This window comes from Pseudomonas sp. TSO6 (assembly GCF_056098905.1).
The window spans coordinates 1-115343 of sequence record NZ_JBLZWV010000007.1; the positions used below are offsets into that span (position 1 = coordinate 1).

The 115343-nt window shown below is 61.8% G+C and carries 95 protein-coding genes, 2 tRNA genes and 4 pseudogenes (1 of these 101 running past the window's edge); 55 read left to right on the top strand and 46 right to left on the bottom strand.

From position 1 onward, the window contains the following. Nucleotides 1–83: 83 nt before the first annotated feature. A complete protein-coding gene (locus tag ACN6NG_RS01185; protein ID WP_236197943.1) occupies nt 84–1451 on the bottom strand; it encodes an ATP-binding protein in 1368 nt (455 codons plus the stop codon). Between the two features lies 1 nt (nt 1452). Continuing rightward, nucleotides 1453–2175, bottom strand: coding sequence for a response regulator (locus ACN6NG_RS01190; protein WP_197898342.1), 723 nt, complete (start codon nt 2173–2175; stop codon nt 1453–1455). 140 nt (nt 2176–2315) lie between these two features. Between ACN6NG_RS01190 and ACN6NG_RS01195 the strand changes: the two genes are divergently transcribed. Continuing rightward, nucleotides 2316–4613 (top strand): TonB-dependent siderophore receptor, encoded by a 2298-nt coding sequence (locus tag ACN6NG_RS01195; RefSeq protein WP_353455928.1) that lies wholly within the window; start codon nt 2316–2318, stop codon nt 4611–4613. Nucleotides 4614–4628: 15 nt separating this feature from the next. Here the strand turns inward: ACN6NG_RS01195 and ACN6NG_RS01200 are convergent. Continuing rightward, nucleotides 4629–4721: pseudogene (locus ACN6NG_RS01200) on the bottom strand (DUF3079 domain-containing protein); the annotation flags it as partial. Nucleotides 4722–4750: 29 nt separating this feature from the next. Between ACN6NG_RS01200 and ACN6NG_RS01205 the strand changes: the two are divergent. The 8 genes from ACN6NG_RS01205 to ACN6NG_RS01240 all read left to right on the top strand — a co-directional run bounded on the left by ACN6NG_RS01205 (nt 4751) and on the right by ACN6NG_RS01240 (nt 19056). Further along, nucleotides 4751–5164, top strand: a complete 414-nt coding sequence (locus ACN6NG_RS01205) for a type II toxin-antitoxin system HigB family toxin (RefSeq protein WP_474312791.1) — start codon at nt 4751–4753, stop codon at nt 5162–5164. A gap of 41 nt (nt 5165–5205) precedes the next feature. Next, complete coding sequence (locus ACN6NG_RS01210) at nt 5206–5679, top strand: helix-turn-helix domain-containing protein (RefSeq protein ID WP_474312793.1); 474 nt, start codon at nt 5206–5208, stop codon at nt 5677–5679. A 663-nt stretch (nt 5680–6342) separates the two neighbouring features. After that, nucleotides 6343–8028, top strand: a complete 1686-nt coding sequence (locus tag ACN6NG_RS01215) for a ShlB/FhaC/HecB family hemolysin secretion/activation protein (RefSeq protein WP_474312852.1) — start codon at nt 6343–6345, stop codon at nt 8026–8028. A 24-nt stretch (nt 8029–8052) separates the two neighbouring features. Next, the gene (locus ACN6NG_RS01220) at nt 8053–16980 is read left to right on the top strand and encodes a two-partner secretion domain-containing protein (protein ID WP_474312795.1); all 8928 of its coding nucleotides are present in this window, start codon (nt 8053–8055) and stop codon (nt 16978–16980) included. After that, a complete protein-coding gene (locus tag ACN6NG_RS01225; protein WP_063426993.1) occupies nt 16980–17447 on the top strand; it encodes a hypothetical protein in 468 nt (155 codons plus the stop codon). Before ACN6NG_RS01220 ends, ACN6NG_RS01225 begins: the two co-directional genes overlap by 1 nt. A 2-nt stretch (nt 17448–17449) precedes the next feature. Next, the gene (locus ACN6NG_RS01230; protein ID WP_086976950.1) at nt 17450–17698 is read left to right on the top strand and encodes a hypothetical protein; all 249 of its coding nucleotides are present in this window, start codon (nt 17450–17452) and stop codon (nt 17696–17698) included. Nucleotides 17699–17725: 27 nt separating this feature from the next. Continuing rightward, entirely contained in the window at nt 17726–18625 is a 900-nt protein-coding gene (locus ACN6NG_RS01235) for a polymorphic toxin-type HINT domain-containing protein (RefSeq protein ID WP_277352250.1), read from the top strand. Then, nucleotides 18625–19056 carry a hypothetical protein gene (locus ACN6NG_RS01240; protein ID WP_474312798.1) on the top strand — a complete coding sequence of 144 codons (432 nt, stop codon included), beginning with the start codon at nt 18625–18627 and terminating at the stop codon, nt 19054–19056. Before ACN6NG_RS01235 ends, ACN6NG_RS01240 begins: the two co-directional genes overlap by 1 nt. 42 nt (nt 19057–19098) lie before the next feature. Here the strand turns inward: ACN6NG_RS01240 and ACN6NG_RS01245 are convergent, their stop codons facing one another. Both ACN6NG_RS01245 and ACN6NG_RS01250 read right to left on the bottom strand, forming a co-directional pair. Beyond that, nucleotides 19099–20217 carry a TonB-dependent siderophore receptor gene (locus ACN6NG_RS01245; protein WP_474312800.1) on the bottom strand — a complete coding sequence of 373 codons (1119 nt, stop codon included), beginning with the start codon at nt 20215–20217 and terminating at the stop codon, nt 19099–19101. A 52-nt stretch (nt 20218–20269) separates the two neighbouring features. Then, nucleotides 20270–20785 carry a sigma-70 family RNA polymerase sigma factor gene (locus tag ACN6NG_RS01250; RefSeq protein WP_132842872.1) on the bottom strand — a complete coding sequence of 172 codons (516 nt, stop codon included), beginning with the start codon at nt 20783–20785 and terminating at the stop codon, nt 20270–20272. Nucleotides 20786–21092: 307 nt separating this feature from the next. On the opposite strand from ACN6NG_RS01250, the gene ACN6NG_RS01255 reads away from it, so the two are divergent. Both ACN6NG_RS01255 and ACN6NG_RS01260 read left to right on the top strand, forming a co-directional pair. After that, complete coding sequence (locus ACN6NG_RS01255; protein ID WP_081237919.1) at nt 21093–21323, top strand: DUF4160 domain-containing protein; 231 nt, start codon at nt 21093–21095, stop codon at nt 21321–21323. Then, on the top strand, nt 21311–21763 hold the full coding sequence (locus tag ACN6NG_RS01260) for a DUF2442 domain-containing protein (protein ID WP_197898349.1): 453 nt from the start codon (nt 21311–21313) through the stop codon (nt 21761–21763). Before ACN6NG_RS01255 ends, ACN6NG_RS01260 begins: the two co-directional genes overlap by 13 nt. 340 nt (nt 21764–22103) lie before the next feature. Here the strand turns inward: ACN6NG_RS01260 and ACN6NG_RS01265 are convergent. Both ACN6NG_RS01265 and ACN6NG_RS01270 read right to left on the bottom strand, forming a co-directional pair. After that, nucleotides 22104–22179 (bottom strand) — tRNA-Thr (locus ACN6NG_RS01265). 98 nt (nt 22180–22277) lie between these two features. Then, nucleotides 22278–22526 carry a hypothetical protein gene (locus ACN6NG_RS01270; RefSeq protein ID WP_353455934.1) on the bottom strand — a complete coding sequence of 83 codons (249 nt, stop codon included), beginning with the start codon at nt 22524–22526 and terminating at the stop codon, nt 22278–22280. A 519-nt stretch (nt 22527–23045) separates the two neighbouring features. Between ACN6NG_RS01270 and ACN6NG_RS01275 the strand changes: the two genes are divergently transcribed. After that, nucleotides 23046–23315 carry a DUF3077 domain-containing protein gene (locus ACN6NG_RS01275; protein WP_197898351.1) on the top strand — a complete coding sequence of 90 codons (270 nt, stop codon included), beginning with the start codon at nt 23046–23048 and terminating at the stop codon, nt 23313–23315. A gap of 237 nt (nt 23316–23552) precedes the next feature. Here ACN6NG_RS01275 and ACN6NG_RS01280 read toward each other — a convergent pair whose 3' ends face one another. The 5 genes from ACN6NG_RS01280 to ACN6NG_RS01300 form a co-directional block, all read right to left on the bottom strand. Continuing rightward, nucleotides 23553–24758 carry a methyltransferase gene (locus ACN6NG_RS01280; protein WP_474312803.1) on the bottom strand — a complete coding sequence of 402 codons (1206 nt, stop codon included), beginning with the start codon at nt 24756–24758 and terminating at the stop codon, nt 23553–23555. A gap of 127 nt (nt 24759–24885) precedes the next feature. Beyond that, nucleotides 24886–25575, bottom strand: coding sequence for an ABC transporter permease (locus ACN6NG_RS01285; RefSeq protein WP_016497592.1), 690 nt, complete (start codon nt 25573–25575; stop codon nt 24886–24888). Continuing rightward, the gene (locus ACN6NG_RS01290) at nt 25575–26267 is read right to left on the bottom strand and encodes an ABC transporter permease (RefSeq protein ID WP_016497593.1); all 693 of its coding nucleotides are present in this window, start codon (nt 26265–26267) and stop codon (nt 25575–25577) included. Before ACN6NG_RS01290 ends, ACN6NG_RS01285 begins: the two co-directional genes overlap by 1 nt. A gap of 53 nt (nt 26268–26320) precedes the next feature. Continuing rightward, nucleotides 26321–27073 (bottom strand): ABC transporter substrate-binding protein, encoded by a 753-nt coding sequence (locus ACN6NG_RS01295; RefSeq protein ID WP_016497594.1) that lies wholly within the window; start codon nt 27071–27073, stop codon nt 26321–26323. Nucleotides 27074–27084: 11 nt separating this feature from the next. Continuing rightward, complete coding sequence (locus tag ACN6NG_RS01300; protein WP_016484496.1) at nt 27085–27858, bottom strand: ABC transporter ATP-binding protein; 774 nt, start codon at nt 27856–27858, stop codon at nt 27085–27087. A gap of 641 nt (nt 27859–28499) precedes the next feature. Between ACN6NG_RS01300 and gabP the strand changes: the two genes are divergently transcribed. Continuing rightward, on the top strand, nt 28500–29885 hold the full coding sequence (gene gabP / locus ACN6NG_RS01305) for a GABA permease (protein WP_474312805.1): 1386 nt from the start codon (nt 28500–28502) through the stop codon (nt 29883–29885). A 179-nt stretch (nt 29886–30064) separates the two neighbouring features. On the opposite strand, the gene ACN6NG_RS01310 is transcribed toward gabP, so the two are convergent. Further along, complete coding sequence (locus ACN6NG_RS01310; RefSeq protein ID WP_474312807.1) at nt 30065–30508, bottom strand: hypothetical protein; 444 nt, start codon at nt 30506–30508, stop codon at nt 30065–30067. A 131-nt stretch (nt 30509–30639) separates the two neighbouring features. Here ACN6NG_RS01310 and ACN6NG_RS01315 point away from each other — a divergent pair, with 131 nt between their 5' ends. Then, nucleotides 30640–31176 (top strand): hypothetical protein, encoded by a 537-nt coding sequence (locus ACN6NG_RS01315; RefSeq protein WP_474312808.1) that lies wholly within the window; start codon nt 30640–30642, stop codon nt 31174–31176. 5 nt (nt 31177–31181) lie between these two features. Here ACN6NG_RS01315 and ppk2 read toward each other — a convergent pair whose 3' ends face one another. The 5 genes from ppk2 to ACN6NG_RS01340 form a co-directional block, all read right to left on the bottom strand. Next, entirely contained in the window at nt 31182–32162 is a 981-nt protein-coding gene (gene ppk2 / locus ACN6NG_RS01320; RefSeq protein ID WP_474312810.1) for a polyphosphate kinase 2, read from the bottom strand. A gap of 170 nt (nt 32163–32332) precedes the next feature. Further along, nucleotides 32333–32408, bottom strand: a tRNA-Phe gene (locus ACN6NG_RS01325). A 90-nt stretch (nt 32409–32498) separates the two neighbouring features. Beyond that, entirely contained in the window at nt 32499–32771 is a 273-nt protein-coding gene (locus tag ACN6NG_RS01330) for an oxidative damage protection protein (RefSeq protein ID WP_016497598.1), read from the bottom strand. Then, on the bottom strand, nt 32768–33835 hold the full coding sequence (gene mutY / locus ACN6NG_RS01335; protein ID WP_063423980.1) for an A/G-specific adenine glycosylase: 1068 nt from the start codon (nt 33833–33835) through the stop codon (nt 32768–32770). The genes ACN6NG_RS01330 and mutY overlap by 4 nt, the downstream gene beginning before the upstream one ends. Beyond that, a complete protein-coding gene (locus ACN6NG_RS01340) occupies nt 33832–36090 on the bottom strand; it encodes an AsmA family protein (protein WP_063423979.1) in 2259 nt (752 codons plus the stop codon). The genes mutY and ACN6NG_RS01340 overlap by 4 nt, the downstream gene beginning before the upstream one ends. Before the next feature lie 386 nt (nt 36091–36476). Between ACN6NG_RS01340 and ACN6NG_RS01345 the strand changes: the two genes are divergently transcribed. The 6 genes from ACN6NG_RS01345 to hisF all read left to right on the top strand — a co-directional run bounded on the left by ACN6NG_RS01345 (nt 36477) and on the right by hisF (nt 41348). Continuing rightward, nucleotides 36477–38138: an OFA family MFS transporter gene (locus ACN6NG_RS01345; protein ID WP_063423978.1), complete on the top strand. Its 1662-nt coding sequence runs from the start codon at nt 36477–36479 to the stop codon at nt 38136–38138. A gap of 170 nt (nt 38139–38308) precedes the next feature. Beyond that, nucleotides 38309–38902, top strand: coding sequence for an imidazoleglycerol-phosphate dehydratase HisB (hisB, locus tag ACN6NG_RS01350; RefSeq protein WP_009682881.1), 594 nt, complete (start codon nt 38309–38311; stop codon nt 38900–38902). Next, nucleotides 38903–39541 (top strand): imidazole glycerol phosphate synthase subunit HisH, encoded by a 639-nt coding sequence (gene hisH / locus ACN6NG_RS01355; protein ID WP_049276201.1) that lies wholly within the window; start codon nt 38903–38905, stop codon nt 39539–39541. It begins immediately after the preceding gene. Further along, nucleotides 39542–39802, top strand: coding sequence for a DUF2164 domain-containing protein (locus ACN6NG_RS01360; RefSeq protein ID WP_043203968.1), 261 nt, complete (start codon nt 39542–39544; stop codon nt 39800–39802). A gap of 27 nt (nt 39803–39829) precedes the next feature. Beyond that, on the top strand, nt 39830–40567 hold the full coding sequence (gene hisA, locus ACN6NG_RS01365; protein WP_016484508.1) for a 1-(5-phosphoribosyl)-5-[(5-phosphoribosylamino)methylideneamino]imidazole-4-carboxamide isomerase: 738 nt from the start codon (nt 39830–39832) through the stop codon (nt 40565–40567). 10 nt (nt 40568–40577) lie between these two features. After that, nucleotides 40578–41348 carry an imidazole glycerol phosphate synthase subunit HisF gene (hisF, locus tag ACN6NG_RS01370; protein WP_008091498.1) on the top strand — a complete coding sequence of 257 codons (771 nt, stop codon included), beginning with the start codon at nt 40578–40580 and terminating at the stop codon, nt 41346–41348. A gap of 120 nt (nt 41349–41468) precedes the next feature. Here the strand turns inward: hisF and choV are convergent, their stop codons facing one another. From choV to ACN6NG_RS01385, 3 genes are all read right to left on the bottom strand, one after another. After that, complete coding sequence (gene choV, locus ACN6NG_RS01375) at nt 41469–42647, bottom strand: choline ABC transporter ATP-binding protein (protein ID WP_019471303.1); 1179 nt, start codon at nt 42645–42647, stop codon at nt 41469–41471. Next, on the bottom strand, nt 42644–43492 hold the full coding sequence (gene choW, locus ACN6NG_RS01380) for a choline ABC transporter permease subunit (RefSeq protein WP_169725175.1): 849 nt from the start codon (nt 43490–43492) through the stop codon (nt 42644–42646). Before choW ends, choV begins: the two co-directional genes overlap by 4 nt. Nucleotides 43493–43573: 81 nt before the next feature. Continuing rightward, entirely contained in the window at nt 43574–44521 is a 948-nt protein-coding gene (locus tag ACN6NG_RS01385; RefSeq protein ID WP_063423977.1) for a choline ABC transporter substrate-binding protein, read from the bottom strand. A 453-nt stretch (nt 44522–44974) separates the two neighbouring features. Between ACN6NG_RS01385 and ACN6NG_RS01390 the strand changes: the two genes are divergently transcribed. Next, nucleotides 44975–46351: an L-serine ammonia-lyase gene (locus ACN6NG_RS01390; protein WP_197898358.1), complete on the top strand. Its 1377-nt coding sequence runs from the start codon at nt 44975–44977 to the stop codon at nt 46349–46351. Between the two features lie 448 nt (nt 46352–46799). After that, nucleotides 46800–47906: a choline metabolism transcriptional regulator GbdR gene (gene gbdR / locus ACN6NG_RS01395; RefSeq protein WP_016497607.1), complete on the top strand. Its 1107-nt coding sequence runs from the start codon at nt 46800–46802 to the stop codon at nt 47904–47906. 121 nt (nt 47907–48027) lie between these two features. On the opposite strand, the gene ACN6NG_RS01400 is transcribed toward gbdR, so the two are convergent. Continuing rightward, the gene (locus tag ACN6NG_RS01400) at nt 48028–48285 is read right to left on the bottom strand and encodes a hypothetical protein (RefSeq protein WP_063423975.1); all 258 of its coding nucleotides are present in this window, start codon (nt 48283–48285) and stop codon (nt 48028–48030) included. A gap of 371 nt (nt 48286–48656) precedes the next feature. On the opposite strand from ACN6NG_RS01400, the gene ACN6NG_RS01405 reads away from it, so the two are divergent. Next, nucleotides 48657–50249: a zinc-dependent metalloprotease family protein gene (locus ACN6NG_RS01405; RefSeq protein WP_240979195.1), complete on the top strand. Its 1593-nt coding sequence runs from the start codon at nt 48657–48659 to the stop codon at nt 50247–50249. A gap of 81 nt (nt 50250–50330) precedes the next feature. On the opposite strand, the gene ACN6NG_RS01410 is transcribed toward ACN6NG_RS01405, so the two are convergent. From ACN6NG_RS01410 to choX, 4 genes are all read right to left on the bottom strand, one after another. After that, nucleotides 50331–50804, bottom strand: coding sequence for a thioesterase family protein (locus ACN6NG_RS01410; RefSeq protein WP_063423974.1), 474 nt, complete (start codon nt 50802–50804; stop codon nt 50331–50333). Between the two features lie 10 nt (nt 50805–50814). Continuing rightward, entirely contained in the window at nt 50815–51780 is a 966-nt protein-coding gene (locus ACN6NG_RS01415; protein WP_063423973.1) for an L-carnitine dehydrogenase, read from the bottom strand. A gap of 17 nt (nt 51781–51797) precedes the next feature. Next, nucleotides 51798–52682 (bottom strand): 3-dehydrocarnitine:acetyl-CoA trimethylamine transferase CdhC, encoded by an 885-nt coding sequence (gene cdhC / locus ACN6NG_RS01420; RefSeq protein ID WP_353455938.1) that lies wholly within the window; start codon nt 52680–52682, stop codon nt 51798–51800. A gap of 123 nt (nt 52683–52805) precedes the next feature. After that, nucleotides 52806–53750, bottom strand: a complete 945-nt coding sequence (gene choX, locus ACN6NG_RS01425; RefSeq protein ID WP_016497615.1) for a choline ABC transporter substrate-binding protein — start codon at nt 53748–53750, stop codon at nt 52806–52808. Between the two features lie 146 nt (nt 53751–53896). Here choX and ACN6NG_RS01430 point away from each other — a divergent pair, with 146 nt between their 5' ends. Next, complete coding sequence (locus tag ACN6NG_RS01430) at nt 53897–54841, top strand: GlxA family transcriptional regulator (RefSeq protein ID WP_016497616.1); 945 nt, start codon at nt 53897–53899, stop codon at nt 54839–54841. Between the two features lie 127 nt (nt 54842–54968). Here the strand turns inward: ACN6NG_RS01430 and ACN6NG_RS01435 are convergent, their stop codons facing one another. After that, nucleotides 54969–55370: a lysozyme inhibitor LprI family protein gene (locus ACN6NG_RS01435; RefSeq protein WP_063423971.1), complete on the bottom strand. Its 402-nt coding sequence runs from the start codon at nt 55368–55370 to the stop codon at nt 54969–54971. A gap of 284 nt (nt 55371–55654) precedes the next feature. Here ACN6NG_RS01435 and ACN6NG_RS01440 point away from each other — a divergent pair, with 284 nt between their 5' ends. The 6 genes from ACN6NG_RS01440 to etfB all read left to right on the top strand — a co-directional run bounded on the left by ACN6NG_RS01440 (nt 55655) and on the right by etfB (nt 63359). Next, the gene (locus ACN6NG_RS01440; RefSeq protein ID WP_063423970.1) at nt 55655–56632 is read left to right on the top strand and encodes a dipeptidase; all 978 of its coding nucleotides are present in this window, start codon (nt 55655–55657) and stop codon (nt 56630–56632) included. A 77-nt stretch (nt 56633–56709) separates the two neighbouring features. After that, nucleotides 56710–57240 carry a DUF5943 domain-containing protein gene (locus tag ACN6NG_RS01445; RefSeq protein ID WP_016497619.1) on the top strand — a complete coding sequence of 177 codons (531 nt, stop codon included), beginning with the start codon at nt 56710–56712 and terminating at the stop codon, nt 57238–57240. Between the two features lie 15 nt (nt 57241–57255). Continuing rightward, nucleotides 57256–59316 carry a dimethylglycine demethylation protein DgcA gene (gene dgcA / locus ACN6NG_RS01450; RefSeq protein ID WP_016497620.1) on the top strand — a complete coding sequence of 687 codons (2061 nt, stop codon included), beginning with the start codon at nt 57256–57258 and terminating at the stop codon, nt 59314–59316. 77 nt (nt 59317–59393) lie between these two features. Then, nucleotides 59394–61346 (top strand): dimethylglycine demethylation protein DgcB, encoded by a 1953-nt coding sequence (gene dgcB / locus ACN6NG_RS01455; RefSeq protein WP_474312816.1) that lies wholly within the window; start codon nt 59394–59396, stop codon nt 61344–61346. Beyond that, the gene (gene etfA, locus ACN6NG_RS01460) at nt 61346–62578 is read left to right on the top strand and encodes an electron transfer flavoprotein subunit alpha (RefSeq protein WP_474312818.1); all 1233 of its coding nucleotides are present in this window, start codon (nt 61346–61348) and stop codon (nt 62576–62578) included. The genes dgcB and etfA overlap by 1 nt, the downstream gene beginning before the upstream one ends. A gap of 10 nt (nt 62579–62588) precedes the next feature. Further along, nucleotides 62589–63359: an electron transfer flavoprotein subunit beta gene (gene etfB, locus ACN6NG_RS01465; protein ID WP_063423968.1), complete on the top strand. Its 771-nt coding sequence runs from the start codon at nt 62589–62591 to the stop codon at nt 63357–63359. 111 nt (nt 63360–63470) lie between these two features. Here the strand turns inward: etfB and ACN6NG_RS01470 are convergent, their stop codons facing one another. Then, complete coding sequence (locus ACN6NG_RS01470; RefSeq protein ID WP_474312820.1) at nt 63471–63680, bottom strand: S1 domain-containing protein; 210 nt, start codon at nt 63678–63680, stop codon at nt 63471–63473. Between the two features lie 611 nt (nt 63681–64291). On the opposite strand from ACN6NG_RS01470, the gene ACN6NG_RS01475 reads away from it, so the two are divergent. Continuing rightward, entirely contained in the window at nt 64292–65038 is a 747-nt protein-coding gene (locus ACN6NG_RS01475) for an RHS repeat-associated core domain-containing protein (protein WP_474312821.1), read from the top strand. A 48-nt stretch (nt 65039–65086) separates the two neighbouring features. On the opposite strand, the gene gbcA is transcribed toward ACN6NG_RS01475, so the two are convergent. Beyond that, the gene (gene gbcA / locus ACN6NG_RS01480; RefSeq protein WP_063423966.1) at nt 65087–66379 is read right to left on the bottom strand and encodes a glycine-betaine demethylase subunit GbcA; all 1293 of its coding nucleotides are present in this window, start codon (nt 66377–66379) and stop codon (nt 65087–65089) included. Between the two features lie 308 nt (nt 66380–66687). Between gbcA and gbcB the strand changes: the two genes are divergently transcribed. After that, entirely contained in the window at nt 66688–67788 is a 1101-nt protein-coding gene (gbcB, locus tag ACN6NG_RS01485; RefSeq protein WP_049274014.1) for a glycine-betaine demethylase subunit GbcB, read from the top strand. A gap of 132 nt (nt 67789–67920) precedes the next feature. Here gbcB and ACN6NG_RS01490 read toward each other — a convergent pair whose 3' ends face one another. Both ACN6NG_RS01490 and ACN6NG_RS01495 read right to left on the bottom strand, forming a co-directional pair. Beyond that, complete coding sequence (locus tag ACN6NG_RS01490; protein ID WP_408002852.1) at nt 67921–68793, bottom strand: methyl-accepting chemotaxis protein; 873 nt, start codon at nt 68791–68793, stop codon at nt 67921–67923. After that, nucleotides 68776–69546 (bottom strand): annotated as a pseudogene (locus ACN6NG_RS01495) (MCP four helix bundle domain-containing protein); the annotation flags it as partial. The pseudogene ACN6NG_RS01495 and the gene ACN6NG_RS01490, both read right to left, overlap by 18 nt. Before the next feature lie 276 nt (nt 69547–69822). Between ACN6NG_RS01495 and ACN6NG_RS01500 the strand changes: the two are divergent. The 3 genes from ACN6NG_RS01500 to mcpH all read left to right on the top strand — a co-directional run bounded on the left by ACN6NG_RS01500 (nt 69823) and on the right by mcpH (nt 72478). Beyond that, nucleotides 69823–70053 (top strand): hypothetical protein, encoded by a 231-nt coding sequence (locus ACN6NG_RS01500; RefSeq protein ID WP_016497626.1) that lies wholly within the window; start codon nt 69823–69825, stop codon nt 70051–70053. Then, nucleotides 70050–70352, top strand: a complete 303-nt coding sequence (locus ACN6NG_RS01505; protein ID WP_016484532.1) for a cell division protein ZapA — start codon at nt 70050–70052, stop codon at nt 70350–70352. Before ACN6NG_RS01500 ends, ACN6NG_RS01505 begins: the two co-directional genes overlap by 4 nt. 188 nt (nt 70353–70540) lie before the next feature. Next, nucleotides 70541–72478, top strand: coding sequence for a methyl-accepting chemotaxis protein McpH (mcpH, locus tag ACN6NG_RS01510; RefSeq protein WP_474312823.1), 1938 nt, complete (start codon nt 70541–70543; stop codon nt 72476–72478). A 105-nt stretch (nt 72479–72583) separates the two neighbouring features. Here mcpH and ACN6NG_RS01515 read toward each other — a convergent pair whose 3' ends face one another. Then, the gene (locus tag ACN6NG_RS01515; RefSeq protein ID WP_016497628.1) at nt 72584–73624 is read right to left on the bottom strand and encodes a threonine aldolase family protein; all 1041 of its coding nucleotides are present in this window, start codon (nt 73622–73624) and stop codon (nt 72584–72586) included. A 339-nt stretch (nt 73625–73963) separates the two neighbouring features. On the opposite strand from ACN6NG_RS01515, the gene ACN6NG_RS01520 reads away from it, so the two are divergent. The 7 genes from ACN6NG_RS01520 (at nt 73964) to fdhA (ending at nt 83192) form a co-directional block, all read left to right on the top strand. Further along, entirely contained in the window at nt 73964–75217 is a 1254-nt protein-coding gene (locus ACN6NG_RS01520) for a serine hydroxymethyltransferase (protein ID WP_197899244.1), read from the top strand. A 15-nt stretch (nt 75218–75232) separates the two neighbouring features. After that, nucleotides 75233–76483 carry a sarcosine oxidase subunit beta family protein gene (locus tag ACN6NG_RS01525; protein ID WP_016484536.1) on the top strand — a complete coding sequence of 417 codons (1251 nt, stop codon included), beginning with the start codon at nt 75233–75235 and terminating at the stop codon, nt 76481–76483. Nucleotides 76484–76497: 14 nt separating this feature from the next. After that, nucleotides 76498–76833: a sarcosine oxidase subunit delta gene (locus ACN6NG_RS01530; RefSeq protein WP_016484537.1), complete on the top strand. Its 336-nt coding sequence runs from the start codon at nt 76498–76500 to the stop codon at nt 76831–76833. After that, on the top strand, nt 76830–79844 hold the full coding sequence (locus ACN6NG_RS01535) for a sarcosine oxidase subunit alpha (protein ID WP_474312825.1): 3015 nt from the start codon (nt 76830–76832) through the stop codon (nt 79842–79844). The genes ACN6NG_RS01530 and ACN6NG_RS01535 overlap by 4 nt, the downstream gene beginning before the upstream one ends. Nucleotides 79845–80022: 178 nt before the next feature. Then, nucleotides 80023–80655, top strand: coding sequence for a sarcosine oxidase subunit gamma (locus ACN6NG_RS01540; protein ID WP_012270121.1), 633 nt, complete (start codon nt 80023–80025; stop codon nt 80653–80655). 12 nt (nt 80656–80667) lie between these two features. Then, nucleotides 80668–81525 (top strand): formyltetrahydrofolate deformylase, encoded by an 858-nt coding sequence (gene purU / locus ACN6NG_RS01545; protein WP_474312827.1) that lies wholly within the window; start codon nt 80668–80670, stop codon nt 81523–81525. Between the two features lie 467 nt (nt 81526–81992). Next, nucleotides 81993–83192 (top strand): formaldehyde dehydrogenase, glutathione-independent, encoded by a 1200-nt coding sequence (fdhA, locus tag ACN6NG_RS01550; protein ID WP_016497631.1) that lies wholly within the window; start codon nt 81993–81995, stop codon nt 83190–83192. A 170-nt stretch (nt 83193–83362) separates the two neighbouring features. Here fdhA and ACN6NG_RS01555 read toward each other — a convergent pair whose 3' ends face one another. The 4 genes and pseudogenes from ACN6NG_RS01555 to ACN6NG_RS01570 all read right to left on the bottom strand — a co-directional run bounded on the left by ACN6NG_RS01555 (nt 83363) and on the right by ACN6NG_RS01570 (nt 87535). Continuing rightward, complete coding sequence (locus ACN6NG_RS01555) at nt 83363–84256, bottom strand: RHS repeat-associated core domain-containing protein (RefSeq protein WP_474312829.1); 894 nt, start codon at nt 84254–84256, stop codon at nt 83363–83365. A gap of 220 nt (nt 84257–84476) precedes the next feature. Then, nucleotides 84477–86022 (bottom strand): annotated as a pseudogene (gene tnpC, locus ACN6NG_RS01560) (IS66 family transposase). Nucleotides 86023–86040: 18 nt separating this feature from the next. Beyond that, nucleotides 86041–86399 (bottom strand): annotated as a pseudogene (gene tnpB, locus ACN6NG_RS01565) (IS66 family insertion sequence element accessory protein TnpB). Between the two features lie 245 nt (nt 86400–86644). Continuing rightward, complete coding sequence (locus ACN6NG_RS01570) at nt 86645–87535, bottom strand: RHS repeat-associated core domain-containing protein (RefSeq protein ID WP_081238035.1); 891 nt, start codon at nt 87533–87535, stop codon at nt 86645–86647. Nucleotides 87536–87728: 193 nt separating this feature from the next. On the opposite strand from ACN6NG_RS01570, the gene ACN6NG_RS01575 reads away from it, so the two are divergent. After that, on the top strand, nt 87729–88304 hold the full coding sequence (locus ACN6NG_RS01575) for a DUF2780 domain-containing protein (RefSeq protein ID WP_063425370.1): 576 nt from the start codon (nt 87729–87731) through the stop codon (nt 88302–88304). Between the two features lie 21 nt (nt 88305–88325). Here the strand turns inward: ACN6NG_RS01575 and ACN6NG_RS01580 are convergent, their stop codons facing one another. The 5 genes from ACN6NG_RS01580 to ACN6NG_RS01600 all read right to left on the bottom strand — a co-directional run bounded on the left by ACN6NG_RS01580 (nt 88326) and on the right by ACN6NG_RS01600 (nt 92336). Next, nucleotides 88326–88556: a hypothetical protein gene (locus ACN6NG_RS01580; RefSeq protein ID WP_474312831.1), complete on the bottom strand. Its 231-nt coding sequence runs from the start codon at nt 88554–88556 to the stop codon at nt 88326–88328. 25 nt (nt 88557–88581) lie between these two features. After that, a complete protein-coding gene (locus tag ACN6NG_RS01585; protein ID WP_474312832.1) occupies nt 88582–89001 on the bottom strand; it encodes an RHS repeat-associated core domain-containing protein in 420 nt (139 codons plus the stop codon). A 23-nt stretch (nt 89002–89024) separates the two neighbouring features. After that, the gene (locus ACN6NG_RS01590) at nt 89025–89819 is read right to left on the bottom strand and encodes an RHS repeat-associated core domain-containing protein (RefSeq protein ID WP_155737848.1); all 795 of its coding nucleotides are present in this window, start codon (nt 89817–89819) and stop codon (nt 89025–89027) included. Between the two features lie 48 nt (nt 89820–89867). Beyond that, complete coding sequence (locus ACN6NG_RS01595) at nt 89868–91217, bottom strand: APC family permease (protein WP_063425376.1); 1350 nt, start codon at nt 91215–91217, stop codon at nt 89868–89870. Nucleotides 91218–91448: 231 nt separating this feature from the next. Further along, nucleotides 91449–92336, bottom strand: a complete 888-nt coding sequence (locus tag ACN6NG_RS01600) for an acyltransferase (RefSeq protein ID WP_474312834.1) — start codon at nt 92334–92336, stop codon at nt 91449–91451. Nucleotides 92337–92518: 182 nt separating this feature from the next. On the opposite strand from ACN6NG_RS01600, the gene rloA2 reads away from it, so the two are divergent. From rloA2 to creD, 4 genes are all read left to right on the top strand, one after another. After that, nucleotides 92519–93019, top strand: coding sequence for a retropepsin-like aspartic peptidase RloA2 (gene rloA2 / locus ACN6NG_RS01605; protein WP_016497636.1), 501 nt, complete (start codon nt 92519–92521; stop codon nt 93017–93019). Between the two features lie 237 nt (nt 93020–93256). Further along, entirely contained in the window at nt 93257–93937 is a 681-nt protein-coding gene (gene creB / locus ACN6NG_RS01610; protein ID WP_063425380.1) for a two-component system response regulator CreB, read from the top strand. Beyond that, nucleotides 93937–95373: a two-component system sensor histidine kinase CreC gene (creC, locus tag ACN6NG_RS01615; RefSeq protein WP_474312835.1), complete on the top strand. Its 1437-nt coding sequence runs from the start codon at nt 93937–93939 to the stop codon at nt 95371–95373. The genes creB and creC overlap by 1 nt, the downstream gene beginning before the upstream one ends. Nucleotides 95374–95573: 200 nt before the next feature. Next, nucleotides 95574–96902 carry a cell envelope integrity protein CreD gene (creD, locus tag ACN6NG_RS01620; protein WP_474312836.1) on the top strand — a complete coding sequence of 443 codons (1329 nt, stop codon included), beginning with the start codon at nt 95574–95576 and terminating at the stop codon, nt 96900–96902. 148 nt (nt 96903–97050) lie between these two features. Here creD and ACN6NG_RS01625 read toward each other — a convergent pair whose 3' ends face one another. From ACN6NG_RS01625 to aceE, 5 genes are all read right to left on the bottom strand, one after another. After that, nucleotides 97051–97674 (bottom strand): glutathione S-transferase, encoded by a 624-nt coding sequence (locus tag ACN6NG_RS01625; protein ID WP_474312837.1) that lies wholly within the window; start codon nt 97672–97674, stop codon nt 97051–97053. 3 nt (nt 97675–97677) lie between these two features. After that, nucleotides 97678–98346, bottom strand: a complete 669-nt coding sequence (msrA, locus tag ACN6NG_RS01630; RefSeq protein ID WP_016497642.1) for a peptide-methionine (S)-S-oxide reductase MsrA — start codon at nt 98344–98346, stop codon at nt 97678–97680. A 168-nt stretch (nt 98347–98514) separates the two neighbouring features. Beyond that, complete coding sequence (locus ACN6NG_RS01635; RefSeq protein ID WP_063425388.1) at nt 98515–101202, bottom strand: putative bifunctional diguanylate cyclase/phosphodiesterase; 2688 nt, start codon at nt 101200–101202, stop codon at nt 98515–98517. A 361-nt stretch (nt 101203–101563) separates the two neighbouring features. Next, nucleotides 101564–103201: a dihydrolipoyllysine-residue acetyltransferase gene (gene aceF, locus ACN6NG_RS01640; RefSeq protein ID WP_016497644.1), complete on the bottom strand. Its 1638-nt coding sequence runs from the start codon at nt 103199–103201 to the stop codon at nt 101564–101566. A 13-nt stretch (nt 103202–103214) separates the two neighbouring features. Then, a complete protein-coding gene (gene aceE, locus ACN6NG_RS01645; RefSeq protein ID WP_016497645.1) occupies nt 103215–105860 on the bottom strand; it encodes a pyruvate dehydrogenase (acetyl-transferring), homodimeric type in 2646 nt (881 codons plus the stop codon). 383 nt (nt 105861–106243) lie between these two features. Between aceE and glnE the strand changes: the two genes are divergently transcribed. The 8 genes from glnE to ACN6NG_RS01685 all read left to right on the top strand — a co-directional run. Beyond that, complete coding sequence (gene glnE / locus ACN6NG_RS01650) at nt 106244–109177, top strand: bifunctional [glutamate--ammonia ligase]-adenylyl-L-tyrosine phosphorylase/[glutamate--ammonia-ligase] adenylyltransferase (protein ID WP_474312838.1); 2934 nt, start codon at nt 106244–106246, stop codon at nt 109175–109177. 223 nt (nt 109178–109400) lie between these two features. After that, nucleotides 109401–110450, top strand: coding sequence for a lipopolysaccharide heptosyltransferase II (gene waaF / locus ACN6NG_RS01655; protein WP_474312839.1), 1050 nt, complete (start codon nt 109401–109403; stop codon nt 110448–110450). Beyond that, nucleotides 110451–111509 carry a lipopolysaccharide heptosyltransferase I gene (gene waaC / locus ACN6NG_RS01660; RefSeq protein ID WP_063425393.1) on the top strand — a complete coding sequence of 353 codons (1059 nt, stop codon included), beginning with the start codon at nt 110451–110453 and terminating at the stop codon, nt 111507–111509. It abuts the gene before it with no gap. Further along, nucleotides 111509–112633 (top strand): glycosyltransferase family 4 protein, encoded by a 1125-nt coding sequence (locus ACN6NG_RS01665; RefSeq protein ID WP_063425395.1) that lies wholly within the window; start codon nt 111509–111511, stop codon nt 112631–112633. Before waaC ends, ACN6NG_RS01665 begins: the two co-directional genes overlap by 1 nt. After that, on the top strand, nt 112630–113436 hold the full coding sequence (gene rfaP / locus ACN6NG_RS01670; protein ID WP_474312840.1) for a lipopolysaccharide core heptose(I) kinase RfaP: 807 nt from the start codon (nt 112630–112632) through the stop codon (nt 113434–113436). The genes ACN6NG_RS01665 and rfaP overlap by 4 nt, the downstream gene beginning before the upstream one ends. Next, nucleotides 113436–114170: a lipopolysaccharide kinase InaA family protein gene (locus ACN6NG_RS01675; RefSeq protein WP_016497651.1), complete on the top strand. Its 735-nt coding sequence runs from the start codon at nt 113436–113438 to the stop codon at nt 114168–114170. The genes rfaP and ACN6NG_RS01675 overlap by 1 nt, the downstream gene beginning before the upstream one ends. Further along, complete coding sequence (locus ACN6NG_RS01680) at nt 114167–114919, top strand: lipopolysaccharide kinase InaA family protein (RefSeq protein WP_049272914.1); 753 nt, start codon at nt 114167–114169, stop codon at nt 114917–114919. Before ACN6NG_RS01675 ends, ACN6NG_RS01680 begins: the two co-directional genes overlap by 4 nt. Further along, nucleotides 114919–115343: the 5' portion of a lipopolysaccharide kinase InaA family protein gene (locus tag ACN6NG_RS01685; protein WP_353456155.1), read on the top strand. The gene runs 1018 nt beyond the window's last position; the window shows 425 of its 1443 coding nt (coding positions 1–425); the start codon lies at nt 114919–114921; its stop codon lies beyond the right edge, outside the window. Before ACN6NG_RS01680 ends, ACN6NG_RS01685 begins: the two co-directional genes overlap by 1 nt.

Below are 115343 nucleotides of genomic sequence, written 5' to 3' on the forward strand. Positions count from 1 at the left end.
CAGGTATTGGTGTCACGGCACAAACCGCCGGGGCTGCTGCGCAGCCCATCGCGACACAAGGCCGCTCCCACAGAAAAATAGCGTTAGCCAGGCAGCAGTATGCTGACCCGCAACCCACCGCCCTCGCGGTTCGCCACCATCAGCTCACCGCCATGGCTGTTGGCAATCCGCTGGGCAATGCTCAACCCCAGCCCGTAGCCGCCGGATGCCTGGTTACGCGAGCCTTCACCGCGCACGAACGGGTCGGTGATGGTTGTCAGCAGGCCCGGCGCAATCCCCGGGCCGCGGTCGTCGATGTGGATGAACACCCCATCGACAGCCCGTTCCAGTGTGACCGAGATGTCCTTCGCGTAGCGCAACGCATTGACCAACAAGTTTTGCAGGCAGCGTTGCAGCAACAGGGCATCCACCTGCGAACACCCCACCTTGCCATGCACCGGCAGCGCTTCTTCGGCGCTGGCCAACTCGGCGCACTGGCGTGCCACCAGCCGGTCCAGGTCCACCTGCTGCAAATTCAGCTGCTCGCCCGCGCGCAGGTAATCGAGTACCTGGCCAATCATGTCGTCCATCTGGGTAATGTTCTGCCGCAGGCGCTGGCGATGTTCGTCGTCCGGTAGCCGCTCCAGGCGCAGGCGCATGCGGGTCAGCGGGGTGCGCAGGTCGTGGGACACGGCGGCCAGGAAGTAAGCCTTGTCATTGACCATGGCAATCAGCCGCTGCTGCATGGCGTTGAACGCCTGGGCCGCCTGGCGCACTTCTTCCGGGCCATCCAGTGCCAGGGGAGGCTGCTCGAGGTTGCCGCCCAGGCCGCGCGCTGCGTCGGCCAGGCGCCGCAACGGGCGCAGGCACAGGCGCACGGCAATCAGGCACACCAGCAATACCGCGACAATCCGCAGCGCATACACCCGCAACAGGTAGTCGCTGATCAGCACCCAGGCCGATTCGCCACTCCAGCCCTGCAGTTCCTGGCCCTCGATGGTCAGCCAGTGGCCGTCGGCCAACGGCACCGCGAACTGCACATGCGCCTGGGCCGTGCGCAGGCCGAACAGGCTGCGCCAGACAATCGGCTGGCCCAGCTCATCGGTCAGCCGCACCTTCAGCAGGCGCACGTCCTGGGCATGCCCCAGTTCGTACCTGAGGGCCTGCTGCAGCAACAGCTCGACGCGCCTGCGCCCTCGGCGCTCGTCATGTTCAGGTGTGGGTAGCGTTTCGGCGCAGCGCAACTGATAGTGGGCGGGCACCTTCAGCGCGCCGGCGTGGCAACTGGCCTGGGCGATCAGGGGCGCACTGCGCGCGGCGATCAGGCGAATGGGCGCCTCGAATACCTGGGCGAAACGCACATCGAACCAGATGCTGCTCGACATCAACTGGATCACCAGCGTGCCGCTGATCATGATCAGCAGCAGCTGGCCAAACAAGGTGCGCGGCCACAGCCGGCGAAGCCAGCGCATGTCAGGCATCGGCCGCGAGGCTGGCGATACTCAGCAGGTAGCCTTCATTGCGGATGGTGAGGATTTGCGCGGCACCTGCTGGCGCACGCCGCAGTTGCTGGCGCAGGCGGCTGACGCACATGTCCACCGAACGGTCGTCGGGCAGGTGGTCGCGGCCAAACGCGCTGCGGGTCAGCTGGTCGCGGGAAACCACCCGGTTGTTGGCCTCCAGCAGTTCGCGCAGCACGCGGTAGTCGGAGCGCGGCAGGGTCAGGGTTTCGCCATCGGGGCGGGTGAGCAGACGCTTGACGTGTTCAAGGCGAAAGCCTGCAAACAGCTGGGCGTCCGCCACGGCGGGCTCTTCGGCGGGAGTGTCCAGGCGTTGCGGGCGACGCAGCACGGCCTTGATCCGGGCGATCAGCTCGCGTGGCTCGAAAGGCTTGGCCAGGTAGTCGTCGGCACCCACTTCCAGGCCGATGATGCGGTCCAGCGTGCTGCCCTTGGCCGACAGCATGATCACCGCCAGGCCTGGCGTCGCCTGCAACTGGCGGCACAGGCTAAGGCCATCTTCGCCGGGCAGCATCAGGTCGAGCACCACCAGGTCCACCTTCGTCCGCGCCAGCTGTTCGCGCATTTGTTCACCGTCGGCTGCGGCTAGCACGTTATAGCCGGCATCTGTCAGGTAATCACAAAGAAGTTCGCGGATCTCGTCGTCATCGTCGACAACCAGCAAGGTCGTGCTCATGCGGAAAAACACCTGTTCGGTGAGGGCCGGTGGCGCTCGTTACGTTCAATTACATGCCCGTACATGTCGGGTCTGGAGCCGGGAGGGCCGATCCCTAGAATCCTAACAAAAAATCATCTGCAAATACGAAGCCTTCCCAAATGAATCCCAAGTGCATCCCGAAAGTGTTCACCCCCATCAGCCAAAGTGGCAATCGCCTCAAGCCGCTGGCGTTCTTCGTTGCCGTCGCCATCAGTGGCGGGGCCATGGCTGCCGCCGGCAAACCCCTGGAGCTGGACGCCACACAGATCGAAGACAGCGCCCTGCTGCCGGCCGACGATGCTGGCCAGCTAGGCTACACGGTCGAGAGCACCCGTAGCTCCACCGGCCTGGCGCTGACGCCACGCCAGACGCCGCAATCGGTCACCACCATTACCCGCCAGCAGATGGATGACCGCGACATCCACACCATCGAGCAGGCGCTGGAAACCACGCCAGGCGTAACGGCCAACAAGTCCGAGGTGGGTGGGCGTACCGACTACCGTGCCCGGGGCTACTCGATCAGCAATTGGAAGGTCGACGGCCTGCAGACCCAGGGCGGTTCGGACTTCAGCGGCAGTGGCAACGCACTGAATATGGACCTGTACGAACGCATCGACATCGTGCGCGGTGCCAACGGCCTGCTGGGCGGCACCGGCGACCCCTCGGCCACCGTCAACCTGATCCGCAAGGCACCGACCAAGACATTCGGCGGCAGCGCTTACGCCACGTACGGCAGCTGGGACAAGCGTCGCCTGGGTGCGGACCTGAATCTGCCCCTGTCCGCGGATGGCCGCCTGCGCTCGCGCTTCGTGATGACCCAGCAGGACGCCAACTCGTTCCGCGACAACCAGTCCGAGCGCTCCCGCGCCGCGTTGGCCAATTTCGAGTTCGACCTGGACGACGCCACCACCCTGGGCGCCGGTTACCAGTATGAGTACAACAAGGTTGTCGGCGGCGGCTGGGGCGCGAACATCCCCATCTGGTACCGCGATGGCAGCAAGACCGACTTGCCGCGCAGCACCAACGTGGTGCCCAGCTGGAGCTTTGGCGAGTACACCACCCGTACCGCGTTCGGCTCGCTGGAGCACCGCTTCGACAACGACTGGACCCTGGACCTGAAAGCCGCCCAGGCGACTACCGAAGCCTTGAACCACCGGGGCCTTGCCAAGGTGAACTCGGCTGGGCGCGGCAGCTTCGGCGGCTATTGGGACCAGGACGGCAGCGGCGCGGTGCTGAACGGTTTGCACAGCTCCAGCGACACCACACAGCAGTCGGCGCAGATCGACCTGTCCGGCCCGTTCCAGCTGTTCGGCCGCACCCACCAAGCCATGGTCGGCTATAACGACAGCCGCACCGTAGGCTGGTCGCCCCAGTACACCTGCACCATGGTCGGCGATGGCATGGCCAGCGCGCCTGCACTGGGTTGCCAGTTCCGCGCCAATAACGGCTTCCCGGTCACGGACTGGCACAATGGCGTGGATGACGACTACGACCTCATCGCCTCACGCACCGGCCTTCACAGCAAGACCACCACCCGCCTGCAGGGGATGTACGCCGCCACCCGCCTGAGCATCACCGACCCGCTGTCGGTGATCGTTGGCGTGCGCACCAGCAACTATTCCTCGGTTACCCGCAGCGTGGCCGGCGAGCGCAGCAGCCAGGAAGAAAACGGCATTGTCACCCCCTACCTGGGCGCGGTGTATGACCTCAACGACAATTACTCGTTGTATGCCAGCTACACCGATATCTTCACCCCGCAAACCTCTGAAACCAGCAGTGGCAGCAAGGTCGAGCCGATTCGTGGGCAAAGCTACGAAACAGGTATCAAGGGTGAGTGGTTCGATGGCCGCCTGAACGCCTCGGCGGCGTACTTCCGCACCAAGCAGGAAAACAAGGCCGTGCTGGACGGCGACCTGACCACCCCGACTGGCGGCAACGCATACAAGGCCGGTTCCGGCCAGGAAACCGACGGTATCGACCTGGAAGTTGCCGGCGCCCTGACCCCCAACTGGAACGTTTACGCCGGCTACACCTACCTGCACTTCCGCCGCGTCGACAGTGACGGGCGCAGCGACCCGTCGCACCTGTTCAAGGCCTCCACCACCTACCGCCTGAGCGGCCCGCTCGACCGCCTGACCCTGGGCGCCGGCGTGACCGCGCAAACCAACATCCGCGCCATTTCCAGCCCGGCCGGCCAGCCCACCAACGGTGTAAGCAATGGTGCCACTGATGTGAACTGGTCCGGTTATGCCATCTGGAATGCCATGGCCAAGTACCAACTGACCGATGAGACCAGCGTCAGCCTCAACGCCAACAACCTGTTCGACAAGCACTACTACACCCAGTACGGGTTCTATGCCGGGGCCATCTACGGCGACCCGCGTAACCTGTCGGTGACGGTAAGCACCGCGTTCTGACCAACCGTTTCCCACAGGTCTGCGCGCGGTCCATGCATCAACCGGCTTCTCCAACTGGGCCTCGAAGCTATTCCAATCCTCGCCAAACAGCTCCACCGATTGCGAGGTCATCGTGCATCGCGCATCCAGATATCTGGTTGACAGATATCTGGATCAGAGATATTTTCCACCTTATGTTGGTGCGCCGGGACAACACGATGCGGGTCATAACGAAAGCGGCGGTTACCAAGGCGATTGAAGCTCACGGCCAGTGGAAAGCGCCGCTTAGCCTGTGGCTGACAACCTTCGACAGGGCGACGCTGCGCTTTGAATCTTTTGAACAGCTGAGGCAGACGTGGGCCACTGTGTCTGGCTGGAACGTAGATCGCATCCCCCACTCAAAACTCAGGCCCACCAGCCGCAAAGGGCCGCTTGATATCTACGTGTTCGATATCAAGAAAAACGAATGCCGCCTGATCGCGTGGCTCAATGCGCGAACGGGCACTCTCTACATCAAGGCCATTTTGTCGCACGCCGAGTACGACAAATGGTGCCGAAGCGATATCAGGTAGCAACCTGGGCAGCGCGATATTTCAATTCGACAGGTGACAACATGAAGCGGGATAAAATCGAAGCCAATGGACTAGATGCCTTCATCGCTAATATTTCACCCATGCTCGATGGCCTGAACACTCAGATGGCAACCATGGCCCAGCTTCTGGCCGCCTGCCATGACCCCATCAAGGACGGTGCCGAGCTTGAGGCACGCATGACATTGATCGACGAGCTCTACTCCCATGCGGACACTGAAGGCCACGCTGCGGCACGCTTTGCGGAGATGGTAGCGGACCGCGTCTACGAGTATGAGAGTGAGTCTGTATTGGTGCCGTTCGCGAGCCAGGCCGAAGCGTTGGCCTTTCTGCTGTCGGACAGGGGCGTGAAGCAGAAGGACCTGTCGGCGATAGCGACCCAGAGCGCGGTATCAGAGATTCTGAACAACAAGCGGAAGATGACGGTTGCCCAGATAAAGGGCTTTGCTGAGTTTTTCAGCGTACCGGTCGAGTTCTTCATGCATGGGGTGGTTTGACAGCGAAGAAAGGGTGGGGGCAGCTCAGTGACAGATGAAACAAAAATGCCCACCTTCGTTGATTCCAAGAACGGACTGCCGCTTGATCCTGGCACACACGACACGGCGAGCAACTGCACAGTAATTTTTTGCATCATTGATAGCGCACGCGTCAACTTGGCTGTCGGAGTGACGGATTGTGGAGAAGCTACTTAGTGCGTTCTGACCTAGCGTGCTTGGGGCTGCTGCGCAGCCCATCGCCGGCAAGCCAGGCTCCCACAGGTACCGCGTCGGCTTCAGACTTATGCAGTACCTGTGGGAGCGACCGTCTTGCACAAAACCTGAAGGCTGGCGCGATCACTGTGGGAGCTGGCTTGCCGGCGATTGGCCGCAAAGCGGCCCGCTTTTCTTCTCTGACTCGCCCCTTGGCCCTGCTCAATCGGCTTCTCCCGCCGCTCCTCCAGGCTGCCTGAGCCTCCCCAAACAGCCTTCCTTTACCGCTCATCGCCAAAACAGAGCATCAGGGAATTCTGTACGTCATGTGCGGTCTGTCTCACGGCTGTTACACGTGATGTCACATGGCTTCTGCTTCAAGTGGCAGTGATAGCCGCTTTCACCCACCCGTGCAGGCGCAATCTCGCCTCCGGCGCTTTTAATGGAATGTTTATGTTTGCCTCTACAAGGATGTGGCTGGGTCTGTGTGCGTTGGTGCTGGGCGCAGGGCTGTTTTCGCCCGTTCATGCTGCGACGCCTGGTGAGCAGGACCTCATACGTGACCGGCAGAACCGTTTGCTCGAAGAGCAGCGCCGCCGCCTTGAAGAACTCAAGGACCTGCCAGGCGACCGGGCCACTCCAGTGGCACCCGCCACGCCAGCCGATACGCGCTGTTTCAACATCAGACGCATTGAGCTCAAAGGTGCAGACTCGCTATCGGCTACAGAGCGCGACGCGCTGATCAAGCCTTTTCAGGGCAAGTGCCTGGGTGTGGCCCAGCTTAACCAGCTGCTCAAGGCGGTCACCGACCATTACATCGAGAAAGGGCTGGTGACCACCCGCAGCTACTTGCCGCAACAGGATCTGTCCACCGGCGACCTTCAGGTGCTGGTCATCGAAGGCAAGCTGGAGAAACTGCGCAGCGATGCCGCCAGCGGCCTGTCCGATCGTGAACTGGCCATGGCTTTCCCCGGCAGGCAAGGCCAAGTGATCAATCTGCGAGAAATCGAGCAGATGGTCGATCAACTCAACCGCTTGCCGTCCAACCAGGCGCGCATGGAACTGACCCCGGGCCAGGCCATTGGCGGCAGTGATGTGGTCGTCAAAAACACCCCCCAGAAACCTTGGCGTGCCAACCTCTCGCGTAACAACGACGGCCAGCGCAGTACGGGCGAGCAGCAGTGGAACGTTGGCCTGGACTGGGACAGCCCGCTGGGGCTTGCTGACCAGTTGAGCCTGCGTGGGGGCCATGATGCGGTCAGTGACCACCAGCAGGGCTCGCACAACGCCTTGCTGTCGTACAGCTTGCCATGGGGTTGGTGGACGTTCAGCTACCTGTACAGCGAAACCGAATACCGCTCCCAGCTCGAAGCCGAGGGCGCCAGGTACAAGCAGAACGGTGACAGCCAGACCCACCAGGTGCGTGCCGAGCGTGTGATCCACCGCGACGCTGTGAGCAAGACCTCGCTCAATGCCGGCCTGGCCCATGTGCGCACACAGAACTTTTTCGAGGACAGCAAGCTGGCCTTGAGCAGCAATCGCCTCACTGAAGCGCAGTTCGGTATCAACCATGGCCGGCGTGTGGGCTCCGCATTCGTCAACATCGACCTGGGTATGCAACAAGGCATCGGGCTACTCGACGCCCAAGGCAACCATCACCCCGGCCCGGGCGAACCTGACGCACGCTATCGCAAGTACACCGGCACCATCAGCTACCTGTATCCCTTTCAACTCTGGGGGGAGAACCTGGCCTTCACCAGCCTGGCCACCGGGCAGCGCAGCGAAGATGTGCTGTTCAGCCCGCAGCGCCTGAGCCTGGGCGGTTCATCTTCTGTACGGGGTTACAAGGACCAGTTCTTGTCCGGCGACAGTGGCGGCTACTGGCGCAACGAAATACGCCTGACGCGTGCCGTGACCCTCGACTGGCTGCGCCCGGTGTTCAGCGAATACGGCGCCGCTGCCGGTTATGACCAGGGTGTGATCAGCAACGACCGCTACAACGATGCAAACCACGGCCGGTTGTCCAGCAACTCGTTCGAGCTGTTTACCCGTGGCCAGCACGTTGCCGCGTCGGTCACTTTTGCCCATTCCCTGGAACGTCCCGAGGTGATCGAGCGAGAAGCGCCGGTTTACTTCCGTATGGATTTCTTCCTTTAACTGCGCTGTTCCGAGGTCGCTTACATGGACGTCAACCAATTAGCCCTGCTGGCACGTCAGCCTTCTGCTGCACTGGCCGAGCGCGCGAGTTTCCTGGGTATGCCCAAGCGCTTGCTGGCCCTGCTGCTGGCCAATGTCATGTTCTGGCAACCGATCTGGGCGCAGGCGCAGGGCATTGCGGTAAGCGGCACCACCAACACCGCCGTGGGCCAGGCTGGCAACGGTGTGCCGGTGATCAACATCGCAGCGCCCAACGCGGCGGGCCTTTCGCACAACCAGTACCAGCAGTACAACGTCGACAGCAAGGGTGTGATTCTCAACAACTCGACCCAAGCCATACAAGCGACCCAACTGGGCGGCAATATCCTCGGCAACAGCCAACTGGGCGGGCGTGGCGCCAGCACCATCCTCAACGAAGTCACAGGTGCCAACCCCAGCCAGCTCAACGGCTACACCGAAGTGGCCGGGCAGGCGGCGCGGGTCATCGTGGCCAACCCCTACGGCGTCACCTGTAACGGCTGCGGTTTCATCAATACCCCGCGTGTCACCCTCAGTACCGGCAAGCCGGTGCTGGACGCCAATGGTAAGCTCGATCACTTTGCAGTCGACGGCGGCAACATCACCGTCGAAGGCCAAGGGCTGGATGCCAGCGCGGTCGACCAGTTCGACCTGATTACCCGCTCGGCGAAGATCAATGCCGATATCTATGCAAAGCAGCTGAACGTCATTACCGGCGCCAACGATGTCAACGCCGACACACTGGCCACCAGCGCCCGTGCCGGCAATGCCGCCGACAAACCGCAGCTGGCCATCGACTCGTCGGCGCTGGGTGGGATGTACGCCAATGCGATCAAGCTGGTGGGTACCGAGCAAGGCGTCGGCGTAAAGACGGCTGGCAATATGGCGGCTAGCGGCGGTGATATACAGATCGATGCCAACGGCCACCTGAACATGGCCCAGGCTTCGGCGCAGGGCGGGTTGCAGGTAAACGCGCAAAGCGTCGAAATGACCGGCAAGGTCTACGCGGGCAGCGCAACGGTGCGCACCCCCGGCGCGCTGACCAACCAGCAAAGCCTGGCCGTGCGCGAGCGTATCGAGATCAACGCAGGCCAGGTCGGCAACGCAGGCACTATCGCGGCGGGCATAGAAGCCGATAACAGCCGTAACGTCACGGGCGACGTCGCCATCAGTGCGCCGGTTGTGGCCAATACGGGCTACATTGAAGCCAGCCGTGGGTTGAACATCGACGCGGCCAAGGCCCTCGACAACCAGGGCGTGGTGCAAGGCGGCGCGGTCAATCTGGCCAGTGCCCGAGTCAGCAACCAAGGGGCGGCGGCACGCCTGGTCGGCGAACAGTCGTTGTTCATCACTACCCCGGCTATTGTCAACCTGGCCGGCGTAATCCGCTTTGGCGCGGGGCAAGCGGTCAACCTGCAACTGGCCAGCCTGGACAACCGCGAGGGCCTGATCCAGGCCGCGGGTGGCAGCCTTGCCATTGCAGCTGGCGCGCTGGACAACAGCGCTGGGCAGATCGACGCCAGCAGCCTCGCCATTACCGCAGACACGATCAGCAACCGCTCGGGGCTTTTGTCTGCCCGTGCCGGTGATGCAAAAGTAACGGCGCGCCGTGCGCTGGACAACACCAGCGGTACCGTGCAGGCGCAAAAGCAACTGTCGGTCGACGGCGGTGACATCAGCAACCAGGGCGGGCGGCTGCTGGCCGTTGCGGGTGATCTTGAACTTGACACCACTGGCCTCGATAACCGCAGCGGCAGCGTGCTGGGGGCGAACGTCAAGCTGGCAGCAGAGGGTGCGCGGGTCGATAACCGGGGTGGGAAGATCGTCGGCGACCGCGTGGACGTGAACGCCGGCGTTCTGGACAACCGCGACCAAGGCTTGCTGGCTGCCGGTGCGCAAGGGCTGGCGCTGAACTTCGGCCCTTCAGCGACCCAGGCTCAATTACTCAACAGTACCGGGCAGGTTCAAAGCGACGGCGCCCTGCTGCTGCGTGGCGCCTGGCTGGAGAACAGCGCCGGTACCTTGCTCGGCCAGCGCGTACGGGTAGATGCCCAGCGCCTGGACAACGATAGCAAGGGGGCGGTGGTCAGCAATGACGGTGCTGTCACGCTGAACATCACCGATGTACTGAGCAACCTGACCGGTGTCATCGACGCTGGCAGCCACCTGCTAACCCTCGGCGGTATCGCCGCTGTCGACAACCAGGGCGGCAGCATGCGTGGCAGCCAGCTCGACCTGCAGGCCAGCACCTTGCGCAATGGCCAGCAGGGCCAGCTTGTCGCTAGCAGTGGCGGCCTGACCTTCACCGGCAACCAGCTGGATAACAGCGGGGGTACGCTGTTGAGCAGCGGCGGCCTTACGCGGCTGAACCTGGGCAGTGGCACCGTCAGCAACGTCGGCGGCACCATCCAGGGCGACACAGTGCACATCAGCGCCGGGGCGCTGGACAACAGCAGCGATGCCAGCAAGGCGGGCTCGTTGTCGAGCCTGGTCGACAGCCTGACGCTGAACATCGGCGCGCTCACCAGCAACGCCGGCAAACTGTTCGCCAAAACTGCGTTGCTGTTCACCGGCGACACGCTGTCCAACACCAATGGCAGCGAGTTGAGCGGCGACAGTGTCACGCTCACGGCAGGCAACCTGATCAACCGTGGCGGCCTGATCGAGTCCAACACCACGTTGAACCTGCACGGCGGTTCGCTGGACAACACTTCGGGCCGGCTGCGCGCCCTCGGCAATAACGCCGGTACCAACAGCACCAGCACATTCGGCCTGGCTGGCAGCCTCATCAACCAAGGCGGCCGTATCGAAATCGGCAGCACCGACTTCGCCCTCAAAGCCGATGCGCTGAACAACCGCACAGGCAGCATCGAACATGCCGGCACCGGCCTGCTGAGCCTGGATTTCAACCGGGTGAGCGGCGCCGGCGGCAGCATCAGTGCGCTGGGCAATGGCGACTGGCATTTCGGCACGGTCGACGGGCTGGGCGTTGTCCAGCTCAATAACGCCCTGACCTACACCAGTGACTCGCTGGCGCTGCTGGCGGGTGATCGGCTGGCCAGCGGCGCGGGCCTCACCTTGAACCTGCGCAACCTCGACAACGGCGGCGAGTTGCTCAGCGACGGTGACCTGGCCCTGAACCTGACCGGCGACCTGAACAACAGCGGCCGCCTCAGCGCGCAAAACCTGCTGACCATTCAGGCCGCCAACGTCACCCAGAACGGCGGGCGGATCGGTGCTGGTACCGACACGCGTATTGCCCTCTCCGGTGCGCTCGACAACCTGGGCTACCTGACCGCGCGCCAGAACCTGCGTGTTGACGCCGCGCAGGTCGCCAACCGCGGCACCCTGGGCGCGCAAGGCAACGTCAACCTCAATGCCAGCCAGTCCCTTACCAACGGTGCCGACGCTCTGCTGTTCAGCGGCGGCGCGATGGCCCTGCGCACCGCCAACTTCGGCAACCTGTACGGTGACGTCTACAGCCGTGGTGACCTGAGTGTCGCTAACCTGGACGGCGGCAGCGCGCAACGCTTCAGCAACCTGTCTGGCACGGTGGAGAGCGAAGGGGCGATTACCCTCAACGCCACGACCGTGGAAAACGCCAAGGCCGAATTCGAGCTGGGCCAGCGCATCGTCAACGGTAGCCTGCGCTGGCAGTGTGGCCAGCACTGTGGCGGGCATGACTCGTTCAAGCGCGGTGTGATCAACATTGACCAGACCATTCTGGAAACCGCGACCCGTGACTCGGCATCGGCACGCTTGGTGGCGGGCAAGGACCTTATCCTGCAGGCCGACCAGGTGCAGAACCGCTACAGCCTGCTGGCTGCCAACGGCAACCTGAGCATCACTGCCAACGACCTGCTGAACCTGGGGGCTTCCGAGCGCACCGGGCAGAACAACATCCAGATCGGCACGCCTGCGCGTATCGCCACCGGTTACTGGGACCAGATGGAGTACATCGACGTCCCTGCATTCAACGCCGCCGTCGCCGCAGGCAATTTCGACCTGGCACGTTTCGAGGTGCTCAAGGCGCGCTCCGCCGACAGCCGCTTTATCGAGCAAAGCAACTACACCGTCTGGACCGACAGCCCGCAGCCAAAATATGCCGCGACGCTACAGGCCGGCGGTTCGGTCAACCTCAACGTCGCGCGAACCGTTCAGAACGGCTCGGTGAGCGCCGGCAACACCGCCGAGATCCTTACTGGCACCCTGGGTGAAGACCAGACCGGCATCAAGGTCGGGGGCATCGACATCACCATCAACAAACAGGCCGGCGACACCAGCCCCGCCGCCGTAGCAGCCGTGCAGCCTGTGCAGCGGGTGGCCGCTGATGGCAGCGTGCAAACCGGCTTCACCCCGGTGGATTACAGTGGGATCCCGTTTGCCGCCGTGGACCCGACTGCAGGCGCGACCTTCCAGCTACCCCAGGGCAATTACGGGCTGTTCATTCGCAACCCCGACCCAACCAGCAGCTACCTGATCGAAACCAACCCAAACCTGACTGACTTGTCGCGGTTTCTCGGTTCCGACTACATCCTCGACCGCCTCGACATCAGCCCCGACAGCAATTGGCGCCGCCTGGGTGACGGCTTGTATGAACAACGGCTGGTCCGCGATGCCGTGCTGGCGCAGACCGGCCAGCGCTTCCTGGCCGACGGCCTGAGCAGCGACTACGACCAGTACCGCTACCTGATGGACAACGCACTGGCGAGCAAGGACGCGCTCCAGCTGAGCCTTGGCGTCACGCTGAACGCCGAACAGGTCAGTGCCCTGACCCACGATATCGTGTGGATGGAAAACCGCGTGGTCGATGGCCAGAAAGTACTGGTGCCCGTGCTTTACCTGGCCCAGGCCGATTCGCGCAGCGTGCGTGGCAACAGCCTGATTCAGGGGCGTGACCTGACACTGATCGCAGGCGGCGACCTGGTCAACGTCGGCACCTTGCGTGCCAGCAACAACCTCGACGTGAGCAGTGGCGGCAGCCTCTATCAGGGCGGCCTGGTGGACGCGGGTAACAACCTGCAGATGATCGCCCAGGACAGCATCCGCAACGCGATGGCCGGTGAAATACGCGGCAGGCAAGTAAGCCTGGCGGCGGTCAAGGGCGACATCCTCAACGACCGTACCGCCATCCAGGTGCGGGACGGTGCAGGCATGCGCACCATCACCGACACGGGCAGCACCATCACTGCCCGCGAAAACCTGGCCATCAGTGCCGGCCGCGACATCACCCACTACGGCGTCATGAGTGCAGGCGGCGACGTAGCGCTCAAAGCCGGCAACGACATCAACCTGCTGGCCAAGACCGACAGCAGCGAAAAGCACGAACTGTTCGACGGCGGGCACAAGTCCGTCATCACTACCCAGGTGAAAAACCTGGCAGCGACGGTGACCGCCGGTGGCGACCTGGCTGTGGATGCGGGGCGCGATATCAATGTTCTGGCCAGCCAGGCCAAGGCGGGCAACGACCTGCGCCTGGTCGCAGGCCAGGACATCAACGTCAGTTCGGCGGGCGATGTGCACGACATCGCGACCCGAAGCAAAGATGGCAAGAAACGCATCAGCGAAGCCAATGACCGCACTACCCAACTCGCCAGCGAGCTGACTGCCGGCAATGACGTCACCCTGCAGGCCGGCCGCGACACCACCCTGGTGGCCAGCAAGATTACCGCTGGCAACGAAGCGTACCTGTACAGCGGCAACGCCCTGAGCCTGCTTGCGGCGCAAGACAGCACCCACACCCTTTACGACATGAAAGAAAAGGGCAACTGGGGCGCCAAAAAAGCCCAGCGCGACGAGGTTACCCAGACCACCAACATCGGCACGCAAATCCGTACCGCTGGGAACCTGACCCTGGTCAGCAACGGCGATCAGCTTTACCAGGTCGCCACGCTGAACAGCGGCAAGGACCTGACCCTGCAAAGCGGCGCTGCCATCACCTTTGAAGGTGTGAAAGACCTGCACGACGAGAGCCATTCCAAAAGCAAAAGCAACATGGCCTGGTTCTCGATGAAGGGCAAAGGCAACACCGATGAAACCCTGCGCCAGAGCGAACTGCTGGCCCAGGGGCAAACGGTGATCCAGGCGGTGGACGGCCTGAAGATAGACATCAGGCAGATTGACCAGCAATCCGTCAGCCAGACCATCGACGCCATGGTCAAGGCCGAACCACAACTGGCCTGGATCAAAGAGGCCGAGCAGCGTGGGGACGTGGATTGGCGGCAGGTTAAAGAACTTCACGATTCCTACAAGTACAGCAACTCCGGCATGGGCCAGGCGGCGATGTTGGCGGTGATCATCATCATCACCGTGGTGACCGCCGGCGGCGCCAGTGCCCTGGCAGGGGGCGCAGCAGGGGCGACTGCAGGCTCGGGTAGCGCCATGGCGGCAGCAACCACCACACAGGCCCTTGCCGCTGGCGCGAGCTACACCGCTGCCGGCTGGGGCAACATGATGGCCACCGCAGCGCTGACCTCAATGGCCAGCACAGGCGCTGTGAGCGTTATCAACAACAAGGGCAATCTTGGCATCGCGCTGAAGGACACCTTTGGCAGCGATAGCCTGAAAAACGCCAGCATCGGCGCGTTGACCGCAGGCTTGGTGAACTACGCCGACAGCACGTGGTTCCAGGGTGCCAGCCCGGCAAACGGCGGTGGTGCGCAAGTCACAACCGCCGGGCCGGTACAAAACCCGGGCTATAGCAAAGAGTGGCTGAGCTGGCAGAAGGCGCAAGATGCGGTGGCCCGCAGTGCTACCCATGCCGTGATCAAAAGCGGCGTTTCCACCGCCATCAACGGCGGCAGCCTGCAAGACAACCTCGGGTCCGCGCTGGTATCCGAAGGTTTTGACCTGGCAGCCGCTGTCGGCAACAAAAACCTCGGCGATTTTGCCGAATACATGGACTTGAGCACCGGCTCGGCCGAAAAGATCTTCCTGCATGCCATGCTGGGCGGCGCCCTGGCGGCGGCGCGCGGTGGTGACTTCAAAACCGGTGCCATCGCCGCTGGGGCAGCCGAAGGGTTGACGGCGTCGGCCACGGATAACCTTGGCCGCTACCTTGATAGCCGCTTCATCACCGATGACCAGTTCAGGGTCGCCACGGCGCAGATCATCGGTATTGCAGCCGGTGCGCTGGTGGATGGCGACCCCAACGATGCGGCTTGGGTGGCGGGTAATGTCGAGCGGTATAACGAGCAGTTGCACCCTACCGCGGTCGACCTGATCAAAAAGGCCGCGCCGAAATATGCTGCCGACACCTACATCTCTGAAGCGGAGGCCGAGCGGCGCCTGGCGCTGGGCGCGGTCTATTACACCGACGAGAAGTGGAACGCGGTGCTGACTGGGCAAGGTTACGCCCCAGACGACACGACACTTGCCTACCTGGGCGCGGCACTGGCACCCATGGCTGGCCATTACGCGCCGCAGAACACCTCCGACGTGCCGACCACCCAGGCCGAGCGGGTGTACACAGGGTCTGAAACCGCTGAGCTGCTCACCCGGTTTGGCGACACCAACCCGGCGAGTTACGCCGATACGTCGATCAACTCGATCAACTTCCAGGGCGCCTATACCGGTGACCTGACGTACGACTACTACCGCTTCTACGACCGGAACATCGCCGTCCCCTACGACCTGGGCAGCAACCTGAGTGGCGGCTTGGCCGGTACTGCCCAGGGCGCGGGTGCCGCCATTTCCAACGTGGCCAGTTCCATCTGGTCGCTGTTGAGCAGCCCGCTGCAGAGCAGCGAGCAACTGGTAACCGGTGCGATGGCCCTGACCAAGAACCCGCTTGCCGCCACATGGGGCAGCCTGGCACCGGGCCAGGCCCAGGAAGGTCTGGCGACGGTGTATCAGATGCAGGGCGACAACGAGGCCGCCGCTGCAATCCGCAACCAGGCCAACACCGAGTTCGGGCTGAACTTCATCCCGGTCGAACGGGTGGCCTCGTTGGGCAAAATCGGCACTGTCGCCAAGACAGCAGACGAGCTGTACATCGAACGCCTGCTCACTGAAAAAGGCCCTTGCTGCTTCGCCGCGGGTACCAAGGTTTCAACGCCGAACGGCGACCGCGCTATCGAGTCGCTGAAGGTTGGCGACGTGGTCTGGAGCAAGCCGGAAAAAGGCGGCAAGCCCTTTGCCGCGAAAATCCTCGCGACCCACCAGCGCAGTGACCAGCCGATCTACCGGCTGAAACTGAAAAACCTGCGTACCGACGGTACAGCCAAGGGCGAGACCCTGCTGGTTACCCCAAGCCACCCGTTCTATGTGCCGGCCAAGCGCGACTTCATTCCGGCACTCGATCTGAAACCTGGGGATCTGCTGCAATCGCTGGCCGATGGCGACTCGGAGAATACTTCGTCGCAGGTTGAGGCGCTGGAGCTTTACCTGCCGGTGGGCCAGACGTATAACCTGACAGTGGATGTGGGGCACACGTTCTATGTGGGTGAGCTGAAGACGTGGGTGCACAACACCGGGCCTTGTGATTTGCCTGAGTGGCCGGTGGGTACAAAAGCAACGGTGCCGTCGAAAACGGCGGTTCAAGAGCTTGAGGTAGACGCCTATAAAAATCTTAAGGCAAGAGAAGTTGTTGGCGATGGTCTAGAGCACGATCATATCCCTTCCTTTGCTGCGTTGCGCACAGCAAAGGAAGCTGAGTTGGGCCGCCCCCTTACTGAGTTGGAAACCAGGACGCTCTACCAAAACGCTACAGCTGTGGAGGTCCCACGAGAGGTACATATTGCAGGTCCTACCTATGGCGGAAAAAACACGCCTGCTCAGATTCAGCAAGACGCAGCGGACCTGTGCGGTGCAGTTTGCCGTGACACAGATGCACTGCGAGCAAATTTGAACAAGCGCGGTTATGATTCAAGGCTTGTGGATGAAACTGTTCAAAAAATAGTGGAAAGGAATCGCAAGGCAGGAGTTATTAAGTGATGAATACTTGGTTGGATTTTGTTCGGGCTCTTGGTCAAGATGAAAGTAGCTCAATCGTAACTGACTTGTGCCGGGAAGTCGGAGAGCCGCCAGCCGTTTCAGAGACCCCGGATAGCTATAATGACCCAGAAGGGAAGACAAAATTTTTCAAGTTTATTAAGTCTGGTCTGGAGCTTGGGTTTCGTTCTGGGAAGTTAAACCACATTCATTTTTTTGTGCAACGTCACGAAGGGTATTCGGCATATAAGGCTGATGTGCTTGGTCGTACAGCTCAAACATGGCGGGTTCAAGATATCATTGCCGAGCTGGGCCCGCCTACCAAAGAGGTGCCAGGTAAAGCTGATATGTTGCTAGGGTATATACGGTCGTGGTTGAAGTATGAGTTTCAACCCTATGCTCTACGCATGGAGTTTTCGGAAGATGGTCGCTTGTGGAAGGTGACGCTAATGTCAAATCCATCGGCTTAGGAATGTCCCTCCAAAGCGGTGCCGTTGCCGCTGGGGCAGCCGAAGGGGTGATGGCGTCGGCCACTGATAACGGCACATGGGACAGCCAGGAACCCGGCCAGGCCCAGGAAGTGCTGGCGACGGTCTACCAGACGGAGGGCGACAATCAGGCCGCTGCAGCGATCCGCAACCAGGTCAACACCGAGTTCGGGCTGAACTTCATCCCGGTTGAGTGGGTGGCTGCGCTGGGCAAGGTGGGCACCGCGCCCTAGACAGCGGACAAGCTGTACATCGAACGCCTGCTCACCGAAAAAGGCCCTTGCTGCTTCGCCGCGGGTACCAAGGTTTCAACGCCTAACGGCGACCGCACTATCGAGTCGCTGAAGGTTGGCGATGTGGTCTGGAGCAAGCCGGAAAAAGGCGGCAAGCCCTTCGCCGCGAAAATCCTCGCGACCCACCAGCGCAGTGACCAGCCGATCTACCGGCTGAAACTGAAAAACCTGCGTACCGACGGTACAGCCAAGGGCGAGACCCTGCTGGTTACCCCAAGCCACCCGTTCTATGTGCCGGCCAAGCGCGACTTCATTCCGGCACTCGATCTGAAACCTGGGGATCTGCTGCAATCGCTGGCCGATGGCGACTCGGAGAATACTTCGTCGCAGGTTGAGGCGCTGGAGCTTTACCTGCCGGTGGGCCAGACGTATAACCTGACAGTGGATGTGGGGCACACGTTCTATGTGGGTGAGCTGAAGACGTGGGTGCACAACACCGGGCCGTGTGATTTGCCTGAGTGGCCTGTTGGGGCGAAAGCGACAGGCGAAGCATTGCCAGTCGCGCCTGTTGTTTCTTCCGGCGCGACCCGGACAGGTGTTGTTCGTACTAATGCAGCTGACTGGAGAGCATTGCGTGATAGCTGGGACGATCTTGGTTATGGCCAGATATTAAGCGCTGAAAATCGTACGGCTATTGCGAAAGGACGTACCCCGAAAGTGGATGACTCATGGATTAAGGTTTTTCCGGAAGATGCGGGATTAAAGGGTGAGCGAATTTCTATGCATCATATCCAGGGCTCGCCACTTACTGTGCCATTGCCTGATACACGGCATTTAAACGCGCACATGCCAGGCGGGTTCAGGTACAACCCAGGCGGCCCCGGATCAGCGCTTCCGGCATACCCTCCGAAGAAAGGAACTGAGTAATGCATGCCATACTGCTAGATCACCCAAAGCAGAACTTGATTTTCTACGTGGCTCAGGATTTGGATCAGTCAATCAGGTCTGATGTACACCAGCTTGTGAGTGAGCTTGCTGCGTCAAGGGTATGGAGCATTGCGCCGCCAACCATGGTTGACGAGATTGACGAAAATGGCTTGGAAGTGGTAGGTGGGACGCTGGAGATTTACTCGGCTTTGCTGCCGGAAAAACTTCCTCATGATGTCGACTTGAAGAACCTGGAGGAAGTGGAAGCGTTGATCCATGCTGTTAGGGACTTATCTGAAAAAGGAAGTATTTCCTTCGAGTTTCAGCTGGGCGCTACTTATGTAGGCAGCATTGAAGATGGCGTCATTGATCGAGTTCTTCAGGAGGGTTTGCTTGCACCGTGGAGAAATTACCTCAGCGGGAAAAGTTGAATTCGCCGTAGCGTTGCAACCCGCGCGAACCCGGGTTTTCGGTTAACCAGCAGCTGAACCAGCTGCTGGTCCAGTTCGTGCTGGGCGCCGATTATCAGAAGGTTGCTCGCGGCCAAAGGCATCGAAGCTGCCAGAAAGGTTGCTGTCTATCAGGTCCTGGCTGGTGGAGTAGACGTTATAGCTTGCGCGCCACACAGGGCCTGCCAAGGTCACCGGGTTGACGGCGTTGCCCGATACTGCCGCCAGCGCCTTGCCGGCGTCGCGGGTATTGGTATACGAGACGTTCAGCTTCCAGTCGTTATCGAAGTAGTGGTCGAGTTTGGTGAAGATCTCTTGGGAGATATTGTCCATGTAGGACCAGTTCTGCCCCAGGTTGGTGTGGCGCGCCAGCCCGATGTCTTTACCCGTGGTATAGCGTGGCAGCCCCAACGACGAGTTGGAGTGGGTGCTTTCATACATGCCACCCAGGGTGAAGATGGTCTGCGGGCCCAGGTCGACCTCGAACACCCCGTATACCGTGGGTTTTTGCGTGGCCAGTTTATCCGTGAAGTATTGGCGGTCGGTGTATGCCGTCACCAGGCGGCCGCGAACATTGCCGCTGTCGGTGAGCGGGCCGGTCACGTCGACTTGCGAACGGTAGTTGTCCCAGGAGCCGGCGGCGGCTTCGAACTTCAACTGAAAGTCCGACAGCGGGCGCTTGCGCACCAGGTTGATGACACCACCGGGGTCGCCCACACCGCCGAACAGCGCACCGGAACCCCGTAATACCTCGATGTGGTCGAATTCAGCCAGGTTGTACAACCGGCGGGAGTAGAAGCTGGTAGCCACTGAGGACAGTGCCATGGGCGCTGCGCCATCGATCTGGATGCTGTCGATGTTGAAGCCGCGCGAGTAGAACTCGTAGGTGTCGCTGGTAGTTTTTTGCACCGTGACCCCGGGTGCCATTTTCAGCGCGTCCTGCAGGCTGGTGATACTGCGGTCCTCAATCAGCTGGCTGGCCAGCACCGACACCGACTGTGGCGTTTCGCGCAGGCTGGTTGGGCTGTTGGAGCCCACGCTCACCGCACCGGTGGTGTACGAACCGGTGTTCTCGGTCATCTCGCCCATGCCCTGGCCACTGACCAGCGTGCTTCCCAACCAGACTGTAGGCGCACCATCCACATGATCGCCTGGTCGAGCACGTCATCGGGTACCTCGGGGCGCGTTGCGCCGCTCATGAGGTAGCGAAGTAGCAATGGCGGATAGCTTTCGCCATGTAGCTCTCCACCGACCTCAGGCTGACCCCCAGTTGCGCGGCGATTTCCTTGTAGCCCAACCCGTCCAGGCGCGACAGCAGAAAGGCCGTGCGCACCTTGGGCGGCAAGCCGTCCAGCAAGGCATCCACCTTGGCCAGGGTTTCAAGCAGGATCATCTGGGCTTCCGGGGATGGCATCAACGGCTCTGGCAGGTTGGCCACTGCATCCAGATAGGCCCTTTCGACACGATCGCGGCGCGCACGATCGATCACCAGGGCGCGGGCAATGGTACTCAGCCAGGCACGCGGCTGGCGCACATCCTGTATCCGGTCAAGTTTGCCCAGCACATTGACGAACGTATCCTGAGCCAGGTCGGCAGCGTTATCCCCTTGGCGCAGGCGTTTGCGCAACCAGTCCACCAGCCAGGCGTGGTGGTCGATGTAGAGGGACTGAACATCAGCCTGCGTTGCAGATGGCACGGGCGGGGTAGACAACTTCAGCCCTCTTGTTGGTATAGGATTGCGTTTGAGAATTTATCTCATCCTATCTGGACTGAATTGTGAATGACAAGGATCACGATGTAATCCAGGGACCTGCTTGTGCCTTGACCGGTAACGGATCTGTCGGCGATAGCGACCCAGAGCGCGGTTTCAGAGATTCTGAACAACAAGCGCAAGAGGACGGAGCAGCCATAGGCATGGCGGCTGTATGGGTGTAGACGTTCTGCCAGTACACTGAGCGGAATGTTTAACACCGGTTTTCACCGTTGTAGTATCGCCAAATTGGCGATACGATCATGCCATGTCTACCAAATACCGATTTCGCGACAAGTACCGCATTGAGCTAAGGGAAAGGGATCATCTACCACCCCACGTTCACCTTACCGGCGGTGGGGTGGACGTGGTGATCAGTCTGGAATCTGTGACTGTTAGCCAAGGCAGGGCACCTGCGAAAGTGGTGCAAGAAGCCCTGGCCTGGGTGGCGGCCAATCAGGCCGATTTGTTGAAGGAGTGGATGAAATGGCATCGATGAAACGTCCCCGTCTGAAGAGTGTACAGCCTCGATCGGACGCCAGCCTTGAGCTTACCTTTACCAATGGGCAGCATTTCACCCTGGATATGAGCGATGCGCTCAAGACCTATCCTGGCTTGGCGCCACTGTCCAAGCGCAAAGCGTTTGAAGGCGTCGTATTGGGCGACGGAGGATGGTCGGTGGAGTGGCCAGCGCTGGATATTCAGATTGGTGCAGATACCCTGCTACTGGATGCGCTTGCCCAAAACGCACCTGATGAAAACACCCGAGTTTTCATTCGCTGGCGTTTGCGGCACCGGATGACGCTCGACCAGGCTGCCGAAGCGCTGGGAGTCAGCGCCCGCAGCATCAGCCGCTACAGCAGTGGTCGTGAAGCGGTACCACGCACATTGGCGCTGGCTTGCCTGGGTTGGGAGAGTCTGGAGCAGAAAGCCGCCTGACAGGGCTTTTTGAGCCCTGTCGGAGGGCTTGAGCTTTCGCTATTCTGGCCTGAGATTGCCCGGGGCCGCTTTGCGGCCCATCGCGACGCAAGGTCGCTCCTACAGAAGACGCGGCGTGCTTTTGAATCTTTTACTCTGCGCGACGGTGCAGCCTGGAAGAGCCACGGGTTGTCGCTATGGGATTGTTGAGGCCGCTCTACGGCCGAGTCGCCACGGCGGTTGCCCCGTAGCGTGAGCAAGCTGAATGCACAGCGTCTTGCGCAAGGCTGGGGGAATCCATACCTCCTAGCCGAAAACAAAAAAGGCCCACCTTTCGGTGAGCCTTTTTTGATACTGCGTATGGTGCCGGCACCAGGAATCGAACCCGGGACCTACTGATTACAAGTCAGTTGCTCTACCATCTGAGCTATACCGGCAATGGGGCGTCATTATAACGATCGTTTGGCGCCTGTAAACCACTTCCTTGCGAATGTTCGAAAAAGACCTAAGTCACCGGCCTAAAAGGAGAATTTTCCTACCAGCCGCGGTGGATAGTGTTGACGCTTGGCTCGCTTTTGCCCGGGTTGAAGAACAGCTTGTCGTTGTCGCAGCCGCGCTTGCGGCAGGGGCTTTCGGTGCGCAGGGGCAGGCCGTTGTCGCCGCCCAGTTGCATGCCGGGGTGGTTCCAGCCCAGGTTGCTGGTTGGGTGAGGCGAGGTGCCGCCGGCGCAGCCGGTCAGGGCCAGGGCGAGGGTCAACAGGGCGAGGGGTTTGGCTCGGGTCACGATGGTCAGGTCCGTTGGTCCATTGTCGGTTCTGGCGCAACGCCAGAAGGCCGCGGGGCTGGCGGGCAGCGCGCGACGTCACTTTTTAATGATTTGGGGGGCGGATGATACACCGTTACGGCGGGTGAGCATTAGCCTTGTGTTGTCTGTTATGGCCTCTTCGCGGGTGAACCCGCTCCCACAGGGATGGTGTAAGTGCGGCAATTTGCGTAAGGAAATTCTGAACTATGGGGGCAAAAGCTTCAGGGTTTGGAGGGTTCGGAAGTATCCTACGCGCGCCGCCGAAGTATCGCTGTTGTCGGGGAAGTGGCTCACAGATACCGTTTTCGGGTCGCTCAGGCGACCGGGTGTGAGAGCCCGACTTTGAATAAGCGCTACCTGTCATGGTGGCCGTACGTGGGCAGACCTCGGTCTGGCCGGGCTTCCTTATTCACTCGGTTTCTCACCCCGCGTACGGCTGCCGCCCCAAATCCGTGAGAAAGATTTTTGGCAGCCTCCTTTCGTGAATGAGGATTTGCCATGAAACAAGATGAGCCAGTCACCACCGCAGGCGTGGAAACCTTCCTCGCAGCCGGTAACCCATCCCTCAATCTACTACGCGTGGAGCCCGGTGTCCCTGTGGATGCTGCCTACGAGCACGTCTCGATCCTGATGGGCTACATCAAGCACCTGGTGCGTGAGGGGGATATGGAGGACGACCATAAATTCCTGGGTGCTGCCGATTACCTGTGCGAAATGGCCAAGGCGCTGATGAACGATATCGAGATCGCCAAAGGTAAGGCGCACTGAAATTTTTGCTCCCACAAAAGCCGCTTGCGCCAACCACAAGAAATGTTTATGCACAAGTGGCATTTGGGACTTGCGCGAAAGGCATGCCGGATCGCTGCGCCGCTGGTCTTTGCGCAAACGCCTGTTTTTACTGGGCTTGAGCTGCAACCCGGAATAAGCCAAACGCTTGAAATAGCGCTTGGATCCAACAGGTAATCAAAAGCTTGTTCACAGACTTATCCACAGGTTGTGCTGCGGCTAACGGTCGCGTTCCGCGAGGATAAGCAGGTTGCGTGGGGTCAGTGGATAGTCGCAAAACAGGCCCAGGCGAACGGCGTAGCCTTGTTCTTCGAGGAACAGGGCGCGATCGAGTACCAACCACAACTCCAGCGGCCGGCGGAACAGGTTGCGTACGCGCTCCAGGTTGCGTACCTCGGCCAGGCGCTGCCAGCCGGCGACCTCGAGGGCGGCCCAGTCCGGGTTGCCGGTCAAGGGCAGCTGTTTGAGGTCGGCCAGGTCGCGGCAGTACTGCTCGAAGGGCTTTTCCAGCCAGGCTACCGGCAGCGACGGCGTTGGCAGGTACTCGCCGCTCTGGCGCTGCTGGCGTTGCAGCAGATCAAAGCCCAGGCGACGGGCCATCGAGGTGTCGCGCTGGCGCCGCACGCGGGCGCCGGCGGTGACGGTTTCGCTCAGGGGCAGGCCCAGGTCGTCCACCGACAGCTGCAGGCTCGATGCCTGCGCGGCTGTGGATAACGCTTGGTACTGCGGCGCCGCGATGCGGTTGTAGCAGCAGGGGGCTACGGCGAGTTGCCGACAGCCTTGCTGGCTGGCCAGCTGCATCAGGCGCACATGCAGGTCGCCGCAGGCATGCAGGGCAACCACGCTTTTGTCGCCGGCCAGGTGGCGGGCGCTGTCGCTGGCCATCACATCCTGGTGTACGTGCTGTGCGGGCAAGTGATGGTGGGCGCTCAGGGCCTGGCCGGCGGCGACCAGTTCGGCGTCGTACTCCAGGCAGGTCAGCTGTTGGCCGGGTTGCAGCAGGCGACGGCCGAGGTGGCCTTTGCCGGAGCACCAGTCCAGCCAGTGGTGTGGCGGGTCGCGGAAGGCCAGGTGGCTGGCGAAGGCTTCGATCTGCTGCCATTTGCGGCCGGGGACGGCGACGTCCAGGCGGTGGGCGGCGGGTGGCAGGTCGGTTTGCGGGAGGCTGCCGAGGGCGGCGAGCTTTTGGGCTTGTTCGGCCAGTTGCGGGAAGGGCGCGGGCAAGCGGTCAGTGGCGGTTTCGGCTTCGGCGTCTGCCAGGGAACATTGGCGCAGGTGGGCGGCGAGTTCGGGGTGGGTGGTTTCCCAGGCCAGTTGCAGGGTGGTGAAGGGGCGCGGTTTCCACAGCTGTTGGTGCTCGATCAGGAACTGGTCGAGGGCCTTGAAGCGGGTGCTTAGGTGGTGGCTGTGGAGGTGGCTGGGCATGGGTAGATGTGTGTTGGGTTTGAGGGCCTCTTCGCGGGTGAACCCGCTCCCACAGGATTAGCACAGGTTTCAAGGCCAGTGATGTACCTGTGGGAGCGGGTTCACCCGCGAAAGGGCCAGTAAGTTCTCAGCGACCCTGGCAGGCATCTACACGCAGCCAGCGCTCCAGCAGCTTGAAGCCTTGTACCAGCAGGAACGAGATCACCAGGTAGAACACGCCTGCGGCAAAGAAGATTTCCACCGGCAGGTAGGTGCGGGCAATGATGGTACGGGCCATGCCGGTCAGTTCCAGCAGGGTCACGGTACTGGCCAGCGCACTGGCCTTGAGCATCAGGATCACTTCGTTGCTGTACGCCGGCAGGCCGATGCGCGCAGCACGGGGCAGCATGATGTAGAACAGCGCCTTGCCACGCGACATGCCCAGCGCCCGCGCCGCTTCGATCTCACCTTTGGGGATCGACTGCAGTGCGCCACGCAGGATCTCGGCAATGTAGGCAGCGGTGTGCAGTGTCATGGTCAGCACCGTGCACCAGAACGGATCGCGCAGGTACGGCCACAGCGAACTGGAACGCACCGCATCGAACTGCGCCAGGCCGTAGTAGACCAGAAACAGCTGCACCAGCAGCGGCGTGCCGCGGAAGAAGAAGATGTAGCTGAACGGCACGGCGCGCACGTACCAGTGGCGCGAGGAGCGGGCGATGCCCAGCGGGATGGCCAGGATCAAACCGGCAACCACGGCAATGGCTACCAGCTCCAGGGTCAGGACCGCACCCTCGGCCAGGCGTGGCAGCCATTTGAAGATGACTTCCCAATTCATTATTCAGCCCTCGCAAAGCCGCGAGCGGCGCGCTTTTCCATGAAGTACATGCCGGTCATGGCAATGACGGTCAGGCCCAGGTAGATGCAGGCCGCGACCATGTAGAAGGTGAAGGGCTCCTTGGTCACGGTCACGCCAATTTGCGAGTGACGCATGATTTCTTCCAGACCGATCACCGACACCAGGGCGGTGTCCTTCATCAGGATCATGAACAGGTTGCCAAGGCCGGGCAGGGCGATGCGCCACATCTGCGGCAGGATGATCCGCGAGAGGATGCGGCCCTTGGACAGGCCCAGCGCCAGGCCAGCTTCACGGTGGCCCTTGGGGATCGCCAGGATGGCGCCACGGAACACTTCGGTGGCGTAGGCGCCAAAGCACAGGCCCAGGGCGATAACACCCGCAGCGAAGGCGCTAAGCTCCAGGCCCGGCATGTTCAGGGCTTCGCCGAGGCTGTTCATCAGCCCGACGGTGCCGAAATAGATAAGCAGCACCCACAGTAGTTCGGGCACGCCGCGAACCAGGGTCGAGTAGAAGCCGCCAAGCCATTGCAGCGGCTTGAGCGGGGAGGTCTTGGCCAGGGCGCCGAGCAGGCCCAGCACCAGCCCCAGCAGCAAGGCGCAAAGCGCCAGTTTTACGGTCATCAGGGTGCCGGCCATCATGGCCGGACCGAATCCGTGCAGGTCGATATTCATGGGCAGGTCATTTTAGGGACTGGCGCGCCACGGGGCGCGCCGGTCAGGGCGGGTCATTCGATGCTGAACGGGAAGTACTTGTCGTTGATTTTCTTGTACGTGCCGTCGGCCTTGATCTCGGCCAGGGCTTTGTTCAGCTCGTCGCGCAGCTTGGTGTCACCTTTGCGCACGGCAATGCCGATCTTGTCGCTGTCCATCACCGGCTCGCCCTTGAACTCGAAGTTCGAGCCGTCTTTGCTCTTCAGCCACTCGTACTGCACGTACTTGTCGGCCAGGATGCCGTCGATGCGGCCGGAGACCAGGTCCAGGTAGGCGTTTTCCTGGGTGTCGTACAGCTTGACGTCGACGCCCTTGAAGTTGTCTTCAAGGTAGGTGCCGGCCAGGGTGGCGCGCTGGGTGCCGATGGACTTGCCTTTCAGCGACGCTGCGTCAGTCTTGAAGTCGACGTTTTTGGGCGCGATGAATTGCAGCTTGTTGGAGTAGTACGGCTCGGTGAAGTCCACAGCCTGCTTGCGCTCGTCGGTGATCGACAGCGAAGACACCAGGAAGTCGAACTTCTTGGCGTTCAGGGCCGGGATGATGCCGTCCCAGTCGGAGGTGACGACCGAGCATTCGACTTTCATCTTGGCGCACAGGGCGTCGCCGATGTCTTTGTCGAAGCCAACCACGTTACCGCTGGCATCCTTGTTGTTGAACGGTGGGTAGGCGGCTTCGATACCCATGCGCAGTTTTTCTGCGGCCATGGCGTTTGCCGACATCACCAGCGTGGCAGCAGCTGCCAGGAGAAACTTCTTGTAAGTGTGCATGTATTGCTCCGTTAGCGGTGGCTTGACATGAATTGCTTGCAACGCGCCGAGTTCGGGTTCTCGAAGACCTGCTGCGGCGATCCCTGCTCTTCGACCAGGCCCTGGTGCAGGAAGACGACTTCACTGGACACATGGCGGGCAAAGCTCATCTCGTGCGTTACCAACAGCATGGTACGGCCTTCTTCGGCCAATGCGCGGATAACGTTTAGCACTTCCTGGACCATTTCCGGATCGAGGGCCGAAGTGGGCTCGTCGAACAGGATCACTTTAGGCTTCATGGCCAGGGTACGGGCAATGGCGGCACGCTGTTGCTGGCCACCGGAAAGCTGGGCGGGGTAGCTGTGGCGCTTGTCGTAGATGCCAACCTTGTTCAGCAGCGCTTCGGCGGCTTCGATGGCCTCGGCCTTGCTCTGGCCGAGCACGCGGCGTGGCGCCTCGATGATGTTGTCGAGAATCGACATGTGCGGCCACAGGTTGAAGTTCTGGAAGACAAAGCCGATTTCGCTGCGCAGGCGGTTGATCTGGCGGTTGTCGGCGGCGACCAGGTCGCCGTTTTTGGCAGCCTTGAGCTTGAGGGCTTCGCCGGCCACCAGGATTTCGCCCTGGTGCGGGTTCTCGAGCAGGTTGATGCAACGCAGCAGGGTGGACTTGCCGGAGCCGGACGACCCCAGGATGGAGATCACGTCACCGTCGCGTGCGGTCAGCGAAATGCCCTTGAGAATTTCCTGCTCGCCGTAGCGTTTGTGCAGATTGCGGATTTCCAGCGCGGGCGTGGCCTGAGCCATGTGCGGTCCTCATGTGTTCGGGTGCGTTCCCAGCTATTGGCGGCCTTCCTGGCGTGCGCCAAGCTAGCATAGCGGCATTATGGCGGCCAACAGGGTTGCCAGGGACTCGGGGCACTGGTGGGGCAGTTTGTCGCATCGCTGCAGCGCAACGTCGCGCAGATGTCCGCGAAGGTGTCGCCCAGCACCAGAGCCTTGATGAAAAAAGGCGCGATGGTGCCAGCTTTAGCCTGCTCATGGAAGCGGTTTTGGCCCATTCGAGGGGTAAACCCGACCTTTAGGTCAGGCCAGTCCAGTGTGAGCGGGGTTACCCGCGAATACGCAGGCAGGCTAAAAGGTTGTACCTCAAGGTTGCACTTTTTGGCATTGCGGTGGTGCACAGGTGTTACCGGGGAGCACCTTTGGTGCGTTTGTAAGTGGGTATTTCAGTAATCCGATGATTTGGCGTCCTTTCGGTCAAGGTCTGGCCGAAAGCCCTCCAAACCGCGTCCTAAAAGGCCCGCAGAATTTTCTGACGAATGCATTCAGCTGGTGGCGCGCTTATTGCCAGTAGGAAACCGCCGATTGCAGCGACGCCTAGATCAACCCCTGGCGCGCTCCGTTTCCGCAGTCGGAGTGGTCCACTCCTTACAAAGGTAGTTTTAATGAGCGGTAACAATTCCAATGACCTCGCTCAGGGGCTCAAACAACGGCATGTGACCATGCTGTCCATCGCTGGCGTCATCGGTGCCGGCCTGTTCGTAGGCTCCGGCCACGCCATCGCAGCTGCCGGCCCGGCCGTGCTGCTGGCTTACGCCGCTGCCGGTACGCTGGTCGTGCTGGTCATGCGCATGCTGGGTGAAATGGCGGTCGCCTCGCCAGACACCGGTTCGTTCTCAACCTATGCCGACCGCGCCATCGGGCGTTGGGCCGGTTTTACCATTGGCTGGCTGTACTGGTGGTTCTGGGTGCTGGTGATTCCGCTGGAGGCCAACGCCGCCGCGGCCATTCTGCATGCCTGGTTCCCTGCAGTTGACCTGTGGGCTTTCTCCCTCATCATTACCTTGGCGCTTACCCTGACCAACCTGTGCAGCGTGAAGAACTACGGTGAGTTCGAGTTCTGGTTCGCCCTGCTCAAGGTGCTGGCGATCGTCGGCTTCATCGCCGTGGGCTGTGCGGCCTTGTTCGGCTTTGTGCCGAGCAGCCAGGTGAGCGGTGCCAGCCACCTGTTCGACACCCAAGGCTTCATGCCTAACGGCCTGGGCGCAGTGCTGGCAGCCATGCTGACCACTATGTTCTCGTTCATGGGTACCGAAATTGTCACCATCGCCGCTGCCGAGTCGAAAGACCCGGGCAAGCAGATCAGCCGCGCCACCAACTCGGTCATCTGGCGTATCTGCCTGTTCTACCTGGTGTCGATCTTCCTGGTCGTTGCCCTGGTGCCGTGGAACGACCCGGCCCTGGCCGAAACCGGTTCCTACCAGACCGTGCTGAGCCGTATCGGCGTGCCGAATGCCAAGCTGATTGTCGACATCGTCGTGCTGATTGCCGTGACCAGCTGCCTGAATTCGGCGCTGTACACCTCTTCGCGCATGCTGTTCTCGCTGAGCAAGCGTGGCGACGCCCCGGCCATCGCCCAGCGCACCACCAAGGCGGCGACCCCGTACGTGGCGGTATTGCTGTCCACTGCAGCGGCATTCCTCTGCGTGTTCGCCAACTTCGTGGCCCCGGCCCAGGTGTTCGAGTTCCTGCTGGCCAGCTCTGGCGCCATCGCCCTGCTGGTGTACCTGGTGATTGCCATTTCGCAGCTGCGCATGCGTGCCAAGCGTGAAGCCAATGGCGAGAAGATTGCCTTCAAGATGTGGCTGTTCCCGGGCCTGACCTGGGCGACCATTGCCTTTATCGTTGCCATTCTTGTGGTCATGGCGCTGCGTGAGGATCACCGTGCGGAGATCATCGCGACTGCGTTGCTGAGCATTGGTGTGGTAGCGGCTGGCTTGCTGGTGCACCGCAAGCGCGAAGCTGCCGGGCGGGTGGCGCTGGATAACTGATCCGCGCTGGCTGAAATGAAAAGGCCGCGCCCTGTGAAGGGTGCGGCCTTTTTGTTGCCTGCACCGGCCCTATCGCCGGCAAGCCAGCTCCCACAGGAAGCTTGCTGCACTCAGGCCTGTCATGAACCTGTGGGAGCTGGCTTGCCGGCGATAGGGCCCTTGCAGGTTAAATGGCCCTGTCAGCCAAACTGCTTCTGCTGTTGCTGCTGCTTGGCCACCAGTTCGGAGGCGGTGATGTAGGCCTCCTGGAACTCATCGCTTTCCAGCCAGGCCATGGTGGCCTCTTCGTCAGCGCCGTCCAGCCATTTGCGGTAGGCATTGAACACCAGCACGATGTAGTCGGTAGCGTGCTCTTCCTTGTGCCCCTTGAGCACCAGGGTCAGCAGCGGGTCCACCAGGAATACCGAGATCATCGGCACCAGGCCGCCTGCCTGGGCTTCCTTCATCTTCTCGAACATCGCGTCGTAGCTGCCCGACTCCATCGCCTTGTTGTACACCTGCTCGACGCTGGCGCTGTCGCCGGCACTGGGCTTGACCGTCTGGCCGCTGCGCACCATGCGGTTCTGCTTGGCCTTGCTGGCGGCGCGCTTGGCGCGTTTCTGTTGCTTGGTAGGGGTGGCCATGGGGGCTTGAGTCCTTGGGTGGTGCTGGAAAAGTGCGTATTGAATCGCAGATGGCAGTGAAACCCAAGCGGCATTGGCGGGTCTGAGTCAGGCTGCCGGACATTCGGCATTCGCGCAAAGGACATTCACGGATGAAAGCACCCGTCATGCTCGGCCTGCTGGCCGCCGCTCTTGCCGGCTGCGGCAACATTGCCGCAGTCAAATCTTTCAATACCCCCTACGGCTCGCCCAGTGGCGGTGACACCGCACGCCTGCGGGTAATCGCCGACGGTATGGTACGTGCGGTACCGGAAAAGGACTGTGTGGACTGGTACAGCCCCGGTGCCGGAGTGATTGCAGTACCCACCAAAGGCTTCGCCGACCGCAATGGCGAAACCTTGGGCATGCCGGCCAGTGCATCTGCCCAGGCGGGTGACGCAGTCAGCGAAGTGCTGGTGCCTGCCGGTAAGCCGTTTACCCTGCATTTTCTCGATGGGGGCCGCTCGGCCGGCTATGACACGGTGCAGAACTGCCTGGGCATGTTCTCGTTCGTGCCGCAAAAAGGCGCCGACTATGAGCTGGTGGTGCACGGCTACAGCGCTTGCGGCGGCACGCTCAAGCGCCTGGACAAGGCCGAGGACGTGGCCCGGCGCAAAGCTGATTATTGCAGTGCCATGGCCAACTTCTAGGCCCTTCAGGCTGGTTGGGCGACCAGCTCGTCTTCTTCGAAGCCGCGAGCGGCCTTGCCGACCAGCAGCGCATCCGGGGCGTGGGCCACGCTGTGGTCCTTGCCCGGGTAGTCCAGCGAATGCAGGAAGTGGCGGATGCAGTTGATCCGTGCGCGCTTCTTGTCATCGGACTTGATCACCGTCCACGGCGCATCGGCGGTGTCGGTGTGGAAGAACATCGCTTCCTTGGCCGCGGTGTAGTCTTCCCACTTGTCCAGCGACTTGATGTCGATGGGCGACAGCTTCCAGTGTTTGAGCGGGTCGTCCCGGCGTGAAATGAAGCGCCGCAGTTGCTCTTCGCGGTTCACCGAAAACCAGTACTTGAACAGCAGGATGCCGCTGTTGCACAGCATGCGCTCCAGGTCCGGTGTCTGGCGCATGAACTCCAGGTACTGCAGCGGTGTGCAGAACTCCATCACCTTCTCGACGCCCGCGCGGTTGTACCAGGAGCGGTCGAAGAACACCATTTCACCTGCTGTGGGCAGGTGCTGGATGTAGCGCTGGAAATACCACTGGCCCTGTTCCTGCTCGGAAGGCTTCTCCAGGGCAACGATGCGCGCGCCGCGTGGGTTGAGGTGCTCCATGAAGCGCTTGATGGTGCCGCCCTTGCCTGCTGCGTCGCGCCCCTCGAACAGGATCACCACACGCTGGCCGGTTTCCTTCACCCAGCTTTGTACCTTCAACAACTCGATCTGCAGCGCGTGCTTGGCCTTTTCGTAGTCCTGGCGTCGCAGGCGGGTGCGGTAGGGGTAGCTGGCCGGCAGGTGGGCCGAGGTGCTGTCTTCGTTGCTGCCCTTCGGGGCGGTGGCAACTTCCAGTGCAGCGGGTTGCTGGCTGATACGGGTGATCGCCGGTTCCGGCTTGCGCTGGCGTGGGCGGCGCGTGCGGACTGGAGTGATGGCGGGTTCGCTGGGGGCGAGGAGCAGGAGGGGGGATTCTTCGCTCATGGAGGTCCTTGCTGGTCGATACGGATGTCCGTCTTCGATTATGAAGGTGAGCGAGTAATGGCTATTTGATGCTGGTCAATGAGCAAAAATCACAGACAACAAAAAACCCGCACTAGGCGGGTTTCTTGTTGTCGCTTCGGGTAACTTTGCAACCACCAGAAGCTTGAAGGTGGTGCCCAGAGACGGAGTCGAACCGCCGACACGAGGATTTTCAATCCTCTGCTCTACCGACTGAGCTATCTGGGCGACGAGGTGAATTAAATAGATTTCTGGACCGCTCGTCAACGACTTTTTGAAAAAATTTTAAATTAATTCCGTCGCTTACGATTTTTGGGGTCATTCGGCCGGTGGAACGTAGCCTTCCGCCTGGGCGTATTCTTCGCCGGCGAAAAACTTGTCCATCTCTGCCTGAAGGAATTTGCGGTCCTCGGCGTTCATCATGTTCAGGCGTTTTTCGTTGATCAGCATGGTCTGGTGCTTCTGCCAGTCTGCCCAGGCTTTCTGCGAGATGTGTTCGAAGATGTCCTGGCCCTTGGCGCCGGGGTAGGGCGGGCGCTCCAGGCCTGGCAGTTCTTCTTTGTACTTGCGGCACATCACGGTGCGGGTCATGGGGCATCTCCTGCAATCAGTTCGTCGGCTGCGCGTTCAAGCAGCTTTTTGACCGGGGCGGCGAGGCCCAGGCGCGGCGGGGTGGCGAGGTTATACCAGAGCCAGTCGGCCTCGGCCACGTGCTCGCCGACCAAGTCGACGCGCACCAGCCAGGGCTCGATGGCCAGCTGGAAGTGGCTGAAGGTATGGGTCAGGCCTGCCATGGCCCTGCTGCCTGCCAGGCGCAAGCCGTGCTGATAGGCCAGGTCGTCGAGCTGTGCGAGGTCGTCCAGCTCCGGCAGGCTCCACAAGCCACCCCAAAGGCCGCTGGAGGGGCGGCGATAAAGCAGGATGGCGCCTTCGTGGTTGGCCAGCAGTGGCATCAGCGTGCGCCGTTGTGGCAACGCCTTGCGCGGCTTGGGCTCCGGGTAGCGGGTTTCTTCGCCGTGCAGGTGCGCCTCGCAGCCGTGCTGCAATGGGCAGATCAGGCAACTGGGCTTGCTGCGGGTGCACAGCGTGGCACCCATGTCCATCATGGCCTGGGTGTAATGGTTGGCGCGCTGCAGCGGGGTAAAACGCTCGGCCGTGGCCCAGAGCTGGTTGGCCACCTTGGGCTCGCCAGGGTAGCCGGCCTGGGCGGTGTAGCGGGCCAGCACGCGCTTGACGTTACCGTCCAGGATCGGCGCGCGAATGCCCATGCTGATGCTGGCGATGGCGCCGGCGGTGGAGCGGCCGATGCCGGGCAGCTCGGTGAGCTGCTCGACACTGCGCGGGAACTCGCCGCCATGTTGCGCGACGACGATCTTTGCAGCCTTTTGCAGGTTGCGTGCGCGGGTGTAGTAGCCCAGCCCCGTCCACAGGTGCAGCACTTCATCCTCCGGCGCCTCGGCCAGGGCCTGCACGGTCGGCAGGGCCTGCATGAACCGGTCGAAGTAGTTGAGCACGGTGCTGACCTGGGTCTGCTGCAACATGATTTCCGACACCCACACCCGGTACGGGGTGATGCCCTGTTGCCAGGGCAGGTCGTGCCGGCCGTGCTCGTCGTACCAGTCCAGCACAGCGCTGGAGAACTGCTCGGGGCTCATCGCTTGAACAGCCCCTTGAGTGCGTCTTTTACTTCCGGGCTCACTTTGTCTCCGAGTTTCTCTTCGAGCTTTTCATCAATCTTGTCTTTCAGGCGGTTGCCGGCCAGCTTGGCGGCAACTTTGCCCATGCCGCCCTGGTCCAGGCGGCAGGCCTTGGCGCCCAGCTCCAGCGGGCCACGGCAGCGCAGCGGCACTTCAACGCCCACGTAGCGTTCGTTGACCTGGCAGGCCGGGTCCGGCATGGCGCGCTGGTCGCCTTCGACAATCACGCCAACGTTGTAGTCCATCCCCAGTACGCGCAGGTCGAGGTCGCCATGGCCGTTGACGGTCAGGCCCGGGATGCGCGCCTTGAGGTCCGGGTTGCTGGCAACGCCATTGCGCACCACCAGGCTGCCGCGCAGTTCCTGGAACGGGGTGTCCTTGCCGCGTGGCTCGCCGCTCAGGGTCTTGCGGTTGAGGGTGGCGATGGCCTGGCACAGCTGCTGTTCAAGGTTGGCATTGACCAGCACGCCATCATTGATGGTGAAGTTGGCGCTGCCGTTCAGGGTGTCGACCAGGGCTTTCTGGCTGTTGCCGCTGGCGGTCAGGTCGCTGGTCAGGGTCAGCAGGCCTTTGACGGGTGGTACCTGGTCCTTGCCTTCGGTCTTGATGAAGTGCTCTACCGGCACCCGCTGGATGTTGGTGTTCACACCCAGTTGCGGTACGGCAGGGCGCACGTCGACCGTGCCCTTGGCTTCGAAGGTGCCGTTGTACAGCTCGCCGCGCAGGGTTTGCAGGGTCAGCAGCCCGCCTTGGCCAATGGCCTTGAGCTGGGCGTCTTCGATCGGCAGCTTGTCCACGGTCAGCGAGCCAAAGGCCAGGTCGGCTTGCAGGTCGAGGGCGCGCAGGCGGTCGACCGGCAGCAGCTTGTCGTCGCTCCAGGCCACCTGGGTCGGGGCGTTGGGCAGTGGTGTGGTGCCGGCACCGGCCACGGCGCTGGCTTCTTGCTGCTTGACCTCGGCCTGGCGCGCGGCAGTGGCGCCCTTGGCCTCTTCGCTCTTGGCTGGCAGGTAGCGGTCAGCGTCGAAGGTATCGCCTTTCAGTTGCAGGCGCAGGGCCTGCTTGGCGAAATCTTCCACGGCCACACGGCCACTGAAGGTACTGTCGTCCAGCTTCACGGCCAGGTCTTCCAGGGCCAGGCTGTTTGCCGTGCCCTGCAGGCGGGTCACCAGCTCCAGCTTGGCGAAGGCTGCCGGGTCGTTGGTGGCCGGCAGCGTGCGGCCGATGCTGTCGAGGAAGGTGCGCAGGTTGAACTGGGCGATGGACAGGCCACCGCTCAGCTGTGGTGCCTTGTCCAGGTCGCGCACATTCAGCTCGCCCAGGGCGCGCAGCTGGTTGGCCGAGACTTTCAGGCCGTTCCACGAGGCGACATTGGCGGCCAGGTCGACCAGCAGTTGGCCCTGGGCGGCGAAGGTCACGGTCTTGCCGCCGGTTGGCTCACCCGAGGTTTCGCCCGACAGGCGCATGTCTTCGAAGTTGTAGCGCTTGAGCTTGCGGTCAAAACGCAGCTCGCCGGCCAGTTCGGTGCGGGCCTTGATATTCGGCTCGCTGGCGCTGATGAAGGCACTGGCCTTGAGCGGAATGTTGGCGCCTTCGTGGACCGGCCCCGTGCTCAGCTGGATGCTCTCGGCGCTGTAGCTCTGGCCGGTCTTGGCATCGGTGTACTGCACGCGGGCGTTGTTCACGGTCAGGCTGTCGATGTCCAGCTTGACGGCCCGCTCGTTGCCGTTCGCAGGCGCCGGCTTCTGTTCGGCAGTTGCCTGGGCGGGGGCATTGACCTGCGCATCGGCAGGGGTGCCGTTCTGCGCGGGCAGCGGCTTGCCGATGTCTTCCCAGTTGCCATGGCCTTGCTCGTCGCGGGCCAGGGTCAGGTTCAAGCCTTCGACGCGCACGTCGCTCATCTGCACCTCGCGGCGCAGCAGCGGCAGCACACGCACGGACAGGCCAAGCATTTGCAGGTCGGCGAACGGCTCCTTGGGTTTGGCCAAGGTGGCGATGCTTGCTTCGTGCAACTCCAGGCCCAGCCACGGGAACAGGCTCCAGCCGATCTCGCCGTTGAGGGTCAGCTCGACGTGAGCCTTGTCCCGTGCCAACTGGCGAATCTCGTCTTTGTAGTCGTTGGGATCAAAGAGGTGGGTCAGGGCGAAGCCCAGCGCCACGATGATCAGCAGCAACCCGAGAAGCCCCAGCCCCAGGATTTTGCCGAACGCTTTCATGGGCGAGTCCTTGTAGTCCGTTAGTGAATTCAGGCGACAGAGTATAACGCCGCGGTGGTTGTCCCTGCTTATTCGACTAGAGATGCAGGGCATTTCCTACGGTTGAAGCAGATGGTACGGCTTTCGACAGCCAGGATTTTGCCAGTTCCGAATGTATGGCCTGTACCGGCCCTATCGCCGGCAAGCCAGCTCCCACAGGCAGCTCACAGCCTTCCAGGCCGGTGCCGTACCTGTGGGAGCTGGCTTGCCGGCGATAGGGCTGGTACAGCGAACATGACCGTTTCAGCCGAGCAAAAAATCACGATATCAGATTGCTTTCACGCCACTTGGCTCTGCTAATCTTGCGCCGCTTTGCGAGCACCCACCCTATAAAAAGGATCAGATCCATGACCAGTACCGTCGCGGCGGGGGCCTTGGCCAGTGCGCCAGGCTTCCTGTCGAAGGAGCGCATCATCGCCCGCCCGGGCTTCAACCGCTGGCTGGTCCCGCCAGCCGCCCTGGCCATCCACCTGTGCATCGGCATGGCCTACGGCTTTTCGGTGTTCTGGCTGCCTTTGTCGCAAGCCCTCGGCATCACCGCACCCGTCGCCTGCGCACCAGACATGGGCTTCATTGCCCGCCTGTTCAGCGCCGAATGCGACTGGCCGATCTCGATGCTGAGCTGGATCTACACCCTGTTCTTCGTTTTCCTTGGCTGCTCGGCGGCGGTGCTGGGCGGTTGGCTGGAGCACGCCGGCCCACGCAAGGCCGGCCTGGTTTCGGCCTTGTGCTGGTGCGGCGGCATGCTGATCTCGGCCATTGGCGTAAAAACCCACCAGCTGTGGTTGATGTGGCTGGGCTCCGGCGTGATCGGCGGTATCGGCCTGGGCCTGGGCTACATTTCGCCCGTGTCGACCCTGATCAAATGGTTCCCGGACAAACGCGGCATGGCCACCGGCATGGCGATCATGGGCTTCGGTGGCGGGGCCATGGTGGGTGCACCGCTGGCCACTGCGCTGATGGGGCATTTTGGCAACGAGCACGAAGTGGGCGTATGGCAGAGCTTCGTCGCCATGGCGGCGATCTACTTCGTGTTCATGACTGCCGGCGCGCTGGCTTACCGAGTGCCGCCGACCGGCTGGAAGCCCGAAGGCTGGAGCGCCCCGGCGAAAAAAGCCGGTAACACCATGGTCACCGACCGCCATGTACATGTCAGTGTGGCGTGGAAAACCCCTCAGTTCGCGCTGATCTGGCTGGTGCTGTGCCTGAACGTGTCGGCGGGTATCGGTATTCTCGGCATGGCGTCGCCCCTGCTGCAGGAAGTGTTCGCCGGCAAATTGCTGGGCAACGAACTGACCTTCAGCCAGCTGAATGCGGCCCAGTTGGCACAGATTGCCGCGATCGCCGCCGGCTTCACCGGCCTGCTGAGCCTGTTCAATATCGGCGGGCGGTTCTTCTGGGCGTCGTTCTCCGACTACATCGGCCGCAAGAACACCTACTTCGCCTTCTTTGCCTTGGGCGTCGGCCTTTACAGCCTGGTGCCGAACATGGGGCACCTGGGTAACGTGGCGCTGTTCGTGGCCGCGTTCTGCATCATCCTGTCAATGTATGGCGGCGGTTTCGCGACCGTGCCGGCGTACCTGGCTGACCTGTTCGGCACGCAGATGGTCGGCGCCATTCATGGTCGCCTGCTGACTGCCTGGGCTGCGGCGGGGGTGCTGGGGCCGGTGTTGATCACTTACCTGCGCGAGTCTCAGCTGGCAGCGGGTGTAGAGCGCGCAGCGGCTTACGACATGACCTTGTATATCCTCGCCGGCCTGCTGGTGCTGGGCTTTATCTGCAACATGCTGGTGCGCCCGGTGGCCGACAAGCACTTCATGAGCGATGCCGAACTGGCGGCCGAGCGCGCGCTGAGCCATGACAAGGGTGCCGATGGGGCGCGGTCGCTGGAGTGGAAGGCTGCGCCGGGGAGCCTGCCGTTGGTGCTGCTGGCATGGGCGGTGGTGGTCGTGCCGCTGGCCTGGGGTGTGTGGGTGACACTGCAGAAGACTGCTGTCCTGTTCCATTGATGTAACTGCATGGGGGCGCAAAGCAGCCCCCATTACACAGTTGTATAGACCTGTAGCAGCATCCAGCCCCCGTAATTGCTTGCTTTGCCATATGTCATCCGCGTTTCAAGCTGGCGCGTTCTGGGCCTATAATGGAGCCCTTTTCGCCCAATGATTTTGCGGAGCTGGTGATGGTCGAACGTAAGGCTTCCGTCGAGCGCAATACCCTGGAAACCCAGGTCAAGTGCTCGATCAACCTCGATGGCAGTGGCAAGGCCCGATTCGATATCGGCGTGCCTTTTCTTGAACACATGCTGGACCAGATCGCCCGCCATGGCCTGATCGATCTGGATATCGAGTGCAAGGGTGACACGCATATCGACGATCACCATACCGTCGAAGACGTCGGTATCACCCTGGGCATGGCTTTCGCCCAGGCCATCGGTGACAAGAAAGGTATCTTCCGCTACGGCCACGCCTACGTGCCGCTGGACGAAGCGCTGTCGCGTGTGGTCATCGACTTCTCCGGCCGCCCTGGCCTGCAGATGCATGTGCCGTATACCCGTGCCAGCGTTGGCGGCTTCGATGTCGACCTGTTCCAGGAGTTCTTCCAGGGCTTCGTCAACCACGCACTGGTAACCCTGCACATCGACAACCTGCGTGGCCACAACACCCACCACCAGATCGAAACCGTGTTCAAGGCATTCGGCCGCGCGCTGCGCATGGCTGTCACCCTCGACGAGCGCATGGCCGGGCAGATGCCGTCGACCAAAGGGTGCCTGTAAATGCAGACGGTAGCCGTAATCGACTATGGCATGGGCAACCTGCACTCGGTGGCCAAGGCGCTTGAGCACGTTGGTGCCGGTAAAGTGCTGGTCACCAGCGATGCCGCAGTCATTCGTGAAGCCGACCGCGTGGTATTTCCGGGCGTAGGTGCGATCCGCGATTGCATGGCCGAAATCCGCCGCCTTGGCTTCGACAGCCTGGTGCGCGAAGTCAGCCAGGACCGCCCGTTCCTCGGTATTTGCGTGGGCATGCAGGCGCTGCTTGAACACAGCGAGGAAAACGCCGGTGTCGATTGCATCGGCATGTTCCCGGGCCAGGTGCGCTTCTTCGGCAAAGGTCTGCAAGAAGACGGCGAGCACCTGAAGGTGCCGCACATGGGCTGGAACGAAGTCAGCCAGACCATCCACCACCCGCTGTGGCACGACATCCCCGACCAGGCGCGTTTCTACTTCGTGCACAGCTATTACATCAATGCAGGCAAGCCGGGCCAGGTGGTCGGCCGCGGCCATTACGGTGTCGATTTTGCCGCCGCGCTGGCTGATGGCTCGCGCTTTGCCGTGCAGTTCCACCCGGAGAAGAGCCATACCCATGGCCTGCAGTTGCTGCAGAACTTCGTCGCCTGGGACGGGCGCTGGTAAATGAGCAGGTCGAAAGCCAAGGCCCCGGTCATCACGCTGGCCCCCGAGCAGGAGCGCGATGCGCTCGACACGCTCAAGCGCTTCCTCGAAGACCGTTTCGAGCTGGAGCTGGGGTCGTTCGAGGTGGCCGAGGTGCTTGAGCTGTTCAGCAAAGAAATTGCACCCCTTTACTACAACAGGGCGATTGCCGATGTTCAGCTGCACCTCAAGGAGCGGTTCGAGAGCATCGAAAGCGATCTGTGGGCGCTCGAAAAGCCCTGAAACCCCAAGAACAGACAGGTTCCCAAGATGCTGATTATCCCCGCTATCGATCTGAAGGACGGTGCTTGCGTGCGCCTGCGCCAGGGCCGCATGGAAGACTCCACGGTATTTTCCGACGACCCGGTGAGCATGGCCGCCAAGTGGGTTGAGGGTGGCTGCCGCCGCCTGCACCTGGTCGACCTCAACGGCGCCTTCGAAGGCCAGCCGGTCAACGGTGAAGTGGTTACCGCCATCGCCAAGCGCTACCCCACCCTGCCGATCCAGATCGGCGGTGGCATCCGTTCGCTGGAAACCATCGAGCACTACGTCAAGGCTGGCGTCAGCTACGTGATCATCGGCACCAAGGCGGTGAAGCAGCCAGAGTTCGTCGCCGAAGCGTGTAAGGCCTTCCCGGGCAAGGTCATCGTTGGCCTGGATGCCAAGGACGGCTTCGTCGCCACCGACGGCTGGGCCGAAGTGAGCACCGTGCAGGTCATCGACCTGGCCAAGCGTTTCGAGGCCGATGGCGTCTCGGCGATCGTCTACACCGACATCGCCAAGGACGGCATGATGCAGGGCTGCAACGTGCCCTTCACCAAGGCACTGGCTGAAGCCACCCGCATTCCGGTGATCGCCTCGGGCGGCATCCACAACCTGGGCGACATCAAGGCCCTGCTGGACGCCAAGGCACCCGGCATCATCGGCGCCATTACCGGCCGTGCCATCTATGAAGGCACCCTCGATGTCGCCGAGGCCCAGGCCTTCTGCGACAACTACCAAGGCTGAGGACTGAACCATGGCACTGGCCAAGCGCATCATCCCTTGCCTGGACGTGGACAACGGCCGGGTGGTCAAGGGCGTCAAGTTCGAGAACATCCGTGATGCCGGCGACCCGGTGGAAATTGCCCGTCGCTACAACGAGCAGGGTGCCGACGAAATCACCTTCCTCGACATCACCGCCAGCGTCGATGGCCGCGACACCACCCTGCATACCGTCGAGCGCATGGCCAGCCAGGTGTTCATCCCGCTGACCGTGGGCGGTGGCGTGCGTACCGTGCAGGACATTCGCAACCTGCTCAACGCCGGTGCCGACAAGGTTTCGATCAACACGGCTGCGGTGTTCAACCCGGAGTTTGTGGGCGAGGCGGCGGACCGTTTCGGTTCGCAGTGCATCGTTGTCGCCATCGATGCCAAGAAGGTGTCCGGGCCAGGTGAAACGCCACGCTGGGAAATCTTCACCCACGGCGGGCGCAAGCCGACCGGGCTGGATGCAGTCGAGTGGGCGAAGAAGATGGAAGGCCTGGGCGCAGGTGAGATCCTGCTGACCAGCATGGACCAGGACGGCATGAAGAACGGCTTCGACCTGGGTGTTACCCGCGCGATCAGTGATGCGCTGGGCATTCCGGTGATTGCCTCGGGGGGGGTGGGTAACCTGCAGCACCTGGCTGACGGCATTCTGGAAGGGCATGCCAGCGCGGTGCTGGCGGCCAGTATCTTCCACTTTGGCGAGTACACGGTGCCGGAGGCCAAGGCCTACATGGCTTCGCGCGGCATCGTCGTTCGCTGACAGATTGCCGGGAGGGCTTTGCCCTCCATTCGCAGCACAAGGCTGCTCCTACAGGGATACGCATTCCCCTGTAGGAGCAGCCTTGTGCTGCGAATGGCCCGCAAAGCGGGCCCGGGGGCATCACCCGTGGTTCTTGCCGAGCAACGCGTGATAAAGCTCGGTATCCCCAAGAATCCCCACCACCCTGTCGTTATCCTGCAACACCAGCTTGTTGCCGGTCTGATAACGAATCTGCAGCGCCTCGCGCATGCCGATGTCGGCGTGCACCACGGTCGGCCTGCGCTCCAGCAGCTCCACATCCTGCCCCGGTGCCCAGTTCTGCATGTCCAGCCCGTTCTGGCCCTGGCGTGCACGCTTGAGCGCGCCGCCTTCGCCCAGGTCCAGCCACGAATCGATACCCGGGTCCAGGCACACCGAGCCATTGACCCGCTTGCAGTTGTCCAGGCTGCGCATCAGGCTGCGGCCGCACAGCACGTTCAGCGGGTTGGTGTGGGCGACGAAGGTACGCACGTACTCGTCGGCCGGGTTGAGCACGATCTCCTCCGGCTTGCTGTACTGGATGATCCGCCCGTCCTTCATGATCGCAATGCGGGTACCCAGCTTCAGGGCCTCGTCCAGGTCGTGGCTGACGAACACGATGGTCTTGCTCAGCTTGGCCTGCAGGCCCAGCAGCTCGTCTTGCAGGCCCTGGCGGATCAGCGGGTCCAGTGCCGAGAACGGTTCGTCCATCAGCAGGATGTCGGCATCCATCGCCAGCGCCCGGGCCAGGCCCACGCGCTGCTGCATGCCGCCCGACAGCTCGTCCGGCTTCTTGTTGCGCCACTGGGTCAAGCCCACCAGCTCGAGCTTCTCGTCCACCAGCTTGCGCCGTTCCTTTTCAGGGCGGCCCTGCATTTCCAGGCCAAAGCTGATGTTCTCGCGCACCGTCAGCCAGGGCATCAGGGCGAACTTCTGGAACACCATGGCAATGCGCTTGGTGCGCATCATTTTCAGCTCGGCCGGGGTGCAGTGCGCAATGTCGATGTGCTTGCCTTCGTGCTCGACAAACAGCTTGCCGCGGCTGACGGTGTTCAGGCCGTTGATGCAGCGCAGCAGGCTCGATTTGCCCGAGCCGGACAAGCCCATCAGCACGCAGATCTCACCCTTGTTGATATCAAGGTTGGCCTTTTCGACGCCGACCACCAGGCCGGTCTGCTTGAGGATCTGTTCGCGGGTCTTGCCCTGGTCCAGCAGCGACAGTGCCTCGCGCGGCTTGTTGGAGAAAATGACGTCGACGTCTTCGAAACGAATGATGCTCATGCCTCACCCCTTACCGGCAGTTCCGGTTGCTTGCAGATACGGTCGAGCATGATTGCCAGCAGCACGATCGCCAGGCCCGCTTCGAAGCCCAGGGAGATATCGGCGGTGTTCAGTGCGTTGACCACAGGTTTGCCCAGGCCGTCAGCGCCCACCAGGGCGGCGATTACTACCATCGACAGCGACAGCATGATGCACTGGGTGACGCCGGCGGCGATGCTGGGCATCGCATGCGGCAGTTCGATACGGGTAAGCAATTGGCGACGCGAGCAGCCAAAGGCCTTGCCAGCGTCCATCAGCTCCTGCGGGACATCGCAGATGCCCAGGTAGGTGAGGCGGATTGGCGCCGCAATGGCGAAGACCACGGTAGAGATCAGCCCCGGTACCACACCCAGGCCGAACAGGGTCAGGGTGGGGATCAGGTAGACGAAGGTGGGCACCGTCTGCATCAGGTCGAGTACCGGGCGCATGGCGGTATAGAACATCGGTTTGTGCGCAGCGAGGATGCCCAGCGGCACGCCAATCACCACGCACACCACCGTGGCGAAGGTCACCTGCGCCAGGGTTTCCATGGTTTCCTGCCAGTAACCCAGGTTGAAGATAAGCAGGAATGACAGGGCAACGAATGCGGTCAGCCCCCACTTGCGCTGGATCAGGTGTGCCAGGCCGGCGAACAGGGCGATGAGGACGAAAGGGTTGAACCAGGTCAGGGCACTGGTGACGCCATGGATCATGAATTCCAGGCCTTGCGCGATGGCGTCGAAGTAATTTGCGCCGTTCTGGGTCAGCCACTCGACGAACGACGCGATGTACTGGCCCAGGGGTATTTTCTGATCGATAAGCATGATAGCGAGCTTCCACCTGCATAGATTGAAATCAACCCGGGGCAGGCACGGTCCTGCCCCGAGGTAGCGCTATTGCGTGCTGCGTTATTGCGCTAGCTTGGCCTTGGCCGCCTCAAGGCCGGGTTTGCCATCAACAGTGGTAACGCCGGCAAGCCAGGTGTCCAGCTTGCCGGGGTTGTCTTTAAGCCACTTCTTGGCGGCTGCTTCGGGTTTCATCTTGTCGTCCAGGACATAGCCCATCATGGTGCTTTCATCCTTGAGCTCGAACGACAGGTTCTTGAGCAGTTGGCCAACGTTGCTGCATTCCTGCGCGTAGCCTTTGCGGGTATTGGTCAATACGGTCGCCTTGCCGAAATCGGGGCCGAAGAACTCATCCCCGCCGGTCAGGTACTGCATCTTGAAGCGGGTGTTCATCGGGTGCGGTTCCCAGCCCAGGAACACGACCGACTCGCCACGTTTCTGCGCGCGGTCGACCTGCGACAGCATGCCGGCCTCGCTCGATTGCACAATCTTGAAACCGGCGTCCTTCAGGCCGAAGGCGTTCTTGTCGATCATGCTCTGGATGGTGCGGTTGCCATCGTTGCCAGGCTCGATGCCGTAGATCTTGCCGTCCAGTTCCTGCTTGAACTTGGGAATGTCGGCAAAATCTTTCAGGCCCTTGTCGTACAGCGCCTGGGGCACGGCCAAGGTGTACTTGGCGTTTTCCAGGTTGGCGCGCACCGTTTCCACGGTGCCAGCGTCGCGGTACTGCTTGATGTCGTTCTCCATGGTCGGCATCCAGTTGCCGAGAAACACGTCCAGGTCCTTGCCGGTGGCCAGCGACTTGTAGGTCACGGGTACCGAGATCATGGTGGTGTGGGTTTTGTAACCCAGGGCTTCGAGCACAACGCTGGTGGTCGCGGTCGTGACTGTGATGTCGGTCCAGCCGACGTCGGAGAAACGTACCGTCTGACACTGCTCGGGTTCGGCGGCCTGGGCCAGCAAGGGCGTGGACAGCAACGCAACCAGCAACAGCGAGGGTGAACCTTTCATGGATGGACTCCTGAGATATTGTCTTCGGGTTCGCGTGGGTCGCCGGGCTTTCTGAGGGTCCGGTCGACCAGGCCTGCAGAGGGCAGGATGCGTGGCCGTGCTTTACGAGTCGCTTTCGATAATCCTCCAGCGCCGGGCAATCGCCTACTGGTAGGGTCGTATCCAGTACGGAACGGGTCGTATCCAGTAAGGGCGATGTCGCTTATGGGTTTATCCACCCCCTCGGCCGCATTTTTGCGTCACCAGGCCGCCGGAAAGCGGCGTGGTGAGGGCCGCTCCTTGAGCAAAAACAGCGCGGCGCGGCTGGACAAAAGTACGTCGGTTGCAGACGGCGAGGGGTACGGTAAAAGCCCGATGATGCTGGCATTCAAGGCGGCCCGCTGTTTGAGCCTAGCAGTTGCCCCGCCCTGCGCATGGCGCGCAGAGACAAGCCCAGCAAGAGGTGATTCGACAATGGCCATCAGCGTGTTCGACCTGTTCAAGATCGGTGTCGGGCCCTCCAGCTCCCACACCGTCGGCCCCATGCGTGCTGGCGCCCTGTTTGTTCAGGGCCTTCGCGAACGCGGCGAGCTGGAACGTGTAAAACGGATCGAAGTGCGCCTGTATGGCTCGCTGTCGGCCACCGGCATCGGTCACGGCACCGACAACGCCACGGTCATGGGCCTGATGGGCGAATGGCCTGACGCCATTGACCCGACCCAGATCGTGCCGCGCATCGCCGACCTGCGCGAAACCAACACGCTGCAGCTCGATAGCCGCTTGCCGATCGAGTTTGTCTGGGCCCGCGACATGCTGCTGCTGGACGAGAACCTGCCGTATCACCCCAACGCCATGACCCTGATTGCCGAAGGCGAGCAGGGCGAGTTGCACCGCGACACCTACTACTCGGTGGGTGGCGGCTTTGTGGTCGATGCCGCCCAGGCCGCCAGCGGTGTGCTGGATGCCGACCAGACGGTGCTGCCGTACGACTTCAACAGCGCCGCCGAACTGCTGCGGCTGTGCAAGCAAAACGACCTCAGCGTGTCGCAATTGATGATGGCCAACGAGAAGGTCTGGCGCAGCGAACAAGAGATCCGCGCCGGCCTGCACAAGCTCTGGGAAGCCATGCAGGAATGCGTCAACAACGGCCTTAAATACGAAGGCACGCTGCCCGGCGGGCTGAACGTGCGCCGCCGCGCTGCCAAGCTGCACCGCAGCCTGCAGGAGATCGGCAAGCCCAACGTGATCGGCTCGACCATGAGCGCCATGGAATGGGTCAACCTGTTCGCCCTGGCCGTCAACGAAGAGAACGCCGCCGGTGGGCGCATGGTTACCGCGCCCACCAATGGCGCAGCCGGCATCATCCCGGCGGTGCTGCACTACTACATGCGCTTCAGCGATGAGGTGAACGAGTCCAGCATTGTCGATTACTTCCTGGCTGCGGCTGCCGTGGGCATCCTGTGCAAGAAAAACGCCTCGATCTCTGGGGCCGAAGTGGGTTGCCAGGGGGAAGTCGGCTCAGCCTGCGCCATGGCGGCGGCAGGGCTTGCCGAAGTGTTGGGTGCCACCCCGCCACAGGTGGAGAACGCGGCCGAAATTGCCTTGGAACACAACCTCGGCCTGACCTGCGACCCGGTCGGCGGGTTGGTGCAGGTGCCGTGCATCGAGCGCAACGCGATTGCTGCGGTAAAAGCCATCAACGCGGTGCAGATGGCGCTGCGCGGTGACGGCGAGCACTTCATTTCCCTCGACCAGGTGATCCGCACCATGCGCGATACCGGGGCCGACATGCACGACAAGTACAAAGAGACCTCGCGCGGTGGCCTGGCGGTCAGCGCTATCGAGTGCTGATCTCTACCAGGTTTGCTGGCCGCTTCGCGGGTTCACCCGCGAAGAGGCCTTTGAAGGTTGATGCAGGTGCAACATAACCACCAATGCCTCCTTATGGTGCGCCCGCCGCCTACCGATCGTCGGGTGTCGCGATCAGTGTCGGCATTGTCGGTGACACTCAAGAGTGTCGTTTCTGGGCAACTTACGCTGCACGTGTCACCAAATTGCTCAGCCGTTACACGCACGGCGCCTAGCACGCCTGTTTTGCGACTCTCTGCCAACTCGGCCGAAGCCCCTGATTTGCCTGATGCAGGTGTCGTTTTCAGGTTTTTTTGGATAGCCGTTCAATTTCAGGCACGGCGTTTGCGTTGAGATTGGCAACCTACCCCCGGAAAATGACCGAGGGGTCATAACAAGAAATCAGTGCCCGCCTGAGGCACACCCTGCATTTGTGTGAGGAGAAATCGCGATGACGTCGTACACCTCCGGGACCCCAACCCAGAACCGCACAGCACCCCAGTCCATCGGGTTTCTTCTACTGGACAATTTCACCCTGATTTCCCTGGCATCGGCCGTCGAGCCGCTGCGCATGGCCAACCAGCTGTCCGGCCGCGAGCTGTACCGCTGGCACACCCTGACGGTCGACGGCGGCCAGGTCTGGGCCAGCGACGGCCTGCAGATCACCCCCGATGCCGCCATGCACAGCGCGCCGCCCATCGATACCGTGATCGTCTGCGGCGGCGTGGGCATCCAGCGCACTGTTACCCGTGAGCATGTGACCTGGCTGCAGGCCCAGGCCCGTCAGTCGCGCCGCCTTGGCGCGGTGTGCACCGGCAGCTGGGCCCTGGCCTGTGCCGGGCTGCTCGACGGTTTCGATTGCAGTGTGCACTGGGAGTGCCTGGCGGCCATGCAGGAAGCCTACCCACGGGTGAACATGAGCACCCGCCTGTTCACCCTCGACCGTAACCGCTTCACCAGCTCCGGCGGCACTGCGCCGCTGGACATGATGTTGCACCTGATCAGCCGCGACCATGGCCGCGAGCTGTCGGCGGCCATCTCCGAGATGTTCGTCTATGAGCGCATCCGCAACGAGCAGGACCACCAGCGCGTGCCGCTCAAGCACATGCTCGGTACCAACCAGCCGAAGTTGCAGGAAATCGTCGCGCTGATGGAGGCCAACCTCGAAGAGCCGATCGACCTGGACGAACTGGCGGTGTACGTGGCGGTGTCGCGGCGCCAGCTTGAACGGCTGTTCCAGAAGTACCTGCACTGCTCGCCATCGCGCTACTACCTGAAACTGCGCCTGATCCGTGCGCGGCAGCTGCTGAAGCAGACACCGATGTCGATCATCGAAGTGGCGTCGGTGTGTGGTTTTGTGTCCACGCCGCACTTCTCCAAGTGCTACCGCGAGTACTTCGGCATCCCGCCGCGTGACGAGCGTGTGGGTTCCAATACCGCGCAGCAGGTAGCGATGATGCCGATTCCGCAGGCTATGACCCTGTCGCCACACAGCGGGCCAATGGCGGCCCTGAGCCAGGCGCGCAACGAGTCGACCTTTGCCAGTGTAAGGCTCTGAAACAGAGCTGGCCTCTTCGCGGGTAAACCCGCTTCCACAGGTACCCCGCTCCTTTCAAGGGCAGCGGGGTAACCTGTGGGAGCGGGTTTACCCGCGAACAGGCCAGTACAGCAAAACCCAGTTACGCGCGTTTGTTGAACTGCGCCAGTGCTGGCAACAGTTGCTTGTCGATCGCCTGGCGCACCGCGGGCAGAATCGTCGCGCTACCGGTATACATCTGCTCCACCATCCCTTTCAGTGCCCGCGCATTGGGCTCGGTCAGCCCGCATACCACCGCCTCGCAGGCCTGCTCGGCAGTGGCCCCGGCGGGGATGTCGAAACCGCGCGCGCGCAGGTGGCCTGCCAGGTCGTCCTGATCAATCAAATCCGCATGCATCATGGCTGTTGTCCCTTTTATCGCTAAGAGAGTGCTGCTGTGATTTACGACCGATTCTGTGACGACCGCGACATGCCCGCAACAACAAGATGTCGCCATGACTGCTTTGGCTAAGAACAGGTCGTTTACGGCTAAATCGCCAACCCGCCAAGCCCGCACACTGAAGCCATTCACGGTACCAGAGGGTTTGGTCACCCTCGCTCATGCACAGTGGATGTTGCTCGCTCTTGGCCCCGGACGCTCACGGCTTTTCGGGGCTATTTTTATTCCGCTTATTCCCCTGTACAACCATACACCTAGCATTTTTGCCAGATGACGGGCTGCAGAATTTTTTGCTCTTCTGTAGGGGATGGAATTCCAACGGAGCGGAAAGCGTGAATAAGAATATCTGTAAGGTCTTAGTGCTCGGGGCAATTTTGACCATGGCCTCGGCGTGCTCGTCATTGACCTCGCCGGACAATGGCACTTCAAGCGCGTTGCAGCAACTGTTTACGCTTGAACCAACGCCTGATCGCAATGCACTTCAGAAAACGGCCACAGGATACCTGGCTACTGTACTGGCTGATCCATCAACCCAAGAGATTACCTGGATCAAGGTAAACCCAGCGCTCGTCAGCAATGAAACTCAAGCGTTGGCAGTAACGCTACCAAACGGCAAGACGGCCGCGTTCAACCTTCGTGACTTCAATACCCTCACGGCGGGTATTGAAGGCTGGGTTGGTTACACGCCATCCACCTGGAAACAGACGCATGCGCCAGCGAGCTCTGCAGAGATGGACAACGACCCGTTTTATTACTTATCTATTGCCAAACAAGGCAATCGTATAGTGGGCAATCTTGTAGTCGAAGGGCAGCGCTATCGAATTGATCCTGTCGGCGAGGGGCAATATGCACTGGTCAAAGTTGACGAGTCAAAGTTGCCGCCAGAGGGTGAGCCCATCAGGGCTATCGAGGGATCAATCAAGGCCAGCTCAGCTTCGAGCGCGCCCGCCTCTACACACAGCGTCATTAGGGTGCTTTTTGTCTCGACTAATCAATCGCGTACCAAGTATCCGGACTATCGGTTGCGCTTAGCGCAAGCGCTGCAGGATGCCAATCAATACCTAAAAAATAGTCAAGTTGAAGTTACCTATCAGTTGGCCGGATATTATGACGCAAACTACAACGAAACCGGTAGTTACGGCGCGCAGCTTGGTGAATTGAGGGGGGCCAATACCGACTTGGGCAGAGCTGTCTATCTGCAACGGGACGCGTTGAGGGCTGATCTGGTTTCAATGCTTTCGACATTCAGCGAAGTATGCGGTGTAGGTTATCAGCCCGCTTCCAGCAAGCAACTTGGTTACTCGGTATTCAGTTGCATAGGCGCCACGTTGGCGCATGAGCTAGGACATAACCTGGACGGGGGGCATGGGCTTGCAGGAACAGACCCGAGCAAAGGCTACAACCATGGTTATCAGCACGCTTCTCCGAAATTCCACACCCTTATGTGGACATCCCACGGTGCGATCCCTTATTTTTCCAACCCGCGCATACAGCATCAAGGTGTAGCGATTGGTACCGTGCAAAACCATGACAATGCTCGCCGTTTCAACGAGCATCGGGAAAAGGTGGCAAATTTTTACCCAGATCCTAGTCCTGATATTCGCTTGTGGTTATATGGGACGAATGGCCGGGGTTGCTTCGTCCATCTGAGTCCGGGTGGTAGCATTCTTCTCACATGGTATACCGAATGCAAGGACAATGACGTGAATCCGGTAAGGGTTGTAGTGCGCGATTTTGACAGTGGTTCCACGCCGAGAAAACTATGTTTTGCGAACATTTTGTATACTGTAAATAGTTGCTATGAAGGAAGCAATTTTTCTGGAGATTTTGTTATCACTGATGTGCACTCCGGCAGTGGTAGGCCTGAGGGTTTTAGCTTTACAAAGAGACTGACAGGGCCAGTGTATAGAGTGTCGTATGAGTGACTGATAGGGCTGTCCATGTCTGCCTCTAACAAATAAGGTGCCATGGTTCATCGCGTAGGTATGCACCATGGCGTCCAATAATTATTTACTCAAGGGAAGTCGTATGGTGCGTCCCAGATATTGAGGCGCACCCCCGTGCTGTTGTTCGACCAAGTATTTCAATTGTGCAATTGTTGTATTCCCAAAAGGCGCTGAGTGCGGGCCCGCCAGGTCCACGTGCAATAGCATCATCTCGCTAGCCGCCATCGCCTCGGTGAATCCCGCACGGTGCAGGCTGTGATAGACGTGAAGGCGTTTGCGATCAAAGCCGATGATTTGCGTCTGTACCCACACCTCGGTGCCGAGCTTTACCTCATGCAGGTAATTGATGTGGGCCTCCAGCGTGAACAATGAATGCCCACTCTGCCCGCGGCTGTCGGCATCCAGGCCGATGCGCTCCATCAGCGCATCGGTGGCATAGCTGAATATCAGCAGGTAATAGGCATCGCGCAGATGCCCGTTGTAGTCCACCCAGTCCTTCTGGACTGGGGTGCGGTAGGTGACAAGTGCGGGCATTGCTGACTCCTCAATCGCCAAAGGCCATGCCGTGTTTGGCCTTGCTGGTCTTCACGGCTTCCAGCACCGCCAGCAGGGTGTCATCACGATAGCGCTCTAGCGCGGCGATGCTACGCTCGCCCAGTTGCTCGGAGGTGCCGTCCACCACATCGTCGATCAGCTTGTCGGTAAGCTCCGGCGCCGGCAGGTAGGTCCAGGGCAGCTTGAGGGCCGGGCCGAACTGCGACATGAAGTGGCGCATGCCGGCATCGCCACCGGCCAGGGTGTAGGTAAGGAACGTGCCCATGAACGACCAGCGCAAGCCTGCGCCGAAGCGAATCGCGTCGTCGATTTCGCCCGTGGTGGCAACGCCGTCGTTGACCAGGTGCAAGGCCTCGCGCCAGAGCGCTTCGAGCAGGCGGTCGGCGATGAAGCCTGGCACTTCCTTGCGCACATGCAGCGGGCGCATGCCGAGTGCGGTGTAGATGGTTTTGGCAGCTTCAATGGCCTCGGGTGAGGTGCGGCTACCGCCAACGATCTCCACCAGCGGCAGCAGGTACACCGGGTTGAAGGGGTGGCCGACAACACAGCGTTCAGGGTGAGTCGACGACTCGTAGAATTCACTGGGCAACAGGCCCGAAGTGCTTGAGCCGATGATTGCGTCAGGCTTGGCTGCGGCACTGATTTTTGCGTGCAGGTCGAGCTTGAGGTCCAGGCGCTCTGGTGCGCTTTCCTGTATGAAATCGGCGTTGCGCACGCATTCCTCGATGGTGCTGACGAACTTCAGCCGGTTTTGGGACGCACCTTGGGTCAGGCCTTGTTTTTCTAGTGCTGGCCAAGCGTTGGCGATGCGCTTGCGCAGTGCTTGCTCGGCACCGGGGGCCGGGTCCCAGGCGACCACGTCCAGGCCGTGGGCGAGGGCGCGGGCAACCCAGCCGCTGCCGATTACGCCGCTACCCAAAGCGGCGAAGGTCTTGATCTCAGTGATGAAGGGCATATCAGTCTCCTGAAGTGTCAGCGGCGCTTGAGATTCATTTTTTCCCGGCCTTCTGCCGGGGACAGGATGCGGCCACCCATGCGGGTGATGATCTCGCTTGCGCGTTCCACCAGTTGGCCATTGCTGGCCAGCACCCCACGGTCCAGATACAAGTTGTCTTCCAGGCCCACCCGCACATTGCCGCCGAGCAACACGGCCTGGGCGGCCATGGGCATCTGCATGCGGCCGATGCCGAAGCCGGCCCAAGTGACGTTGGCAGGCAGGTTGTCCACCATCGCCTTCATGGTGGTGGTGTCGGCCGGTGCGCCCCACGGGATGCCCAGGCACAGCTGGAACAGCGGGTCTTCGAGCAGCCCTTCCTTCATCATTTGCTTGGCGAACCACAGGTGGCCGGTGTCGAAGATTTCCAGTTCGGCTTTCACGCCCAGTTCGGTGATGCGTTTGGCGCCGGCGCGCAGTTGGGCCGGGGTGGACACGTAGATCGAGTTGCCGTCGCCGAAGTTGAGGGTGCCGCAGTCGAGGGTGCAGATTTCCGGCAGCAGCGCTTCGACATGGGCCAGGCGCTCCAGCGGGCCGATCAGGTCGGTGCCCGGGCCGAACTCCAGGGGCGTTTCGCCCGGGCCGATTTCCAGGTCGCCGCCCATGCCGGCGGTGAGGTTGACGATGATGTCCACGTCGGCTTCGCGGATGCGTTCCATGACTTCGCGGTAAAGGTTTACGTCACGGCTGAAACGGCCGGTTTGCGGGTCGCGAACGTGGCAATGGACCACGGTGGCGCCGGCCTTGGCGGCTTCGACGGCGGACTCGGCAATCTGCTTGGGTGTGACCGGGACCAAGTGGCTTTTCGAAGCGGTGTCACCGGCGCCGGTGAGGGCGCAGGTGATGATGACGTCGTGGTTCATGGCGGGGTTCCTTGTGTTGTCTGTGCTGGCCCTATCGCCGGCAAGCCAGCTCCCACAGGGTTCGCGTGAACCCTGGGCGTAGGGAGAACCTGTGGGAGCGGGCGTGCCCGCGAAAGGGCCGGATCAGTTGGCAGTGAGCTTGAGGTTGTCTGCGGCCGGCTTGCCATCGAAGGTGGTCACGCCCTCAAGCCAGCGGGCTTTGTCATCGGGGTGGTCCTTGAGCCACTGGCGGGCCGATTCCAGCGCATCCTTGTGGTCGAGCAGCGGCTGCATCATGCGGCTCTCGTCCTCGGCGCTGAAGTTCAGGTTGGCCAGCAGGCGGTGGGCGTTGGGGCAGCGTTCGGCGTAGTCCGGGGCAGTCACCGTCCACACCGTTGCGCGGCCTTCGTCCGGGCCCAGGGCGTCCTGGCTCTCGCCCAGGTAGGCCATGTCGATGTTCACATTCATCGGGTGCGGCGCCCAGCCGAAGAACACCACGGCCTCCTTGCGCCGCACGGCGCGGTCGACGGCAGCAAGCATGCCGGCCTCGCTGGACTCGACCAGCTGGAACTTGCCCAGGCCGAACTGGTTCTTGGTGATCATCGCCTTGATCTGGGTGTTGGCGCCGGAGCCGGGCTCGATGCCGTAGATCTTGCCGCCCAGCTCCTTCTCGAACTTGTGGATGTCGGCGAAGGTCTTCAGGCCTTTGTCATACAGGTACTTCGGCACTGCCAGGGTCGCCCGGGCATCTTCCAGGCTGGGCTTTTCCAGCACCTTCACCTGCTGGGCATCGATGAACGGGGTGATGGTCTGGGTCATGATCGGGTTCCAGTAACCCAGGAACATATCCAGGCGCTTGTCGCGGATGCCGGCGAAGATGATCTGCTGCGAGGCGCTGGTCTGTTTGGTCTGGTAGCCCAGGCCGTCGAGCAGCACCTGCGCCATGGCGCTGGTGGCGATGACGTCGGTCCAGTTGACCACGCCCAGGCGGACGTTCTTGCAGGCCGCAGGTTCGGCGGCGTAAAGCGGGGAAGTGGCGATGCTGCTCAGGGCAAGGGTCAACAGGCTGCGGCGGATCAAGCTGTGCATGGTGGCTCTCCATCGGCAGTGCATATTGTTATGGGGTTCGGTCTCTCTGGGCCGTGTGAACACGCTACGCTGCACGCAGGGTGAAAAATCGCACCCTGGCGACCAACACTTGCACGGAGGCGACCACCTTTGCCGTGGAGCATGCAATGCTGCAAAACATTCAATTTCTGCTGTTGCCCGGGTTCTCGGCCATGGGCTTCATCAGTGCCCTGGAGCCGCTGCGGGTAGCCAACCGGTTCAAGGGGCCGTCCTACCGTTGGCAGGTATTGAGCCTGGATGGCGGTGCGGTGCAGGCCAGCAACGGCATGTCGGTAAACGCCGATGCGGCGCTGGCCGCGGGCGAGCCTGCCGGCATCCTGCTGATCGTGGCCGGTTTCGATCCCCTGGCCTGTTATGGCCAGGCGCTGCAACAGGTGCTACGCCGCCTGGATCATGAAGGGGTGATACTCGGCGGCATCGACACGGGTGCAGTGGTACTGGCCGAGGCCGGCCTGCTCGACGGCCACCGCGCCACCGTGCACTGGGAGGCGCTGGAGGCATTCAAGGAAAACTACCCGAGCCTGCAGGCGACCCAGGAGCTGTTCGAGATCGACCGGCGGCGCATCACTTGCGCTGGCGGCACGGCGTCCATTGACTTGATGCTCGACCTGATTGCACAGGCCCACGGCAGTGAACTGGCGGTGCAGGTGTCGGAGCAATTCGTGCTCGGGCGTATCCGCCAGCGACAGGACCACCAGCGCATGCAGATCGCCAGCCGCTATGGCATCAGCAACAAGAAACTGGTGAAGGTGATTGGCGAAATGGAGCGCAACACCGAACAACCGCTCAATACCCAGGTGCTGGCTGAAGCGGTGCAGGTGACCCGGCGCCAGCTGGAGCGGCTGTTTCGTGTGCACTTGGACGACACGCCCAGTGGGTTCTATTTGCGGCTGCGGCTGGACAAGGCGCGGCAGTTGTTGCGCCAGACCGACATGAGTGTGCTGGAGGTGGGGGTGGCTTGTGGGTTTGAGTCGGCTTCGTACTTTACCCGCTGTTATCGGGCCCGGTATCAGCGTTGCCCGCGGGAGGACAGGTTGGCCAGGGCAGTTTGATTTCCTCCTGCACTGGCCCTATCGCCGGCAAGCCAGCTCCCACAGGTATTGCACAGGCTTTGAATGCCGTGGGGTACCTGTGGGAGCTGGCTTGCCGGCGATAGGGCCTGCGCAGGAAACAGGGATTTCACTGCTGGCCAATGGACTGCAAATACTCCGACCGGTCATCACTGCGCTGGGCCACGCAGGTATCCCAGGCCGCCTGGAATGCCTTGCTCCCCTGCTTCTCGGCATAGGTCTCAACCTTGCAATCAGCATCGCGCAGTTGCGTCCACAGCTTCTCTGCCGCGTCCATGCGCCCGATCAGGGCAGTGGCCTGGTCGCTTTCGTCGGCATATTGATCGCGAATGCGCTGGATCAAGTCATCGTAAGCCGACTTCAGCTCCCGCTCGGCCGTCTGCTTGTTGAACGCAGCGCAGGCGTAGGTCTGCTGGTCGGTGTCGACGTTGTCGCACGGGGTGCTTTCTTCCTCGCCGGCCTGGGCGCCCGATATGACGGCCAGCAGCGCCAGCCATGCCAATGATTTCATCCCTTTTCTCCTCAACAGGCTGACGAATCGCAGGGATTCTCGCTCAGACGAAGGCGCCTGGGTAGCCACCTGTCCAAATGTTCATAAAGCAGCCCGAAAGGTCGTTAACGCGACTGCCTCTCATCGCCAGACGGCGTGCCAGAGGGCGTGTTGTCGCGCATTGACGCTTTCGGCAAACCCCCTGTCGTTTTTGCATCGGGGCGCCTTTGGGCACAGGCATATGCTGGCCCCAAAGCGCCGGCACAAGGTTTGGCGCCAACCATTCAATAAAAGGGGACAGCCTGATGAGCCCAGCCGAACTTCACGCCGACAGCATCGTCATCGACGGCCTGATCATTGCCAAATGGAACCGCGAGCTGTTCGAGGACATGCGCAAAGGCGGGCTGACTGCGGCCAACTGCACGGTGTCGGTCTGGGAAGGCTTCAAGGCAACCGTCGACCAGATCGCCTCCAGCCAGAAGCTCATCCGCGACAACAGCGACCTGGTGATGCCGGTGCGTACCACTGCCGACATCCGCAAGGCCAAGGAACTGGGCAAGACCGGCATCCTGTTCGGCTTCCAGAACGCCCATGCGTTCGAAGACCAGATCGCCTATGTGGACGTGTTCAAGCAACTGGGCGTAGGCATCGTGCAGATGTGCTACAACACCCAGAACCTGGTGGGCACCGGCTGCTACGAGCGCGACGGCGGCCTGTCGGGCTTCGGCCGCGAGATCGTGGCGGAAATGAACCGTGTCGGCATCATGTGCGACCTGTCCCACGTCGGCTCCAAGACCTCCGAAGAAGTCATCCTCGAATCGAAAAAGCCGGTGTGCTATTCGCACTGCCTGCCGTCGGGCCTTAAAGAGCACCCGCGCAACAAGTCGGACGATGAGCTGAAGTTCATCGCCGACCACGGCGGCTTCGTCGGCGTGACCATGTTCGCGCCGTTCCTGGCCAAAGGCATCGACTCCACCATCGACGACTACGCCGAAGCCATCGAGTACACCATGAACATCGTCGGTGAAGACGCCATCGGTATCGGCACCGACTTCACCCAGGGCCACGGCCAGGAGTTCTTCGAGTACCTGACCCACGACAAGGGCTACGCCCGTCGCCTGACCAACTTCGGCAAGATCATCAACCCGCTGGGCATCCGCACCGTGGGCGAATTCCCCAACCTCACCGAAACCTTGCTCAAGCGCGGCCACTCCGAGCGTGTGGTGCGCAAGATCATGGGCGAGAACTGGGTCAACGTCCTCAAGGACGTCTGGGGCGAGTAAGCCGCTCTCCAAGCCTGATAGCCCCTGCCAGCAACGCCGGGGCACCCACATAAAAATTTATATGGAGTTGAGTTTCCATGGCCAAGATCGCCCCGCAATTGCCAATCGAAGTCGACAGCGAGACCGGTGTCTGGACCAGCGACGCCTTGCCGATGCTGTACGTGCCGCGCCATTTCTTCGTCAACAACCACATCGGCATCGAGGAAGTGCTGGGCGCCGACGCCTACGCCGAGATCCTCTACAAGGCCGGCTACAAGTCCGCCTGGCACTGGTGTGAAAAAGAAGCCGAGTGCCATGGCCTGGAAGGCGTGGCGGTGTTCGAGCACTACATGAAGCGCCTGAGCCAGCGTGGCTGGGGCCTGTTCGAGATCCAGGACATCGACCTGGACAAAGGCACCTGCAGCGTCAAGCTCAAGCATTCGGCGTTCGTGTACGTGTACGGCAAGGTCGGCCGCAAGGTCGACTACATGTTCACCGGCTGGTTCGCCGGCGCAATGGACCAGATTCTCGCTGCCCGCGGCAGCTCGATCCGCACCGTGGCCGAACAGGTCTACGGCGGTTCGGAAGAAGGCCACGAAGATGGCCTGTTCGTTACAAAGCCGTTGTAAGCCGGAGATAGCGTCATGGCATTCGAAGCAATGTTCCAGCCGATCCAGATCGGCAAACTGACCATCCGCAACCGTGTGCTCAGCACCGCGCACGCCGAGGTCTACGCCACTGACGGCGGCATGACGACCGACCGCTACGTGAAGTACTACGAAGAGAAGGCCAAGGGCGGTATCGGCCTGGCAATCTGCGGCGGCTCGTCCGTGGTCGCCATCGACAGCCCGCAGGAATGGTGGGCGTCGGTCAACCTGTCGACCGACCGCATCATCCCGCACTTCCAGAACCTGGCCGACGCCATGCACAAGCATGGCGCCAAGATCATGATCCAGATTACCCACATGGGCCGTCGCTCGCGCTGGGACGGCTTCAACTGGCCGACCCTGATGTCGCCGTCGGGCATCCGCGAACCGGTGCACCGCGCCACCTGCAAGACCATCGAGGTGGAAGAGATCTGGCGTGTCATCGGCAACTACGCGCAGGCTGCGCGGCGTGCCAAAGAGGGCGGCCTGGACGGCGTGGAACTGTCGGCCGTGCACCAGCACATGATCGACCAGTTCTGGAGCCCGCGGGTCAACAAGCGTACCGACGAATGGGGCGGCACGTTTGAAGGCCGCATGAAGTTCGGCCTGGAAGTACTCAAAGCCGTGCGCGCCGAAGTGGGCGACGACTTCTGCGTGGGCATGCGCATCTGTGGTGACGAGTTCCACCCCGATGGCCTCAGCCACGAGGACATGAAGCAGATTGCCGCCTACTACGACGGCACCGGCATGCTCGACTTCATCGGCGTGGTCGGCTCGGGTTGCGACACCCACAACACCCTGGCCAACGTCATCCCCAACATGAGCTACCCGCCGGAGCCGTTCCTGCACCTGGCGGCCGGCATCAAGGAAGTGGTCAAGGTCCCGGTGCTGCACGCGCAGAACATCAAGGACCCGAACCAGGCCACGCGCATCCTTGAAGGCGGCTACGTGGACATGGTCGGCATGACCCGTGCGCACATGGCCGACCCGCACCTGATCGCCAAGATCAAGATGGGCCAGATTGACCAGATCAAGCAGTGCGTCGGTGCCAACTACTGCATCGACCGCCAGTATCAGGGCCTGGATGTGCTGTGCATCCAGAACGCCGCGACCTCCCGTGAATACATGGGTGTGCCGCACATCATCGAAAAAACCACCGGCGTCAAACGCAAGGTGGTGGTGGTTGGCGCCGGCCCTGCAGGCATGGAAGCAGCCCGCGTGGCTGCCGAACGTGGCCACGATGTGACCCTGTTCGAGAAGAAAGACCAGATCGGCGGGCAGATCACCATTGCCGCCAAGGCACCGCAGCGTGACCAGATCGCCGGCATCACCCGCTGGTACCAGCTGGAGCTGGCGCGCCTGAAAGTGGACCTGCGCCTGGGCACCGCTGCCAGCGTGGACGCTATCCAGGACCTGCGCCCGGACGTTATCGTGCTGGCGGTGGGCGGCCATCCGTTTGTCGAGCAGAACGAGCACTGGGGCGCTGCCGAAGGGCTGGTGGTCAGCAGCTGGGACGTGCTCGACGGCAAGGTTGCGCCGGGCAAGAACGTGCTGGTGTACGACACCATTTGTGAATTCACCGGCATGTCGGCAGCAGACTACATTGCCGACAAAGGCAGCCAGGTTGAAATCGTCACCGACGACATCAAGCCGGGCGTGGCCATGGGCGGCACGACCTTCCCGACCTACTACCGCAGCATGTACCCGAAAGAAGTGATCATGACCGGCGACATGATGCTGGAAAAGGTCTACCGCGAAGGCGACAAGCTGGTGGCGGTGCTGGAGAACGAGTACACCGGCGCCAAGGAAGAACGCGTGGTCGACCAGGTGGTGATCGAGAACGGCGTGCGGCCTGATGAACAGCTGTACTACGCGCTGAAAGAGGGCTCGCGCAACAAGGGCCAGATCGATGTGGAGGCGCTGTTTGCCATCAAGCCACAGCCGATCCTCAGCCAGCCGGGCGAAGGTTACCTGCTGTACCGCATCGGCGACTGCGTGGCCCAGCGCAACGTGCATGCGGCGATCTACGACGCCTTGCGCCTGTGCAAGGATTTCTGATCGATCCAAATTTTCGCCACAGGGGCCAATCCCAGCTTCAGAGTGGCGCAAGAATCCAGCTGTTGTGGGAGCCTCCCATGTTGAACACCCTTCTACCCATCCTGCTGTTCGCTGCCCTTGGCCTGGCGGTGCTCGGCGCCCTGCGCCGGGTGCGCATGTGGCGGCGTGGCCGGGCCTCCAAGGTCGACCTGATCGGCGGCCTGCTGGCCATGCCGCGCCGTTACCTGGTGGACCTGCACCACGTGGTCGAGCGCGACAAGTACATGTCCAAGACCCACGTGGCCACCGCTGGCGGCTTCGTGCTGTCGGCCGCGCTGGCGATCCTGGTGCATGGCTTTGGCCTGCAGAGCAAAATCCTCGGCTACGCGCTGCTGGTGGCCACGGTGATCATGTTCACTGGCGCTATCTTTGTCTTCAAGCGCCGCCTCAACCCGCCTGCGCGCCTGTCCAAAGGCCCGTGGATGCGTTTGCCGAAGAGCCTGCTGGTGTTCGCCGCAAGCTTCTTCATTGCCACCCTGCCGGTCGCCGGCATCCTGCCTGCCAACACGGGTGGCTGGGTGATGGTCGCAGTGCTCGGCCTGGGCGTGCTGTGGGGCGTGTCGGAGCTGTTCTTCGGCATGACCTGGGGCGGCCCGATGAAGCACGCCTTTGCCGGTGCGCTGCACCTGGCATGGCACCGCCGCGCCGAGCGCTTTGGCGGCGGACGCTCCACCGGCCTCAAGCCGCTGGACCTCGAAGACCCCAACGCGCCGCTGGGCGTGGAAAAACCGGCTGACTTCACCTGGAACCAGCTGCTGGGCTTCGATGCCTGCGTGCAGTGCGGTAAATGTGAAGCCATGTGCCCGGCTTTTGCTGCTGGCCAGCCGCTGAACCCGAAAAAGCTCATCCAGGACATGGTCATCGGCCTGGCCGGTGGCACGGACGCCAAGTTCGCCGGTAGCCCTTACCCCGGCAAGCCGATCGGTGAACACGGCGGCCATCCGCACCAGCCTATCGTCAATGGCCTGGTCGACGCTGAAACGCTGTGGTCGTGCACCACCTGCCGTGCCTGCGTCGAGGAATGCCCGATGATGATCGAGCACGTCGATGCCATCGTCGACATGCGCCGCCACCTCACCCTGGAAAAGGGCGCCACCCCGAACAAGGGTGCCGAGGTGCTGGACAACCTGATCGCCACCGACAACCCCGGCGGCTTCGCCCCAGGCGGTCGCATGAACTGGGCTGCCGACCTAAACCTGAAACTGCTGTCGGAGGTGAAAACCACCGAAGTGCTGTTCTGGGTTGGCGACGGTGCCTTCGACATGCGCAACCAGCGCACGCTGCGTTCGTTTGTCAAAGTACTGAAGGCCTCGGGCGTGGACTTTGCCGTGCTCGGGCTGGAAGAACGCGACAGTGGCGACGTGGCCCGCCGCCTGGGCGACGAAGCGACCTTCCAGCAACTGGCCAAACGCAACATCCAGACCCTGGCCAAGTACAAGTTCCAGCGCATCGTCACCTGCGACCCGCACAGCTTCCATGTGCTGAAGAACGAGTACGGCGCATTGGGCGGCGAGTACCAGGTGCAGCACCACAGCACCTACATTGCCGAACTGATCGCGGCCAACAAGCTCAACCTCGGCCAGCACAAGGGCGGCAGCGTCACCTACCACGACCCGTGCTATCTGGGCCGCTACAACGGTGAGTACGAAGCGCCGCGTGAAGTGCTCAAGGCGCTGGGTATCGAAGTGCGCGAGATGCAGCGCTCGGGCTTCCGTTCCCGTTGCTGCGGCGGTGGCGGCGGTGCGCCGATCACCGACATCCCGGGCAAGCAGCGTATCCCCGACATGCGCATGGACGACATTCGCGAAACCGAGGCCGAGTTGGTGGCCGTGGGTTGCCCACAGTGCACCGCCATGCTCGAAGGCGTGGTCGAACCGCGCCCGCAGATCAAGGACCTGGCCGAGCTGGTGGCCGACGTGCTGATCGAAGAGGACGCGCCGTCTGCCGCAAAGCCGCAAACGGCCAAACGTGAACCTGCGGAGGTGCACTGATGAGCGACATTATCCGCCGCGACCCACGCGCCGAGTGGATTGCCCGTAACCGCCTGCACCCGCTGCATGCGGCCATGCAGACGCAACAAACCAGCTGGATGGGCCCCAACGGCCTGATCCGCAAGAACCCCCATGCGATTGCCGCAGGCTTCATCGGCCCGGCCGGCATCAAGCGCATCGACCGCAGCGGCGCCCAGCAGGGCACGGGTGTGGGCGGGCGGCGCACGGCGGCGGCAGAGGTCAAGCTGCCGCTGCACCAGGTGCCGGCGCCGGCGTTCTACATCGCCGTGGTGCCGGACATGGTCGGTGGCCGCCTGAGCAGCCACGACCGCGACTTGCTCGGCCTGGCCCACAGCCTGGCCGGCAGTGACGGCGCGGTGCTGGCGGTAGTCTTTAACGAGCACAAGGAAAGCAACTTTTCCACAGCCGGCGTCGACCGCCTGCTGGTCATCGAAGGCGAGGCCTTCGAGGGTTATGCACCGGAGCAACTGGTGCAGGGCCTGCGGGCTGTGGATAACCAGTTCACCCCGCGCCACTGGCTGCTGCCCGACAGCCGCACCGGTGGCGGCGAACTGGGCCGACGCCTGGGTGCAGCGCTGGGCGAGCGCCCGGCGACGCGTGTCTGGCAGGTCAAGGACGGCCAGTGCATCGGCCGCGCCGGTGCCGGCCAGCAAGACCTGCAACGCGCCGTACCCCGGCTGATCCTGGCCGCGGCCGAGTGCGCTGAGCCGGTCAGCGAAACCCGTCACGAAGCCTTGCCGGTGGAGTTGTCCACAAGCGTGGCGCGCAGCCTGTCGCGCATCGAAGACCTGGGCTCGGTGGCCGTGGACCCGGCCACCATTGCCATGGCCGAGGCCGAGTTCATCGTCTCGGGCGGCAACGGCGTCAAGGACTGGGACCTGTACCACCAGGCCACCGCAGCCCTTGGCGCCACCGAAGGCGCCTCGCGGGTGGCGGTGGACGACGGCTTCATGCCGCGCAACCGCCAGGTGGGTGCTACCGGTACCTGGGTCACCGCACGCGTATACGTGGCTGTGGGTATCTCGGGTGCGATCCAGCACCTGCAGGGTATCGGCGCCTGCGACAAGGTGGTGGCGATCAACATGGACCCGGGCTGCGACATGATCAAACGGGCTGACCTGTCGGTGATTGGCGACAGCTCGGCGATTCTCAAGGCACTGATCGAGGCTGTGGACAACTACCGCAGCGGCGGCCAGCGCGACGCGGCATAAGGGCACGAGCATGAGTACGAAAGTGATCAGCCTGGTTTCCATCGGTGCCCACCCAAGCTCCGGGCGCGCCCGCCGCGCCGAGCAGGATGCCCGCGCCGTGGAACTGGGGTTGCAGCTGGCTGGGGATAACTTGCAGGTGGTACATGCCGGCAACCCACAGGAAGAAGCATTGCGCGCCTACCTGGGCATGGGCCTGGACCATCTTGACGTGCTGGAGCAGCCGGCCGGTGCCGATGTGCTGGGCGTGCTGGGGGATTACCTGCGCGACGCCGGAGCACAGCTGGTGCTGACCGGTAGCCAGGCCGAGACGGGTGAAGGGTCGGGCATGTTGCCATTTCTGCTGGCCGAAAAACTCGGTTGGCCGTTGATCGTGGGGTTGGCCGAGGTGGAGTCGATCGAGAACGGCACCGCCCAGGTATTGCAGGCGCTGCCGCGTGGTCAGCGGCGCCGGTTGAAAGTGCGCCTGCCATTGCTGGCGACTGTGGATAACGCTGCGCCTAAACCGCGCCAGAGCGCATTCGGGCCGGCGCGGCGGGGAGTGCTGGCGGCGCGTCATGTGGCCATTGTGGAAGATGAACTGCTGGGTGACGCAGAGCTGCAGCCGGCCCGTCCTCGGCCCAAGCGGCTGAAGGTGATCAAGGCCAAGAGCGGTGCCGACCGCATGAAGGCGGCGACGGCCAAGGCCAGCGGTGGTGGCGGCAAGGTGCTGAAGGATGTTTCGCCACAGGAAGGTGCTGAGGCAATTCTCAAGCTGCTGGTGGAAGAGGGCGTGCTGCGCTAAGGCCTTTACTGGCCTCATCGCCGGCAAGCCAGCTCCCACAGGATCACCACTGCCTACGGGTTCAGTGCAATACCTGTGGGAGCTGGCTTGCCGGCGATTGGCCCTGACAGGCTAATGATGTTCCCTGGCCACATTGAACGCCCAGTTGCCCAATGCCTCGGTCACAGGATTGAATGACACCCGCATCCCCCTCGACAACCCCACATTCACCGCTGCGCAGCGTAGAACCAGGAATTCCCGGGCTTGACCTTCGACGCTGATCACCCCAATCCCCCGCCCTTCGTCGAACCACTTCACAGTGCCCTCCTGGCGGCTGTGCATAAGTCACTCCTGGATAATGCCAAAGTAGTAGCTATTACCCCATCACATCGCCGAATTTCACGAAACTGGCAGAAATATCAGGTGGGCCTGTGTTTTGCCCACGGAATCTGTTCGCCAAGGTGTGGATAAAGTGTTGGCGCATGGCTGTGGGCCTTGTATAGCGGGGCTTACAGAGTTTTGATCAGAAAGTGATCAGCACTGCCTCGGCTCATCAGCTACAGACTGGCGGGGCGTCCCCTGGTTTTGCCCACAATCGCTGTTAGCGGGTCTGTGGATAATCTGTTCGGCACTAGCTGAAAGCCGCACAGGTCATGGCTTGTGAAGAATTGATCAGAAAATGATCAAATGGGGGTGAATGTCTCCTGATCCATGATTATCAAGGCCTTGAATCGTTTATCCACAACCCAGGCTCTACAGGTTCGAGTTCTGCTCACAAACTCTGTTAGTGTCTCTGTGGACAAGGTGTATGAATATCGCTGAAGCCCAGAAAGCGTGCGGCCTTGACGGAATTGGTCGAATAGTGAGCAGTCGTAGGCCTGTTATTTTTGCCAGTACGCAAACGGACGGTCACCTATTACCCTGTCCACAACTTGCAAGAACTGTGAGTAACCATGACGACATTCCTGCTTAACATTGACCGGCAGCAATCTGTATTGGGTAGGGGGCGTTACGAGCCGCGTGCTTACGCGCCTTACGGTGGTGTGGGCGCATGCCCGCCACCGGGGCTGGCTTTCTGCGGCCAACACCTGGATCTGCGGACAGGCAGTTATCCATTGGGCAATGGCCACCGCTTCTACAGCCCGCGCCTGAGGCGGTTCATCCGCCCTGACTCGCTAAGCCCGTTCGGCAAGGGGGGGCATAATGCTTATGCCTACTGCCAAGGCGACCCTGTCAACTTTGTTGACCCAAGTGGTCGTTTCCCCGGGATCATCGCGCCAATCAGGAACATCGCCTGGGGGGTGATCAACCTGGCCATCAGTGCCGTGAAGGCGTACCGCAACTACCGTATAGGGCTTGACTTCGCCTTGACGAGTGGTTACCCGGCAAGCCGCACGGGGATTGTCACGTACGGCACGCTAGAACACCCCATCGCACCTTGGACCTTGGAGGAAAAGGCACTATCGGTCGCTGGGGTCATCACCGCCTCAGTAAGTATTGGCACGGCTAGCGCACGGCTGTTCACACCGGAGGGCGAAGCGTTGGCCTGGGTTGATTTTGGGGTGGCCTCTGTTGCGACGGCCCTGTCAGCTTATGAGCTTTATGGGTTGGCAACGTCGTCTGCCGAAGTGCGCTATCCCATACACACGACCTCTTATCAAATGCGTAACGGAGCACAGCAGCAGGCGACAGAGGCGTAAAGGCGCCATGCTTCGGACTGCTGCCGAAGCATGGCGGGTGTGCAGGTATTACTGCGCCTGCACTTCCTTCAAATAAGGCGCCGGCTCCGCCCCCAGGTTGTTCAGCAACCGCCCGCTATACCAGTCAATGAAGTTGACCACACCAAACTCGTAAGTCTTCGAGTAAGGCCCAGGCTGATACGCCGTGGAGTTGATGCCACGCTGGTTTTCTTCCGCCAGGCGGCGGTCCTGGTCGTTGGTGGCGTCCCACACCTTGCGCATGCGCTCTGGGTCATAGTCCACGCCTTCGACGGCATCCTTGTGCACCAGCCACTTGGTGGTGACCATGGTTTCCTGGGCGCTGATCGGCCACACGGTGAACACGATCATGTGGTCGCCCATGCAGTGGTTCCACGAGTGCGGCAGGTGCAGGATGCGCATCGAGCCCAGGTCCGGGTTCTTGATGCGGCCCATCAGCTTCTGGCAGGCCTGCTTGCCGTCCATGGTCATCGATACCGTGCCTTTGAGCAGCGGCATGCGCACGATACGGTTACGCAGGCCGTGGCTCTTGTGCAGGTACGGGATCTTTTCGGCTTCCCAGGCGGCGGCCGAAGCGGCCACGTGGTCCTTGAATTCCTGGCTGGCGCGCGGGTCGTTGGTGTCGTCCCACTCCAGCAGGGTTTGCAGCAGCTCCGGGTGCGAACCGCTGCAGTGGTAGCACTCGCGGTTGTTCTCCAGCACCAGCTTCCAGTTGGCCTTTTCCATCAAGGTGGTGTGCACCGCCACCTTGGTGTTCTCCATGTCGTACGGTTCCATGTAGTGTTCCAGGGTAGCCAGGAACTCGTCGATGGCAGGCGGGTTTTCTGCCAGGCTGATGAAGATATAGCCACCGGCCACCTTCACATGCACCGGCTTCAGGCCGTACTCCTTCATGTCGAAGTCGGCGCCCATTTCGGTGCCGGCGAACAGCAGGCGGCCGTCCAGTTCGTAGGTCCACTGGTGGTAATGGCAGACCAGCTTGGCCACCTTGCCTTTGTCGCTGACGCACAAACGCGAACCACGGTGGCGGCAGACGTTATGGAAGGCGTGCACCTTGCCTTCGGCACCACGCACCACCAGGATCGGGTTTTTGCCGATCTGCAAAGTGATGTAGTTGCCTTTCGCCGGAATTTCGCAAGTCATGCCGGCGATCAACCATTCTTTCTGGAAGATCTCCTGCATGTCGATCTGGAACAGACGCTCGTCGGTGTAGAAAGGCTGGGGCAGCGAGTAGGTGCGCTCGCGGGTCTGCAGCATCTCGGCGGTGGCCTTGCGTGCAGGTTCCAGTGGATCGCCCAGGCTCAGGGTTGCGGTGACGTCCATCGTGTATTCCTCGGGGCCGTGTGCGGCCGGCAAAAGGTGGCTAATCGTTGTTGTTGCCGCAAGGCGGTTATCAGCGGCTTTTTGTTTAAACAGCAGGCTTGTTTATTTGCCGTGGAGTGTGCGTCCGAAGACGCCGCGAACCGTATCCATGGGCGACATGGCCGATTTGAATTACGACGCGCCAGCCCTTGTAGCGCGGGGCTGGTCGCGATAAGCACGCCGATGTCGCTGGCAGGAATGTACGTCGCTCTCAGCTTGCGCATTATCCAAGCCATAAAAAGCCCGATAGTCGGCTGCTGGAGATGAACATGTCCGATACCTTCCTCAATCCGGTCACCACCCAGACCTGGGCCAACGGCCGCCACATCGTGCGCTGCGTCAAGGTCATCCAGGAGACCTGGGACGTGCGCACTTTCTGCTTCATGGCCGATCAGCCGATCATGTTCTTCTTCAAGCCCGGGCAGTTCGTCACCCTGGAGCTGGAGATCGAAGGCAAGCCGGTGATGCGGTCCTACACCATCTCCAGTTCGCCGTCGGTGCCGTACAGCTTCTCGATCACCGTCAAGCGCGTGCCGGGCGGCCTGGTGTCCAACTTCCTGCACGACACCATGCACGAAGGCGCCGAGCTGCCGGTGCACGGCCCGGTGGGGCTGTTCAACGCCATCGACTTCCCGGCGGGCAAGGCGCTGTATCTGTCGGGCGGTGTGGGCATTACCCCGGTGATGTCGATGGCGCGCTGGTTCTACGACACCAACGCCAATGTCGACATGGTGTTCGTGCACAGCGCCCGTTCACCGAAAGACATCATCTACCACCGCGAGCTGGAACAGATGGCGTCGCGCATCCCCAACTTCAGCCTGCACATCATTTGCGAAAAGCATGGCCTGGGCGAACCATGGGCGGGGTACCGCGGTTACCTGAACCAGCGGCTGATGGAGCTGATTGCTCCTGACTACATGGAGCGCGTGGTGTTCTGCTGCGGCCCGACGCCTTACATGACGGCAGTCAAGCGCATGCTCGAAGCGGTCGGCTTCGACATGAAGAACTACCACGAGGAGTCGTTCGGCGCGACGCCACCAGAGGCCAAGGCCGATGCAGTGGAGCACGCCGAGCAGGCGGCCGATGCACCGGAGCTGGATATTTCCGACCTCAACCTGGTGGAGTTCATCGGCAGCGACAAGAGCATCCGCGTTGCCCCGGGCGAGACCGTGCATGCGGCAGCAGCCAAGGTTGGCCTGATGATCCCGAAAGCTTGCGGCATGGGCATCTGCGGCACCTGCAAGGTGCTCAAACTGGGCGGCGAAGTAGAGATGGAGCACAACGGCGGCATTACCGAAGAGGATGAAGCCGAGGGCTACATCCTGTCGTGCTGCAGCGTGCCGAAAGGGGATGTGCGGATCGATTACTGATCCACTGATCCGAGATTGCAGGGGGCTGCTTCGCAGCCCATCGCCGGCAAGCCAGCTCCCACAGGTACTGCGCACGCGGTCGATGTGGGAGCTGGCTTGCCGGCGATGGGCCGCAAAGCGGCCCCAACTTTTTCAGGTGCGGAAACGGGCTACCAGACCATTCAGGTCCACAGCCAGGCGCGACAGCTCTGCACTCGCCGCACTGGTCTGATGGGCACCGGTAGCGCTCTGCACCGACAGGTCATTGATGTTCACCAGGTTGCGGTCCACTTCCCGCGCCACCTGCGCCTGCTCTTCCGCCGCGCTGGCGATTACCAGGTTACGTTCGTTGATTTGCGCGACCGCACCGGCAATGGTGTCCAGCGCCATGCCGGCGCCTTTGGCGATGTTCAGCGTCGACTCGGCGCGCTCGGTGCTGGTGCGCATCGATTCCACAGCCTCTTCCGTACCGCCTTGAATGCTGCCGATCATCCGCTCGATTTCGCTGGTCGACTGCTGGGTGCGGTGCGCCAGTGCGCGCACCTCATCCGCCACCACGGCAAAACCACGGCCCGCTTCGCCGGCACGCGCCGCCTCGATGGCAGCGTTGAGCGCCAGCAGGTTGGTCTGGTCGGCCAGGCCACGGATCACGTCGAGTACCTTGCCAATGTCGCGCGACTGTTCGGCCAGGTGAGTGATCAGTTTGGCAGTGGCCTGCACATCACCGCTCATGCGCTCGATGGCGCCCACGGTCTCCATCACCAGGTCGCGACCGTCACCGGTGGAGCGGCTGGCTTCACTGGACGCTTCCGAGGTGCTCACGGCGTTGCGCGCCACTTCTTCCACAGCGCTGGTCATTTCGGTGACGGCGGTGGCGGCCTGTTCAATCTCGTTGTTCTGCTGTTGCAGGCCACGGGCACTTTCGTCGGTAACGGCATTCAGCTCTTCGGCGGCTGAGGCCAGCTGGGTGGCAGAGCCTGCGATCTGTTGCAGGGTGTCGCGCAGTTTGTCCTGCATGCGGGCCATGGCGCGCAGCAAACGCGCGGCTTCATCGGTACCCTCGGCGCGGATGACATGGGTCAGGTCACCGTCGGCGACTTGCTCTGCGCACTTGAGCGCCTCATCGATCGGCTTGACGATGCTGCGGGTCAGCAGGAAGGCGCAGGCGAAGGTCAGCACGGTGGCGGCAACCAGCAGGCCGATAACCAAGGCAAAGGCCGCAGCGTATTGGCTGGCGGCTTTCTCATTAGTGGCGCGGGTCTGGTCGGTGTTGATGCGCACCAGCGTGTCCATGACCTTGTTGATCTGTTCGGAGTTGGCCAACAGGTCGCGGTTGAGCAGGTCGCGCAGTTCGTCGACGCGGTCGGCCTGGCTCAGGCTGCGCATGCGCGATTCCAGTTGGCGGTACTGTTCAAGCAACTGGCCGTACTGGTCGAACGCGGCCTGTTCGTCGGCGGCGCCGATCATTGGCAGGTAGGCCTGGCGTGCGCGGTCGATCTGGCTGTTGCGCTGGGCCAGCAGGTTGAGGGTATCGCTTTGTATTGCAGGCTCGCGGTTGGTCAGCAGGCGGTAGGAGAGGGTGCGCATGCGCAGGTTGAGCGCGGTGATTTCATCGAGGATCTTGATGCTGGGCACGCTGACTTGCTCGATGGCCACGCCCGCCTGGCGGATGTTGCCCATCTGCACCAGCGAGAAGATACCAAGGCCGAGCATCAGCAGGCCTATAAGCGCGAAGCCGAGCAGCGCGCGCGGGGCGATATTCATGTTACGTAGAGACATGGAGAGGGGGATCCAGGCAAGGGGCAAAGAGTGCGCAAAGTGCGACAAAACATGACTTGCCGGGCTATCGGTCGTGACTGGCCAGTCTTGAGTGCAACCCGCAAAAATTGTGAGGTAGCTAACCTTTTCCTGACCGGCGGTTGACCCAGGTCGGAACAAGGGGGTGATTACCCTGTCAATCTGCGGGCCAGACACCTTGTGAATCCGATTTTTAATGGCGATGGGCCGCGCTTTTCTTTATCGTGTGCGCCCCTCGCAACAACCTGAGATAGACCCATGCTGGAAGCTTCCCTGAATCAAATCGAGCAACTGGTCAGCGACCTGATGCAGAAAAACGCTCAACTCACCGAGCAGAACACCACCCTGGGCACGCAACTGGCCCAGGCCAAGGAAGAGAACGAAACCCTGCAGCTGTCGCTGATGGAGCAGGAAGAGAAGAACGGCAGCACCGCCGCCCGCCTGCAGGCCCTGGTTGATCGCGCCAGCGCTGGCGTTGTTGGCGCATGAGATTGCAAGAGCAGCCGGTCAATGTCGTGTCGATTCTCGGCATCGACTATTCGATCAAGGCGCCCGAAGGCCAAGAAGAAACCCTGGCCCAGGCGGTGCGGATGCTCAACACCGCCCTGAACGAAACCAAGCGTCAGTACCCGACCCTGATCGGTGACAAATTGCTGGTGCTGGCTGCCCTTAACCTGTGCTCCAAACAGGTTGAACTGCAGAAAGAACACCAGCAGACCCTTGCGCGTACCCAGGCGCAGATCGACGCCACGGTGGACGCCATCGTGCGGACCATTGCAGAGTCCTGATCGATAGCTGAAAGGCCCAAGGCCGCTCCTCCAAGGGTTATGCGTTCCCCTGTAGGAGCAGCCTTGTGCTGCGAATGGGCTGCGCAGCAGCCCCAGAGTCCCAACACATTGTTCCAGGTCACTGGATTAACTGGATACGCAAGTGTATACACTTCTCGCAAAACAATAATGTGCGGGGGAGTAGGGGCATGCGTATCTGGCGTAAAAGCATCCAGTGGCAGTTGATCACCAGCATGGGCGCCGCCCTGCTGGCCAGCATCCTGGTGGTGGTCATCATCTTCACCGTGGCGCTCAACCGCCTCACCGACCGCTACCTGGTCGACACTGCCCTGCCCGCCAGTGTCGAGGCGATCCGCAACGACATCGAACGCATGCTCGGCCAGCCACTGGTGGCTGCGGCGGACATTGCCGGCAACACCCTGCTGCGCGACTGGCTGGCGGCCGGCGAAGACCCCGCCCAGGCTGCGGCATTCATCGAATACCTGGGCGCCGCCAAACAGCGTAACCGGGCCTTCACCACCTTGTTTGCCTCGACCGAAACCGGCCACTACTACAACGAGAATGGCCTGGACCGCACCCTCAGCCGCAGCAACCCCAAGGACAAATGGTTCTACGGCTACATCGACAGCGGCGCCGAACGGTTTATCAATATCGACATTGACGGTGCCACTGGCGAGCTGGCGCTGTTTATCGACTATCGCGTGGAAAAGGCCGGCAAGCTGGTGGGCGTGGCCGGCATGGGCCTGCGCATGACCGAGCTGTCGAAGCTGATTCACGACTTCAGCTTTGGCGAGCATGGCAAGGTCTTCCTGGTACGTAACGACGGCCTGATCCAGGTGCACCCGGACGCAGCCTTCAGTGGCAAGCGCCAGCTCACCGAGCAGCTCGGCACGGACGCTGCCAAGGCCGTGATGACGGGCGGCGAGGGCCTGCGCAGCAGCCGTTTCAGCCGTGACGGCGAAGGTTACCTGGCACTCGGCCTGCCCCTGCGCGACCTCAACTGGACCCTGGTGGCCGAGGTGCCGGAGTCGGAAATCTACGCACAAATGCATCAGGCGGTATGGCTGACCAGCCTGATCGGTGGCGCCGTGGCGCTTGTGTCGCTGCTGCTGGTGGTGCTGCTGGCGCGGGGCCTGGTGCGCCCTGTGCGCCGCGTCACCGCTGCGCTGGTACAGATTGGCAGTGGCGCAGGCGACCTCAGCCACCGCCTGGATGATTCGCGCGAGGACGAACTGGGTGACCTGGCTCGGGGTTTCAACCGCTTTCTCGACAGCCAGCGCAGCCTGATTGGCGAGGTGTTGCAGACTTCTGAACGGCTGCATCGGGCGGTTGAGCAGGTGACCCAAGTGGTGGATAACACGGCCGAGCGCTCAGGGCGGCAGCAGGAAATGACCGAAATGGTTGCCACTGCCGTACACGAAATGGGCCTGACTGTGCAGGACATTGCCCGCAATGCCGGTGATGCGGCGCAGGCCTCGCAGTCGGCACGGGATGAGGCCTTGCAGGCGCGCGAGGTGGTACGGCGTTCGATTCAGGGCATCGAGGGCATGTCGGGCGACATTGGCAAGGCAGCCGATGCAGTCAGCCAGTTGGCCGACGAAGTCGCCTCTATCGATGAGGTTCTGGCGGTTATTCGCAGCATTTCCGAACAAACCAATTTGCTGGCACTGAACGCCGCCATCGAGGCTGCGCGGGCAGGGGAAATGGGACGCGGGTTTGCTGTGGTGGCCGACGAAGTGCGCACGCTGGCGCGGCGCACGCAGCTGTCCACCGACGAAGTGCAACAGATGATCCAGCGCCTGAAGCAGGGCGCGGGTTCGGCGGTGAGCTCGATGCAGGCGGGGCAGCAGGCGACCGGCAGTGGGGTGGAATCGAGCCAGCGTACCGGGGCGTCGCTGGGGGCGATTACCGACCAGGTGGAACACATCAGCGACATGAACCATCAGGTGGCCACGGCGACCGAAGAGCAGTCGGCAGTGACTGAGGAAATCAACCGCACGGTGCAGGGCATTTCCGACCTGGCGCGGGAGACGGCGGCAGAGGTGCAGGGCTGCCGCGAGGAGTGCCAGGCGTTGCGTGGCTTGGCTGATGACCTGGCTCGGCAGATGGGCGGGTTCAGGCTTTAGATCGGTGTGGGATTCATCGCCGGCAAGCCAGCTCCTACAGGATCACCACAGGCCTGAGCCTTGTATGGTCCATGTGGGAGCTGGCTTGCCGGCGATTGGGGCCTGTCAGGCGGTGATGATGCTGCGGATATCCGCCGCCAGCTCGCGCACCCGCTCTTCCTCGGTATCCCAGGAACACATGAACCGGGCCCCGCCGCTGCCGATAAAGGTATAGAACCGCCAGCCCTTGGCGCGCAGCGCTTCAATCGCGTGCTCCGGCATTTGCAGGAACACCCCGTTGGCCTCCACCGGGAACATCAGTTCCACCCCCGGCAAGTCACTCACCAGCAACGCCAGCAGCTGCGCGCAATGGTTGGCGTGGTTGCCATGGCGCAACCAGGCGCCATCTTCCAGCAGGCCGACCCACGGCGCGGACAGGAAGCGCATTTTTGACGCCAGTTGCCCGGCCTGCTTGCAGCGGTAGTCGAAGTCCTCGGCCAGTTGGCGATTGAAGAACAGGATCGCCTCGCCCACCGCCATCCCGTTCTTGGTGCCGCCAAAGCACAGCACGTCGACGCCGGCCTTCCAGGTCAGCTCAGCCGGGCTGCAGCCCAGGAACGCGCAGGCATTGGTAAAGCGCGCGCCGTCCATGTGCAGGTTCAGGCCCAGCTCCTTGCAGGTGGCGCTGATGGCCTTGAGCTCATCGGGGCGATACACGGTGCCCACTTCGGTGGCCTGGGTGATGGTCACCACGCGTGGCTTGGGGTAGTGGATGTCCTGGCGCTTCAGTGCCACTTCGCGGATCGACTGCGGGGTCAGCTTGCCGTTGACGCTGGCCGCCGTCAGCAGCTTGGAGCCGTTGGAGAAAAACTCCGGCGCGCCGCATTCGTCGGTTTCGACGTGGGCAGTCTCGGAACAGATCACGCTGTGGTAGCTCTGGCACAGCGAGGCCAGGGCCAGGGAGTTGGCTGCGGTACCGTTGAAGGCGAAAAACACCTCGCAGTCGGTTTCGAACAGGTTGCGGAAGTATTCCGAGGCGCGCTCGGTCCACTGATCGTCGCCATAGGCGCGGTCGTGGCCGTGGTTGGCCTTCTCCATCGCCGCCCAGGCTTCGGGGCAGATACCGGAATAGTTGTCGCTGGCGAATTGTTGGCTCTTATCTGTCATGACACGGTCCTGTGAACGACGCAGAACAGCACTCTAAACCATCGATTCAGCACTTGCCTATACAACCCGTGCATCGGCTGATTTTCAGCTTTGCCTTCACAGGCCCTATCGCCGGCAAGCCAGCTCCCACAGGCACTGCACAGGGCTTGAGGACCCTGCAATTTCTGTGGGAGCTGGCTTGCCGGCGATAGGGCCAGAGAACCCAGTGCAAAACGAATGTCGTAAACGCGCCATTGCAAGGCGTGCGCAGGCATCTGACCCGCCCCCGCCAGTCATACCATCGCCACAAAGGGCCACAGTGCCCCACGACAAAAAACGATCGCTGCCGGGAGATACACGATGTTCAGCAAGCAAGACCAGATCCAGGGTTACGACGACGCACTGCTGGCGGCGATGAATGCCGAAGAACAGCGCCAGGAAGATCACATCGAGCTGATCGCCTCGGAGAACTACACCAGCCAGCGCGTCATGCAGGCCCAAGGCAGCGGCCTCACCAACAAATACGCCGAAGGCTACCCGGGCAAGCGCTACTACGGTGGCTGCGAGCACGTGGACAAAGTAGAGGCCCTGGCCATCGAGCGCGCCAAGCAGCTGTTCGGTGCCGACTACGCCAACGTCCAGCCGCACTCCGGCTCGTCGGCCAACGGCGCCGTCTACCTGGCCCTGCTGCAAGCCGGTGACACCATCCTCGGCATGAGCCTGGCCCACGGCGGTCACCTGACCCACGGCGCAAAAGTTTCGTCCTCGGGCAAGCTGTACAACGCCGTGCAGTACGGCATCAACACCGACACCGGCCTGATCGACTACGACGAAGTCGAGCGCCTGGCGGTCGAGCACAAGCCGAAAATGATCGTTGCCGGTTTCTCGGCCTACTCCAAGACCCTCGACTTCCCACGCTTCCGCGCCATTGCCGACAAGGTCGGTGCGCTGCTGTTCGTCGACATGGCCCACGTAGCCGGCCTGGTTGCCGCTGGCCTGTACCCGAACCCGATCCCGTTCGCCGATGTGGTGACCACCACCACCCACAAGACCCTGCGCGGCCCACGTGGCGGCCTGATCCTGGCCAAGTCGAACGAAGAGATCGAGAAGAAGCTGAACGCCGCTGTATTCCCGGGCGCCCAGGGCGGCCCGCTGATGCACGTCATCGCCGCCAAGGCCGTGTGCTTCAAGGAAGCACTGGAGCCTGGCTTCAAGGCTTACCAGCAACAAGTGATCGATAACGCCCAGGCCATGGCCCAGGTGTTCATCGACCGCGGCTACGACGTGGTGTCCGGTGGTACCGACAACCACCTGTTCCTGGTCAGCCTGATCCGCCAGGGCCTCACCGGCAAAGAGGCCGACGCCGCCCTGGGCCGCGCGCACATCACCGTTAACAAGAACGCCGTGCCGAACGATCCGCAGTCGCCGTTCGTCACCTCTGGCCTGCGCATCGGCACCCCGGCCGTCACCACCCGCGGCTTCAAGGTTGCGCAGTGCGTGGCCCTGGCCGGCTGGATCTGCGACATCCTCGACAACCTCGGTGACGCAGACGTCGAAGCCGATGTGGCGAAGAACGTCGCGGCGCTGTGCGCAGACTTCCCTGTTTACCGCTGAGTGGAGTAAACGACCATGCAACGCTACTCGGGCTTCGGCCTCTTCAAACACTCCCTCAGCCACCACGAAAACTGGCAGCGCATGTGGCGCACGCCAACCCCTAAAAAGGTTTACGACGTGGTTATCGTCGGCGGTGGCGGCCATGGCCTGGCCACGGCCTACTACCTGGCCAAAGAGCACGGCATCACCAACGTTGCCGTGATCGAGAAAGGTTACCTGGGCGGCGGCAACACCGCCCGTAACACCACCATTGTGCGTTCCAACTACCTGTGGGACGAGTCGGCGCAGCTGTACGAGCACGCCATGAAGCTGTGGGAAGGCCTGTCCCAGGACATCAACTACAACGTCATGTTCTCCCAGCGCGGCGTGTACAACCTGTGCCACACCCTGCAGGACATTCGTGACTCCGAGCGCCGCGTCAGCGCCAACCGCCTCAATGGTGTCGATGGCGAGCTGCTGAACACCGCCCAGGTCGCGGCCGAAATCCCGTACCTGGACTGCTCGAAGAACACCCGTTACCCGATCCTTGGCGCAACCGTTCAGCGCCGTGGTGGTGTAGCCCGCCACGACGCCGTGGCCTGGGGCTATGCCCGCGCTGCCGACGCCCTGGGCGTGGACCTGATCCAGCAGACCGAAGTGATCGGCTTCCGCAAGGAAAATGGCGCGGTCATCGGCGTGGAAACCAACAAAGGCTTCATCGGCGCCAAACGCGTCGGCGTGGTCACTGCCGGTAACTCCGGGCACATGGCCAAGCTGGCCGGTTTCCGCCTGCCGCTGGAATCGCACCCGCTGCAAGCGCTGGTATCCGAGCCGATCAAGCCGATCATCGACAGCGTGATCATGTCCAACGCCGTGCACGGCTACATCAGCCAGTCCGACAAGGGCGACCTGGTAATCGGTGCCGGTATCGACGGCTGGGTCGGCTACGGCCAGCGCGGTTCGTACCCGGTGATCGAGCACACCCTGCAGGCCATCGTGGAGATGTTCCCCAACCTCTCGCGCGTGCGCATGAACCGCCAGTGGGGCGGCATCGTCGACACCTCGCCGGACGCCTGCCCGATCATCACCAAGACCCCGGTCAAGAACATGTTCTTCAACTGCGGTTGGGGCACTGGCGGCTTCAAGGCGACCCCGGGTTCGGGCAACGTCTTCGCCGCGAGCCTGGCCAAGGGCGAAATGCACCCACTGGCCGCGCCGTTCTCCATGGACCGTTTCTACAACGGCGCACTGATCGACGAACACGGCGCCGCCGCCGTCGCCCACTAACCGGAGACACCGTCATGTTGCATATTTTCTGTCCCCACTGCGGCGAGCTGCGCTCCGAAGAAGAGTTCCACGCCTCTGGCCAGGCGCACATCGCCCGCCCGCTGGACCCTGCCGCCTGCTCCGACGAGGAGTGGGGTACCTACATGTTCTACCGTGATAACCCACGCGGTATTCACCATGAACTGTGGGACCACGTTGCCGGTTGCCGCCAGTACTTCAACGTCACCCGCGACACTGTGACCTACGAAATTCTGGAAACCTACAAGATTGGCGAAAAGCCGCAAGTGACCGCCAACGGTAAAGCTGCAAACGCACCGTCGACCGTCAAAGGCCAAGGGGAAAAAGTATGAGCCAGACCTATCGCCTCGCCAGCGGCGGCCGCATCGACCGCAGCAAGGTCCTGAACTTCACTTTCAACGGCAAGACCTACCAGGGTTATGCCGGTGACAGCCTGGCCGCTGCGTTGCTGGCCAACGGCGTCGACATCGTTGGCCGCAGCTTCAAGTACTCGCGCCCACGCGGCATCATCGCTGCCGGTACCGAAGAGCCGAACGCCATCCTGCAGATCGGTTCCAGCGAAGCCACCCAGATTCCGAACGTGCGCGCCACCCAACAGGCGCTGTACGCAGGCCTTGTTGCCACCAGCACCAATGGCTGGCCTAACGTCAACAACGACGTGATGGGCATCCTCGGCAAGGTGGGCGGCAGCATGATGCCGCCGGGCTTCTACTACAAAACCTTCATGTACCCCAAATCGTTCTGGATGACGTACGAAAAGTACATCCGCAAAGCTGCAGGCCTTGGCCGTGCACCGCTGCAGAACGACCCGGACAGCTACGACTACATGAACCAGCACTGCGATGTGCTGATCGTCGGCGCCGGCCCTGCTGGCCTGGCCGCTGCACTGGCTGCTGCGCGCAGCGGCGCCCGTGTGATCCTGGCTGACGAGCAGGAAGAGTTTGGCGGCAGCCTGCTCGACAGCCGCGAAACCCTCGACGGCAAGCCTGCCGCCGACTGGGTCAACGCCGTGATCAAAGAGCTGGAAGGCCTGCCGGACGTAACCCTGCTGCCACGCGCCACGGTCAACGGCTACCACGACCACAACTTTTTGACCATTCACGAGCGCCTCACCGACCACCTCGGCGACCGCGCCCCGATCGGCCAGGTACGCCACCGTGTGCACCGTGTACGCGCCAAGCGCGTGGTACTGGCGCCCGGCGCCCACGAGCGCCCGCTGGTGTACGGCAACAACGACGTACCGGGCAACATGCTGGCCGGTGCCGTTTCCACCTACGTTCGCCGCTACGGCGTGGCACCGGGCCGCAAGCTGGTGCTGTCCACCAACAACGACCACGCCTACCGCGCCGCGCTGGACTGGCACGACGCTGGCCTGCAAGTGGTCGCAATCGCCGATGCCCGCCACAACCCACGTGGCTCGCTGGTTGAAGAAGCGCGTGCCAAAGGCATCCGCATCCTCACCTCCAGCGCCGTGGTCGAGGCCAAAGGCAGCAAGCACGTGACCGGCGCCCGCGTGGCGGCCATCGATGTGCAGGCGCACAAAGTCACCAGCCCAGGCGAAACCCTTGAGTGCGACCTGATCGCAACCTCCGGTGGCTACAGCCCGATCGTGCACCTGGCTTCGCACCTGGGCGGTCGCCCGGTATGGCGTGACGACATCCTCGGTTTCGTGCCGGGCGATGCGCCGCAGAAACGCGAGTGCGTGGGTGGTATCAACGGCGTCTACGCCCTTGGTGACGTGATTGCCGATGGCTTCGAAGGCGGCGTTCGCGCAGCCACCGAGGCGGGCTTCAAGGCCTCTGTCGGCACCCTGCCAAAAACCGTGGCGCGCAAGGAAGAGGCCACCGTGGCGCTGTTCCAGGTGCCGCACGACAAAGGCAGCAAGGGGCCGAAGCAGTTCGTCGACCAGCAGAACGACGTGACCGCCGCCGGTATCGAACTGGCCACCCGTGAAGGCTTCGAGTCGGTCGAGCACGTAAAACGCTACACCGCGCTGGGCTTCGGTACCGACCAGGGCAAACTGGGCAATATCAACGGCCTGGCCATCGCCGCCCGTTCGATCGGCATCACCATTCCGGAAATGGGCACCACCATGTTCCGCCCCAACTACACGCCGGTCACGTTCGGCGCCGTAGCGGGCCGTCACTGTGGCCACCTGTTCGAGCCCGTGCGCTTCACCGCCCTGCATGCCTGGCACGTGAAGAACGGCGCCGAGTTCGAAGACGTCGGCCAGTGGAAGCGCCCTTGGTACTTCCCCAAAGCCGGTGAAGACATCCATGCCGCCGTGGCCCGGGAGTGCAAGGCCGTGCGCGACAGCGTGGGCTTGCTGGACGCCTCGACCCTGGGCAAGATCGACATCCAGGGCCCGGATGCCCGTGAGTTCCTCAACCGCATCTATACCAATGCCTGGACCAAGCTGGACGTGGGCAAGGCCCGCTACGGCCTGATGTGCAAAGAGGACGGCATGGTCTTCGAAGACGGCGTAACCGCCTGCGTTGGTGACAACCACTTCATCATGACCACCACCACCGGCGGTGCCGCCCGCGTGCTGCAGTGGATGGAGCTGTACCACCAGACCGAATGGCCGGAGCTGAAGGTGTACTTCACCTCGGTCACCGACCACTGGGCCACCATGACCTTGTCCGGCCCCAACAGCCGCAAGCTGCTCAGCGAGCTGACCGACATCGACATGGACAAGGAAGCCTTCCCGTTCATGACCTGGAAGGAAGGCAACGTCGGCGGCGTGCCGGCCCGTGTGTTCCGTATCTCGTTCACCGGTGAGCTTTCGTACGAAGTCAACGTGCAGGCCAACTACGCCATGGGCGTGCTGGAACAGATCATCGAGGCGGGCAAGAAGTACAACCTGACCCCGTACGGCACCGAGACCATGCACGTACTGCGTGCCGAGAAGGGCTTCATCATCGTGGGCCAGGACACCGACGGTTCGATGAACCCGGACGACCTGAACATGAGCTGGTGTGTGGGCCGCAACAAGCCTTATTCCTGGATCGGCCTGCGTGGCATGAACCGCGAAGACTGCGTGCGCGAGAACCGCAAACAGCTGGTAGGCCTGAAGCCGGTCGACCCGACCAAGTGGCTGCCGGAAGGTGCCCAGCTGGTGTTCGACCCCAAACAGCCGATCCCGATGGACATGGTTGGCCACGTTACCTCCAGCTACGCGTCCAACTCCCTGGGCTATTCGTTCGCCATGGGTGTGGTCAAAGGCGGCCTCAAGCGCATGGGCGAGCGTGTCTACTCGCCGCAGGCAGATGGCAGCGTGATCGAGGCGGAAATCGTGTCTTCGGTGTTCTTCGATCCGAAGGGTGAGCGGCAGAACGTTTGACTCCGGGCCCTGTGGGGGCAGGCCAGGCCTATCGCCGGCAAGCCAGCTCCCACAGGATCGATGCAGCTTTGAAGGTGGGTGAAATCCCTGTGGGAGCTGGCTTGCCGGCGATAGGGCCGGTAGCCACCACACAGAAGCTGCGTCGCATCGACGAACAAGAATTCAAGGCAGGTAAGAAATGAGCGCTATCAACGTCTTCCAGCAAAACCCCGGCGCCGAGGCCAAGGCCCAGTCGCCACTGCACCACGCCGACCTGGCCAGCCTGGTTGGCAAAGGCCGCAAGAACGCAGGCGTGACCCTGCGTGAACGCAAATTCCTTGGCCACCTGACCCTGCGTGGCGATGGCCACAACCCGGAGTTCGCCGCCGGCGTGCACAAGGCCCTGGGCCTGGAGCTGCCAGTAGCCCTGACCGTGGTTGCCAACAACGACATGTCGCTGCAATGGGTCGGCCCCGACGAGTGGCTGCTGATCGTGCCCGGTGGCCAGGAACTGGCGGTCGAGCAAAAGCTGCGCGCGGCCCTTGATGGCCAGCACATCCAGGTGGTCAACGTCAGCGGCGGGCAAAGCCTGCTGGAGTTGCGCGGCCCGAACGTGCGCGAAGTGCTGATGAAATCCACCAGCTATGATGTTCACCCGAACAACTTCCCGGTGGGCAAGGCCGTGGGCACTGTGTTCGCCAAGTCGCAATTGGTGATCCGCCGTACCGCCGAAGACACCTGGGAACTGGTGATTCGCCGCAGCTTCGCCGACTACTGGTGGCTGTGGCTGCAGGACGCTTCGGCCGAATACGGCCTGAGCATCGAAGCTTAAGGAGAGCAGAACATGAGTCGGGCACCGGATACCTGGATTCTCACCGCCGACTGCCCGAGCATGCTCGGCACCGTCGACGTGGTGACGCGTTACCTCTTCGAGCAGCGCTGCTACGTGACGGAGCACCACTCCTTCGATGACCGGCAGTCGGGGCGCTTCTTCATTCGCGTCGAATTCCGTCAGCCGGACGATTTCGACGAGGCGGGCTTCCGGGCCGGCCTCTCCGAGCGCAGCGAAGCGTTCGGCATGGCCTTCGAGCTGACCGCGCCCAACCACCGCCCCAAGGTGGTGATCATGGTGTCCAAGGCTGACCATTGCCTGAATGACCTGCTGTATCGTCAGCGGATTGGGCAACTGGGCATGGACGTGGTCGCGGTGGTGTCCAACCACCCTGATCTCGAACCGCTGGCGCAGTGGCACAAGATTCCTTATTACCACTTCGCCCTTGACCCCAATGACAAGGCGGGGCAAGAGCGCAAGGTACTGCAGGTGATCGAGGAGACAGGTGCCGAGCTGGTTATCCTCGCCCGTTACATGCAGGTGTTGTCACCCGAGCTGTGCCGGCGCCTGGATGGCTGGGCGATCAACATTCACCACTCGTTGTTGCCAGGGTTCAAAGGCGCCAAGCCCTACCACCAGGCCTACAACAAGGGCGTGAAGATGGTGGGTGCCACGGCGCACTACATCAACAACGACCTCGACGAAGGGCCGATCATTGCCCAGGGCGTCGAGGTGGTGGACCACAGCCATTACCCGGAAGATTTGATTGCCAAAGGGCGTGATATCGAATGCCTGACCTTGGCGCGGGCGGTGGGGTATCACATTGAACGGCGAGTGTTCCTCAACGCCAACCGGACTGTAGTTCTGTAATAGCCTGTACTGGCCTCTTCGCGGCTAAAGCCGCTCCCACAGGTACAGCGTGAACTCAAAGCTAGCGCAGTAGCTGTGGGAGCGGGCAAGCCCGCGAAGCAGGCGACGCGGTGTATGGCACCGGCTACGCCGGTGATCGCCGGCAAGCCACCCACAAGTATTGCGCCAGCCTTGAGCTCTGCGCCGTACCTGTGGTTCCTCACAGGTGCTGATGCTTTTGAGGTCTGCACAAAACCCTGTGGGAGCGGCTTTAGCCGCGAAGAGGCCAGCACAGGCCGCCACCTTTGCTTGCCCCCATATCTTCCAACGACACCCCTGCCGCTAAAAGGCATCTCCCTGTCGTTCCCAGTCAGTGCATCCCGCCCCATCCGGCCCACAATTCCCCTCATTCCAGAAACACATGCCGCCCACGGATGGCGGCGCGTTCAACCACCGCTGCATAAATAAAAATCAAGCGAGGTAAGAGCATGTCTGGCAATCGTGGAGTGGTATATCTCGGCGCCGGCAAGGTCGAAGTGCAACACATCGACTACCCGAAAATGCAGGACCCGCGTGGCAAGAAGATCGAACACGGCGTCATCCTGAAGGTGGTCTCAACCAACATCTGCGGCTCCGACCAGCACATGGTCCGTGGCCGCACCACTGCCCAGGTCGGCCTGGTCCTGGGCCACGAAATCACCGGTGAAATCGTCGAGATCGGGCGGGATGTCGAACGCCTTAAAATCGGCGACCTGGTGTCGGTACCGTTCAACGTTGCCTGCGGCCGCTGCCGCTCCTGCAAAGAGATGCACACCGGTGTCTGCCTCACCGTCAACCCAGCCCGCGCCGGTGGTGCTTACGGCTACGTCGACATGGGCGACTGGACCGGCGGCCAGGCTGAATACGTGCTGGTGCCATACGCCGACTTCAACCTGCTGAAACTGCCGGACCGCGACAAGGCCATGGAGAAGATCCGTGACCTGACCTGCCTGTCCGATATCCTGCCAACCGGTTACCACGGTGCAGTGACTGCTGGCGTAGGCCCAGGCAGTACCGTATACGTTGCCGGCGCTGGCCCGGTCGGCCTGGCTGCGGCTGCCTCGGCCCGCCTGCTGGGCGCCGCCTGCGTCATCGTCGGTGACCTCAACCCGGCCCGCCTGGCCCACGCCAAGTCTCAAGGCTTTGAAGTGGTCGACCTGTCCAAGGACACCCCGCTGCACGAGCAGATCATCGACATTCTCGGTGAGCCGGAAGTGGACTGCGCCGTCGACGCCGTTGGCTTCGAAGCGCGTGGCCATGGCCACGAAGGCGCCAAGCATGAAGCACCGGCTACCGTGCTGAACTCGCTGATGCAGGTTACCCGCGTTGCTGGCAACATCGGTATCCCGGGCCTGTACGTGACCGAAGACCCGGGCGCGGTAGATGCCGCCGCCAAGATTGGCGCGCTCAGCATTCGCTTTGGCCTGGGCTGGGCGAAGTCGCACAGCTTCCACACCGGCCAGACCCCGACCATGAAGTACAACCGCCAGCTGATGCAGGCGATCATGTGGGACCGCATCAATATTGCTGAAGTGGTTGGGGTGCAGGTGATCAACCTGGATCAGGCGCCGGAAGGGTATGGCGAGTTTGATGCGGGTGTGCCGAAGAAGTTTGTGATTGATCCGCATAAGATGTGGGGTGCGGCGTAACAACCGACGCTTAACAAGAGCCCCTCAGCATGAGGGGCTCGTTCATGGACGGCATCATCCGTAGGTAATGAGAAGCCCAAAGCAACTACGGCTTGTGGTCCATAAGTCCATAAATGGTCATATTCCGCAATTACTCTATCCGCCCCAACGTTTCCTCATCAGCATTCTTCTTAGTTTTCTGGATTAGCGCCTTGACGCATGCGCACATCCTCCATTATTAAGGAAAGTATAGGTGCGTTGGGTTCGTAAATAGACATAATACTGCCTCGAGGAGCGCTAGCAGCAGGCTTGGAGCTAGTGAGCGCTTTGTCTTCTTGATTTTTTAGAGCTATATATTTGTCATAAGCTTTTTGTTCCTTGATTTTTATTGTGTCTATCTTGCTGTCGAGCTTATATATCTCATCTACAGTGTCGCTCAGCCAGTTCTTGAGCTGCTTTTTGCCGGATATTTCGTAAAGTCTATTTCGGTTTTTGTCTACTTGACTTGCTGACTTTATGGAGTCAGATAGCTTATTCCTATGTGCTATCGTTTGGTTGCCGACTGCTATTAACTTGTCGCTTTTTTCTTTGTAATAACTGGCTGTTTTCGCTCGCTTGAAGTTAGGCCGCGGCATATGTCCGCTAGGGTCGGTAAAGTTTATTGGATCACCTGAGCAGTATGCGTAAGCATTCAGTCCGCCCGCCTCGAACGGGCTCATGTTGTCGGGTGAATGAAAGCGCATTAAGTTAGAGCTGTATGCGCGGTAACCTGAACCCAGGAAATAGTTTTTAGTTAGTTTTTCAATGAGTTGGCCATTAAATCCTGTTTCAGTTGCAAGCGATGGTAAACTAAAGGCGTACCCATACGCTAAGTAGTTATGGCCCTCCTGCTCTCCGAGCGCATGCAAATTAGAGCCATTTGCGTCTACAGCTATAACTTTGATGTTATTGGGTTCCCCTGTCTCAAGTTCAGCGAGACAATTATGCGAATCTCGAAAAATTTTTCGGCTATAAGCAGTAGATTTCACGATATCCACTCGTGAGTTCTTATAAAAATACTGAACGGTATTATCAATAGCTTTCATAAGGCGGCACCCTCTGTAGAATGAGCTATAGAGTTAGGCAACTCTACGTATTTTGAGTATCTCGTCGTTTTTCGAGGGATGCTACTGGTAGAAATGATAGGGAATCGACAACCCTTGGCTGTGCAGTGTCTCCCCTGGTCCTTCTGGAACAAACCTCCAAATCTACAGTCAAACGGTACGCGACCCATAAACCCCACCTGCCCAACAGTGGGTTAACGGTTTACCGTGGCATCTCTGGCGAGCAGTTCCACGGCAGCAGCGCTTCGTAGTCTGCTACTTGACGAGGCGTGCGGCAGCCGCTCAAGTACATGGCGCAGCCACGTATAAGGCTCTTGGCCGTTGACCTTCGCGGTCTCGACCAGGCTGTAGATCCTCGCGCTGGCACTGGCGCCGTTAACGGTGTCGCTGAATAGCCAGGCCTTGCGCCCTATGACAAACGGCTTGATCGCTCTTGCGGCTGCATTGTTGTCAATGGGCAAGTAACCCGCTTCGACATAACGCTCCAGTCGAATCCAGTTGTTCGCCAGATAATGTACGGCCTTGCCCAACGCACTTTGTGCCGTCACCTGGGACTGGGTTTTATCCAGCCAGCTTTTCAGATGCTTCAGGATCGGCAGGCTTTTCTCCTGTCGACCGGTAAACCGGTGTTCGTCGCTGACGTCCTTGAGCTCGCGCTCGATGCCATACAGCTTGTTGATCATCGCCAGCGCGATATCGGCCCGCCCGGTTTTACCTTTGGGCTGCACTTTTTGCGCGTCCACAAACTTGCGTCGTGCATGGGCCATGCACGCCAGACGTTCCACACCTGACTGTAACGCCAACGCGTTATAGCCGGCGTAATCATCGGTCATGATATAGCCACGGTAACTTTCCAGCAGGCGCAACGGCACCTCCTGCGCACGGCTGGACGTGTAATCAAACAACACGACTTTTCGATCCGGCGGGCCGCTGGCTTGCACCCACATCCAGGATTGACTGGTCGGGTCTCGATCCGGTTCTTTCAACACCTGGACACGGGTTTCATCGCAGTGGATCACCGGACTTTCCAGCAGCCGGTCACGCATCAAATTAAGCAGTGGCTGGAAATGCTCGCTGCACTGGATCACCCAGCGAGCCAGCGTTTGCCGAGGGATATCGATACCGTGGCGGCTGAGAACCGTTTCAAACCGATGCAGAGGTAAGCCGTCGACATACTTGGTGGTGAGTAGCATGGCCAATACGCTGGGGCTGGCCATGCTCTTTTCGATCAGTTGCGCAGGTTTGTCAGCCGTGACAGGGCCTGCTTCGCAGCCTCGGCAACCGTAAACCCTGCGGATATGTTTGATGACCCGAATCTGCATCGGCACGATGTCCAGTTGCTCGCTGGTCTCTTCGCCGATGACATGTTTGCGGCAACCGCAAGGACAGGTCAGTTCGTGTTCGGGCAGTTCGTGGATGACTTCGATACGCGGCAGATCGGCCGACAACGGCTTGCGTTTGCCACGACGCGCTGTCGGTGCAACGACCTCCTCATCAGCGTCACCAATCAACGGCATCGGTTCGCTTTCAGGCTCATTGAACAAAGCCAGCTGCGGCGTATTGGGCTCAACGGTTTGCTCGGACTTGCGTTAAAACAAGCGGTCGCGTAGCAGCTTAATCTGTTCTTTCAGATCGACGATGTGCGTCTGATAAGCCTGAGCCGATTCCTCCTGGCGATTGAGTGCCTCAAGCAGCAGCTGCTTGAGCAAGACAGGATCATCAGGAAGGTCACCGGGCAGAGAAATCATGGCGCGGATTATACCGAGTCACGCCACGTAGCGCGGCGTCAAAACCTGATGAGGACGATTACGCCAGAGGTCAAAACCGTCGAACAGCCAGTTCAGTTCCTGGACGGTCAGAATGATCGCCTCTTCGGTGGCCTCTGGCGATGTTTTGAAACGTTCAGATTCGAGGCGCTTGAGCCAAAGGCAGAAACCGTTGCGTTCCCAATAGAGGATCTTCACGCGGTTGCGCGGCTTGTTGAGAAACACGAAAAGCACGGGGCAAACACCACCACTTTGATATCCAGTTCGACCAGAGCGGCCAGGCCGTCAATCGACTTTCGGAAGTCGACGGGCTTGGGGTAGAGATAGACTTTTTCGACTTTGGCGTCGGGGCGCATCATGGCGGCTGGCTCCAGAAAGAAATCGGGAGCACAGCATCGGGAGTCAGCTAGGCGCTTTGAATGTGGGGGTCATGGAGCGCTTACACATCTTTAGCAGATGTCGATCACAGTTTGCTCCTGATACATTATGCTCAATATTTGAAGTGGCAGAAACTAGACCGCTAACTGAGCCCGAAGCTTGGAGAGTGGCCCTTGAGCGAGGGCCACAGTCCTGCCTCTTTCATGCAGTAAATCAGTTACTTTGGTTATTGCTGGCGGAAGCCAGACATGTAGTTGTTGTCGTCGTATTCGTCGTCACGATGCCTTTGATTATTGAACATGTTCCTTTTTTCTCTGTCCTCGGGTTTTTGGCGATAGGTGTTGGCTTGTGAAGCATTAATTGCTTGTGTGGCTTTGTCTTGTTCGGGGAAGACGTATGATTTGCCTTTGCCTACGTATTTGTTTATGCCTTTTGCCTTTTTTTTGCTTTTATTAAGCGTTTTTTGAAGGGATGCTCTAGCGTCGTCAATTTGTTCGTTGAGTATTTTTCCTTGGTATTCTTTGTCATTAACTAAATTGTTGAGGGAGGTGGTTTGAGTTTTTAGCGTTCTATTAATAGCATTTATGCTCTTTAGACGCTGTTCCACTTTTGTCTGGGTATTACGGAACCACGTTCTAGGCTTGAAGACGGACAACATCCCCGTTTCGTCATTCCGATTCATCGGATCATTCAGGCAGTACGCGTATGAACTAATCCCCCCTCGGCCAAATGGGCTTTCAGCGTTGTCCGGTGCGATAAAACGTCCAATCTCAGTGCTATATCCACGGTGTCCTTGGCCTAGAATATAAAGGTGCATGTTTTTCAGCATGTACTCGCCGTTGAATCCCATAGCTGCGGATGCTGATGGCAGTTCGTTGTTGTATCCGAAGGCGGTGTAGTTTTGATTATTTTGCTTTCCGTCATGCGTGCTCACGATAAGCACAGAGGCCATCTCATCTGTTGCGAGAAGCTTGCTGCTGCTTGCTTCTTTTCCAGATGATTCAGCAAGAGGGAGGGATCCAATCCGCAGGATTGAACACTTCTGATCGTTTTCAATGACAGTGGTTAGTTTGCTGGCGTGGTAGAAATATTTGGCGGTATCAGGACTGATTTTCACCGGCGTGCTCCCGTTGTCTGCAGTAGGCCCCAAAAATTTAAGGCGTGGGCACTACTATTATTTGGAGTACCTTTAGCAATTGACTACTGGCAGAAATATCAGGTGTGTGCCTGGTTTGGCCCGGAACAATCCCTCAAATTCCCAGTCAAACCCCTCGTTTCCCAGGCCATCCCGGCCAACGAGGTCCGTCCCGATGAAAGCATTCACCCTGGCAACCCTTATGACCCTGGCCGCAAGCCCGGTGTTTGCCTTCAACCTCAGCGATGCTGCCAACGCCGTGTCCGCCATGCAAACTCAGAAGCAGCAGGGCCAAGTACAGGCACCCCAGGCACAGGCCAATCTGCTCAACACCTTGGGCAGCGAATTGAAGATCACCCCCGAACAGGCCGTGGGCGGGGCAGGGGCAATGCTGGGGCTAGCCCGCAACAACCTCAGCAGCGATGACTACGGCCAACTGACCAAGGCTGTGCCGGGGCTGGACCTGCTGGCCGGGGCCAACGCGCTGGGTGGTTTGAGTGGATTAGGCGATTTGCTCGGCAAGAACAGCGAAAGCCAGTCGGCTTTGAGCAACGCACTGGGCAACAACGTTGAAAACCGCAGCGACCTGGACAGTGCGTTCAAGACGCTGGGGATGGACACGGGGATGATCGGGCAGTTTGCGCCGTTGATTCTGCAGTACCTCGGCCAGCAGGGCATCGCCGGGTCGTTGCTGCAGAACCTGGGTAGCCTGTGGACCACTCCGGCGCCAATAAATACGCCATCGGTATGATTGGGCTGGACATGGGATTGGTCAGGAGTGGAACCAGCTGACCATTGCTATGTTCAATCGAGCCTCCTGTTTTGGCACTTCACTACGGATGCTGGTGAGATCCGCAAGGTAATCCGCCCGCATTTCCGGGTCATGCACCAGTGCCAGATCCACTGGCGCAGCAAGGGACTGCTTCGCCCCCGCCAGTTCATTGGCCAGAGTTACGACTTCACTCAACGGCACGCTTGGATTTCTCCGGTCTTCAAACGGCATTCGACCACCGCTTGCCAGTGGGTTTCTATTGGCGCGTGGCTGCTGAGTTTGTGGTTGTGCATTGCCTCCGGTCTGCAAGCGCTGCCTGTCGAGGGACTGATTGAGATGCTGAGCTGTTTGGGGGGTAGGAGCATCGGACGTCAGTATTACGGCGTGGCGGCGTAATGGCGTGGCAACTACATGCCCGTCTGGATCTAGGTTGTTTATGGGGTCTCCTGCGCAATAGCCATAGGTATTGACCCCCCCCCTTGCCGAACGGACTCCAGCTATCGGGTGCGACGAATCGCATTGTTACCGGGCTGTACAGACGATAGCCATTGCCCAGCTGGTAAGTCTCAGAGTACCTTTCTAATAATTCGCCATTGAAACCGAGCAGTTGTTGATGTGGGAAATCGTTTTGAAGATATCCATAAGGCGTATAACTGTGTAATGGTACGGCTTTCATAAAGCATCTCTCTTGTTTAGCCGTCAATTAACATCGCTTCTGATACAATAACTTTTGAGCGTTGTCTTGAGGTTACTCAAACGCTCTTCCATATTTTGAATGTTTTTTGCGAGCCAGATCATCATCTTGTCATATCTTTCGGGACTAACCTCCAGGTTGTTGGCCTGATTTAATGCCTCAGGAGAACTCAGGTATACAAGCTCTTGGAATTTTTGGTTTTTATATGCGGTAAGTTTCTGAATATAAGTGCGTAATAATCTTTTGTCTCTAGCATAGTGATTTTCGAGTGCTATTTGTTCTTTTTTGTAGTGCATGATTGTGGTGGTTTCGTCAAACTTTATCACGGGATCACGTGGCGCGCGGTGTTCCTTCGGCTCGGGTGTCTGAGTCATCCGAAGTATAGATTTTATCTTCGGCGGTGCCATTTTTTGAACTGGCTGACTCGACCTGTCCTCCCACATGTTTCTTAAACGGGTAAATTCTCGAGATTGCACTCGAGATGGCACTGGATATTGCCCTGTATCATCCCGGTAATTGAGTGGGTCACCAGCGCAATACGCATAAGCGTTATAGCCCCCGTCTGCGAAGGGGCTGAGTTGGTCGGGCCTGCAAAAGCGCATCAGAGCAGGGCTATAGCTCCGCAAGCCTTGTCCTAATGCATACATGCCGGCGAGAGCATCATATCGGTCACCGTTGAAGCCAAGGATGGGCGCAAGGTTGACTTGGGTGTGGCCGTGCCCGTAAGGCGTATAGGCAGGCAGAATAATTCGCATCGGTAATAGGCTCGCGCAGGTCTGTTCAGCTTCAGTCTTGATCAACGCGCGGCCATGTACAACTGGCAGAAATGTCAGTACTTGGGGTGCGCCTCAGCCGGCTTCGGAGAAGTCCATCAGGCGCACTGGGCGGCGGAAACCGGCAGTCAGGGTCGCCAGATAGGCCAGCCCCAAGGCAAACCAGCACAACCCGATCATCAGCGTCAGCGCTGACAGGCTGGTCCACAGCCACAGTGTCAGCGCCAACCCCACCAGCGGCACCACGCCATAGCTCAGCAGCCCCTTGGCATTACGCTGGCTGGCATCATCCATCAGATGCGTCTTCACCACCGCCAGGTTCACCGCCGAGAACGCCACCAGCGCGCCGAAGCTGATCAGCGAGGCGAGGGTAGCCAGGTCGATCACCAGCGCCAGCAGCGAGAAGGCTGACACCAGCAAGATAGCGAACACTGGCGTACCAAAGCGCGACGACAGGTAGCCGAAGCTACGGCGTGGCAGCACGTTGTCGCGGCCCATGGTGAACAGGATGCGCGACACCGCCGCTTGTGAGGCCAGCGCCGAACCCAGGCTGCCTGCAACATAAGCGGCGGTGAAGAAGTTGGTAAGGAACTGCCCGCCAGCCTTGAACATCACTTCGTTGGCCGCTGCATCGGCATTGGCGAAGCTGCTGCCCGGCAGCACCAGTTGGCTGGCATAGGCCAGCAGGGTGAACAGCAAGCCGGCAAACAGGGTGGTGAGGATGATCGCCCGTGGCACGTCGCGGCGTGCGTCGCGGCATTCTTCGGCCAGGGTCGATACGGCGTCGAAGCCGAGGAACGACAGGCACAGCACCGCTGCGCCAGCCATCAGGTGGCCGAAGCCTGGTTTGCTGCCGTCACCCAGCAGCGGCGACAGCAGGTCGAGCGGCTGGCCGGCTAGCGTTTGGCAGGACAGCGCGACAAACACGCCGATGAACACGATCTGCGCGCCGACGATCAGGTTGCTGGTCTTGGCCACCGAGTTGATGCCGACCACGTTCAGCACTGTCACCAGGGCGATGCAGGCGAGCACGAAGGCCCAGGCGGGCACTGCCGGGAACGCGATGTTGAGGAACAGGCCGATCAGCAGGTAGTTGATCATCGGCAGGAACAGGTAGTCGAGCAGTAGCGACCAGCCGGCGAGAAAGCCGATGTTGGGGCCGAAGGCCATGTTGGTGTAGGAATATGCCGAGCCCGCCACCGGGAAGCGTTTGACCATGAAGCTGTAGGACGCAGCGGTGAACAGCATGGCCACCAGGGTGACAAGGTAGGCGCCGGCTGTGCGCCCACCAGTGAGTTCGGTGACGATGCCGTATGTGGTGAAGATGGTCAGCGGGACCATGTAGACCAGGCCGAAGAACACCAGGGCGGGGAGGCCGAGAACACGGCGAAGCTGGGCGGGGGTAGAGCTAGGTTGGTTGGCCATTGATCGATCCAGGCTTTTTGTAATTGTGCTTTGATCGATTTTTATCCACTTAGGTGGGGTGTGACAAAGAAGTAATCCTAATGTTGATTATTAGCCTGGGTTTTAATCGGGCTTTGCAGTGGGTTCACCGGCCCTATCGCCGGCAAGCCAGCTCCTACAGAATGCCCGCATTGGCCAATGCTTGTGCAGTCCCTGTGGGAGCTGGCTTGCCGGCGATAGGGCCAGTCCAGATCAGCCCAGCTCTCCCCGCAGCTGCTCGATCCGCTGGTCCTTGGCCGACCACAGCTGGTTCACCCAGGCCTGTACGGTCTGCCGGAACTCGGGGTCATTCTCGTAATCGCCCGCCCACAATGCCGGGTCCAGCTCCCGCACCTGAATGTCGATAATCACTCGGCTAATGCTGCCATTGAGCAACGCCCAGAACCCCGGTGCCTGGTTGCCGGGGTACACGATGGTCACGTCCAGCAGGGCATCCAGTTGTTCACCCAATGCCGCCAGCACAAACGCCACGCCGCCAGCCTTGGGCTTGAGCAGGTAGCGATACGGCGACTGGTGTTCCTGGCGCTTGGCTTCGGTAAACCGGGTGCCCTCCAGGTAGTTCACCACGGTCACCGGCTGGCGTTTGAACAGCTCGCAGGCCGCCTTGGTGATTTCCAGGTCCTTGCCCTTGAGCTCGGGGTGCTTTTCCAGAAACGCCTTGCTGTAGCGCTTCATGAACGGGTAATCCAGCCCCCACCAGGCCAGGCCCAGCAGCGGCACCCAGATCAGCTCTTTCTTCAGGAAGAACTTGAAGAACGGCGTGCGGCGGTTGAGGCTTTCGATCAACGCGGGGATGTCGACCCAGGTCTGGTGGTTGCTGACGGCCAGGTAGGACGTGTCCTTGCGCAGGTTCTCCACGCCGCGGATGTCCCACTTTGTAGGAATGCACAGGGCGAAGATGGCCTTGTCGATTTCCGACCAGGTTTCGGCCACCCACATCACTGCCCACGAGGCATAGTCGCGGCCACGGCCCGGTAACACCAGCTTGAGCAGCGCAAAGACCAGCAGCGGGCAGATCAACACCACAGTGTTGAGCAGCAGCAGGGTGGTAGTAAGAATGCCGGTCAGCAGGCGACGCATAAAGAGACTCTTGTTGTGGGAAATAAACGGCTGGCAATGATAAGCAGGGCAGTGGCCTACGCCAAATGTCCAATGCCCTGCGGCGGCAACAAATGTTTCACATTATGTTGATTAGGCTTGGGGCAGCGAACCTATCCTGCCAGTGCAGTCTAAGCACTGACCCTTCTCAAGGAAGCCTGCTTGTGAAATCTCTGTTTGCCATGTTGTCACTGTTGGCGCTGCCAGTAATGGCCGCCGAACCTACGATCTACGGCCGGTACGAGAACATCGCCCTGCCCGAGCTGGGCGAAACCCTGAAGGCCAAGATGGACACCGGTGCCTTCACCGCGTCGCTGTCGGCCAAGGACATTGAGCTGTTCAACCGCGATGGCGACGAGTGGGTACGTTTCCGCTTGGCGACCAAGGACTCGGACGGCAAGGTGTACGAGCACAAGGTCTCGCGCATCAGCAAGATCAAGGGCCGTGCCGATGAAGAGGAAGAGGGCGATGCGCCGGAAATTTCCAAGCGCCCGGTGGTGGACCTGGAGCTGTGCCTGGGTGACGTGAAGCGCACCGTGGAAGTGAACCTGGTGGACCGCAGCAGCTTCAACTACCCGCTGCTGGTGGGGTCCAAGGCGCTGCGTGAGTTCAAGGCCGCGGTCAACCCGGCCAAGAAGTTTACCGCTGGCAAGCCTGATTGCTGATCCAGGCTGCCTGCACTGGCCTCTTCGCGGGCACGCCCGCTCCCACAGGTTAACGCTGCTCTCCAAGGCTGGGCAGTACGTGTAGGAGCTGGCTTGCCTGCGATGGGCCGCAAAGCGGCCCCATGATCTCAGCGCTGAAGCAGATATTGCCGGGGCCGCTCTGCGGCCCTTTCGCGACACAAGGCCGCTCCTACACAATAGTGCGTCGCCATCGACATCTGCACAGGCTGCGCATCCATGCCCCATATTCTCATCGTCGAAGACGAAGCCGCCATCGCCGACACCCTGATCTACGCCCTGCAGGCCGACGGCCACAGTACCGAATGGGTGACCCTGGGCAGCGCCGCCCTCGACCAGCAGCGCCAGCGCCCGGCGGACCTGATCATCCTCGACATCGGCCTGCCCGACATCAGTGGCTTCGAAACCTGCCGGCAATTGCGGCGTTTCACCGAGGTGCCAGTGATGTTCCTCAGCGCCCGCGACGGTGAAATCGACCGGGTGGTGGGCCTGGAAATCGGTGCCGACGACTACGTGGTCAAACCCTTCAGCCCGCGTGAAGTGGCTGCGCGGGTGCGGGCGATCCTCAAGCGCATGGGTCCCAGGGCCGACCCGGCTACCGATGCGGTATTGTTCCAGCTCGACACCCTGCGCATGCAGATCACTTATCGCGGCCAGCCACTCACGCTCACCCGCCATGAATTTCGCCTGCTGCAATCGCTGCTGGAGCAGCCGCAGCGGGTGTTCAGCCGAGAACAGCTGCTTGACGCCCTGGGGGTGGCCTCCGATGCAGGGTACGAGCGCACCATCGACAGCCATATCAAAAGCCTGCGCGCGAAGCTGCGCCAGGTCGCGGGTGACGCCGAGCCGATCCAGACCCACCGCGGCCTCGGCTACAGCTACAGCCCGGACCATGCCTGATGCGCCTGGGCATCCGGATCTTCCTGGTGTACTTCCTGTTCGTCGGCCTGGCGGGCTACTTCTTGCTCAACACGGTGCGTGAACAGATCCGCCCGGTGGTACGCCAGTCTTCCGAAGAAACACTGGTCGACACCGCCAACCTGCTGGCCGAGATCCTGCGCGATGACGTCAAGGCCGGCACCTTGAGCCAGAGCCGCCTGCCGCAAGTACTCAAGGCCTACGGCTCGCGCAGCCCGGGCGCGCATATCTGGGGCCTGGCCAAAAACCAGGTCAGCCACCGCATCTATGTGACTGACGCCAAGGGCATCGTGTTGCTGGACTCCAGCGGTGAGGCGCTGGGCAAGGATTACTCGCAGTGGAATGACGTGCTGTTGACCCTGCGCGGCCAGTACGGCGCCCGCTCCACCCGCAGCGACCCCAATGATGAAAGCACCTCGGTGATGCACGTTGGTGCGCCGATCATCGACGGCGGCAAGGTCATCGGCGTAGTCACCGTGGCCAAACCCAACAGCTCGCTGCAGCCGTACATCGACCGTTCCGAGCGGCGCCTGCTCACGCTGGGCCTGGGGCTGATCGGCCTCGGCTTGCTGATCGGCGCGGCGTTATCCTGGTGGCTGGCGCGCTCGCTGCGCCGGCTGGCGCGTTATGCCCAGGCGGTTAGCGAGGGCGAGCGTGCCGCGTTGCCGCACTACAAGGGCGGCGAGCTGGCGCACCTGGCCCAGGCGGTGGAACGCATGCGCACCCAGCTGGAGGGCAAGGCCTATGTCGAGCGCTATGTGCATACTTTGACTCACGAGCTGAAAAGCCCGCTGGCAGCCATTCGTGGGGCTTGCGAGCTGCTGCAGGACGAGGGCATGCCCGCCGACCAGCGCGCGCGCTTCGCCGGCAATATCGAGCGCGAGAGCGAGCGCTTGCAGCAGATGGTCGAGCGCCTGCTCAACCTGGCTAGGGTTGAGCAGATGCAGGCCCTGGAGGATGAACAGCAGGTGGCGCTGGCGGCGCTGGTGGACGAGTTGCTGTTGGCTCACGGGGCGCGGATCGAAGGCGCCGGTTTGCACGTGCGTCAGCGGGTGCCGGCGGGTTTGCGCTTGCTGTGTGATCCGTTCCTGATGCGCCAGGCGCTAGCCAACCTGCTGGATAACGCACTTGATTTCACCCCCGCAGGTGGCGCCCTGCTGTTTGACCTGGAGCGCGACGGCGAGCGGGTGGCATTGAGCCTGTTCAACCAGGGGCAGGCGATACCGGCGTATGCCATCGGGCGGGTCAGCGAGCGGTTCTACTCGCTGCCGCGGCCGGGGAGCGGGCGCAAGAGCACCGGGCTGGGCCTGAATTTTGTGGCCGAGGTGATGCAGCTGCATGGTGGGGCGCTGGCGGTGGATAACGTCGATGGCGGGGTGCGGGTGCGGTTGTGGTTGCCGGTGCGGCGTAGCAGCTGAGATAGCCGGGGCTGCTTTGCAGCCCATCGCCGGCAAGCCAGCTCCCACAGGTACTGCGCAGGTTTCCGGCCTTGTGCTGGACCTGTGGGAGCTGGCTTGCCGGCGATCTGGCCCTTGAAAGTACACACGATCTCCACACAAGCTCCCCAAAGCCTCCACGCACGGCGCAGACACTTGCGCCCACTGCCACAGGAGGCCCCATGACCAAGACCCTCGGTTACAAACTCGGCATGATCGCCGTGCTCATATTGCTGCTGCTCATCCCGCTGCTGCTGATCAACGGCCTGATCGATGAGCGCCAGGCCCTGCGCGACAACGTGCTGCGCGACATCGCCCAAAGTGCCAGCTTCGACCAACAGCTCAGCGGCCCGCTGCTGGTGGTGCCGTACCGCAAGTACCAGCGCCGCTGGATCGAAAAGGACGGCGAGCGCACCCAGGAAACCAGCACCATTGCTGGCCACTTGTACTTCCTGCCGGACACCTTCGCCGCCGACCTGGGCGTGGACACCGAACTGCGTGCCCGCGGCATCTATCAGGCCCGGCTGTTCCACGCCAAGGGGCGTATCAGCGGCCGCTTCAAGCTCCCGGAGCGTTGGGGTATCGACAAGGACTTCGACGACTACCGCTTCGACAAACCCTTCCTGGTGGTGGGCATCAGCGATATCCGCGGCATCGAGAATGGCCTGGAACTGAGCATGGACGAACAGAAGGTGCCGTTCGAGGCCGGCACCCAGCTCGACTGGATGCGCGGTGGCGTGCATGCCAGCCTGCCGGGTTTGGACGGTATGCAGGCACGGGAATTCAGCTACGGCTTCGACCTTGCTTTGCAAGGCACCGGCCAGTTGCACATCGTGCCGGTGGGCCGCACCAGTAGCGTGGACATGCGTGCCAACTGGCCGCATCCGAGCTTTGTCGGTAACTACCTGCCCAACCGCCGCGACATCGATGCGCAAGGCTTCAGCGCCCACTGGCAGACGTCGTTCTTCGCCACCAACCTTGAAGATGCCCTGCGCCAATGCGCCACTGCCGGCCAGTGCGAAGACTTCAGCGAACGCAGCTTCGGCGTGAGCTTTGTCGACCCGGTGGACCAGTACCTGAAGAGTGAGCGGGCGATCAAGTACGCGTTGCTGTTCATCGCGCTGACCTTTGCCGGCTTCTTCCTGTTCGAAGTGTTGAAAAACCTGAGTGTGCACCCGGTGCAATACATCCTGGTGGGTGTGGCGCTGGCGTTCTTCTACTTGCTGCTGTTGTCGTTGTCCGAGCACATAGGCTTTGGCCTGGCTTACGTGCTGTCGGCTTCGGCGTGTGTGCTGCTGATCGGCTTCTACCTCAGCCATGTGTTGCGCAGCCTGGGACGAGGGGTGGGGTTTGCGGCGGGGTTGGCGGCGCTGTATGCGCTGCTGTATGGGCTGCTGAGTGCCGAGGACTATGCGCTGCTGATGGGGTCGCTGCTGTGCTTTGGCTTGCTGGGGGTGTTCATGGTGCTGACCCGACGGCTGGACTGGGCGCGGGTGGGGAGGTCGGCATGAGGGAGGACAAAGAAATCGGGCGGTGGTTGGCCTACAGGATTGGGCTGTTGTTTCCTGTGGCAGCCAAGTGAGGAATTCGCAGCACAAGGCTGCTCCTACAGGCGGTCGCATCCCCTGTAGGAGCAGCCTTGTGCTGCGAATGTCCCTGTCAGGCTGTCGGTGCTGTGGCGACCATCGACGGCCGCTTGGCCACCTCGGCATACCATGCCGCCAAACCAGGCTGGCGATCACGCCAACCAAACTCCGGCTGACGCAAATCCAGATACCCCAGCGCACAGGCCACGCCAATCGCCGCCAGGTCGAACCCGGACACCAGCTCGGGCAGGTGCTCCTGCTCCAGGTTGGCCAGGCTACGGCGGATCTTGTCGCCTTGCGCCTGCAGCCAGCCGTCCCAGCGTTTGTCTTCTGGCCGCAGGAAGCTCTCATAGCGCGACGATACTGCTGCATCCATGATCGCATCGGCCTGCGACACCAGCGTCAGGCGCCGCCAGCGCGCCGAGCCTTCGCGGGGCAGCAGTGGCAGGCCGACATGTTGCAGGTCGAGGTATTCGCAGATCACCCGGCTGTCATGCAGCACGGTGCCGTCGTCCAGGCGCAGGGCCGGGATCTTGCCGATCGGGTTGTCGTGGTTGAGCTGCGGGTCGCCGCTGACCGGGCTGATGTTGACCGGTTGCAGCGTCACGCGCTCAAGCTGGGCGGTCTCGTGCAGCACCACCATGACCTTGCGCACGAAAGGCGATAATGGCGAGTGGAACAGGGTCATCGTGGCCATGGTTCAGTTGCCCTGCAGGCTGGGTGGCAGGCATACACCGGTGCCGCCGATGCCGCAGTAGCCTTGCGGGTTCTTGGCCAGGTACTGCTGGTGGTAGGCCTCGGCGAAGTATACGGTCGGTGCCTGGTCGATTTCGGTGGTGATCTCACCGAAGCCGGCCTTGTTCAGTTCCGCCTGGAAGGCGTCGCGGCTGGCCTTGGCCTGTTCCAGCTGTTCAGGGCTGGTGCAGTAGATGGCCGAGCGGTACTGGGTGCCGACATCGTTGCCTTGGCGCATGCCCTGGGTCGGGTTGTGCAGTTCCCAGAACATCGCCAGCAGCTCGCGGTAGCTGACCTTGTCTTTGTCGAACACCACCAGCACCACTTCGGTGTGGCCGGTCAGGCCCGAGCAGACTTCTTCATAGGTAGGGTGCGGGGTGAAACCGCCGGCGTAGCCGACCACGGTGCTCACCACACCTTCACGCTGCCAGAAGCGCCGCTCTGCGCCCCAGAAGCAACCCAGGCCGAAGATGGCGAAGTCGATGGCGCCTTCGAAGAAGGGGCCAAGCAGCGGGGTGCCTTCGAAGACGTAGTGGAACTCGGGCAGGCTCATTGGCGTTTCGCGGCCAGGCAGGGCCTGTTCCGCAGTTGGCAGGACGTTTTTGTTCACCAGGATTTCCGAACGCAGGACCATGGCCGTTCCTCTGTGTTTATTCAGTGGGATAGGTGTTGGGGCCATCGCCGGCAAGCCAGCTCCCACAGGGATATCACAGGTCTGGAAACCTGTGCGGTCCCTGTGGGAGCTGGCTTGCCGGCGATAGGGCCCGAATAGGTTCTATAGTGCCCGAGGATTACGCTGCTGTCAGGCCACTGGGCCGCGCGGATAACGCTTCAGCCGCTCGGCCAGCTCGCGCCCCGGAATCGGCCGGTCAAACAGGTAGCCCTGGCCCACGTCGCAACGGTGCCGACGCAGGAACGCCAGCTGCTCCGGCGTCTCGATACCCTCGGCCACCACCTTCAGCTTGAGGTTATGGGCCATGGCCACCACCGCCGAGGTGATTTCCATGTCGTCCTGGTTATCCGGGATTTCGTTGATGAAGCTGCGGTCGATCTTGAGGATGTCGATCGGAAACTTCTTCAGGTAGCTCAGCGACGAATAGCCGGTGCCGAAGTCGTCCATGGCCAGGGTCAGGCCCAGGGCCTTCAGTTCGTCCAGCTGGCGGTGGGTGTCTTCGCTGGCTTCCAGCAGCAGGCCTTCGGTCAGCTCCAGCTCAAGCAAGTGCGGGGGCAGGGCTTCTTCGTTGAGGATGGTGCTGATGGACGCCACCAGGTCCGGGTCGGAGAACTGCTTGGGCGAGAGGTTGATGGCCACGTGCAGGTTGCCCAGCCCGGCCTCGCGCAGTTGCTTGCTCATGCGGCACGACTGGCGTACCACCCACTTGCCGATGGGGATGATCAGGCCGGTTTCTTCTGCCACGCTGATGAACTGGTCCGGGCGGATCATGCCACGCTCGGGGTGGTTCCAGCGCAGCAATGCCTCCAGCCCCAGCAGGCGGCCGCTGCGCAGGCAGATCTTGGGCTGGTAGAACACCTCCAGCTCGTTCTGGGTCAGGGCGCGGCGCAGGTTGTTCTCGACGAACAGCTTGTAGCTGGCCTCGGCGTTCAGCACCTCGGTAAACACCTGTACCTGGTGCTTGCCGTTGGCCTTGGCCTTGTGCAGGGCAAGGCCGGCGTTTTTCATCAGGCTGGCGGGGTCGACACCGTGCAGCGGTGCACAAGCCAGGCCTACCGAGGCGGTGACGTTGATCAGCTGGTTGTCGACGAACATCGGCTTGTCGAGTGTGCTCAGCAACTGCAGCGCAACGCTCTGGCCATCTTCCAGGCTGGTGTCATCGAGCAGTACGGCGAACTCGTTACTGGCAAAGCGCGCCAGGATGCCACCGCTGTGCAGGCTGTTGCGCAGGCGCCGGGCCAGGCTGATCAGCAGCTTGTCGCCGGTCTGGTGGCCGAGGCTGTCGTTGATGCGCTTGAAGTTGTCGATGTCTACCAGCAGCAGGCACATCGCGCTTTCGCCATCGCGGACGAAGCGCTCGTCCAGGCTGCGGATGAACGCCGGGCGGTTGCCCAGGTTGGTCAGGTTGTCGGTGTAGGCCAGGCGCTCGATGCGCTGCTGGGCCAGCTTGGTCTGGGTGACGTCTTCGTAGATGCCGATGTAATGGGTCAGCTCACGGTTGTCGCCGTACACCTTGGAAATCGACAACTGGCCCCAGTAGGGCTCCAGGTTTTTACGCCGGCTCTTGAATTCGCCCTGCCAGCTATTGCCCATGGCCAGGCTGGAGGGCGAGTCGAACAGCAGTTCGCTCAGGTTTTCCAGTGCAGGCAGCTCGCCCAGCTGGCGGCCTTGCACTTCGTCGGTGCTGTACTGGGTGATGGCGGTGAAGCTTGGGTTGACGTACTCCACCCGGCCATCACGGTTGACCAGCAGGAAGGCGCTGGCGCTTTGCTCCACCGCACGCTGGAACAGGTGCAGTGCGCTGGCCGCCGCGCGCCGATTGTGGTTGGTGATGACCTGTGCGAACTGGTCGGCCAGCTCGCCGGCAAAGGCGATCTCGTCCGATTGCCAGGCCCGTGGCTGGCCACTCTGCTCCAGGCACAACACGCCGACCACCTGGCCATCGACGCGGATACTGGCATCGAGCATGGCCTTGTTTTCGGGGCGCAGGCTTTGCGTCAGGGCGCGGGTGCGCGGGTCGTGGCCGGCGTTGTGGGCGTCGATGGCGCGGCTGGCGTGCAGTGCTTCAAGGTAGTCGGGGAAGCGGCTGGCATCGATGGCTTCGGGCTGGCGATGCTCCTGCGCGTCGCGGTACCAGGCGGTGATCGGTTCCAGGCGCTGGTCGTCCAGGTGCCAGATGCTGGCGCTGTCGACCTTGTAAATTTCGCAGGCGCTCTGGGTGATCAGCTGGGCGGCTTCCAGCAGGGAGTTCTCGGCGCTGTAGCGCTGGCGCGCCAGGCGCAGGATCAGGTCCTGCTGGCCGCGTACCCGCTCCAGGTGTTCCAGTTGTTCCTGCTGGGCACGCTGGTTCAGTTGCAGGGCCAGTTGCAGGCGGTTGTTGCGCGACTCCAGGTCGCTGGCACTCTCGCCTGCGTCGTCGGGCTGGTCGTCGAGCACGCTCAGGTAGCCGCGCAACAGCTGGCGGTTGTGCTGCTTGTAGGCTTCACCGGTTTCCAGCAGGCGCAGCGAGGTGGTTGGCGTGTGCAGGGAGTAGCGCACGCGGTAGTAGCCGCGCTGGGCCAGTTGCAGCTGGATCTCGTCGTGCAGCCGGTAGCGGGCCTCGGGCTCCATCAGGCTGGCGTAGGGCGCGTCCACCAGGGCACACAGGTCGGCGGCGTGCAGGCCAAACTGGCGCTCGCAGGCCGGGTCAAGGTAGAGCATGGACCAGGTGGCTTCGTTGAGCCTTTCGAAACGCAGCATACCGAGCCGCGAGGGCACGGGTAACGGCGTGACGACCTCGGCCGCCACACGGCTGGCGGCATCGGGTTGGCTTTTCATCGAAGACTCGCTTGAACAGGGAGCGCGGCCTTGGAGCGGCGGCGGATTCGGCAAGGTTGCATCATGTCCCGAGGGCTGGCAAGCGGCCATGCTTGATGCTGTGGACAGGTTATCGGCTGACGTGGCCGATTCTGTAGTTTGGCTGGAGATTTTGGGGCCGCTTTGCGGCCCATCGCGACACAAGGCCGCTCCCACAGGGAACCGCGATCGCCTTGTAGGAGCGGCCTTGTGTCGCGATGGAGGGCGAAGCCCTCCCGGCTTTCTCCAGGCAAAAAAAGCCCCGCCAATTGGCGGGGTTGAGGTACGAGCGTGGCAGCTCGAAAAGGGTACTGCCCCTCGCAAGGAGGGGCAGCGGGCTGCCTTACAGCAGCATGGTGCGGATATCGCCCAGCACGTCGCCCAGGCGCTTGGTGAAGCGCGCGGCGGCAGCGCCGTTGATCACACGGTGATCGTAGGACAGCGACAGCGGCAGCATCAGCTTCGGCTGGAAGGCCTTGCCATCCCACACTGGCTGCATGGTCGCCTTCGAGACGCCCAGGATAGCCACTTCCGGCGCGTTGACGATCGGCGTGAAGCCGGTGCCGCCAATGTGACCGAGGCTGGAGATGGTGAAGCAGGCACCTTGCATGTCGTCGGCCGACAGCTTTTTGGTACGCGCCTTCTCGGCCAGTGCAGCGGCTTCGGCAGCCAGTTGCAGCAGGCTCTTCTGGTCGACGTTCTTGATCACAGGGACCAGCAGGCCGTCCGGGGTGTCCACGGCGAAGCCGATGTGCACGTACTTCTTGCGGATGATGGCCTTGCCGCTTGGCGCCAGCGAGCTGTTGAAGTCCGGCAGCTCCTTGAGCAGGAAGGCGCAGGCCTTGAGCAGCAGTGGCAGCACGGTCAGCTTCACGCCAGCTTTTTCGGCCACGGCCTTCTGCGCGACGCGGAAGGCTTCCAGCTCGGTGATGTCGGCGGAGTCGAACTGGGTCACGTGCGGCACGTTCAGCCAGCTGCGGTGCAGGTTGGCGGCACCGACCTGCATCAGGCGGGTCAGGGCCACTTCTTCCACTTCGCCGAACTTGCTGAAGTCCACCACCGGGATCGGCGGGATGCCAGCGCCACCGGTTGCACCGGCGGCGGCCGGGGCTTCCTTGGCCTTTTGCATCATCGCCTTGACGTAAACCTGCACGTCTTCCTTCAGGATACGGCCGTGCGGGCCGGTGGCAGCCACTGCGCCCAGCTCGACACCGAATTCACGGGCCAGCTGACGAACAGCCGGGCCTGCGTGAACCTTGGCATTGTTGCCAGCAGCCGGTGCGGTAGCAGCCGGTGCAGGGGCAGCAGCAGGGGCAGCAGCGGCAGGCGCGGCGGCCGGAGCAGCCTCAGCCTTGGCTGGCGCCGGCGCAGCAGCAGGTGCCGGTGCAGCAGCCGGTGCAGCGCCCGCGACTTTCAGCTTGAAGATCAGGTCGCCAGTGCCGACTTCGTCTTCCAGCTTGCACAGTACTTCTTCGACCACGCCGGCAGCCGGCGACGGGATTTCCATGGAGGCCTTGTCGGACTCCAGGGTAATCAGCGACTGGTCGGCTTCGACGGTGTCGCCGACCTTGACCAGCACTTCGATGATCTTGGCCTTGCCCGACGAGCCGATGTCCGGCACGTGGATGTCCTGCACGCTGGCAGCAGCCGGGGCTGCGGCAGGAGCAGGGGCGGCTTCGGCGGCAGGCGCTGGAGCAGCAGCCGGGGCAGCGGCCGCGGCCGGAGCCTCAGGCGCCGCAGCAGCGGCACCTTCGACTTCCAGCACCAGCAGCTCGTCGCCTTCTTTCAGGCGGTCGCCCAGCTTGACCTTGAGTTCCTTGACGATACCGGCCTTGGGGGCCGGGATCTCCATGGAGGCCTTGTCGGACTCCAGGGTCAGCAGGCTCTGGTCAGCCTCGATACGGTCACCGACCTTGACGAACAGCTCGATGATTTCACCTTCACCGCTGCCGATGTCAGGTACGCGAATGAGTTCGCTCACTTAAAAATACTCCTCAGCAGTCCAGTGGGTTGCGCTTGTCCGGGTCGATGCCGAACTTGACGATGGCGTCAGCCACAACCTTGGGTTCGATCTCGCCACGGTCAGCCAGGGCTTCCAGGGCAGCCAGTACCACGAAGTGGCGGTCAACTTCAAAGAAGTGACGCAGCTTCTTGCGGCTGTCGCTGCGACCGTAACCGTCGGTACCCAGGACTTTGAACTCTTTGCTCGGCACCCACTGGCGAATCTGCTCGGCGAACAGCTTCATGTAGTCGGTAGAGGCGATGACCGGGCCCTTGCGGCCGGCCAGGCATTCTTCGACGTAAGTCTGCTGTGGCTTCTGGCCAGGCTTCAGGCGGTTGGCACGCTCAACGGCCAGGCCGTCGCGGCGCAGTTCGTTGAAGCTGGTGACGCTCCATACGTCGGCACCGACGTTGAACTCTTCACGCAGGATCTTCGCGGCTTCGCGGACTTCGCGCAGGATGGTGCCGGAGCCCATCAGCTGTACGTGGTGCGCGGCTTCGCGGGTGTCTTCTTCCAGCAGGTACATGCCCTTGATGATGCCTTCCTCGACACCGGCCGGCATGGCTGGCTGCTGGTAGGATTCGTTCATCACGGTGATGTAGTAGAAGATGTCCTGTTGCTCTTCGGTCATCTTCTTCATGCCGTCCTGGATGATCACCGCCAGCTCGTAGCCGTAGGTTGGATCGTAGGTGCGGCAGTTCGGGATGGTACCCGCCATCATGTGGCTGTGACCGTCTTCGTGCTGCAGGCCTTCACCGTTCAGGGTGGTACGGCCGGCGGTACCGCCAATCAGGAAGCCACGGGTGCGGCTGTCGCCAGCGGCCCAGGCCAGGTCGCCAATGCGCTGGAAGCCGAACATCGAGTAGAAGATGTAGAACGGCAGCATCGGCTGGTTGTGGCAGCTGTACGAGGTACCGGCAGCGATGAACGACGACATGGCGCCGGCTTCGTTGATGCCTTCCTCGAGAATCTGGCCCTTCTTGTCTTCGCGGTAGAACATCACCTGGTCTTTATCGACTGGCTCGTAGAGCTGGCCGACGGACGAGTAGATGCCCAGCTGGCGGAACATGCCTTCCATACCGAAGGTACGGGCTTCGTCCGGGATGATCGGCACGATGCGCTGGCCGATTTCCTTGTCCTTGACCAGCTGCGCCAGAATACGCACGAAGGCCATGGTGGTGGAGATTTCGCGGTCGCCCGAGCCATCCAGGATCGCTTTCAGCGTTTCCAGGGATGGGGTCGGTACGCTGAAGCTCTTGGCACGGCGCTGTGGTACGAAGCCGCCCAGGGCAGCGCGACGCTCGGCCAGGTACTTGGCTTCGGCAGAACCTTCTTCCGGCTTGAAGAACGGCAGGTTCTCCAGGTCGGCATCCTTGACCGGGATGTCGAAGCGGTCACGGAAGTGACGCAGGCTGTCGACGTCGACCTTCTTGGTGTTGTGCGCGGTGTTCTTGGCTTCGCCAGCACCGGTGCCGTAACCCTTGATGGTCTTGGCCAGGATGACGGTCGGCTGCTCTTTGTGGTTCACAGCCTGGTGGTACGCCGCGTAGACCTTGTACGGGTCGTGGCCGCCACGGTTGAGCTTCCAGATCTCGTCGTCGGACAGGTCTTCGACCATGGCCTTGAGTTCTGGCGTGTTGAAGAAGTTTTCACGAACGTACGCGCCGTCTTTGGCTTTGTAGTTCTGGTACTCGCCGTCGATGACTTCGTCCATGCGGCGCTGCAGGGCACCGTTGGTGTCCTTGGCCAGCAGTGGGTCCCAGAAACGGCCCCAGACCACTTTGTTGACGTTCCAGCCACCGCCACGGAACACGCCTTCGAGTTCCTGGATGATCTTGCCGTTGCCGCGAACCGGGCCGTCGAGGCGCTGCAGGTTGCAGTTGATGACGAAGATCAGGTTGTCCAGCTTCTCGCGGCCGGCCAGGGCGATTGCGCCCAGGGATTCCGGCTCGTCGCACTCGCCGTCGCCCATGAAGCACCAGACCTTCTGCTTGCCGGCCGGGATGAAGCCACGGGCTTCCAGGTACTTCATGAAGCGTGCCTGGTAGATAGCCTGGATCGGGCCCAGACCCATCGATACGGTCGGGAACTGCCAGAAGTCAGGCATCAGCCATGGGTGCGGGTACGAAGACAGGCCGTTGCCGTCCACTTCCTGACGGAAGTTGTTCATCTGGTCTTCGTTGATGCGGCCTTCCATGAAGGCACGGGCGTAGACGCCTGGCGAAGCATGGCCCTGGAAGAAGATCAGGTCGCCGCCGTGTTCTTCGGTCGGCGCCTGGAAGAAGTAGTTGAAGCCGATGTCATACAGGGTGGCGCTGGAGGCGAAGCTGGAGATGTGTCCGCCCAGGTCCGAGTCTTTCAGGTTGGTGCGCATGACCATGGCCAAGGCGTTCCAACGCACCATCGAGCGAATGCGGCGTTCCATGAACAGGTCGCCAGGCATGCGTGCTTCGTGGGTGACAGGGATGGTGTTGCGGTATGGCGTGGTGATCGCATACGGCAGCTGGGAGCCACTGCGGGTGGCCAGCTCGCCCATACGGGTCATCAGGTAATGAGCGCGGTCTTCGCCTTCTTTGTCGAGGACCGACTCCAGGGCATCCAGCCATTCCTGGGTTTCGATTGGATCGAGGTCTTGCATGGCTTGCTCCAGGGCGGAAAGGCAACCAGAATCGATTGCCTGAAGTTGCGACTGGCCTTATGGGCAGACGTCGTGAATTCTTGGATTACCGGGGTGTCTTCCGGCGCCGTGTAGTTTTACTACATTTGCTTGCGCATTTCATGCTTTTACACGACATGGGTAGTAGTAAAACTACATTTCTGCGACGTTTGGTCGCACCTTGGCTTGTGAGGAAAAACGTTCATGGTGGTTGGCATTGTGACGCGAACGGGTGCTTCTTGATGTTTATTGCCAAGTTTTCGTTTTTTTCAGCTATTTCCAACTTTTGTACGACAGTCCAACCGTGGTCCGGCTTCCCCTTGGCCGCTTTTTCCCTTCTATTTCACGCCGATCAAGGATAGACCATGCGCCTGCCTTTGCCGTCCGATCTGCCCGCCACCCTCCAGCCATTGCTCGCCCGCAACCGGCAATTCCTCAGTGATGCAGTGGCCGCTCACGCCGACCTCGACCTGAATGCCTGGAGCCCGGTGCACCGGCAACAATTCGACCAGGTTGCCGCCGCCAGCGACTTTGTTCTGGGCCTGGCCCAGCGCGAGCCGGCCATGCTGTTCGAGCTGCTGGCCAGTGGCGAGCTGGAGCGGCGTTATGCGCCGGGTGAGCTGCGTGGGCAAATCGCTGCGGCCGCCCAGGCCGCGCAGAGCGACGACGAGCTGGCGCGCAACCTGCGCCGCGCGCGCAACCGCCAGCAATTGCGCATCATCTGGCGCGACATCACCCGCCAGGCAGAACTTGGCGAAACCTGCCGCGACCTGTCGGACCTGGCCGATGCCGCCATCGACGAAGCCTACCAATGGTTGTACCCGCGCCATTGCCAGCAGTTCGGCACGCCCATCGGCAACCGCAGCGGCCAGCCGCAGCACATGGTGGTGCTGGGCATGGGCAAGCTGGGGGCGGTGGAGCTGAACCTGTCGTCGGACATCGACCTGATCTTCGGCTTCCCCGAAGGTGGCGAAACCGAAGGGGTGAAGCGCTCCCTGGAAAACCAGGAGTTCTTCACCCGGCTTGGCCAGCGGCTGATCAAGGCGCTGGACCCGGTGACCGTCGATGGCTTCGTGTTCCGCGTCGACATGCGCCTGCGCCCTTATGGCTCGGCCGGCGCACTGGTGCTCAGCTTCAATGCCCTGGAGCAGTATTACCAGGACCAGGGCCGCGACTGGGAACGCTACGCCATGATCAAGGCGCGGGTGGTGGCGGGCGACCAGGCGGCCGGGGCGCAGTTGCAGGAGGTGCTGCGGCCGTTCGTGTACCGCCGTTACCTGGACTTTTCCGCGATCGAAGCGCTGCGCACCATGAAGCAGCTGATCCAGCAGGAAGTGCGGCGCAAGGGCATGGCCGACAACATCAAGCTGGGTGCAGGTGGCATCCGCGAGGTGGAGTTCATCGCCCAGGCCTTCCAGCTGATCCACGGCGGGCGCGACCTCAGCCTGCAGCAGCGGCCGTTGCTCAAGGTGCTGGCCACCCTCGAGGGCCAGGGTTACCTGCCGCCGGCGGTGGTCGCCGAGCTGCGCGAGGGCTATGAGTTTCTGCGTTATACCGAGCACGCCATCCAGGCCATCGCCGACCGCCAGACGCAAATGCTGCCGGAAGGTGAGACCGACCAGGCGCGGGTGGCCTATATGCTCGGCTTTGCCGACTGGCAGAGCTTCCACGACCAGCTGATGTACTGGCGTGGCCGTATCGACTGGCACTTCCGCCAGGTGATCGCCGACCCGGATGACGAAGACGGTGAGGGCGAACTGGTGGTGGGCGGCGAGTGGTCGCCGCTGTGGGAGCAGGCACAGGACGAGGAAGCCGCTGGCCGGCAGCTGGAAGAGGCCGGTTTCAAGCAGCCCGTAGAAGCCCTGCGGCGCCTGGCCGGGTTGCGCTCCAGCCCGCAGTTGCGCTCGATGCAGCGTATCGGCCGTGAACGCCTGGATGCCTTCATCCCGCGGCTGCTGGCCCAGGCGGTGGAACATGACAACCCCGACCTGGTGCTTGAGCGTGTGTTGCCGCTGGTCGAGGCCGTGGCGCGGCGGTCTGCCTACCTGGTGCTGCTGACCGAAAACCCGGGCGCCTTGCGCCGCCTGCTGACGTTGTGCGCCGCCAGCCCGTGGATTGCCGAACAAATTGCGCACTACCCGCTGCTGCTCGACGAATTGCTCAACGAAGGCCGCTTGTTCAGCCCGCCACTGGCCCCAGAGCTGGCCAGCGAGTTGCGCGAACGCCTGACGCGCATCCCCGAAGACGACCTGGAGCAGCAGATGGAAGCGCTGCGCCACTTCAAGCTGGCGCACAGCCTGCGCGTGGCGGCTTCGGAAATCAGCGGCAACCTGCCGCTGATGAAAGTCAGCGACTACCTGACCTGGCTGGCCGAAGCCATCCTCGACCAGGTGCTTGCCCTGGCCTGGCGCCAGACCGTGGCCCGCCACGGCCAGCCCAGGCGCAGCGACGGCAGCCTGTGCGACCCAGGGTTCATCATCATTGGTTACGGCAAGGTCGGCGGCCTGGAGCTGGGCCATGGCTCGGACCTGGACCTGGTGTTCATCCACGACGGCGACCCGCACGCAGAAACCGACGGCAGCAAGCCCATCGACAGTGCGCAGTTCTTCACCCGCCTGGGCCAGCGCATCATTCACTTGCTGACTACCCAGACCAACTCGGGCCAGCTGTACGACGTGGACATGCGCCTGCGCCCGTCCGGTGCCTCCGGCCTGCTGGTCAGTTCGCTGGGCGCATTCGAGCGCTACCAGCAGAACGAAGCCTGGACCTGGGAGCACCAGGCGCTGGTACGGGCCCGCGTGCTGGTGGGATGCAAGCAGGTGGGCGCGGCGTTCGAAGGCGTGCGCGCCAAGGTGCTGGGCCAGGCACGCGACCTGGAGAAACTGCGTACCGAAGTGAGTGAAATGCGCGCCAAGATGCGCGGCAACCTCGGTACCAAGGCCACGGCTGCCGGGACCGCGGCCAACGCCTTCGAGGCCGGTGTGCCGTTTGATATCAAGCAAGATGCCGGCGGTATCGTCGATATCGAATTTATGGTGCAATACGCCGCTTTGGCCTGGTCTCACGACCATCCGGCCATACTGCGATGGACCGATAATATCCGCATTCTGGAAGAGCTGGAGCAGGCGAACCTGATGCCGGCCAGTGACGCGGTGCTGTTGCGTGAAGTGTACAAGGCGTTCCGCTCGGCCTCGCACCGCCAGGCCTTGCAGAAGGAGGCCGGGGTGATCGATGCGACGCAGTTTGCCGATGAACGCCGCCAAGTGCGGCGGATCTGGGGTGAACTGGGGTTGACCTGAAGGCGCCGCAGGCCCTGTGGGAGCGGGTTTACCCGCGAAGCAGGCACCGCGGTGTCTGGCACGGGCTTCGCCCGTGTTCGCGGGTGAACCCGCTCCCACAGGGGCTGCGATCAGCCATGGATCTGCCTGAGTGGTACACTGTCCGCCACATAGCCTGAATATAAAGAGGGGAGGCCAGGCTGTACCGCAGCCTGTAGCCTCCCCGAGCGTTTCTGGACTAAGCATGAGAATACTGATCATTGGCCCCAGCTGGGTCGGCGACATGGTGATGGCGCAGACCTTGTTCCAGTGCCTGAAACAGCAGCACCCCGACTGCGTGATCGACGTGCTGGCACCCGAGTGGAGCCGGCCGATCCTGGAGCGTATGCCCGAGGTACGCCAAGCCTTGAGCTTCCCGCTCGGCCACGGCGCACTGGAGCTGGCTACGCGTCGGCGCATCGGCAAATCCCTGGCCGGCCAGTACGACCAGGCCATCCTGCTGCCCAACTCGCTGAAGTCGGCCTTGGTGCCGTTCTTCGCTGGCATCCCCAAGCGTACCGGCTGGCGCGGCGAAATGCGCTTCGGCCTGCTGAACGACGTGCGCAAGCTGGACAAGGCCCGCTACCCGCTGATGATCGAGCGCTTCATGGCCCTGGCCTACGCGCCCGGCGCCGAGCTACCGCAGCCGTACCCGCGCCCCAGCCTGCAGATCGAAGCGCAAAGCCGCGATGCTGCACTGGCCAAGTTCGGCCTGGAGCTGGACCGCCCGGTGCTGGCGCTGTGCCCTGGCGCCGAGTTCGGTGAGGCCAAGCGTTGGCCGGTCGAGCATTACGCTGCGGTGGCCGACGCGATGGTCCGCCAGGGCTGGCAGGTATGGCTGTTCGGCTCGAAGAACGACCACCCGGTCGGTGAGCAGATCCGCGACCGGCTGATCCCGGGTTTGCGTGAAGAATCGTCCAACCTCGCCGGTGAAACCTCGCTGGCCGAGGCCATCGACCTGATGTCCTGTGCCCATGCCGTGGTGTCCAACGACTCCGGCCTGATGCACGTGGCCGCCGCGCTGAACCGCCCGCTGGTGGCGGTGTACGGCTCGACGTCGCCCGGCTTCACCCCGCCGCTGGCCGACCAGGTAGAGGTGGTGCGTACCGGTATCGAGTGCAGCCCATGCTTCGACCGTACCTGCCGTTTCGGCCACTACAACTGCCTGCGCCTGCTGGAACCGGGCAAAGTCATCGCCGCCCTGCACAGCCTGAGCGGGCCGGACCTGATCGATACCGTGGCCGAGGTCGACTAAGTGCGGGTACTGATCATCAAGACCTCGTCGCTGGGTGATGTGATCCACACCCTGCCGGCGCTCACCGATGCCGCCCACGCCATCCCGGGCATTCGTTTCGACTGGGTGGTGGAGGAAGGCTTCGCCGAAATCCCCAGCTGGCACCCTGCGGTCGACCAGGTTATCCCGGTGGCCATTCGCCGCTGGCGCAAGAACCTTTGGCAAACCCTCAAGAGCGGCGAGTGGAAAGCGTTCAAGCAGCGTGTGCGCGAGCGCAAGTACGACCTGGTGATTGACGCCCAGGGCCTGGTCAAGTCGGCTTGGCTGACCCGCTACGTGAAGGCCCCGGTCGCCGGCCTGGACCGCTATTCGGCCCGTGAAGGCTTGGCCAGCCGCTTCTATGACCGGCGCCTGTCGGTTGCCACCGGCCAGCACGCGGTGGAGCGGGTGCGCCAGCTGTTCGCCATGGCCCTGGCCTACGACTTGCCAGAGGGCATTGGCGACTACGGGCTGGACCTGGAGCGCCTGCAATTGCCGCCCGCCGCGCCTTACGTGGTGTTCTTGCATGGCACCACCTGGGCGACCAAGCACTGGCCCGAAGCCTACTGGCGCGAGCTGGCCGAGCGCATGGGCCGGCGCAAGCTGGAAGTGCGCCTGCCTTGGGGCAACCCGGCCGAAAAGGCGCGCGCCGAGCGCATTGCACAGGGCTTGAACAACTGCCAGGTGCTCCCCAAATTGAACCTTGCCGGCGTTGCGCGTGTATTGGCGGCGGCAAAAGCCTGTGTGGCGGTCGATACCGGCCTTGGCCACCTGGCAGCGGCACTCGATGTGCCGACCATTTCGCTGTTCGGCCCGACCAACCCGGGCCTGACCGGTGCCTACGGACGGACCCAGATTCACCAGGCCAGTGACTGGCCTTGCGCTCCCTGCCTGCAGAAGAAGTGCACCTATAAACCGAGCGCTGACGACCTGCGCCGGTTCGATCTGAAACGCGAGTGGCCGCTGTGCTTCACTCGCCTGAATCCCGAGCATGTGGCGGGCCGCTTGAGCGCGTTGCTGCTGGCTGAGGATGTCCGTTGATGCAACTGGCTTTCGTGCTTTACAAATATTTCCCCTTCGGCGGGCTGCAGCGCGATTTCATGCGCATTGCCCTGGAATGCCAGAAGCGGGGCCACCAGATCCGTGTGTACACGCTGATCTGGGAAGGTGACATTCCGCCGGGCTTCGAAGTGCTGGTGGCGCCGGTGAAGGCCATTTTCAACCACCGTCGCAACGAGAAGCTCAGCGCCTGGATGGCCGCCGACCTGGCCAAGCGCCCGGTCGACCGCCTGATCGGCTTCAACAAGATGCCGGGGCTGGACGTGTACTACGCCGCCGACGGCTGCTTCGAAGACAAGGCGCAGACCCTGCGTGGCGGCCTGTACCGCCGCTGGGGCCGCTACCGGCACTTTGCCGAGTACGAGCGTGCGGTGTTCGCCAAGGACGCCCACACCGAAGTGCTGATGATTTCCGAGGTGCAGCAGCCGCTGTTCATCAAGCACTACGGCACCCCGGTGGAGCGCTTCCACCTGCTGCCGCCGGGCATTTCCCAGGATCGCCGTGCGCCGGCCAACGCTGCCGAGATCCGCGCCGATTTCCGCAAGGAATTCAACCTGGGCGATGACGACCTGTTGCTGGTACAGATTGGCTCGGGCTTCAAGACCAAAGGTGTGGACCGCAGCCTCAAGGCGCTGGCCGCGCTGCCATCGGCCCTGCGCAAACGCACGAAGCTGATGGTGATCGGCCAGGACGACCCCAAGGTGTTCCAGCTGCAAAGCGCCACCCTGGGGCTGGGCGACCAGGTGCAGTTCCTCAAGGGCCGCAGCGACATCCCGCGCTTCCTGCTGGGTGCCGACCTGCTGATTCACCCGGCGTACAACGAGAACACCGGCACCGTACTGCTTGAAGCGCTGGTGGCCGGCCTGCCGGTACTGGTGTCCAAAGTGTGCGGTTACGCCCACTACATTGCCGAGGCCGATTGCGGCCTGGTGCTGGACGAACCGTTCGAACAGGACCAGCTCAACGGTTACCTGCAACGCATGCTCGAAGACCCGCAGGCCCGCGCCAGCTGGTCGCGCAACGGCCTGGCGTTTGCTGAAACCGCCGATCTGTACAGCATGCCGCAGCATGCTGCCGACGTGATCCTGGGGCAGAAAACCGTATGAAGCTGATACTGGCCGAACCATTCAAGCACCTGTGGGCCGGGCGTGATGCCTTCGATGCCGTAGAAGCGCTGCAAGGCGAGGTTTATCGCGAGCTGGAGGGGCGCCGCACGTTGCGTACCGTAGTGGCTGGCGAGGGCTTTTTCGTCAAGATCCACCGCGGCATCGGCTGGGGCGAGATCTTCAAGAACCTGTTCACCGCCAAGCTGCCGGTGCTGGGTGCCGGCCAGGAATGGCGGGCTATCCAGCGCCTGCACGAGGTGGGTGTGCCGACCATGACCGCAGTCGCCTATGGCGAGCGTGGCAGCAACCCGGCCACGCAGCACTCATTCATCATCACCGAAGAGCTGGCGCCGACCATCAGCCTGGAAGACTTCAGTATCGACTGGGTCAAGCAGCCGCCCGAGCCGCGCCTGAAGCGTGCGCTGATCACCGAAGTGGCGAAGATGACCGGCGGCATGCACCGCGCCGGGGTCAACCACCGCGACTGCTACATCTGCCACTTCTTGCTGCACACCGACCGCCCGGTGACGGCGGATGACTTCAGGCTGTCGGTGATCGACCTGCACCGCGCCCAGACCCGTGCAACCATCAGCCGCCGCTGGCGCGACAAGGACCTGGCCGCGCTGTACTTCTCGGCGCTGGACATCGGCCTGACCCAGCGCGACAAGCTGCGCTTTTTGCGGGGTTACTTCCAGCGCCCGCTGCGCCAAGTGCTGAAGGACGAAGCCCAGTTGCTCGCCTGGCTGGAGCGCAAGGCGCAGAAACTCTACGACCGCAAGCAACGCTACGGGGATGCGCTCTGATGGCGGGCTGGACACTGGCGCCGGGTTACGAACACCTGGCGACGGACTTCGGCAGCCTCGATGCGGTATTTGCCCTGCAAGGCGAACGCCTGACCCGCGACCCGCTCAGCGAGGTGGTGCGCATCGAGCGTGATGGGGTCAATTACTACGTCAAGCGCTACACCGGGGCCGGCAAGCACATGCGCCGCTATCTGGGCCGGCCGCGCATCAAGGCCGAATGGCAGAACCTCAAGCAATTCGCCAAGTGGGGCATCCCTACCGCGGAAGTGGTGGCCTGGGGGCTGGAGCGCAAGGGCCTGGCCTTTGGTCGCGGGGCAATGATCACCCGCGAGCTGCCGAACACCGAAGACCTGTCGGCACTCGCCGAGCGCAACGATGCGCGCCTGGCCGACCGCGCCTGGGTCGACCACCTCAGCCGTCAGCTGGCGCGCCATACCCGGGTCATGCACGAGCACCGCTTTGCTCACAATGACCTGAAGTGGCGCAACCTGCTGGTCGATGACCAGGGCACGCTATTCTTTATCGACTGCCCCACCGGCGACTTCTGGCGCGGGTTCATGTGGCGGCACCGGATGATCAAGGACCTGGCGTGCCTGGACAAAGTGGCCAAATACCACCTGTCGGCCACCCAGCGCCTGCGTTTCTATCTGCAATACCGTGGCCGCGACCGGCTGAATGAGCGTGACAAGAAGCGCATTCGCCAGGTGTTGGGCTTTTTCGAGGGAAGGGAATGACCGATTACCTGGCCAGCGCGGACCTCGCGCTGCTCAAACGCCATGGCCTGGACGACTTCGAGGCGCTGTGGGCCTTGCAACTTGAGGCAGTGGATGAACCCAACACCGGCCGTGGCGGCTGGAGCAGCGTGTTCCGCCTGGAACTCGAAGGCAAGGGCTATTACCTCAAGCGCCAGAGCGACTACCTGACCCGCACCCTGCACCGGCCGTTTGGCGAGCCCACCTTCGCTCGCGAATTCCGCAACATCAGCCGCTACCAGAAGCTGCACATTCCGGCCTTGCAGGCGGTGTTCTATGGCGAGCGCAAGCAGGGCGGCAAGCACCGGGCCATCCTGATGACCCGCGCGCTGGACGAGTGGGCCGACCTCGACAGCCTGCTGGCCCAGTGGCCACAGCTGGGCGATGCCGAACGCAATGGCATCCTCAAGGCGTGCGGCCAGCTGGCGCGCACCCTGCACAGCGCCGGCCAGGTGCATGGCTGCTTCTACCCCAAGCACATTTTCCTGCGCCAGCGCCGTGAAGGCTGGGACGCGCAACTGATCGACCTGGAAAAGACCCGGCCATTGCTGTTCGGCATGCGTGACCGCCTCAAGGACCTGGAGCCGCTGCTGCGCCGCGCGCCGGCCTGGAGCGAGGCCGATGTGCGCACAATGCTGGCGACCTACCTGGCGCAGCCGGCTGACAGCACGCTGGTCAACAACTGGTTGCAACGCCTGACGCAACGCCGTCGTGAAAAAGAGGCCCGCTGATGCGTTTGTCCGAACTGAAAGATGCCGGGCGCAGCCCGTCGTTGCCCCTGAGCATTACCCTGGCGGATGCCGCCGGCAGCGCCGACCTGCAACTGCTCAGCCTGCTGCGCGTGTTGCCGGGCCAGCGCTATGTTGGCGCCGGAGTGTGGCGCGGGACCCCGGTGCTGGCCAAGCTGCTGGTGGGCGGTAACGCCGCCCGGCATTTCCAGCGCGAACTGCAAGGTGTGAAGCTGCTGGCCGAGCAAGGCCTGACCACGCCAAAACTGTTGGCCGATGGCCTCAAGGAAGGCGAGGGCGGCTGGCTGCTGTTCGAATTCCTCGACGGCGCCGAAAGCCTGGCCGATGCCTGGGCGGCGGTGGAAAACCTGCCGGTGCTGGCTGACGAGCAACATCTGGTATTGGGTGAAGCGCTGACTGCTGTCGC

Bases quoted from the DNA above. Each gene is read 5' to 3' on its own strand.
- ACN6NG_RS01185 (WP_236197943.1), bottom strand. From the start codon at position 1,451: ATGCGCTGGCTTCGCCGGCTGTGGCCGCGCACCTTGTTTGGCCAGCTG.
- ACN6NG_RS01635 (WP_063425388.1), bottom strand. From the start codon at position 101,202: ATGAAAAGCCAACCCGATGCCGCCAGCCGTGTGGCGGCCGAGGTCGTC.
- gabP (WP_474312805.1), top strand. From the start codon at position 28,500: ATGAGCGGTAACAATTCCAATGACCTCGCTCAGGGGCTCAAACAACGG.
- ACN6NG_RS01215 (WP_474312852.1), top strand. From the start codon at position 6,343: ATGTGGCTGGGTCTGTGTGCGTTGGTGCTGGGCGCAGGGCTGTTTTCG.
- creD (WP_474312836.1), top strand. From the start codon at position 95,574: ATGACCAAGACCCTCGGTTACAAACTCGGCATGATCGCCGTGCTCATA.
- gbcB (WP_049274014.1), top strand. From the start codon at position 66,688: ATGTCCGATACCTTCCTCAATCCGGTCACCACCCAGACCTGGGCCAAC.
- mutY (WP_063423980.1), bottom strand. From the start codon at position 33,835: ATGAGCCCCGAGCAGTTCTCCAGCGCTGTGCTGGACTGGTACGACGAG.
- ACN6NG_RS01310 (WP_474312807.1), bottom strand. From the start codon at position 30,508: ATGGCCACCCCTACCAAGCAACAGAAACGCGCCAAGCGCGCCGCCAGC.
- dgcA (WP_016497620.1), top strand. From the start codon at position 57,256: ATGGCATTCGAAGCAATGTTCCAGCCGATCCAGATCGGCAAACTGACC.
- cdhC (WP_353455938.1), bottom strand. From the start codon at position 52,682: ATGAACCACGACGTCATCATCACCTGCGCCCTCACCGGCGCCGGTGAC.
- ACN6NG_RS01340 (WP_063423979.1), bottom strand. From the start codon at position 36,090: ATGAAAGCGTTCGGCAAAATCCTGGGGCTGGGGCTTCTCGGGTTGCTG.
- ACN6NG_RS01230 (WP_086976950.1), top strand. From the start codon at position 17,450: ATGTCCCTCCAAAGCGGTGCCGTTGCCGCTGGGGCAGCCGAAGGGGTG.
- ACN6NG_RS01360 (WP_043203968.1), top strand. From the start codon at position 39,542: ATGAGCAGGTCGAAAGCCAAGGCCCCGGTCATCACGCTGGCCCCCGAG.
- purU (WP_474312827.1), top strand. From the start codon at position 80,668: ATGAGTCGGGCACCGGATACCTGGATTCTCACCGCCGACTGCCCGAGC.
- ppk2 (WP_474312810.1), bottom strand. From the start codon at position 32,162: ATGAGCGAAGAATCCCCCCTCCTGCTCCTCGCCCCCAGCGAACCCGCC.
- ACN6NG_RS01280 (WP_474312803.1), bottom strand. From the start codon at position 24,758: ATGCCCAGCCACCTCCACAGCCACCACCTAAGCACCCGCTTCAAGGCC.
- ACN6NG_RS01500 (WP_016497626.1), top strand. From the start codon at position 69,823: ATGCTGGAAGCTTCCCTGAATCAAATCGAGCAACTGGTCAGCGACCTG.
- ACN6NG_RS01490 (WP_408002852.1), bottom strand. From the start codon at position 68,793: ATGGCCCGCATGCAGGACAAACTGCGCGACACCCTGCAACAGATCGCA.
- glnE (WP_474312838.1), top strand. From the start codon at position 106,244: ATGCGCCTGCCTTTGCCGTCCGATCTGCCCGCCACCCTCCAGCCATTG.
- ACN6NG_RS01440 (WP_063423970.1), top strand. From the start codon at position 55,655: ATGAGCCCAGCCGAACTTCACGCCGACAGCATCGTCATCGACGGCCTG.
- ACN6NG_RS01625 (WP_474312837.1), bottom strand. From the start codon at position 97,674: ATGGCCACGATGACCCTGTTCCACTCGCCATTATCGCCTTTCGTGCGC.
- ACN6NG_RS01390 (WP_197898358.1), top strand. From the start codon at position 44,975: ATGGCCATCAGCGTGTTCGACCTGTTCAAGATCGGTGTCGGGCCCTCC.
- ACN6NG_RS01300 (WP_016484496.1), bottom strand. From the start codon at position 27,858: ATGGCTCAGGCCACGCCCGCGCTGGAAATCCGCAATCTGCACAAACGC.
- ACN6NG_RS01475 (WP_474312821.1), top strand. From the start codon at position 64,292: ATGACGACATTCCTGCTTAACATTGACCGGCAGCAATCTGTATTGGGT.
- ACN6NG_RS01285 (WP_016497592.1), bottom strand. From the start codon at position 25,575: ATGAATTGGGAAGTCATCTTCAAATGGCTGCCACGCCTGGCCGAGGGT.
- etfA (WP_474312818.1), top strand. From the start codon at position 61,346: ATGAGCGACATTATCCGCCGCGACCCACGCGCCGAGTGGATTGCCCGT.
- dgcB (WP_474312816.1), top strand. From the start codon at position 59,394: ATGTTGAACACCCTTCTACCCATCCTGCTGTTCGCTGCCCTTGGCCTG.
- ACN6NG_RS01415 (WP_063423973.1), bottom strand. From the start codon at position 51,780: ATGCCCTTCATCACTGAGATCAAGACCTTCGCCGCTTTGGGTAGCGGC.
- ACN6NG_RS01410 (WP_063423974.1), bottom strand. From the start codon at position 50,804: ATGCCCGCACTTGTCACCTACCGCACCCCAGTCCAGAAGGACTGGGTG.
- ACN6NG_RS01555 (WP_474312829.1), bottom strand. From the start codon at position 84,256: ATGAAAGCTATTGATAATACCGTTCAGTATTTTTATAAGAACTCACGA.
- ACN6NG_RS01580 (WP_474312831.1), bottom strand. From the start codon at position 88,556: ATGCCGTTTGAAGACCGGAGAAATCCAAGCGTGCCGTTGAGTGAAGTC.
- ACN6NG_RS01445 (WP_016497619.1), top strand. From the start codon at position 56,710: ATGGCCAAGATCGCCCCGCAATTGCCAATCGAAGTCGACAGCGAGACC.
- ACN6NG_RS01515 (WP_016497628.1), bottom strand. From the start codon at position 73,624: ATGACAGATAAGAGCCAACAATTCGCCAGCGACAACTATTCCGGTATC.
- choV (WP_019471303.1), bottom strand. From the start codon at position 42,647: ATGAGCATCATTCGTTTCGAAGACGTCGACGTCATTTTCTCCAACAAG.
- ACN6NG_RS01275 (WP_197898351.1), top strand. From the start codon at position 23,046: ATGAAACAAGATGAGCCAGTCACCACCGCAGGCGTGGAAACCTTCCTC.
- etfB (WP_063423968.1), top strand. From the start codon at position 62,589: ATGAGTACGAAAGTGATCAGCCTGGTTTCCATCGGTGCCCACCCAAGC.
- ACN6NG_RS01240 (WP_474312798.1), top strand. From the start codon at position 18,625: ATGCATGCCATACTGCTAGATCACCCAAAGCAGAACTTGATTTTCTAC.
- ACN6NG_RS01385 (WP_063423977.1), bottom strand. From the start codon at position 44,521: ATGAAAGGTTCACCCTCGCTGTTGCTGGTTGCGTTGCTGTCCACGCCC.
- ACN6NG_RS01600 (WP_474312834.1), bottom strand. From the start codon at position 92,336: ATGCGTCGCCTGCTGACCGGCATTCTTACTACCACCCTGCTGCTGCTC.
- choX (WP_016497615.1), bottom strand. From the start codon at position 53,750: ATGCACAGCTTGATCCGCCGCAGCCTGTTGACCCTTGCCCTGAGCAGC.
- ACN6NG_RS01435 (WP_063423971.1), bottom strand. From the start codon at position 55,370: ATGAAATCATTGGCATGGCTGGCGCTGCTGGCCGTCATATCGGGCGCC.
- ACN6NG_RS01470 (WP_474312820.1), bottom strand. From the start codon at position 63,680: ATGCACAGCCGCCAGGAGGGCACTGTGAAGTGGTTCGACGAAGGGCGG.
- ACN6NG_RS01675 (WP_016497651.1), top strand. From the start codon at position 113,436: ATGGCGGGCTGGACACTGGCGCCGGGTTACGAACACCTGGCGACGGAC.
- creC (WP_474312835.1), top strand. From the start codon at position 93,937: ATGCGCCTGGGCATCCGGATCTTCCTGGTGTACTTCCTGTTCGTCGGC.
- ACN6NG_RS01345 (WP_063423978.1), top strand. From the start codon at position 36,477: ATGACCAGTACCGTCGCGGCGGGGGCCTTGGCCAGTGCGCCAGGCTTC.
- ACN6NG_RS01220 (WP_474312795.1), top strand. From the start codon at position 8,053: ATGGACGTCAACCAATTAGCCCTGCTGGCACGTCAGCCTTCTGCTGCA.
- ACN6NG_RS01210 (WP_474312793.1), top strand. From the start codon at position 5,206: ATGAAGCGGGATAAAATCGAAGCCAATGGACTAGATGCCTTCATCGCT.
- ACN6NG_RS01585 (WP_474312832.1), bottom strand. From the start codon at position 89,001: ATGAAAGCCGTACCATTACACAGTTATACGCCTTATGGATATCTTCAA.
- hisH (WP_049276201.1), top strand. From the start codon at position 38,903: ATGCAGACGGTAGCCGTAATCGACTATGGCATGGGCAACCTGCACTCG.
- rfaP (WP_474312840.1), top strand. From the start codon at position 112,630: ATGAAGCTGATACTGGCCGAACCATTCAAGCACCTGTGGGCCGGGCGT.
- ACN6NG_RS01535 (WP_474312825.1), top strand. From the start codon at position 76,830: ATGAGCCAGACCTATCGCCTCGCCAGCGGCGGCCGCATCGACCGCAGC.
- ACN6NG_RS01530 (WP_016484537.1), top strand. From the start codon at position 76,498: ATGTTGCATATTTTCTGTCCCCACTGCGGCGAGCTGCGCTCCGAAGAA.
- gbdR (WP_016497607.1), top strand. From the start codon at position 46,800: ATGACGTCGTACACCTCCGGGACCCCAACCCAGAACCGCACAGCACCC.
- ACN6NG_RS01595 (WP_063425376.1), bottom strand. From the start codon at position 91,217: ATGGCCAACCAACCTAGCTCTACCCCCGCCCAGCTTCGCCGTGTTCTC.
- ACN6NG_RS01575 (WP_063425370.1), top strand. From the start codon at position 87,729: ATGAAAGCATTCACCCTGGCAACCCTTATGACCCTGGCCGCAAGCCCG.
- ACN6NG_RS01195 (WP_353455928.1), top strand. From the start codon at position 2,316: ATGAATCCCAAGTGCATCCCGAAAGTGTTCACCCCCATCAGCCAAAGT.
- ACN6NG_RS01525 (WP_016484536.1), top strand. From the start codon at position 75,233: ATGCAACGCTACTCGGGCTTCGGCCTCTTCAAACACTCCCTCAGCCAC.
- ACN6NG_RS01255 (WP_081237919.1), top strand. From the start codon at position 21,093: ATGTCTACCAAATACCGATTTCGCGACAAGTACCGCATTGAGCTAAGG.
- fdhA (WP_016497631.1), top strand. From the start codon at position 81,993: ATGTCTGGCAATCGTGGAGTGGTATATCTCGGCGCCGGCAAGGTCGAA.
- aceE (WP_016497645.1), bottom strand. From the start codon at position 105,860: ATGCAAGACCTCGATCCAATCGAAACCCAGGAATGGCTGGATGCCCTG.
- hisF (WP_008091498.1), top strand. From the start codon at position 40,578: ATGGCACTGGCCAAGCGCATCATCCCTTGCCTGGACGTGGACAACGGC.
- waaF (WP_474312839.1), top strand. From the start codon at position 109,401: ATGAGAATACTGATCATTGGCCCCAGCTGGGTCGGCGACATGGTGATG.
- ACN6NG_RS01330 (WP_016497598.1), bottom strand. From the start codon at position 32,771: ATGACCCGCACCGTGATGTGCCGCAAGTACAAAGAAGAACTGCCAGGC.
- hisB (WP_009682881.1), top strand. From the start codon at position 38,309: ATGGTCGAACGTAAGGCTTCCGTCGAGCGCAATACCCTGGAAACCCAG.
- ACN6NG_RS01680 (WP_049272914.1), top strand. From the start codon at position 114,167: ATGACCGATTACCTGGCCAGCGCGGACCTCGCGCTGCTCAAACGCCAT.
- ACN6NG_RS01190 (WP_197898342.1), bottom strand. From the start codon at position 2,175: ATGAGCACGACCTTGCTGGTTGTCGACGATGACGACGAGATCCGCGAA.
- ACN6NG_RS01430 (WP_016497616.1), top strand. From the start codon at position 53,897: ATGCTGCAAAACATTCAATTTCTGCTGTTGCCCGGGTTCTCGGCCATG.
- ACN6NG_RS01295 (WP_016497594.1), bottom strand. From the start codon at position 27,073: ATGCACACTTACAAGAAGTTTCTCCTGGCAGCTGCTGCCACGCTGGTG.
- ACN6NG_RS01315 (WP_474312808.1), top strand. From the start codon at position 30,640: ATGAAAGCACCCGTCATGCTCGGCCTGCTGGCCGCCGCTCTTGCCGGC.
- ACN6NG_RS01505 (WP_016484532.1), top strand. From the start codon at position 70,050: ATGAGATTGCAAGAGCAGCCGGTCAATGTCGTGTCGATTCTCGGCATC.
- ACN6NG_RS01260 (WP_197898349.1), top strand. From the start codon at position 21,311: ATGGCATCGATGAAACGTCCCCGTCTGAAGAGTGTACAGCCTCGATCG.
- ACN6NG_RS01400 (WP_063423975.1), bottom strand. From the start codon at position 48,285: ATGATGCATGCGGATTTGATTGATCAGGACGACCTGGCAGGCCACCTG.
- creB (WP_063425380.1), top strand. From the start codon at position 93,257: ATGCCCCATATTCTCATCGTCGAAGACGAAGCCGCCATCGCCGACACC.
- hisA (WP_016484508.1), top strand. From the start codon at position 39,830: ATGCTGATTATCCCCGCTATCGATCTGAAGGACGGTGCTTGCGTGCGC.
- gbcA (WP_063423966.1), bottom strand. From the start codon at position 66,379: ATGGACGTCACCGCAACCCTGAGCCTGGGCGATCCACTGGAACCTGCA.
- mcpH (WP_474312823.1), top strand. From the start codon at position 70,541: ATGCGTATCTGGCGTAAAAGCATCCAGTGGCAGTTGATCACCAGCATG.
- msrA (WP_016497642.1), bottom strand. From the start codon at position 98,346: ATGGTCCTGCGTTCGGAAATCCTGGTGAACAAAAACGTCCTGCCAACT.
- ACN6NG_RS01225 (WP_063426993.1), top strand. From the start codon at position 16,980: ATGAATACTTGGTTGGATTTTGTTCGGGCTCTTGGTCAAGATGAAAGT.
- ACN6NG_RS01665 (WP_063425395.1), top strand. From the start codon at position 111,509: ATGCAACTGGCTTTCGTGCTTTACAAATATTTCCCCTTCGGCGGGCTG.
- ACN6NG_RS01520 (WP_197899244.1), top strand. From the start codon at position 73,964: ATGTTCAGCAAGCAAGACCAGATCCAGGGTTACGACGACGCACTGCTG.
- ACN6NG_RS01290 (WP_016497593.1), bottom strand. From the start codon at position 26,267: ATGAATATCGACCTGCACGGATTCGGTCCGGCCATGATGGCCGGCACC.
- ACN6NG_RS01540 (WP_012270121.1), top strand. From the start codon at position 80,023: ATGAGCGCTATCAACGTCTTCCAGCAAAACCCCGGCGCCGAGGCCAAG.